This window comes from Actinotalea sp. Marseille-Q4924 (genome assembly GCF_916618755.1).
Classification (GTDB): domain Bacteria; phylum Actinomycetota; class Actinomycetes; order Actinomycetales; family Cellulomonadaceae; genus Actinotalea.
The window spans coordinates 112,239-223,905 of record NZ_CAKAKB010000003.1; the positions used below are offsets into that span (position 1 = coordinate 112,239).

The following is a 111,667-nucleotide window of genomic DNA, read 5'->3' on the forward strand; positions in this document are numbered from 1 at the left end:
TTGCGTGACGGCGGCGCCGAGGCCGCCCATCCCGCGGACGAAGTCCGCCGCCTGGGCCACCTCCAGGGCGTGCCACAGGGCGTCGTCGTCGGCCTCCTCGTCGCCGTCACGGAGGTTGGACGCGACGGTCCCGGAGAACAGGAACGCCTTCTGCGGGACGAGTCCCATCACGCCCCACACGGTCTCCAGGTCCAGGTCGCGCAGGTCCACGCCGTCGAGGAGCACCGCGCCCGCGGTCGGGTCCTGCAGGCGGGGCACCATCTGCAGGAGCGTCGTCTTCCCCGAGCCGGTCGAGCCGATCACGGCCGTCGTCTCACCCGGCCGGGCGCGCAGGCTGACGCCGCGCAGCACGGGCGCCGCGGCACCGGGGTAGCGGAACTCCACGTCCCGCAGCTCGACCTCGCCGCGCAGGGGCGGCGGCCGGACGGGGTCCACGGCCGGCACCACGGTGCTCTCGGCGCGCAGGACCTCGGTGACGCGCTCGGCGGACACCTCGGCACGGGGGATGATCATGACCATCATCACGGCCATCATCACGGCCATGAGGATCTGCATGAGGTAGCTGAGGAAGGCCACCATCGAGCCGATCTGCATGGCTCCGGTGTCGATGAGCTGGGCGCCGAACCAGATGACCGCGACGCTGGAGACGTTGAGCACGAGGAACACCGTCGGGAAGGTCAGGGCCATGATCCGGCCGGCCCCGACGGCCACGTCCATGAGCTCGGTGCTCGCCCGGTCGAAGCGCGCACGCTCGTGGTCCTCACGGACGAACGCCCGCACCACCCGCATGCCGGTGATCTGCTCGCGCAGCACCCTGTTGATCGCGTCGAGGCGCGTCTGCATCGCCCGGAACAGCGGGCGCATCCGCGACACGGCCACCGCGAGCACCGCGCCCAGCGCCGGCACCACGACGAGGAGCAGCGAGGACAGGCGCACGTCCTCCCGCAGCGCCATGACGACCCCGCCGACCATCATCACCGGGGCCGCGATCATGAGCGTGAGGCCCAGGTACAGCACGAGCTGCACCTGCGAGACGTCGTTCGTCGTCCGGGTGATGAGCGACGGCGCCCCGAACCGGCCGACCTCGCGCGCGGAGAACGTCTGGACGTGGTCGAACACCGCGCCCCGCAGGTCCCGGCCGACGGACATCGCCACCCGCGCACCGGCGTACACGGCGCCCACGGCGCAGACGACCTGCACGGCGGTGACGACGAGCATGACGCCGCCGATCCGGAGGATCCGGCCGATGTCCCCCTGGGCGATCCCCTGGTCGATGAGGTCCGCGTTGAGGCTCGGGAGGTAGAGGTTCGCGACGGCCTGCACCAGCTGCAGGACCGCCACGACCACCACGAGCGCGAGGTACGGGCGGGTGCGCTCACGGAGCACCTGGATCAGCACCGGACCAGTGTCACGCAGGGCACCGACACGGACGAGGGGTTTCTCCTGAGGCGTAGACGTGCGCGCGGTGCCCGCCGCGACGGGGCCGGGCACCGCAGGCTGGCAGGCGCCTGTGACGGGGTCCGCCGGGCCTCGCCGGCAGCCGGACGTGCTGCGACGCTGACCGGTATGACCGCACTCGACTCCGCGCACGTCCTCGTCGTCGGCGCGACGGGCGGCCTCGGCTCGGCGATCAGCCGCCGGCTCGCCGACCGCGGCGCCCGGCTGTCCCTCAGCGCACGGTCCGCCGACCGGCTCGACGCCCTCGCCGGCGAGCTGGGCGACGCCGTCGTGGGCACGCACGCGGCCGACATGACGTTCCCGGCCGCACCGGCCGACGTGGTCGGCGCCGCCTCGGCGGCCCGTGCGCTCGACGGTGTCGTGTTCGCGGCGGGTGTGGTCGCCTTCGGGCCCGTGACGGAGCTCGACGACGACGTCCTCGACGCCCTCCTGCTGCTCAACCTCGTGGCGCCCGTGCGGCTCGCGCGTGCGGCGGTGCCCGTGCTCGCCGACGGGGGCTTCCTGGCGAACGTGAGCGCCGTCGTCGCCGAGCGCCCCACGGCGGGGATGGCGGCCTACTCCGCCGCCAAGGCGGGCCTGACCGGGTTCGACGCCGCGCTCGCCCACGAGCTGCGCCGTCGGAGGGTCCGGGTGCTCGACATCCGTCCGCCCCACACCGAGACGGGGCTGGCGGGCCGGCCGATCGCCGGTCAGGCGCCTCCGCTGGGGCAGGGTCTGGCGCCCGACGACGTCGCGGCCCGCGTCGTCCGGGCGGTCGAGGCGGACGAGCGGGACCTGCCGGCGTCGGCCTTCGCCTGAGGGTTCAGCCGGCGAGGTCGGCGACGCCGAGCGCCAGTGCGAGGGCGCTGAGGACGAACGGCAGCGCCATCTGGCGCCGCGGCTGGGGGAGCGGCAGACGGACCTCCCGGGTGTCCGGCAGCTGCATGAGGGTGACCTGCTCGCCGACCTCGTACGCCCTCGGCTGGTGCGAGGCCGGCGGCAGGAGCCGGCGCTCACCGGTGGCCCTGTCGCGGTACGCGACCGTCGGGGCGTACAGCAGATGGCTGCTCCCCGAGATGGAGGACCGCTTGACGGCGACCTCGACCACCTCCCCGGGCAGGGGCTCCGCGCCGGGCGGGATGCGGTGCCGGCGCACCATGTGCACGCCGGCGGCCGCGAGCAGCACGGCCGCCACGACGAGCACCATGGTGGTCCTCAGCCCTCGGCGAGCCGGTCCAGCGCCAGCCCGGCGAGCACGGCCGCGGCGACGGGCAGCGCCGCGTCGTCGAACCGCGCCTGCGGCGAGTGGTTGTACGGGGCGGTCGCCGGGTCCTCGCCGGCCGGCGTCGCGCCGAGGAAGAGGAAGGCCCCCGGGACCTCCTGCAGCACGTAGGCGAAGTCCTCCGCACCGGAGACGGGCTGCTTCGCCGTCTCGTACGCGTCCGGCCCGACGACGGCGCGCGTGACCCGCTCCGCGCGGTCCACCTCGGCGGGGTCGTTGACGGTCACCGGGTAGCCGCGCTCGTACGTGACCTCCGCGGTGAGGCCGTGCGCCGCGGCGATGTTCTCGGCGACGCGCACGAGCCGGTCGGGGATGGCCTCGTGGTGCTCGCGGGAGAACGTCCGGACGGTCGCGTCGAGCTGCGCCGTCTCGGGGATGACGTTGTCGGTCGTGCCGGCCGCCACCCGCCCCACGGAGACCACCACGGGGTCGTGCGCGTCGAACTGCCTCGTGACGACGGTCTGGAGCGCCAGGACGATCTCGGCGGCGACCGTCACCGGGTCCGCCGCGAGGTGCGGCATCGACCCGTGGCCGCCGCGGCCGCGCACGGTCACGTAGAGCTGGTCCGACGCCGCCATCGCGGTCCCCGCACGGCCGGTGACGACGCGCAGCGGGGTGTTGGACGACGCCACGTGGATGGCGTAGGCGGCGACGACCCGCTCGCCCGCGGCGTCGAGGACACCCTCGTCGATCATGTACCGGGCGCCGTGGAAGCCCTCCTCGCCCGGTTGGAACATGAGGACGACCGAGCCCGCCAGCTCCTCGCGGCGCGCGGCGAGGAGCCGTGCCGCGCCCACCAGCCCCGCGACGTGCAGGTCGTGCCCGCACGCGTGCATGAAGCCGGTGTGCTCGCTCGTGAACGGCTCACCCGTCTCCTCCGTCACGGGCAGCGCGTCCATGTCCCCGCGCAGGAGCACGGCCGGCCCGGGGCGAGCGCCCCGCAGCACGGCCACCACGGAGCCGACGGCCGTCCCGGTCGTGACCTCCAGCCCCAGCCCCTCGAGCGCGGCCAGGACGCGCGCCTGCGTCATGGGCACCTCGAGTCCCTGCTCGGGGATCCGGTGCAGGTCGTGGCGCAGCGCCGCCAGCTCCGCGGCCATCGCCTCCGCGTCCGCGAGCAGGTCCTGGAGCAGGTCGTGGGGCACGTGCGCCTCCGGTCGTGGTCGCGCCTCGTGGGCGGCGTGGTCGGGTCGTCCGGTGCGACCGTACCCGTCCCGGCCCGCCGCCGTGCCCTCTGCCGTCCCCTCTGCCGTCCCCTCCCTGCGGCTCAGGGCGGCGGGACGTCCACGCGGGCGCGGAGCCCGCCCAGCGGTGCCTCCGCCAGCGTGACGTCGCCGCCGTGCTCCCGGGCGATCTCGCGCACGATCGCCAGGCCCAGCCCGCTCCCGCCCGCCTCGCGCTCGCGGGCCTCGTCGAGGCGCACGAACCGCTCGAACACCCGGTCACGGTCGTGGGCGGGGATGCCGGCGCCGTCGTCGTCGACGGTCACCGACCCCTGCCCGACGGTGACGCGCACCCGCGAGGTGGCGTGGCGCACCGCGTTGTCCACGAGGTTGCGGACCACGCGGCCGAGCGCGGGCGCGTCGCCGACGGCGGACCCGGTCCCGTCCACCTCCACGCGGACGTCCGGCCGGCGCAGGACCGCGCCGGACCCGCCGACGGCGTCGCGCGCGACGTCCACGAGGTCGACCTCCTCCCGCGTCCGGGGAGCGGAGCCGACCCGCGCCAGGAGCAGGAGGTCGTCGACGAGCCCCTGCATGCGCAGCACCTCGCCGACGAGGTCGTCGGCCAGCTCGTCGGTGCGGTAGACCTCCGGGTGCTGCCGGGCCACCTCCAGGCTCGCGCGGAGGGTCGCCAGCGGCGAGCGCAGCTCGTGGGCCGCGTCGGCGACGAACCGCCGCTGCCGGGCCGACGCCGTCTCCAGCCGGTCCAGCATCTCGTTGAGCGTGCGCGCGAGGGCGGAGACCTCGTCGTCGGCGGGGCTGACGGGAAGGGAGCCCGGGCCGCCGGCGCGGGCGACCTGGGCGGCGGCGGAGCGCATCCGCTCGACGGGGTGCAGCGCGCGCCCCAGCACCAGCCACACCGCCACCGCGAGGATGCCGGTGAGCGTCGGCACGACGCCGACCAGGGACAGGCTCAGCGCCCGCAGCAGTCCCTGGACCTCGGCGAGCGGCATCGTGGCGACCACGGTGACCTGCTCGCCGCGCCACGTCGTCGGGACGACGGCGACGCGTGCCTGGCCGTCGTAGGCGCTCTGCGACGTCGGGCTGACCACCCCGCTCGTGGCGGTCGCGGCGCGCAGGCGGGCGATCTCGTCCGGCGGCAGGACGGGCAGCGTGCGGCTGGCGCTGGGAGAGGTGGCGACGACGAGCCCGTCGCGGTCGAGCACCTGCACGATCTCCCCGGGCTCCTCGACCGGCAGCGCGTCCGGCAGGCTGTCGGAGGCGACGAGTTCCGCGGTCGTCGTCGCCCGTTCGCGGACGATCCCGTCGAGCTCGGCGACGCGCGAGCGGGACAGGACGGTCGTCAGCGTCAGCGCCCCCGCGATGAGCGTGACGCAGAGCAGGCCGGCGGTGAGCACGGTGAGCCGGGTCCGCAGGGACCGGCTCCGCCACGGGTCGGCGCCGTCCCTGCCGGTGTCCCCGCGACCCGCGTCAGGTCGCTCGACGGGCGGTGCGGTGCCCGCGTGCACGGCGGCTCAGGCCGCCATGCGGTACCCGGCGCCGCGCACGGTGACCACGGCGTCGCGGCCGAGCTTGCGCCGCAGGTAGCCGACGTACACCTCGACGACGTTGAGGTCCTCACCGGGGGAGTCCCAGACGTGGTCGCGCAGCTCGACCTTGCCGATGACCCGGTCGTGGTGGCGCATGAGGTACTCCAGCAGAGCCAGCTCCCGCACAGTCAGCTGGACGGCCTCGCCGCCGCGCGTCACGGTGCGGGCGGAGGGGTCGAGGACGATGTCTCCGGCGGTCAGCACCGGCGGGCGCGGCGCCAGCGGACGTCGGATGAGCGCGCGCAGCCGCGCCACGAGCACCACGAAGGCGAAGGGCTTGGTGAGGTAGTCGTCGGCGCCGACGTCCAGGCCGTCCGCGACGTCGTACTCGCCGTCCTTGGCGCTGAGCATGAGCACGGGGGTCCACACCTCGCGCTCCCGCAGCGCGGTGACGACGTCGTAGCCGTTCTTGCCGGGCAGCATGATGTCGACCACGACGGCGTCGTAGTCGCCGTGCGTGGCCATCTCCAGCCCCGTGATGCCGTCGTGGGCGAGGTCGACGGCGAAGCCCTCCGCCGCCAGCCCACGCTGCAGGGCACGCGCGAGGCCGCGCTCGTCGTCGATCACCAGGATGCGCACCTGACCAGCATCCCACCGCGGAGGCCCCGGACGGCTGAGGCGGGCCTGATGACCTCAGCGCCGTCTCAGTGCCCCGGGGGGACGCTCTTCGCATGACCCAGAGCTCCACCCGCACCGGCGCCACCACCGCCGGCGCCCCCCGCTCCCGGCGCACGGCGTGGGCCGTGCCCGCCGGTGTCGCCATCGCCGTCGCCGCGGCGTTCGCCACCCCGCCGCTGCTCGCGAGCGCAGGCGACGACTCCCTCCCCGACATCACCCCGGAGCAGCTCGCCGAGCGCGTCGCGGCCGCGGAGCCCGCCCCGCTGTCGGGGACCGTCGTGCACACGGCCCGCCTCGGGCTGCCCGAGCTGCCGCTCACCGAGGCGACGGGCGCCGACCCGGTCGCCCTGCTCGGCGGCTCCTCGACGCTACGGGTCTGGACGGACGGCGCGGAGCGTTCCCGCATCGCGCTCCTGGGTGCCGCGTCGGAGTACTCGCTCGTCACCGACGGGCCCGACGCCTGGACGTACTCGAGCACGACGGACGAGGTCGTCCACTACACGCTCGACGCCGCGGGCCGGGCGCAGTACGAGGCCGCCGCGGCCGACGTGCGCGCCGGCCTGGCCCCCGACGTCGTCGGCACGCTGCCCACGCCCGAGGAGGCGGCACGCACCGCGCTGGAGCAGGTCCAGGGCTACTCCGCCGTCACGCTGGACGCGCAGACCACGGTGGCCGGTCGGGCCGCGTACCAGCTCGTGGTGACGCCGCGGGACGCGGAGACCCTCGTGGGCCGGGTCGTCGTCGCCGTCGACGCGGAGACCTCGACGCCGCTGCGCGTGCAGGTCTGGAGCGTCCAGGACGCGGACGTGCCGGCGCTGGAGATCGGCTTCACCGACGTGACGTTCGGCCTGCCCGATGACGGCGTCCTGACCTTCTCGACACCGGCGGGGGCGACCGTCCGCGAGGTCGTGATGCCGATGATGGAGCCGCAGGAGCCGGGCGCGCTGGAGGAGCTGCTCGCGGCCGACCCGCCGGCCCCGGGTGAGCCGATCGACCCGGCGCTGCTGCCCGAGGGCGTCGCGACGACGGGGACCGGCTGGGAGACCGTGACCGAGGTCGCCGGCGTCGACGTCGCCGCGATCCTCGCCGGTGACCCCGCCGCGCTCACCTCGCTGCCCGAGTCCGAGCGGCTCATCGGCTCGGACCGCGCGCAGGACCTCATCTCGGAGTTCCTGCCGGACGAGGAGCAGGCGAGCGCCTTCGAGCTGGACGGCGCCGCGCTCTACGACAGCCTCACCACCGAGGTCCCCGAGGGTCGCCTGCTGACGTCGGCCCTGCTCAGCGTGCTCGTGACCACGGACGGGCGGGTCCTGTACGGCGCCGTGCCGGCCGAGGTCCTGCGCGGACTGGCCTGACAGGCCCGAGGACCGCTGCCATGGGGGTCGCCACGGGTAGCGTTCCGGTCGTGAACGTCCCGCAGCCGGAGGGCCGGTCCGAGCGGGCGGCCCCGGAGCGAGACCTGGCCGTGCGGACCGCGCACCTCACGAAGCGGTTCCGCTCGGGTCAGGTGGCCGTCGACGGGATCGACCTCGAGGTGCCGCGCGGCGCGGTCTTCGGCTTCCTCGGTCCGAACGGCTCGGGCAAGACGACGACCATCCGGATGCTGCTGGGTCTGGTCCGCCCGACCGAGGGCCGGGCGTGGCTGCTCGACGGCCCGATGCCGGACGCGGGGCCGACGGTCCTGCCGCGGGTCGGTGTCCTCGTCGAGGGCCCGGCGTTCCAGCCGTACCTCAGCGGTCGGCGCAACCTCGCCCGGCTCGACGCGAACGACGCGACCGCCGACCCGCGGACGTCCGGGCGGCGCATCGACGAGGCGCTCGAGCGCGTGGGCATGGCGGCCGCCGCCGCGAAGCCCTTCCGGCAGTACTCCCTGGGCATGAAGCAGCGGCTGGGCCTGGCCGCCGCGCTCCTGCGGCCCCGGGAGCTGCTCGTCCTGGACGAGCCGACCAACGGCCTGGACCCGCAGGGCACTCGTGAGGTGCGGGTCCTCATCCGCGAGCTGGCCGACGCGGGGACGACCGTCCTCGTGTCCTCGCACCTCCTCAGCGAGATCGAGCAGGTGTGCTCCCACCTCGGCATCATGAGCCGCGGGCGTCTCCTCGTGCAGGGCGAGCGGCACGTCGTGATGGGCGTGGCGACGCCGCACGTTCACGTCACCACGACGACGGACCACGCGCCCCGGGCGGCCGAGGTCCTGCGCCGGCTGGGTGTCGGTGGGGTGACCCGCGAGGGGGCCCTGGTCCACGGTGTGCTCGACGGCGTGGGACCGGCCGCCGTCTCCTCCGGGCTCGTCGGTGCCGGCGTGGACCTGCTCGGCCTGGAGGTCCGCCGCCAGAGCCTCGAGGAGCTGTTCGTGCGTCTCACGGGGGAGGGCTTCGATGTCGCCCGCTGACGTCGCCGGGGCGCGGCGTCCCGCGGCGCACCCCGGTGGGGTGCTCGGGGGGCCCGCGACCGACCCGGCCGCGGAGTGGCTGCCCCGGCCCGGCGCCTTCGGTCGGATGCTGCGCAGCGAGATGGCGCTCGTGTTCGGCCGACGCCGCAACGTCGCGCTGCTGTCCGGCCTCGCCGCCGTGCCCCTGCTGCTGGGCCTCGTCCTCTTCGTCGCGCAGGACACGGCGCTGGCCGGGCAGGGGCCGGGGTTCGTCGGCCGGGTCACGGGCAACGGCCTGTTCCTGGTCGTGGCGTCGCTGTTCCTGTGCCTGCCCTTCCTCCTGCCGCTGACCATCGGCATCGCGACGGGCGACGCCGTCGCGGGGGAGGCGGCCGGCGGCACCCTGCGGTACCTGCTCTCCCTGCCGGTTCGGCGGACGCGGCTGCTCGTCGTCAAGGCGCTCGCCACGCTGGCGTTCGTCGGGGCGGCCGTGCTCGGCATCGCCCTCGTGGCGCTCGCGGCCGGGTCCGCACTGTTCGGCCTGTCCGACCTCACCCTGCTGTCCGGGGCGACCATCCCGGTCGCCGACGGCGTCCTGCGCATGGCCGGCGTCGTCGCGTACGTGGCGCTCTCGCTGACCGGCCTGGTCGCCGTCGGGCTGTTCTACTCGACTCTCACCGAGGTGCCGGTCGGCGCCATGGCGGGGACCGTGGTCACCGCGGTGGTGTCGGCGGTGCTCGACACCCTGCCGCAGCTGTCCGCGATCCATCCAGCGCTGCTGACGCACCACTGGCTGGACTTCGCCGAGTTCCTGCGGCTGGAGGTCGACCCCGCCGTCCTCGGTCAGGGCCTGGCCGTGCAGGCGGCCTGGGTCGCCGTGTTCGGGGCGCTGGCGTGGAGCCGGTTCACCACCGCAGACGTCACGTCCTGAGCACGGGGGCCGCGCCGGCCGAGTTCCCCGGCGCGCGCAGGCCCAGGGCGTGATCCGCCCCCGCCCCGACGGTCGCCACCGTCGGGGCGGGACGGGGCGTGCGTGGGCCTCCGCGGCGCGCTCTCCCTCATGCCGACGTGCCGGCGACCTCCGGGTCCTCGCTGTCCGCCTCCGGCTTGCCGGCCAACCGACGCCGCGCGTCGTCCAGCCAGGCCATCGCGGGGGTCGCGGTGACGCCGTGGAGCACGACCGAGGACACGACCACGAGCCCGACCAGCGCCCACAGGCGGCTGTCCTCCAGCGCGAAGTCACCCTCCTGCAGCGCGTACGCGACGTAGTAGAGCGAGCCGACCCCGCGGACGCCGAAGAAGGCGACGACGGCGCGCTCGCGCGGGCCCGTGGTGCTGCCGGCTAGCCCGATCCAGCCGGCGACGGGACGCACCAGGAGCAGGAACACCGCGACGACCGCGACCTCGGCCCACCCGACGGGCGCGAGCAGGCCGCGTGCGACCGCGCCGCCGAGCAGCACGAGGACCGCGACGGTGAGGAGCCGTTCGACCTGCTCGACGAAGCTGTGCATGACCGCGTGCTGCTCGTGGTGCCGCTCGGTGCTCCGTATCGTCGCCGCGGTGACGAAGACCGCGATGAAGCCGTACCCCTCGGCCAGCTCCGTGAGCCCGTAGGCGAGGAAGACGGCGGCCAGGGCGACGAAGCCCTGGAGGTTCTCCGTCATGCGGTGCTCGGCCGCGAGGCTGGAGAAGAACAGCCGGCCGAGGAGCCAGCCGACCGCCAGCCCGCCGAGGACCCCCAGGCCCAGGCGCCACAGGACGTCCACGAGCACCCACTCGGCGAGCCAGCCGCCCGGGGCGACGCCGGCGATGCTGATCGCGACGGCGGCGTACGTGAACGGGAAGGCGAGGCCGTCGTTGAGCCCGGCCTCGGACGTCAGGGCGAACCGAGCCTGGTCGTCCTCGGCGCCGGGCTCGGCGAGAGGCCGGTTCACCTGGACGTCCGTCGCGAGGACCGGGTCGGTCGGTGCGAGGACGGCGGCGAGGAGCATGGCTCCCGCGGCGCCGAAGCCCAGGAACCACCACCCGAGCAGTCCCGTGGCGAGCATCGTCAGCGGCATGGTGACCGCGAGGAGGCGCCACGTCGTGCCCCAGGTGCGGATCGCGAACGGGCGGTTGAGGGCCAGGCCGGCGCCCATCAGGGAGACGATGACGCACACCTCGGTGAGGTGGACGGCGACCGACTGGTAGCGGATCGGGTCCGGGTCCGGCAGCTGCGGCAGCAGCGCGAACGCGGCCATGCCGGAGCCGAGGAAGACGATCGGCCACGACACCGGTGCCCGGCGCAGCACCCACGGCAGCAGGGCGGCGGCGAGGGTGGCGAGCCCGATCGCGGCGAAGAGGATCCCCGAGCCCTCGAACTCGATCACCGGCTCACGGTAGGTGCCGCGCGGGTCCTGCGCCCGTCGCCGCGGAGGGGCGCCGGTACCGGCGCCGACGTCGTGAGCCGCCGTCGGCAAGCCGGGGCGTGCGGTCCCGGCACCTACCGGCCTACCGTGCTCGACATGACCCCGCACGTGCGCCAGCTCCGCGTCGTCCTCAACACCGACGACCTGCCCGCAGCCCTCGCGTTCTACCGGGACGCGCTGGGGCTCGCGGGCCTGGAGGCGTTCTCCGGGCCCGACGACGCCGAGGTCGTCATCCTCGACGCCGGCCGGGCGACGCTCGAGCTCGCGAACCCGGCGCAGTCGCAGCTCATCGCCGACGTGGAGACGGGCGGGGTCGCCAGCACGCCCGTCCGCCTGGCGTTCGAGGTCGACGACGCCGCGATCGCGACGGTGGCGCTCACCGACGCATCGGCACCGCTCGTGGCGGCGCCGGTCCGGACCCCCTGGGAGTCGCTCAACGCGCGCGTCACCGACCCCGAGGGACTCCACGTCACCGTGTTCCAGGAGCTGGCGGGTCACCCGCCGGCGAGCCTGGTGGGCACCGAGGTGGCGGGCCTGGGGGAGGAGGGGCTGCTCGCCCGCGCCGTCCAGATGGCGCAGTCGAACGCCGAGGCCGGAGCCGAGCCGTTCGGGGCGATCGCGGTGTACGAGGGCGTCGTCGTCGGCGTCGGGGTGAACACGCGGGACGTGGCCGTGGACCCGACCGCGCACGCCGAGGTCGAGGCGGTCCGCGACGCGGCCCGTCGGCTGGGGCGCGCCGACCTGGCGGGGGTGACCGTGTACTCGAGCTGCGAGCCGTGCCCCGTCTGCCGGACGGTCGCCGCGGTCGCCCGGTCGACGAGGTCGTCTACGCCGCCGAGGCGGCGCTCGTGCCGGCCGCGGTCAGCGACATCCCCGCCGAGCTGTGCCGCGTCGTCGCCCAGTACCGTCCCGAGCGCGTCCGCCCGGGTGTCACCGGCCTCACGCGGGAGCAGCTCGCGGCGCCCTTCGCCACGTTCCTGGAGCGCCGCGCGACCCCGTGACGCGCCTGCTGCCCGGCTGGTGGTCTGCCATGCTGAGACGACGACGTCTCAGCATCCGACCCGGTACCCCGGCTCCGTGCGTGGTCACGATCCGGTCACGGTCCGATCCCGATTCCGCTCGCGGTACCGGCCTGCGAGGTCGAAGGTGGAGGGACGGGCCGACCAGCAGGGGTCGGTCCATGACGGTCAAGGAGGATCGTCCGTGTCAGGAAACCGCGCTATCGCGTACAAGGGTCCGGGCAAGGTCGAGGTCATCGACGTCGACTACCCGACCTTCGAGCTCCAGGACGGGCCCGGCGTCAACCCCGCCAACGTCGGCCGCAAGGTGAACCACGGCGTCATCCTCAAGACGGTGGCGACGAACATCTGCGGCTCGGACCAGCACATGGTCCGCGGTCGGACGACCGCGCCGACCGACCTGGTCCTCGGCCACGAGATCACCGGCGAGGTGGTCGAGGTCGGCTCGGACGTCGAGTTCATCAAGGTCGGCGACCTCGTCTCGGTGCCGTTCAACATCGCCTGCGGCCGCTGCCGCAACTGCAAGGAACGCAAGACCGGCATCTGCCTCAACGTGAACCCCGACCGCCCGGGCAGCGCCTACGGGTACGTGGACATGGGCGGCTGGGTCGGCGGGCAGGCCGAGTACGTGCTCGTGCCCTACGCCGACTGGAACCTGCTGAAGTTCCCGGACAAGGACCGGGCGATGGAGAAGATCCTCGACCTCGCCATGCTGTCGGACATCTTCCCGACGGGCTTCCACGGTGCGGTCACGGCCGGCGTCGGCGTCGGTGCGACGGTCTACGTCGCCGGTGCCGGCCCGGTGGGCCTCGCCGCTGCCACGGGCGCACAGCTGCTGGGCGCCGCCGTCGTGATCGTGGGCGACCTCAACGAGGACCGGCTCGCCCAGGCCCGCAGCTTCGGCTGCGAGACCATCGACGTGTCCAAGGGCGACCCGGGGGAGCAGATCGCGGAGATCCTCGGGGTGCCCGAGGTGGACTGCGGCGTCGACGCCGTCGGCTTCGAGGCGCGCGGCCACGGCCAGGACGCGAGCCACGAGGCGCCGGCGACGGTGCTCAACTCGCTCATGGACATCACCAAGGCCGGTGGGGCGCTCGGCATCCCCGGCCTGTACGTCACGGGTGACCCGGGCGGCATCGACGAGGCCGCCCAGAAGGGCTCCCTGTCGCTCAGCCTGGGCACCGGCTGGGCCAAGTCGCTGTCCTTCACCACGGGCCAGTGCCCGGTCATGAAGTACAACCGCGACCTCATGATGGCGATCCTGCACGACCGGGTGAGCATCGCGAAGAACGTCAAGGCGACCCCGATCACGCTCGACAAGGCCCCGGAGGGCTACGCCGAGTTCGACGCGGGCGCGGCGAAGAAGTACGTGCTCGACCCGAACGGGTACCTCGGCGCCGCCTGAGGACCACGCGGCGGGCCCGGGCCCTCGGGGTCCGGGCCCGCCGTGCGTCCCACGGCGCCCGGCCCGCTGCGCTCAGGCGGCCGCCGGCTCCAGACGGATGACGACGCTCTTGCTCGTGGGGGTGTTCGAGTCGTCGGCGGTGGAGTCGAGCGGCACGAGCACGTTCGTCTCGGGGAAGTAGGCGGCGGCGCAGCCCCGGGCCGTGTCGTAGGCGACGACGCGGAAGGCCTCGGCCCGCCGCTCGACGCCGTCGGTGAACTCCGACACGAGGTCCACCACGTCGCCGTCGGCGAACCCCAGCTCGTCCAGGTCGGCGGCGTTGACCAGGACCACGCGCCGCCCGCCGTGGATGCCGCGGTACCGGTCGTCCGGGCCGTAGACCGTGGTGTTGTACTGGTCGTGGGACCGCAGGGTCTGCAGCAGCAGGCGGCCGGGCGGCGTCCGGGGCCACCACAGCGGGGTCGTCGTGAAGTGTGCCTTCGTGCTCGTCGTCTCGAAGGTCCGGACGTCGTGCGGGCCGTGCGGCAGCCGGAAGCCGCCGGGGTCGTCGATGCGTCGCTCGTAGTCCACGAACCCCGGCACCACCGCCTCGATGTGCCGGCGGATCAGACGGTAGTCGTCCTCCATCGCCTGCCAGTCCGCCTCCGGAGCGCCCGGCCGCGGGCGGCCGTCGTCGTCGTGGAAGAGCGCGCTGGCCAGGCGGCACACGATCGCGATCTCCGAGAGCAGGCCCTTCGCCGGGGGCTGCAGGTGTCCCGAGGACGCGTGGACCATCGACATCGAGTCCTCGACCGTGACGCGCTGCCGGCCGGTGCGCTGGACGTCGAGGTCGGAGCGTCCGAGGGTCGGCAGGATGATCGCCGTCCGCCCGGGCGCGAGGTGGGAGTGGTTGAGCTTCGTGCTGACCTGCACGGTCATCGCGCAGGAGCGCAGCGCGGCCTCGGTGACCGCCGTGTCCGGCGCGGCCTTGAGGAAGTTGCCGCCCATCCCCATGAAGAAGCGCACCCGGCCGTCGCGCATGGCGCGGATCGTGTCCACGGTGTCGTGCCCCGCCTCGCGCGGGCTGGCGAAGCCGAACTCCGCCTCGAGCCGGTCCAGGAACGGCTGCGGCATCTTCTCGAAGATGCCCATCGTGCGGTCGCCCTGGACGTTGGAGTGCCCGCGCACCGGGAGCAGGCCCGCGCCGGGGCGCCCGAGGTTGCCCTGGAGCAGCACGAGGTTGACGATCTCCTTGATCGTCGCGACGGCGTGCTTGTGCTGGGTGAGCCCCATGGCCCAGGCGACGATCGTCCGGTCGGAGTCGAGGAGCATCTCGCCGACCTCGCGGATCTGCGCCTCGCTCAGGCCCGTCGCCTCCTCGATGTCGCTCCACGGTGTCGCCCGCAGGTTCGCGGCGTACTCCTCGATGCCCACGGTGTGCTGCTCGACGAAGGCGTGGTCCAGCACCGAGGTCAGGCCGATCGAGCGCCGACCGGCGTCCTCCGCCTCGAGCAGCACCTTGCCCAGACCCAGGAACACGCCCAGGTCCCCGCCGAGGCGCACCTGGAGGTGGACGTCCGCGATCCGCGTCCCCCGGCCGAGCATGCCGTGGACCCGCTGGGGGTTCCGGTAGTGGGTGAGCCCGGCCTCCGGCAGCGGGTTGATCGCGACGATCCGCGCGCCCTGCTCCTTCGCCTTCTCCAGCGAGGTCAGCATGCGCGGGTGGTTCGTCCCGGGGTTCTGCCCCGCGATGAGGATGAGCTTGGCGGTCTCGACGTCGTGCAGCGTGACCGAGCCCTTGCCGATGCCGATCGTCTTGCCGAGCGCCTCGCCGGAGGACTCGTGGCACATGTTCGAGCAGTCGGGGAGGTTGTTCGTGCCGTACCCCCGGACCATGAGCTGGTAGAGGAACGCCGCCTCGTTCGACGTCCGGCCGGAGGTGTAGAACGCCGCCTGGTCGGGGCTGTCGAGGCTCCGGAGCTGGTCCGCGATGCGCCGGAAGGCGTCCTCCCAGCTGATCGGGCGGTAGTGGGTGTCGCCGTCCTCGCGCAGCATCGGCGTCGTGAGGCGGCCCTGGCGGTTGAGCCAGTGGTCGTCGCGCTCGTACAGGGCGTCGATCGAGTGCTCCGCGAAGAGCTCCGGCCGGACCTTCTTGCGCGTCGCCTCCGACGCGAGCGCCTTGGCGCCGTTCTCGCAGAACTCGGCGTGGCTGCGGTCCGGTGCGCTCGGGTCGGGCCAGGCGCAGCTCATGCAGTCGAAGCCGGCGGGCTGGTTCATCCGGAGCAGACCGCTGAGCGTCCGGACCGGCCCCATCTCCCGCAGCGCGTGCTGCATCGCCGTCGTCACGCCCGGCACACCGGCCGCGGTGCGCTTGCGGCGACCCACCTCCACCGTGTCGGCGGGTCGGTCGAGGTCGTCTGCGGGCGTCGTCGCCATCCACCCATGCTAGGTCGGCGGCGCCCGTACGGCTCCTGGTACAGGCTGTCCTCATGCGGATCACGAAACGGTGGCGGGTGCGCCGGCTCTCTGCCGACGGCGGCACGCGCGATCGCGCCGACGTGCTCGCGGGCGAGGAGCCGCTCGAGATCCGCGTGGGGGGACGCTCGTACGCGGTCACGATGCGCACCCCCGGGCACGACGTCGAGCTGGTGGCCGGGTTCCTCGTCTCGGAGGGCGTCCTGGCGGCGGCCGACGACGTCCTGCTCATGGACGACCGCGCCGGGGTCACGGCCACGGGGGAGCGGGACCGGAACGTGGTGGACGTGCGGCTCGCCCCCGGGGTCGCGCCGCCCGACGCGTCGCGGCACCGGCACGTCTACACGACGAGCAGCTGCGGGGTGTGCGGGACGGCGTCGATCGACGCGGTGCGGACGGTCAGCCGGTTCGACGTGGCGTCCGACGACGTCGCGGTCCCGCTGCGCACGCTGCTGGGGCTGCCCGCGCGGCTGCGTGCGGAGCAGGAGGTGTTCGGCCGCACCGGCGGCGTGCACGCGGCGGCGCTGCTGTCGATCCCGGCACAGGGGGGCCCGCACGACGACGACGGCGCGCTGCTGTGCGTCCGGGAGGACGTCGGGCGGCACAACGCGGTGGACAAGGTCGTCGGGTGGGCGGTGCTGGGCGGCAGGCTCCCGCTGCGCCGGACCGTCCTGCAGGTGTCCGGGCGCGCGTCCTTCGAGCTCGTGCAGAAGGCGGCCATGGCGGGGATCCCGGTGCTCTCGGCGGTGTCCGCGCCGTCCGCGCTCGCGGTGGAGCTCGGGGAGGAGCTCGGCGTCACCGTCGTCGGCTTCAACCGCGGGGACGCGCTCAACGTGTACAGCCGCGTGGAGCGCGTCGTGCCGTGAGCCGCGAGGGTCGGTCAGAGGTCGACCAGCTCCACGCGCACGTGGGTCGTCGTGCCGGGCAGCAGACCCTCGGCGGTACGGACGGCCTTCTTCACCGGGAGGACGTACGTGCCGGCGGAGGAGTCCGGGAACAGGGAGGTGCGCCACACCGTCCGGCCGATCGTCACCTCCACGCGGACCGACCCGAAGCCGCGCGCCCTGCTGCCGACCACGTCGAGGATCTCGTCCGCCTGCGCCTCCGGCACGCTGACGAAGGTCCAGGTGTCGGTCTTGCGGGCGTCCCACACCCACACCTCCGCGTCGAACTCGTACGCCGTGCCCGCGGTGCTCACCGGGACAGCGTGGCGCACGGCACCGACAGGACGCGCTGTCGCGCTCCTGGCGTCCGGGGGTGACCGCGCGAGGGCGCGTCAGCGCACGACGTTCTCCAGCGGCTCGCCGGCCGAGAAGCGTCGGACCTGCGCCTCGGTCAGCCGGCGCGCGCGCGGCTCGAAGGCGCTCGTGTTGCCGCCGACGTGCGGCGTCATGAGCAGCCCCCGTGCGTGCCAGAGCGGGTGCCCGGGCGGGGGCGGCTCCGGGTCCGTGACGTCGACGGCGGCGCGCAGCCGCCCGGTCGCCAGCTCCGCGAGCAGCGCGTCCGTGTCGACGACGGCGCCGCGGGCGACGTTCACCACGACCGCGCCGTCGGGCAGCGCCCCGAGGAACGACGCGTCGACCAGGTGCCGCGTCGCGGTGGTGAGCGGGACCACGAGGATCACCACGTCCGCCGTCGGCAGCAGGGCAGCGAGCTCGTCGATACCGTGCACCACGGTGCCGTCCGGCTCCCTCCGGGTCCGGCTCGCGACGGGGACCACCTCGCACTCGAACGGCTCGAGCCGGCGGCCCACGGCCCGGCCGATCGAGCCCCAGCCGACGACGAGGACCCGCCGGTCGGCGAGCGCGGGGTGGCGCACGTGCGCCCAGCTCTGCGCGGCCTGGTCCCGCACCGCGTCGTCGATCCGGCGCAGCGACGCGATCGTCAGGCCGACGGCGAGCTCGGCGGTGCTCGCGTCGTGCACCCCCCTCGCGTTGCAGAGGGTCACCCCGGGCGGCACGAGGTCGGCGAGGTGCTCGACGCCCGCGGTCAGCGACTGGACCGCGCGCAGCGCGGGCAGCCCGCGGCGCAGCGGGTCGACCGCCCAGGCGTCGAACGTGTACGGCACGACGAAGAGGCCGACCCGGTCCAGGACGTCGGCGGCGGGGAGCGGCCCACCGTCCCAGACGGCGACCTCGACGCCGTCCGCCTCGACGGGGAAGGGGCTGAGGACGACGGGTCTGCTCATGGGCCCGATCATCCCGCTCCCACTCGCTGCCCGACGCCCTGTCCGAGCCCGTCGGAGCCCCTCGTCGGGACGGCCCGCCCCCGCGAGGGACGGGCCGTCCGCCGTGCAGGGCAGCGGGTCAGCGCTTCGCGAGCTTGGCGAGGATCCCCTGCTTGACCTCCTCGGGCTTCTGCAGCTCACCCTGCTGCGCGTTGAGCACCAGCACCGAGCCGACGAGCGCCGGGGTCACCCACTGGAGCACCTTCTGCTGCTTCTGAGCCTTCGCCACGTCCTCGGGAGTGGCCGCGGACGGCGTCACCGCGCTCTCGGCGGGGGCGTCGGCGGCCTGGGCGATCTTCGCGCCGAGGGCACCGCTCCAGGCGGTGGTCCCCAGGGCGGCGGCGGTCAGCGCGAGCTTCGCGACCGTGCTGGCGCCCACGCCCTGCTGGACGGCGAGACGGTCCTTGTTCGCCCAGAGCAGGCCGGCGCCCCCGACGAGGTGCGCACCGATCGCGGCCGCGTTGAGCGGCGCCCACTTGCCCCACCCTGCGGAGGCCGTCTTGAGGCGCTCGGTGGGGTTGGAGACGACCTTCGAGGCGCCGTTGAGGCCGACGGCACCCATGAGGTTGCCGCCGAACCACGCGGCGGCGCCGAGGTCGTGCAGCGAGCGGATGACGGTGTTCGTGCTCATGGGTGTCCCCCAAAGGGTGTCGTCGGAGCGCTGGAGGCGCGGGCGCGGCGGGCCGCCGCGCGACGTCCACCGTCCGTCGAGGTCTTCATGAGCGCATCTGGGGGAGCACGCCGGGTCGGGTCCGGCCAGGGCGCGCTCAGGTGATCACGGGGGCGCGGCGTAGCATCTCGCCTTTGTGAGCGCTCTCGTGGAGGCCGTGCTGCCGCGTCGCCTCGGCACCGACTTCCGGTGGCTCATGGGCTCGTCCTGGACGAGCAACCTGGGTGACGGCATCGCGCTCGCGGCGGGACCCCTGCTGGTGGCCTCTCTGACGGACGACGCGCGGGTCGTCGCGCTGGCGGCGGGTCTGCAGTGGCTCCCACCCCTGCTGCTCGGTCTGCCGGCCGGTGCGCTCACGGACCGGCTGGACCGCCGCCGCATCGTCATCACGGTCAACGTCGTCCGCGTCGTGGTGCTGCTCGTGCTGGCAGCGCTCCTGCTCACGGGCCAGGCGCCGGTCGTCGTCGTCCTCGTGACCCTCTTCGTGCTCGCCAGCGCCGAGGTGTTCGCGGACAACAGCGCCCAGACGTTCCTGCCGACGCTCGTCGCGCGCGACGACCTCGCCGTGGCGAACGCCCGGCTGCAGGCCGGCTTCGTCACCGTCAACCAGCTCGCCGGGCCGCCGATCGGCGCCGCGCTCTTCGCCCTCGGCGCGATGTGGCCGTGGTCCACGCAGGCGCTGGTCATGGCGCTGAGCGTCGCGCTCGTGTCCCGCGTGGCCCTGCCCCCGCACGGCCGGGAGCGGGCGCCGCGCTCGCACCTGCGGCGCGACATCGCCGAGGGCTTCCGGTGGGTGCGCCACCACGCCGCCGTGCGGACGCTCGTCATCACGATCCTCGTGTTCAACGTGACGTTCGGGGCGGCGTGGTCGGTGCTCGTGCTGTACGCGACCGAACGGATCGGACTCGGTCCCGTCGGCTACGGACTGCTCACGACCGTCGGCGCGGTCGGCGGCGTCGTCGGCATCGCGGCGTACGGGTGGCTGACGCGCCGGGTCAGCCTGGGCAACCTCATGCGCGCGGGCCTCGTCATCGAGGCGCTGACGCACCTGGGGCTCGCTCTGGCCCGGAGCCCGTGGGTCGCGCTGCCGATCTTCTTCGTCTTCGGCCTCCACGCCTTCGTCTGGGGGACGACCTCGACGACGATCCGCCAGCGCGCCGTGCCGCGCGAGCTCCAGGGCCGCGTGGGCAGCGTCAACCTCGTCGGGGTGTTCGGAGGGCTCGTCGTCGGCTCCGCCATCGGCGGCGTGCTCGCCGAGCGGTGGGGCGTGACCGCGCCGTTCTGGTTCGCGTTCGTCGGGTCGGTGCTGTTCGTCGTCCTGCTCTGGGGGCAGCTGCGGCACGTCGCGCACGCCGACGACGCCCTCACCATCCCTGACGCCCCCGACTCCCGTGACGCCCCGACGCCCCGGACGCCCCTGACGCCCCGGACGCCCCCGACTCCCGGGACGCCGAGCGGCCCTAGCCGCCGTCAGGCACGGCGCTCCAGGAGCACGGCGACCTCGTAGTGGGTGGTCTGCGGGAACATGTCGAGCAGCCGCGCCTGCACGGGCGCCAGCGACGGCATCGCGGCGAGGTCGCGCGCGAGGGACACGGCGTTGCAGCTGGAGTACACGACGTGGCGCGCCCGTGATGCCTCGAGCCACCCGGCCAGCTCGGCACCGATGCCGCGCCGGGGCGGGTTGACGACGACGAGGTCCGGCGCCGTCTCCGGCGGCGACCGCAGCGCGAACGCCGTCGCGTCGTCGGCGACGAAGCCCGCCCGGACCAGGCCGGCCTCGCCCGCGGACAGTCGCGCGCTGGCCACGGCCTCGGCGCTCACCTCCACGCCGACGACGTCGCGCCCGGGCGCGGCGAGGTGCAGCGCGAAGCCCCCGACCCCGCAGTACAGGTCCCACACGGACCGCGGCGTCGCGGTGTCCACCCAGGCGCGCGCCTGCCGGTACAGGGCGGCGGCGACGGGCGTGTTCGTCTGGAAGAAGCTCTGCGGGCGCAGGTGCAGGGTGACGTCGTCGAGCCGCATGGGCAAGGTCTCGTGCTCGGTGAGGAGGATCTCCACGTCGCCCTCGAGGACCGCCTTGTGCTCCGGTTGCACGTTGACCGACGCCACGCGCACCGCCGGGAGGGCGGCGCGCAGGGTGGGCAGGTGCTTGCGGATGCGGCTCACCGCCTCCGTGGACCGCAGCACGAACCGGACCATGAGGTCGCCGTCGGGCGACTCGGTGGCGAGGAGGTGCTTGAGCTCCCCGCGCCGCGCCGGCACGTCGTAGGGGACCAGCGCCGCGAGGGTCACGAAGCGGGCCAGGGCCGGGAGCGCGGCGTGGAGCCCGGGGGAGTGGAGCCCGCAGTCGCGCAGGTCGACGCCGTGGCCGTCGGCGTCGAGGATGCCGAGGGTCGGGTGCTCCACCGTGCCGCCGACGACCATCTTCGCCTTGTTCCGGAACCGCTGCTCCGGACTGAGGACGGGCGGCAGCCAGGCGAGGCCGGGTGGGTCGCCGAGCAGCTCGCGAGCGTGACGCTCCTTGCCCTCGACCTGGTCGGCGTAGGGCGTCGGGAGGAGCGTGCAGGACCGGCACAGCGCCGCGTCGTAGTAGTGGCACCGCACCCGCGGAGTCTACGGTCGCCGTCCTCAGCCCTGGCTGCGAGGTGGTCAGGGCGAGGCCGGGCTCGTCCGGGGAGGTCCTGCACCGTCGCGCGGTCGATGCCGAGAGGCCGTCCGAGACCTCTGGCGCGCGCCTCGGCCGGCGCTACGGCTCCCGGGGGTGCTGAGCGACCTCGCGGCGCATGATCCAGCGCTCGCGGTGGCCGCTGTGCGCCGTCGTCGGACTGACGCGGTGGAACCCGGCGGCCTCGAAGAGCTCGACCGTGCCGACGTAGCCTGCGACGACGTCGACTCGGGTGCCGCCGGTCTCGACGGGGTAGCCCTCGATCACCGCGGCCCCGTGGGCGACCGCGTGCTCGACGGCCCCCGCGAGCAGCACGTGCATCAGCCCCTGCCGCCGGAACGGTGCCCGCACGACGAAGCAGACGACGCTCCACGGGTCACGGTCGTCCAGCACCGGGATGGTCCGGCTGTTCATGAGGCGCCGGTAGGAGCTCCGGGGAGCGACCGAGCACCAGCCCGCGACGTCGCCGTCGACGTAGGCGAGCACCCCCGGCCCCGGCTCGGTCGCGCACTCGCCCGCCATGTACGCGGGCCGCTCCGTGTTCCTCACCCGCGAGTCCCGGTAGCTCATGCACCAGCAGGCGCCCGCGTCCGGGCGCTGCGTGCCCACGACGGTGGCGACGTCCTCGAAGCGCCCGACGGCGGGGCGCACCACGGTGGCCATCCGGCCACGCTAGAGGAGGGCGCCGCCGCAGGCCGCTCTCGGGGTGGCACCACGGCAGCACTTTTCATCTATCGGCGACCGGGGAGGAGGAGTAGACCAGGGAACCACCGGCGCAATGGCGCGCGGGCCGAACCAGGAGACCTCATGCCCACGTTCATGGACGTCCACCACGGGATGCACGGCATCACCCCTGAGGCGCTCAAGGCGGCGCACCAGGCGGACCTCGACATCCAGGGGGAGGAGGGCGTCGACTTCCAGCGCGCCTGGGCCGACCCGGAGGCCGGCATGGTGTGGTGCCTCTCCGAGGCGCCGGACGCCGACGCCGTCAAGCGCATCCACGAGCGTGCTGGTCACCCGGCGTCCGAGGTCCACGAGGTCCCCGTCGTGGTGTGACGGAGGTCCTTCCTGTCCCTCTCTCAGGCGGCGCACCCGGCCGTCCTGTCCTGCTGATGCGCGACCCGTCCCTGCCCCCGGAGGCTGTCATGTCCCGTCGTTCCCTCGCCCTCGCGATGTCCCTCCCGCTCGTGGCGGCCGTCGCCGCCCCGGCAGCTGCCGGCCACCACGGCGAGGCGCCGGAGGCCTCGCGCGGCGCCGTCGTCCACCAGGTCGAGCTGCACGCGCTGAACGACTCGGGAGTCCAAGGCAAGGCGGTGCTCGTCCAGCGCGACGGCGTCCTTCGCGTCCACCTCACCGCCCGCGGTCTTGAGCCCGACATGCTCCACCCGCAGCACATCCACGGCCTACCGGGCTCGGCGGAGGCGACCTGCCCGCCGGCGTCGGCCGCGGGCGACGACGGCGTGCTGACGCTGGTCGAAGGGCTCCCGTACTACGGCGGCGTCCTCGTCGACCTCGCCCCGTACACCACCGCACCGCAGGGGCACATCAACTACCACCGCACGTTCGAGGTGACAGGCGACGTCGCGGACCTCACGGACGAGGCGATCGTCGTGCACGGCGCGTTCGTCGACGGCCAGTACGTGGCGTCGCTCCCTGTCGCCTGCGGCACGATCGATTGACGAGGCGCGCCCGACGGACGCGCCGCACCGGCCTCACAGGTCGTGCTCCGCGAGCTCGCGGAACTCCTCGGGCACGGTCGCACCCCGGCTGAGCAGCGCGGGCAGGTAGCCGACCGCGTCGCGGCCGAACCTGGTCCGGACACGGTCCATGGACCCGTCCACCGCGCGCCGTGCCGCGCCCGGGACGGTCCCGGGCCGCCACGGGTCCTGCGGCGGCAGGTCGAGCTCGAGCTGCACGGTGCGTTGCGTGGTCAGGTGGGACACGGACACCGCGAGCAGCGTGATCTCCGCTCCCGGACCGCGCTCGTCGATGGCCCCCCATGCGAGCCGCTCGGCCACCTCGGTGAGCGTCAGCGTGGACGCGACGGGCTGCGGGAGCGTCCGGGCCCGCGTGGCCCGTCCCATCCCGGCGAACCGGACCGCGACCGTGACGGTCCGCCCGGCCAGGTCCTTCTCCCGCAGCCGGCGCGCGACGCGGTCCGCGAGGTGCGTCAGCGTCGCGCGGACGTCCTCCGGCTGGGGCCGACGCCGGCTCATGGCGGACTGGGCCCCCACCGAGCGTGCGCGCCGCGAGGTGACCACCCGGCGGGGGTCCTCGTCGTGGGCCAGCGCGCTGAGCCGGTGCCCGACGGCGCCGCCGAGGAGCCGCTCGACGAGACTGCCGGGCACCTCCGCGAGCTCGCCCACCGTCCGGATCCCCTGCTCGGCCAGCCGCTTCTCGGTCACGGGGCCGACCCCCCACAGCAGGCCGACCGGCAGCGGGTCGAGGAACGCGCGTTCCGTGCCCGGGTGCACCACGACGAGGCCGTCTGGCTTGGCGACCTGCGAGGCCACCTTCGCCAGGTGCTTGGTCCGCGCGGCCCCGACGGAGATCGGCAGGCCCACCTCGTCGCGCACGCGCCGGCGGATCGTCGCGCCGATGACCTCGGGCGCGCCGAAGAGGTGCGTCGAGCCGGACACGTCCAGGAACGCCTCGTCGATGGAGATCCGCTCCACCGCGGGGGTCACGTCGCGCAGGACGGCCATCGCGGCGTCGCCGAGGCGCTGGTACTCGCGGAAGTGCCCGCGGACGAAGACGAGCCGAGGGCACAGCGTGGCCGCACGCCACCCCGGCATCCCGCCCTGGACGCCGAACGCCTTGGCCTCGTAGGACGCCGCAAGGACCACGCCGCCGGTCGGCCCGCCGCCGACCGCGATCGGGCGGCCGCGCAGCGCGGGGTCCAGCAGCTGCTCCACGGACGCGTAGAAGGCGTCGAGGTCTGCATGGAGGATCGTCGCGCCCTCGCTCGGCATGTCCCGAGCCTAGTCGAACAGGTGTTCGAAGACCAGGCCTCGTGCCTGCAGAGGGACGGCGCCACCGCGCCGGCTCAGAGCAGCCGCTTCTCCTGCCCGCGGACGATGCGCAGCCAGCGGTGGTCGTACCCGTCGAGCTCGACCTGGAGGCACCCGGCCTCGTCGCACGCATTCGTCGTCTCACCGACCATGTCGACCACCCGCGTGGTCGTGTCCGCGTCACGCAGGTGGACGCGCGCCGTCCTGCGGTTCGCGGAGAGGTTGTGTAGCAGGACGAGCTGACCCGTCGTCCCCGTCATCGCGTGGGCCAGTACGGCGGGGTCGTCCTGCTCGAGCAGCTCGAGCCGGCCCCAGCCGATCTCGGGGGACCGCCGGTAGGCGTGCACGAGCGTGCGGATGAAGCTCAGGAGCGAGTCCGACACGTGGAGCTGGTCCGAGACGCTGACGTGCGCCGGCCCGTAGGAGCCCTCGACCACGGGGAGCGTGAAGGCGTCCGGGTCCGCGTTCGAGAAGCCGCCGGTGTCGCCGGAGGACCACTGCATCGGTGTCCGCACGGCGTCCCGCGTCCTGGGCAGGCCCGGGTGCTCGCCCATCCCGATCTCCTCGCCGTAGTACAGGACAGGTGCCCCGGGCAGCGAGAACAGGAGGCTGTAGACCATGCGGACCCGGCGCGGGTCGCCGTCGAGCATGGGAGGCAGTCGCCGGACGATGCCCCGCCCGTGGACCCGCTGGTCCTCCGACGGCGCGAACGCCGCGAACACCTCCTCGCGCTCCTCCACGCTGAGCTGGTCCAGGGTCAGCTCGTCGTGGTTGCGGACGAAGTTGGCCCACTGGTTCGTCAGGGCGATCGCGGGACGGGCACGCAGGGCCTCGACCAGCGGCCCGGCCTCCTGCCGCGCGAGCGCCAGGTAGAGCTGCTGGTTTGCCACGAAGTCGAACTGCATCGTCAGCTCGTCGCCGTCCGAGCCGCCGAAGAAGGCCATCTGCTCCGCGTAGGGGACGTTGACCTCGCCCAGCAGCATCGCGTGACCGCTGCGGCGGCCGACGTACCCGCGGATCGCCCGGAGGTAGTCGTGCTCGTCGCCGTGCTCGCCGTCGATGAGGAAGGGCACCGCGTCGACGCGGAACCCGTCGACGCCCATCTGCAGCCAGAAGCCGACGACCTTCGCGATCTCCTCGCGCACCGCCGGGTTCGCCGTGTTGAGGTCCGGCTGGTGCCGGTAGAACGAGTGCTCGTAGTACTGCCCCGCGGCGTCGTCGAACGACCACACGCCGTCCTCGGCGTCCGGGAACATGCTGGGCCGCTGCTGCGCGGGCGGCTCGTCACGCCACACGTAGAAGTCCCGGTAGGGGCTGTCGGGCGAGCTCCTGGCGGCTCGGAACCAGGGGTGCTGGTCGGACGTGTGGTTCACGACCAGGTCGACGATCACCCGCATGCCCCGGTCGTGTGCCGTGCGGACGACCTCCACGAGGTCGCCCAGGTGGCCGTAGCGCTCGTCCACGCCGAAGTAGTCCGCGATGTCGTAGCCGTTGTCCTGGCGCGGTGACGGGTAGAACGGCGCGAGCCACAGGCACGTCACCCCGAGCTCGGCCAGGTAGTCCAGCCGCTGCGCGAGTCCGGCCAGGTCACCGATGCCGTCGTCGTCCCAGTCCATGTAGGTCTCGAGGTTGAGGTTGTAGTAGACGGCGGTCTTCCACCAGAGGTCGCTGGTGTCGGTGAGGCGCACGGCGGGGCTCCCGGGGTCGAGGGGTGATCAAGCAGTCTCACCCACGACCGACGACGACGCCTCCCGTCGTCACCGCTTCCTCGGGCCGGCGAGGCCGACGACGACGTCCGCCGCCGTGAGGACCAGCTCGTGGTCGACGACCGTGAGCGCCGCCGTCCCGACCGGCAGGTCGGTGTGCCACAGCTCCGTGCCGTCGGTGAGGCGTCGTGCGACGAGGACCAGGTCGCCGTCGGTGTCACGCTCCGGGAGAAGGAGGACCCGACCGTCGGTGAGGCCGTGGCCGGCGACGGCGGGTTCGACCGTCGCCGTCCACAGCGCCTGGCCGGTGCGCACGTCGAGCGTCGTCAGAGCCGTGCCCTCGTCCAGGACCAGCACGCCGTCGACCTGCGCGACGGCCTCCACGGGGCCGGTCCGCACGCGCGGCGTCGACCAGAGCCGGTCGCCTGTGAGGAGGGCGATGCCGCGCAGGTGGGTGCCGTCCCCGGTCACGACCACGAGCGTCCGGGGCACCGAGCCGTCGGTGACGGCCGGCAGGAGGACCGGGCCGGGCAGGGCGTAGCTGCGGGAGCCTCCGCGGACGACGACGCGGCCGCGGTCCCGCTCCCCGTCGGTCGACCAGATCACCCGGGAGCCGTCGGGCAGGGTGCGGTCGATGGCCCCGGCGGGCTCGACGGGCGGTCGGGTGGCTGCGTCCGGTCCGCTGGTCCGCCATGCCTCCGTCGGTGGTCCGTCCAGCTCCTGGAGCACCCCGGGATCCGCCGCGAGCCGCGCCGCGGCGGCAGCGGCGTTGCGGGCGTCGACCACCGTCGTGGCGACCGCGACCACGGTCAGCAGCGCGACAGCGGCCAGGGCCCAACGCCGCCACGACGTCCGGAAGGAGAGCGCGCCGGCGCCCTCACCGCGGGGGTCGCCGCCGTCCGGCCGCTCCTCCCGGGGGTCACCGGGCGACACCGCGCGCAGGGCCACCGCAGCGAGCGCGATCTCGCGCAGCAGGTCCAGGAACTCGTCACGGGTCTCGTCCTCGACGAGCACGACCTCCATGACGTCGCTGTCGTGAGGAGCGTCCGACCCCGGCCGGCGCATGCTGCCAGGCTACCCAGCGGCGGGCGTGGCGTCCCGGGAGAGGGCGCGGCGGAGGTCACCCGTCGACCGGCGTCACCGGACGTCGCGCGTCGAACGGTGCGCCGAACCGGGTCCGCACCCCTCGGGAGAAGAGCACCGAGTCCGGCGGCCGCGTCGCGACGCCTGCCGGCCCGCACGCGGCGACGAGCGTCTCGTCGAGGTGGAGCAGCTCGGCGCGCTGCAGCGGCCACGCCTCGTGCGTGTTCGGGACGTAGAGGGTGCGGCCGAACGCGTGGGTGTGCAGACCCCACCGCGCCGTGAGGAAGTGCTCCAGCGGTCCTGGGTCCGTCACCGCGGCCCCCGGCCGGACGGCCAGCGCCGTCGCCGCCGACCGCGGGCCTGGCCAGCGCCGCCGCGAGTGGTAGCGCACGACGCCGTCGGACTCCCGGACGCTCATCCGTGCCCAGGTGTACGGCAGGCCGAACGCCGCGCGCGCCGCCAGGACGACGGCGAGCCGGGACGCCTCCAGGGTGAGGAACACGACCCCGCGGCGCCCCTGGTCGTCGACCGAGTACAGGCGGATGTTCGTCTCGGCGAACGTGCCGAGGTAGGGGATCGCAGGCCCCCGACCGACTCCCGCGCCGACCATCCGGAACGGGACGAGGCCGACCCACGTGGCGCCGTCGTGCACGTCGGGGTGGGTCCCGGCGGGAAGGAGCGGCGCGACGACGGCCGGGTCGGCACGCCAGTGCACGAACGTGAGGTCCCGCCATGCCTGGCCCATGATGCGTGCGCCCGGCAGCACCGGGGCGGTCACGGTCAGCGGCTGCGCGCCCATGGCTCCACTGTGCACCCGTGGTGCGGGGCGGTCGCCGCCTGGATGGGCCGGCTCTCAGGCGGGCCGATCCGCGGTAAACGTTGAACCGATCGGGCTTCCGGGGTGACACTGGCCCTCCGGACGACGACGACCGCAGGAGGCCACCATGGCGCAGGGCACCTCGCACGGCACCTCGCACGAGATCGACACCGCTCCGATCGTGGACGCGCTCTACACGGACGGCATCACCGCGCTGCGCGGCGCGTTCGACGTCGTGTGGGTCGACCGGCTGCGCGAGGACGTCGACGCCGCGTTCGAGGACGCGGTCAACCGCCCGGGCGGCGCCGTCGGCCGGGGCCCGAAGCGGTGGTACGTGGAGATCCACCCGCAGCAGATCCGCGGGTTCGTCGACCTCGTCACCCCCCCGTGGGTGGTCGCCACGTGCGAGGCCGTCCTCGGCCCGGACTACGAGATCGTCGAGGTCGGCTTCGACACCCCGTTCCCGGGGGCGATGAACCAGCCGTGGCACCGCGACTTCCCCATGCCGGAGGAGACCCGGCAGGAGCGCCGGCTCACGTCGCTCGCGTTCAACATGACGCTCGTCGACACCACGGAGGACATGGGGCCCTTCGAGATCGCGCCGGGGACGCAGTGGGACGACAGCCCGGAGTTCGACCACGGCATGTTCCCCCCGAAGGAGCACTACGGGCGGTACGAGGGCCTCGCCGTCCGCAAGATGCCGCAGCGCGGGGACATCTCGGCGCGGTCAGCGCTGACCATCCACCGCGGGACGACGAACCACTCGGAGAAGTACCGTCCCGTGCTGGTCCTCGGGGTGGACGCCCCCGGGGCCGGCAACGCCGAGCACCACGACCTCGCGGTCACCGAGGACTACTGGGCGGCCCTGCCGCAGCAGGTGCGGGACCACCTGCACTGCCCGGTGGTGGACGAGCTGACGCCGATCGTCCAGAAGCACACGATCGAGGGCCTGGTCATGGGAGAGGCGGAGTAGCCGGCAGCCCGGTCCGGTGGCGCCCCGGGGGCGGGGTCAGAGCGCGGCGGCCACGAGCGACGCGGCGAGCACGAGCATGACGACGGCGATCGCCGCGTCGAGCACCTGCCACGCGCGTGGACGGGCGAACAGGGGCCGCAGGAGCGCGGCCCCGTACCCCAGGGCGCTGAACCACACGACGCTGCCGACGGCGGCGCCCGCCGCGAACCACCACTGCCTGCCCGGGTGGCTCTGGGCGATGGACCCCAGCAGCACGACGGTGTCGAGGTACACGTGCGGGTTCAGCCACGTCAGCGCGAGCGCCGTCGTGGCGGTCGCCGCCAGGGACGCCGGCACGGCCCCGCCGCGGGGCGCCAGGACGTCGTGGCGCACGGCGCGGCGCGCGGCCAGCAACCCGTAGGTCGTGAGGAACACCGCACCGGCGACCCGCACGACGTCGAGCAGGACCGGTCGGCCCTGCACGACGGCGCCGGCCCCCGCGACACCCGCCGCGATGAGCACGGCGTCGGACAGCGCGCACACGAGCACGACGGCACCGACGTGCTGCCGAGCCAGGCCCTGTCGCAGGACGAACGCGTTCTGCGCCCCGATCGCCACGATGAGGGACAGGCCGAGGCCGAGGCCGGAGAGCGCGGCGAGCACGTCGGGGAGCACGCGACGACGCTAGGCGTCGGGGTCGATGAAGACCAGTTCAGGTTTCTGACGATCGGTTAGCGTGGCTTCATGGACCTGGACCTCGCCCAGCTCCGCGCGCTCAGCGCGACGGTCTCCGAGGGGACGCTCGAGGCCGCTGCGCGGTCGCTCCACATCACGCCGTCCGCGGTGAGCCAGCGGCTGCGCGCCCTCGAGGTCGCCACCGGCCGCGTGCTCCTCGTCCGCAGCAGGCCCGTGCGGCCGACCGAGTCGGGGGAGGTGCTGCTCCGCCTGGCCCGGCAGATCGACCTCCTCGCCGGGGACGCCGTCGCCGAGCTCGGCGTCGCGGCCGCGGACGACCGGATCGTCACGCTGCCGATCGCGGTCAACGCCGACTCCTTGGCCACGTGGGCCCTGCCCGCCCTGGCCGAGCTGGCGGGCGACGTCGCGCTCGAGCTGCACCGCGACGACGAGGAGCACACCGCGGCCCTCCTGCGCTCCGGCGCGGTCGTGGCCGCCGTCACGACGGACCCGGACCCCGTCCCGGGGTGCTCGGTCACGCGCCTCGGCGTCATGCGCTACCGACCGACGGCGTCGCCGACGTTCGCCCGCCGCTGGTTTCCCGGCGGCGTGACGGCCGAGGCGTTGGCGCGCGCGCCCGTCGTCGTCTTCGACCGCAAGGACGACCTGCAGCACCGCTACCTGCGCGAGCGGCTCTCGGAGCCGGTGTCCCCGCCGACGCACGGGGTGCCCGCGTCGGCGGAGTTCCTCACCGCCGTCCGGCTCGGCATGGGCTGGGGGATGCTCCCCGACCTCCAGGCCGCCGCCGCGCGCGACGCCGGCGACCTGGTCGACCTGGACCCGGCCGGGGCCGTCGACGTCGTCCTGCACTGGCAGCAGTGGAAGCTGCGATCGGCGCGGCTGGACCGCGTCGGCGCGGCCCTCGCGACGGCGGCGCGCGCCCAGCTCCTGCGGTGAGGCCACCCGAGCCGTGACCGCGGTGCGTCCGCCGGACTCGCCCGCTGCGTCGTGGGCACCCGACAAGACGACCGGTTGTTCCTGTCCGCCGGGCGACCGTCGCGGCCGGACCCGGCGGGCTAGCGTCGGGCCCGGCCGTCGCAGCGCCTGCGCGCCGGCGACGCCCGCACACGACTGGACGGAGTCCCTCGATGGGCCTGCTCGACGGCAAGAAGCTCCTCGTCACCGGCGTCCTGACCGAGGGATCCATCGCCTTCCACGCGGCACGGCTCGCGCAGGAGCAGGGCGCCGACGTCGTCCTGACGTCGTTCGGGCGCCAGCTGCGGCTCACCCAGGCGATCGCGCGCCGGCTGCCCGCGGCGGCACCGGTGGTCCGGCTCGACGTCACGTCGGCGGAGGACCTCGCGGCGCTCGCCGACGTGGTGGGCGAGCACACGGACCACCTCGACGGGGTCGTCCACTCGATCGGGTTCGCGCCGCAGTCGGTCCTGGGCGGGAACTTCCTGGCGGCGTCGTGGGAGGACGTCGCGACGGCGGTCCACGTGTCCGCCTTCTCCCTCAAGGCCCTCGCCGTGGCCTCCCGGCCGCTGCTGCGACGGGGCTCCGCCGTCGTCGGGCTGACCTTCGACGCGCGGTACGCCTGGCCGGTCTACGACTGGATGGGAGTCGCGAAGGCGGCGTTCGAGGCTACGTCGCGGTACCTCGCCCGCGACCTCGGGCCGGACGGCATCCGGGTCAACCTCGTCTCGGCAGGCCCCGTCCGGACGACCGCCGCGACCTCGATTCCGGGGTTCGAGGAGATCGAGCGGCGCTGGCCGGAGCGGTCGCCGCTGGGTTGGGACATGCGCGACGCCGAGCCGACCGCCCGGGCCGTCGTGGCCCTCCTGTCCGACTGGTTCCCGGCGACCACCGGCGAGGTCGTGCACGTCGACGGCGGCTTCCACGCGACGGGGCTGTGACCGCGGCCGGGAGGGACGAAGGTCCCGGGTGCGCCGGGACGGCCTGCCTACGGTGAGCGAACCTACGGAACCGTAGGTTGCCGCCCCCGGGGTCCCGCCGAGCATCGAGGAGCCGCGCCCATGAGCTCACCGTCCGCGTCGACGGGACCTCCCGGTGGCCACCCCCGCGCCATCCAGGGCGGGATGGGCGTCGCCGTGTCGTCGTGGCGACTCGCGTCGGCGGTGGCCCGCGCCGGACAGCTCGGCGTCGTCTCCGGGACGGCGCTGGACCTCGTCCTCGCGCGCCGGCTCCAGGACGGCGACGTCGACGGCAGCTGCCGGCGGGCGATGGCGGCGTTCCCCGTCCCGGAGGTCGCCGACCGGGTGCTCGAGCGGTACTTCACAGCCGGTGGACGCGCGGCCGGCCGGCCGTACCTGCCCCAACCGCGGCTGGCCCTGCGGCAGACCCGCGCGATGCAGGAGCTCATCGTCCTCGGCAGCTTCGTCGAGGTCTGGCTCGCCCGTGAGCGCCACACCGGCCGGGTGGGCATCAACCTCCTCGAGAAGGTCCAGATGGCCACCCCGGCCGCCGTGTACGGCGCCATGGTCGCGGGCGTCGACGTCGTCCTCATGGGGGCGGGCGTGCCGCGGGAGATCCCGCGGATGCTCGACCGGCTCGCCGCGCAGGAGCCCGTGCGGCTGCCCGTGCACGTCACCGGCGCCGCGGTGGGCGAGCACGGTGTGGACCTCGACCCGGTGGGGCTCCTCGGCCCTCTCACGGTCCGTCGGCCGGACCTGCTCGCCATCGTCTCGGCCGACGTGCTCGCCGCTTATCTGGCTCGCGACGAGGCGATCCGCCCCGACGGGCTCGTCGTCGAAGGCCCGAGCGCCGGCGGTCACAACGCGCCTCCTCGGGGCCGTCCCGTGCTGGACGACCTCGGCCAGCCGGTGTTCGGGCCGCGCGATGCCGCCGACGTGGCGAAGGTCGCGGCCCTGGGCCTGCCGTTCTGGCTCGCGGGCTCGTTCGGGACGCCCGAGGCGCTGCAGGCGGCGCAGGCCGCGGGCGCGTGCGGGGTGCAGGTCGGCTCGCTGTTCGCGCTGAGCTCCGACTCGGGGCTGGCGCCGTCGTTGCGCGAGAGCCTGCTGGCGGAGCTCCGCGCAGGGACGCTCGAGGTCCGGACCGACCCCCGCGCCTCGCCGACCGGCTTCCCGTTCAAGGTCGCGCAGCTCGCGGGGACCCTGTCGGACGAGCGCCTCAGCGCTGACCGGCCGCGCCTGTGCGACCTGGGGTACCTGCGCACGCCGTACGTGCGTCCGGGCGGTGGCGTCGGCTACCACTGCCCGTCCGAGCCGCTCCTGACGCACGCCCGCAAGGGCGGGAGCGTCGCCGAGGCGGCCGGCCGGGCGTGCCTGTGCAACGCGCTCGCCGCCAACGTGGGGCTGGGGCAGACGCGGCCCGACGGCTACGTCGAGCAGCCGTTGGTGACCCTGGGCACCGATCTCGAGGGGCCCCTGCGTCTGGTGCGGACGTACCCGGGTGGGTGGTCGGCCGCGGAGGCGGTGCGGTGGCTGCTCGCGGGCGACGCCGTACCAGCCCCCGAGGGTCAGCGCGCCTTGGGGATGAACACCCACAGGACGACGTAGGCGAGCTCGCCGGCGCCGACCAGACCGAAGACGACGAACAGCAGCCGGACGAGGGTGCGGGACAGCCCGAAGCGGTCCGCGACGGCGGCGGCGACTCCGGCGATGACGGCGCCCTCGCCCCGTCGCGGGCGGGTCAGCGTGGTAGCCATGCGGTCCTCCAGCTGTGGGTGGGTGACTCTCTGTCTACACGGCGCCGAGGTCGTGCGCCCGTCCGGACCTCCGCTCACCCGGCCGCGAGCAGCCGGGCGAGCAGCCGTCTCAGCGTGGCGTGGCCCTCCGGGCCGAGGACGTCGTCGAGGCGGCTCTCGATGCCCTGGATCGTGGCGATGCCCGCCGCGATGCACTGCTGTCCGCGCGGCGTCAGGACGATCAGCTTCGCCCGACGGTCCGTCGGGTCGGGCGTCCGCTCGACGTAGCCCAGCTCCTCCAGCTCGTCGACCAGCTCGCCCATGGCCTGAGGTGACATGTTCGCCCCCCTCGCGAGCGCCGTGAGGCGGCTGCCGTCGGGGTGGATCTGAGCGAACACCGCGGAGTGGGAGGGCTTCTGCGGGTAACCGGCACCGACGACACCGTCGACGATCTGGAAGCCCAGCATGCTGTACGCACGCCCGAGCATGGCGACCGTGTTGCCGGCCTGCTCCGGGGTGTGCTCTTGCCGCATGGTCACATCCTCAGGTATACCTGACTATCAGGTGAACCGTAGGACCTGTCCGGCACCAGCTCGCGGAGGCGCGCCGATGAGGACCACTGCCGCTCCCACACCGGCTCGTACCGAGGAGATGGCCGTCATCCACCGGGTGTTCCGGCGGGGCCTTCCCATGGTCGCCGGGCTGGTCCGTCGCACGCCGCCGGGCGCTACCGGCCGCTCGGAGGTGATCGCCGGGCATCTCGACTTCCTGCTCAGCGCCCTTCATCACCACCACTCCGGCGAGGACAGGAACATCTGGCCACTGCTGCTGGAGCGCGCCGCCCCCGCGGCCGAGCTGGTCAGGCGGATGGAGGCGCAGCACGCGACCGTCGCGGAGCGGTCCGGCCGGGTCCGCTCGTTGCTGGACGCCTGGCGGGGATCGGCGACGGACGGCGAACCGCTCGCCGTGGCGATCGACGAGCTCAGCGCCGCGCTGGGCGAGCACCTCGACGACGAGGAGGCTCACGTCGTACCGCTCATCCGTGCCCACATCACCGCGCCGGAGTGGGAGCGGTTCGGTCGCCAGACGTTCGAGGAGCTCACCGATCCGGAGAAGCTGACGGCGACGGGGGCCCTCGAGGACGTGGCGACGGCTGAGGAGGCGGCCTGGTTCACCGGTGGACGGCCCGTCGCGACCACGGTGATGTGGCGACTCGTCGGACGCCGCCGGTACGACCGCTACATCGCCGGGGTCCGCGGCACGTCGTCTCCCGGCCCGGCGCTGCAGCGGCTGTTCCGGGGGGCCAACCGCCTGGCCGTCGCGCTCTACCGCCGCTCGGGCGGCAGGATCGGTGGCTCGGCGAAGGGCGTACCCGTCCTGCTGCTCACCGCTCCGGGGCGGCGTACCGGCACCCCGCACACCGTGCCCGTGGCGTACCTGGAGCACGAGGGCGGCTACGTCGTGACCGGGTCGGCGGGCGGCGCCCCGGTCGACCCTCAGTGGTTCCGCAACGTCCGCGCCGCCCACTGGGTCCGGATCGAGATCGGCACGGAGTCCTACGACGCCGAGGTGACGGTGCCGGACGCCCCCACGCGCGATCTGCTGTGGCGCGACGTGGTGCTGGCGCGCGCCCCGTTCTTCGCGAAGTACGAGGAGAAGTCAGGCCGGATCATCCCGGTGGCCGTGCTGACCCCGCGACCTCCTGTCCCAGGGTCTCGCGGTCCGGGCTGACTCCCGAAGGGCGCGGCCACGCCGTCACGACGGCGTGGCCGCGCCCCCCGGCGTGGATCTATGCCCTGGTCAGCGGCACCAGGCGAAGAGCGAGGGGCTCTCGGTGTGCAGCTTCACGACCTGGCCCAGCGAGAGGTTGCTGCCGGCGGGAAGGGTTGTGAAGATCGGGCCGCTGACCGGGTCGGCCAGGGTCGAGTAGTCGATCTGCTTCTGGGCCGCGGCCTGCAGGAGGCCCGCCTCCTTGAGGAAGCCGATGCCCTGCTGGGCGCACGCAGCACCGGCGTTCGCGGGCGCGGCGGTCGCGGGCGCGGCGGCGAAGCCGGCGCTGAGCACGAGGGCGGTGGTGGCGAGGGCGATCTTCTTCTTCATGGGGAGCCTCCTGAAGTGATCTCGTGTCCGGTTCATCCCGGACCTCACCTCCACTACGGCGGCGGGTGCTCCGTCGGATGCACCACATCTCGTCCAGTCAGGCTGAGGTCCGCCTGCCCCCTGTCGCACGGAGCGCCCCGCTGCGAGACTGCGCTGGTGAGGCTTGTCTTCGCCGCCATCCCGGCGTTCGGGCACCTGTACCCGCTCATGCCGTTGGCCCTGGCCTGCGCGGACGCCGGCCACGACGTGACGGTGGCAGCCGGGCCGCCCTTCCTGGGTCGACTGCCCCTCCCGACGATCCTCCAACAGCCTCCAGGGCTGGACCTGGAGGCGACCATGGCGGAGACGCAGCGACGCAACCCGCACCTCCATGGCGGGGAGCTGATGGTCGGGCTGTTCGCCGATGTCACGGCCGAGGCAGTGGTCGAGACCCTCCTCCCTGCGCTGGAGGCGTCCCCGCCGGACCTGATCGTGTACGAGGCGATGGATGCCGGGGTCGGCGTCGTCGCCGACCTGCTGGGCGTGCCGGCGGTCGCGTACGCCATCTCGCTCGTGCAGGACGGTCCCGCGGCCGTCCATCCGGCGACGGTGCGGTACCGGCAGGAGGCGTGGCGCAGGCGTGGCCGGCGACCGCCGGAGGACGTCGTGCTGCTGGGGCGGGGGCTGCTCGACCACACCCCGCCGTCGCTGCGTGGGCTCGGCGCGGCGCTCGACGCGACGAGGTTCCCGGTTCGGCCCGTGCCGTATGCCGAGGGCTCCGCGACCGTCCCGGCATGGATGACGGCTCCCGCTTCCCGGCCCCGGGTGTACCTCACGCTCGGCACGGTCTCGTTCGGCGCCGTCGATGTGCTGAGGCGAGCGGTCCAGGAGATCTCGAGCCTGGACGTCGACCTGCTGGTCGTCGTCGGGCCCGAGGGAGACCCGGCGGCACTCGGTGCGGTGCCGGCGAACGTCCAGGTGGAGCGGTTCGTCGACCAGGCGGGTGTGCTCGCCCGGGTCGACCTGCTCGTCCACCACGGGGGGACGGGTTCCGTGCTTGGCGCGCTGGCGAACGGACTACCCCAGCTGGTGATGCCGCAGGGCGCCGACCAGTACGCCAACGCAGCCGCACTGAGCGAGGTCGGTGCTGCGCGGGCCCTGGTGGAGCCGTACCCCGAGTCCGGGGCGATCCGGCGGGAGGTCGAGCACCTGCTGTCCGGAACGGCGGAGCGGGGCAGGGCGCGGGAGCTCCAGGCCGAGATCGCGGCCCTCCCGGAGCCGGCCGACGTCGTCGATCAGCTGGTCGCTCTCGCGGCGGACGGCTAGACAGGGCGCCGCGCGGCAGTCTTCAGTGCGCTGCGCGCGGGCTCTCGCATCTGGGCAGAGCGTCAGCACAGGTATGAGCGTGAGGGGGCTGATCTCGTTGACGACGCTGCAGACGGGGGCGCACCATCGGGACATGCACGAGGCCGGCATCGCCCTGGTGCGACTCAGCGAGGTGCCGCTCGAGGCCGTTCACGCGCTGCTGAACGACGAGCGCAGCCATCGACACCTCCCGCTCGCGGCTCCCTTCACTCCGGAGCAGGTGGCCGCCTGGGTCCGCGACAAGGACGCTCAGTGGGAAGAGGCCGGCTACGGCCCCTGGGCCGTCACCGTCGACGGACGGCTGGCCGGCTGGGGCGGTTTCCAGCGCGAGGCGAGCGGGGCCGATCTCGCTCTGGTCATGGATCGTGCCGACTGGGGCATCGGCCGGACGCTGCTTCACGTGATGCTCGAGCGCGGGTTCGCGGAGCTCGGACTCGACGAGGTCACCGTGGCGCTCCCGTTCTCACGCAACGCCACACGTGCGCTCATGCGGTTCGGTTTTCGTCCAGACGGCGAGGTGATGTACGGCGGGATCATGTTCCGGCAGTACCGTCTCGACCGCGCCGCGTGGCAGGTCACGGCAGCGTCGCTCCTGGAGTAGCAGCCCTGGCAGCCCTCCGTGACGTCGCTCCCGGGGGCGAGCCCGGGCACAGAAGAGCGATCCGTGTCGACGGATGGCTGTCCCTGGTCGACCGACCAGAGTGCTCCAGCGTCCAGGCGTCGATACCTGCTCGACCTTGCCGCCGTCGTCGACACGCGTGCACCGTGGAACCCATGCATGACGCCTGAGTTCCGCCACTCGACAGCGCCTGCAACCGACTCCAGCACTGACCGGCACGCCCCGGCTGTCCGCGAGGGCCGCCGCGCGCGCGGCAGGTCGGAGCCGGCAGTCGTCATCGCCGCCGTCGGCGGCCCGGTGCCCGGGCAGTCGAGCGGCGCACGATCAGCTCGTTGGGCAGGGCGGCTTCGAGCGCAGGCTCCTCGCCGCTGATCCGGCCGAGAAGCTGCGTGACGGCCTGCCGGCCCTGGGCCGCGAAGTCGACGCGGAGCGTCGTCAGTGGCGGGCGGTAGTACGCCGCATCTGGGACGTCGTCGACACCCGTCACGCTGATGTCGTCCGGTATCCGCAGGCCGCACTCCTCGAGGGCAAGCATGGCTCCCAGGGCCATCTGGTCGTTCGAGGCGACGATCGCCGTCGCCTCGACCCCGCCCGCGAGGGATCGGACCGCTTCGTACCCGGACCGTGCCGACCAGTCGCCGTGCACAGTTCCGACGGCTCGGAGCCCGTGAGACGTGAGCTCCGTCTCGTATGCCCGGACGCGGTTGCGCGCCGACGACCATGTCCGCGGCCCCGCGATGTGGAGGAAGTCGCGATGACCGTGGTCCGCGAGGTGCTCGATGAGCGATCGGAAACCCGTCGTGGTGAGCTCAGAGCGTGTCTCGCCACCGGTGTCGTCAGGCTCCGCACCGATGAACGCGGGGACACCGAAGTCGGCCCTCTCGAACGCGGACGTCATCTCGTCCGTTGAGGACAGAGCGAGGACGCCGGCGAGGTCGTGGTGGCGGAGCAGTTCGAGCGCTTCCTCGATGGAGCCGGGACTGCTGACGTCGAGGGTGACGATGTCCATGACGTAGCCGGCGGCGCGCGCCGCGGCAGCGGCGCCATGGATGATCTTGCTCGGTCCGAACCGGTCGATCTCGTGCGTCAGTGCCCCGATCCGGTGCGACCGTCCCGTCGTGAGGGACCGCGCCGTGAGGTTGGGCCGGTAGCCGAGGAGCTTCAGCGCGTCGGTGACGCGGTCCCGGGTGGCCGGGCGGATTCCCTCGTAGCCCTGCAGATAGCGCGTCACCGTCTGGTGCGACACGCCCGCCGCGCGGGCGACGTCGTAGATGGTCGGCGGCTTGTCGGCGTTCTGGGGTGAGGCGCGTCTGAGGGTGGAGAGCGCCTCGCGCCGCCGCGGCGGAGCATCGCCCTCGGGCTCGACGGGCGCGGACGCGAGGGCGTCGGGCTCAGCGTCGGTCTTCGAAGGGACGGACGCCCCCGCGGCCTCGGTCGTCGGCACGGCCGAAGGAGAGGGTCGATCCATGGCGGCTCCTTCCGTGCGTCGCGAGAGACGTGCGGAGTGCCCAGTATCACCCCATAACGCCGCTTTCGTCGGCCTGCGGAGGTGACATGTTGCCGGTAACAGGTTTTGATTTGCGCGCGTGTTGTCGACAACATCGACGCATGCAGATGGTGATGAATTAAATGCTAGAGTTCGGCGGCGTCAAGAAAGCAGAGGCCGTGCTTTCCCCGCAAATCGGACAAAACCTTGAGCAATGACATGCGGGGAATTACGACATTGCGATTCTACCGAACCGACCGAAGGGTGAACGTGAGACGGAAACTACTCGCCATGCTTACAGCGGCAGGCATGGGCGTGGGATTGGCGGTGACGGCGGCGGCCTCCAGCCAAGCGGCCGGGACGGTGACACTCTTCCCTACGGCCGACACCTACGTCCGGTATGACCATCCGAATACGAACTACGGTTCTAGCGTTCGATGGTCCGTCGATGGCCGGGCGGACGTGAGGCGTAGTAGCCTGATCCGCTTCCAGGCACCCACCATCCCAGCGGACGAGAGAGTAGTTTCAGCTAAGCTTTCCGTCACGGCCAAGCTGGACCTCGCCCTGTCCGCTACGGACCGTGTGAACGTCTACCAGACCACCGGCTCGTGGACAGAGACCGGGGCCACGTGGAGCAACGTTCCCGCGCGCGGGACTTTGCTGGACGGCAAGGGTGGGTTCCTTGATGACCAGCGCGTGGAATTTGACGTCACACAGGCTATCGGGGACGGCGGCTCCGTAAACTTCAAGATCGAGTCCGACGTCCGGAAGTGGATCGGCTTCACCTCCAAGGAAGCTTCTGACGCTTCCAAGCGTCCGCAGCTCATCGTGAAGACCGAACCGCGCGTCGGATCTGAGCCGACACCGACGCCTACGCCTACCCCCACGGCGACGACCCCCACGGCGACTATCCCTGGGCCTCCTCCGCCCAGCACCGACGGCGTTACTGCTGCTTCCACCCAGAACTGGGGAGCCCCGGTAGCTGGTGACGAGTTCAACTACACCGGAGCGCCGGACCCTTCCAAGTGGAGCGTCTATGCCTCCGCCGGGCACGCGGGCAACGGTATCCGCTCGCCACAGCAGGTCACCGTCGACGGTTCCAAGATGGTCATGAACGGCACAGCTGACGGGACTACCGCTGGCATGTCGGCCAAGTTCGCCAATCAGAGGTACGGCCGTTGGGAAGTGCGCGCGGCCGGCTCCGGCGATGACGAGTACCACATGGTTTCGATCCTGTGGCCCGACTCCGGCAACTGGCCCTGTGACGGCGAGATCGATTACGCCGAGACAACCGGTGACTGGAACATCATCCAGTTCTTCCACCACTACTCCTGCGAGAACCGTCAGGTATCCGCCACCAAGGCGCTGGATGTTTCCCAGTTCCACAACTACGCGGTTGACTGGCACCCCGGCGGCATCATCGGTTACGTGGATGGTGTGAAGTGGTTCGAAACCACAGACCCGGCCCAGTTCCCCCCGGGCCCGATGCATCAAACCCTTCAGCTGGACTGGTTCCCGGACTCCACCGCGAACGGTACCGGTGAGATGAGGGTGGATTGGGTACGCGTTCACGCCCCGGCCGGCACTACCCCGCCGAGCCCGACGCCTACACCTACGCCGACTGCGCCGCCGGCTCCGGCTACCGATGGTTTCCAGTTCGCCGCAGTCGGGGATATGAACCCCAGCGGTCACACCTCCGCTACCGGCGACTCGGGCAAGAACGCGAACAGCATCAAGGCAGCACTGGCCGACGGCACACTGGACAACTTCATCGGACTGGGCGATTTCCAGTACAGCGTGGGCCATTGTGGAGGGCTCTCGGCCTACCCGAACGACACCTTCGCCAAGTGGCAGACCCAATGGGGCGCGTTCAAGGACAGGACGTACTGGACTGCAGCGCCGAACCACGACTACGAGCCCGGCCGGAACACCGATCTTGCCAGGTTCATGGATGGTCAGTGTGTGTCTACCACCAGGAGTGCCACCAGCACTGATCCGACCCGCAACGGCCCGAACCCTGCCGGTACATTCCAGAAGGATGAGGAATGGTACAGCTTCGACAAGGGCAACTGGCACTTCCTTGTTGCCCCGTCTGCTGTGTGGCGGTATGACGCCACCCGCGCCCGCGCCATGACCGCCGAGATGGACGCCAACCTCGCTGCAGCCCGGGCAGCGGGCAAGCATCTCGCCGTGGTCATGCATGACCCGTACTTCACGTCGAACACCTCTTCGCACACCCGTTTCACTGAGGGCAAGCCGTGGATCGACGTGTTCTGGAAGAACCGGGTCAAGGTTCTGCTCTCCGGCAGCCAGCACAACTATGAGCGGTCCTGTCCGGTGAACAACGCGGATCAGTGCGTTGCCGACGGGATGCAGCAGTTCCAGGTCTCCACGGGCGGCATCAGCCTCCGGTCCTTCACGAGCAACCCCGCCTACATCCAGAAGAAGTTCTCGGATACGTGGGGTCACCTTCGGATGGACCTGAAGGACGACGGCTCCTACACGTGGCAGTTCGTTCCCACCTCCGGCGGGATGCAGACTGACTCCGGCTCCCGGGCCGCGCAGTAGCACCACACAGGGACGCCCCCGGTCGATGGGTCGGGGGCTTTCCCTTGCCCGGCTGTACCCATGGTCTGCTGCCTCAGGCCGATGGGGCGGTGACAGTGTTGTCAGACCCGACTCGCCTCGGTTCGATGCGTCCCTCGGGGTGCCTCGGCATCCTCGGCGTACGTCTGGGCACCCCGGCCGTGGACGTCGCGGCGGTGGCCGACGGTCGAGCGATGTAGCGGTGATCAGGATCGAGTTACACAGGCCTTGCCCTGGCCAGCCCGCCGAGCTCGCACCGGTGCGACGGAACCGCCGTCGGAGCCGGCTACAGGGGAGGGTTGAGCGGCCCTCGGGGTGGGCACGACCCTGTCAGGGTGCGAGACCCGGCCCGTCAGCGGAGCCTGTGCGCTGAGCTGAGCGACTGGTCAGGGGCACAGTGCGAACCCGACGACGGACACCGGGTTGTGCACCCGTTCGAAGGCGAAAAGGCCTGGGGTGCCCTTGTGGACCTGCGAGTGGAACGAGGGAGGGTCGTGCGCCTCGCCGGTGCCGAATCCGACACCCGCCTTGTCCACGCACGCGCCGGGAGTGTCGATGATGTGGGAGTGGTCGGCAGACGCCGGCCCAGCCACAGCGAGAGTCAAGAGGGCTGCTGCACCTGCAGTCGCGAGAAGGCGCGAGACGTTCATGTCATCCTCCGGATGAGGCCGATCGAGTTGGTGGCACGCAGGGCCGACGGCGCTGAACGAGGCGACGACGCCTGAACCGCGCACTTTCGCAGTGCGCATCGCCGGCTGCACGCTGCGCAGAATCAGCACGATGGACCGGGTCACGGGGGACGCCGTTGTCCTCGATCGATCCTGCTCCTCGTACGCATGCAGCGCAACACTCGCGGCGTCCGACGTCGGGCACCGTCGAGGCGACGGTTCACATCTCCAGCACGACGTCGGCCTGCTGCTGGTAGGTGTTCAGCTCGTCGGCCGCCTCGGTCGTGTCCCAGCGGGTCCGTGACAGCGCAGGGACGAGCCGGTACCGCCCGGTCGGCAGGGGACCGGACGGGACGAGGAGGGCCCGTAGCCGTTCTGCATCATCGTCACCGGTACGTCGATCTCGACCTCGACCGTCGGTCGGCACCAGACGCCGAGGAGGATGGCCAGCTCTGCGGAGAGCAGCAGGACGCCACCCAACCACGACGGGCTGGCAAGCATCCTGCGAACTCGACCGGCTCGCGCGTGCCCGGCCTCGGCGTCCGGTCGGCTCTCAGCGCACACGAAGGGCCGCCACCCCCGGCGAGAGGGATGACGGCCTTCAGGGCGTGCCCACCTTGCGGCGGTCACAGCGTGCGTGGAGGTGGCGGGAATCGAACCCGCGTCCGGCGGCAGTGAAACAGGGCTTCTCCGGGTGCAGTCTGCTGACGATTTTCTCGGCCCCAGCGATCACGCAGACATGTCGCTGACGGGCCCAGTCATCTGAGTGTCGCGGCAGCCCCGATGACGAGGGCTACAGCCAGTGGCTTCCTAGATGACGCCAGGAACTGAGACGGAAGCTAGCTCAGGCTGACGGACTCCGGGACTCGCTCAGGCGGCGAGTGCGAAGTCGGTGCGCTTGGAATCGGCACCTATTGGTTTGCATGGATCGTTGACGAGATGACCATGCATCCTCGACCCGCTTCCCCTGGATCGACGACCGTCGTCGAAACCGATCACCCCCTGTGCAGTTGTCAACCACGCGCCCCAGCGGCAAGGCCGGGACGAGCAGGTCCATCGTAGGTCAGAACCGCGGCGCCGTCGTCGCTATTCCGCCCGCGCCGCTGGGGGTGCTCTCCGCTCCAGCAGACGCGAGGCGGGGCGGCGACCCTCCCACCTCACCCGCCCCGAACCGCCCGACAGCGGCCAGGATCGCGCCGTCGCGCCGTCGCGCCGTCGCGCCGTCGCGCCGTCGCGCCGTCGCGCCGGTGCGCCGTCGTGTCGTTGACGTGTCGACGGAGGAAGAGGACGGTTGAGATGCAGCCCGCTGCAGCGGCTCCGGCCGTGGCGGCGGTTGTGCACCGTGTCGCTGCGGAGCGGCTGCCGAGGGCGGACGCCGCCCTGGTCCGCGCTCCGGATCCGTCGGTGATGAAGGTGGTGGCGCGATGAAGCGCTTCCTGGGCGGGTCGGTGTCATCCACGTGTCCGCGGGCGCGCACGTGCGCCGTCGTCGTCCTGGTCGCCTCACTGACGGTCGTCGGGTGCAGCGCGGGGCCCCCGGCGGAGGTTCCTGCGCCCACGGCGGAGACGACCACGGCGCCCGCGCAGGTGTGCGCGCAGCGTGCCGCGCATCCCGCCAAGGACGCCTCCCTCGATCAGCTCCTGACGCGGTTGACCGCCGACACGTCCGGCGGCGTCGTCATCGCCCTGGGCAAGGGTGGCGAACCGATCCGCTTCTGCGCGGCCGGTCGAGCGGACCGCGCCGAGCGGCAGCTGGAGACCGGCGACGCCTTCCGCATCGGCAGCATCACGAAGACGTTCGTGGCGGTCCTGGTGATACAGCTGGTCGAGGAGGGTCGCCTGGACCTCACTGCCCCCGTCGAGTCGGTACTGCCCGGGGTGCCCTGGACAACCGGCGTCACGGTCGAGCAGCTGCTGAACCACACCAGCGGCATCCCGAACTTCTACGACGCCCTGTACGCCCAGGCCACGGCCGACAGGGACCGGCTCTGGACGCCGCAGGAGGTGCTCGCACTGGTCGGCACCTTCCCACGCCGCTTCGAGCCGGGCGCCGATCAGGAGTACTCCAACTCCAACTACCTCCTGCTGGGCATGGTGCTGGAGTCCGTGACCGGGCAGCCGTGGACGCAGCTGGTGCAGGAGCGGATCGTCGTCCCGCTGGGTCTGACCCGGACCGGGGCAGGCGGGGACGCGCCCGAACCGGTCACCGGCTTCTCCACGTCCTTCGGTGTCGACCGCGACTCAGAGGGGATCTCCTACCGGGCGATGGCCACCGGCGCGGGCGCGGCCGGGAGCATGGTGTCCACCGCCCCGGACCTGGTCACGTTCTTCACCGCGCTCGCCGGCGGCGACCTGGTCAGTCAGGACTCGCTGAACCGCATGAGGTCCTTCGTGCCGTCCGACGAGGAGGCGTGGTACGGCCTCGGCCTCGGACGGGTCGACTTCCCCTCCGGTGACGGCTTCGGGCACTCAGGCGAGATCCCCGGATACACGAGCCTGGCCGCGATCCGACCGGAGTCCGGGGACCTCGTCGTCATCCTCACCAACGACGACAACACACCCCACCTGGACCTCGACCGGCTCTTCGCAGCCTGGTGAGCGTCGGCGACGTCACACGGACCCGGTGCGCGTCGCTGGAGCGCGCGCGTTCACTGCCTCTCGGCGCGACCCTGCCGCCAGTAGCCCATGAAGGCGACGTTGCGCCGGTCGACGCCGACGTCACTCACCAGGAACCGGCGCAACGAGCGGACGACACCGGCCTCGCCCGCGATCCAGGCGTAGAAGTCGCCCGTCGTGGGATCGAGAGGGGCGTCCCACAGCAGCTCCGTGTCCACGTCCACGTCGTCGAGCTCGTCGGGCGTGGGCCGCACGGCGCCGGCCAGGTGGCTCATGTGCCGGGGGAGCCAGGCGGCGAGCGCCTGCTGCAGCAGCAGCCCGTGGGGCGCCACCGCCTGGAACCCCTGCGCCGTCACGCACCCGGCGTCCCGGGCGACCCAGGTCACCTGGGAGCGCCCCGGGACCATGACGTTGAGGATGTCGGCGCCGGTCGGCACCTCGACGAACGCCTGTGCCGTGACCCCGGGACGCAGCGACTCGACGATGCTGCAGATGGCCGGTGCCGCCGTCTCGTCGCCGACGAGCAGGAGGTGGCGTGCGCTCCCCGGGCGCCAGTCGATGCCGGCGGTGCGGTCGGCGCTCCGCGCGTCCGGCCCGACGACGACCACCCGGTCGCCGACGGCGGCGCGACGCAGCCAGGCCGCGGCCGGGCCGTCCGGACGTCCGGGGTGCGGGTCGTGCAGCACCATGTCGACGTCGAGCTCGCGCCGCTCCGGGCGGGCCGCCCGGACCGTGTAGGTGCGCACGGGGTTGCGTTCCGCCTCCGGCAGGGCGCGCCAGCGGGCGTACCAGGTCCCGGCGAGGATCGTCTCGTGGTCGTCCGCGCCGACGTCGCAGAGGCGGCCGTCGGGTGTGGGCAGGACCAGCTTGATGCGCTGGTCCAGGCCGGCGGTGCCGAGACAGCCGAGGTCCTCGCCGGTGAACGTCACCCGGACGAGGTGCGGCGACAGCCGCAGGACACGCTGGACGACGGCCTCGTAGGGGCGGTAGGCGGGGTAGGCCCGCGCCATCGTGGCCTGAACCCGAGTAAGCACAGCCTTACCTTACGCCCCCGCCGGCGCCCGGCACGGTGGTGTGGTCGGGACCACAGGAGGCCCGCGCCGTCGCCGCACCGGTCTACCAGGTCCCGCCGCCGCCCCCACCGACACCGGCACCTGCCGAGCCCGCCGTGAACCCGGTGCCGCCGCCTTCGCCCGGCGTAGGCGGCGGAGCGATGACGGCCGCATCCGTGGAGCGCGTGAACCGGTCGATCCGCTCGCCGAACGTCCCGGTCGCCCACAGCGCGCCGTGGCCCACGTACCAGGTCGGCTGCGCGGCGGGCCGGCCGTGCGTCGGCGGGACGGCGAGAACCCGCGCCCAGCGCCGCGTCAGGCCGAACGCGACCGCGAACGGGAGGTGCGTGCTGAAGACCTCCAGGTGGTCCTGCGACCCCGACCCGTCGGGGTCCGCCGCCTCCAGGTACCGGCGGAAGGCCTGCGTCTCGCGCAGGACGGCGACGCCCCGAGCGGTCCGGAGCGGCGCGACCCCGGTCGTGGCGAGCACGGCGGCGCCGACCACGACGACGGCGGCGCCCACCAGCGCGAAGGACGTCCACACGGCGAGCGCCACGGTGACGACCACTCCGCCGGCGAGGACGGCGACCCCGACGGTGACACGACGGTTCCGGGCCGCCCGCGGGTCGGCGCGGAACCAGCCCCGTGCGGTGACGTCGTCGTAGAGGGCGGTCCGGACCTCCGCCAGCGTGCCGTCGAACGTGCCGGCGACCTGGGAGAGCATCACCACGTCCCGACCCTCGAAGAACCGGTCCACCAGGATGCGCTCGTACGGGAGGAGGTCGTCGGTGGACCGTGCGGCGCGGGTGAGGGTCCAGTCGCCCTCGGTGACCTCGGCGATCGTGACGTGGCCGCGCACGGCCAGGTCGACGAGCGTCGCCGTGACGTCACGCGCGTCGGCCCGGCCGTCCACGAGCGTGCCGAGCTGCCCCGGCCGCAGGCCCTCCGGTGGGGTCGAGCGGACCCCGGTCGGGTCGGACCGGCGCCGGCGGGTGTCGGCGATGGCGCCCGACGCCGGTTCGGAGACGGCGACGAGGCCCGCGAACCGGCGGTCCCGACGCTGTCGGAGCGCGGCACCCACGCCGACGAGCACGACCACCCCGGCAAGTCCTCCGGTGACCGGCGTCAGGGCGAACGCGCGGCCCGGTGCCCACCGGTCCTGCAGGATGGGCTCGACACCGCCGAAGGTGCCTGCCGGGTAGGCGATCGCGACCGTCAGCGGCTCGCCGGGCACCAGCGTGGCCTCCGCGAACGTCGCGGTCGGGCCCTCGGTCTCCGTCCGCATGCACGCGGCGTCCTGACCCGCGTAGCAGCGGGCGGCCTGCACCTGTCCCGGACCGACGACGGTCACGCCGACGTCGATGACCGGGATCGTCCACGAGTCGCCGATGACGTTGAGGAACAGCTCGTCGTGCTCGAGGCCGAACGCGTCGGCGGAGCTGACCCAGCCCTCGACGCGGTAGGTCACGCGGTACGAGTGGACGCCCGTGAGGTCGTCCTGGTCCTCGTCACCGATCCGCACCTCCAGCAGCGCGCCCCTGGTCTCGAGGTGCACCTCGTCGGGCGCGGTGCGGCTGGACGCCCGCACGTCGGTGATCCGGTAGACGCGGTCGCTCGCCTCGTCGAAGCGCTGCTTGACGACGTACGAGAGGTACGGCCCCCGGTTCGGGTCCTGGCCGAAGTCCACCTCGAGGACGAGGTCGACCTGTGCCACGCCGTCGTCGTCGAGCGTGATGGTGACGTCGTAGCGGGTGACCCGGTCGTCGCCGTCCGTGGCCGCGGTGGCGGGGCCGGCGACGACGACGGCCGCCCCCAGCACGATGCCGACGGCGACCCGGCGAGGCCCCCCACCCATGGGCTCAGGCCCGTTGCTTGCGCACGCTCATCGCGGCCTGCGCCTCACGCAGCTCCTGCCTCTCGCGCAGGGCGTGCCGCTTGTCGTACTCCTTCTTGCCTCGCGCCAGCGCGATCTCGACCTTGGCGCGCCCGTCGACGAAGTACAGGGCCAGCGGGACGATCGTGTGCCCCTTCGCCGACGACTCCCGCTCGAGCTCCTCGATCTGGCGGCGGTGCAGCAGCAGCTTGCGCTTGCGCCGGGGCGCGTGGTTCGTCCACGTGCCCTCGGTGTACTCGGGGATGTAGACGTTCTCCAGCCACGCCTCGCCGCGGTCCACGTCGACGTAGCCGTCCACGAGCGACGCCCGACCCGCCCGGAGGGCTTTGACCTCGGTACCCGTCAGCACGAGGCCCGCCTCGAACGTCTCGTCGATGTGGAAGTCGTGCCGCGCCTTCTTGTTCGACGCGACGAGCTTGCGTCCCGTCTCCTTGGCCATGCGGCAAGACTAACGACCGCGGCAGGCTGGGTCGCCGCAACGGTCGCGTCAGCGGGAGAGCATCGGCCACGGGTCGACGGTGCCGCCGTTGATGTAGGCCTCGAAGTGCAGGTGGCAGGCCGACGACGTGCCGGTGTTGCCGGAGTACCCCAGCAGCTGGCCGCGCGAGACGGTCTGGCCCGCGTCCACGGTCGAGCCCGACAGGTGGTTGTAGCTGGACATCAGCGACCGGTCGTCCCAGTAGCCGTGGTTGACCATGACCTGGTTGCCGTAGCCCTCGCGGTAGCGCGACCACACGACCTCACCGGACATCGCCGCGTAGATCGGGGTGCCGCACCACGTGCGGAGGTCGACCCCGGCGTGCAGCCGCCAGTAGCCGAGCACCGGGTGCAGACGGTTGCCGTAGTCCGACGTCTTGTACATCGGCTCGATGCTCGTGGGGTTGGTGAACGGCCGGCTCGTGGTCGAGGCGGGCGGGGGAGGAGGCGGCGGGGGCGCTGCCGGGGCGCCGCCACCTCCGCCACCACCGCCGCTCCCGCGGCTGGCGGCCGCCTCCCGGGCCTTGCGCTCGGCGTCCTCCCGTGCCTGACGCTCGGCCGCCTCCCGGGCCTTTCGCTCGGCCTCCTCCCGGGCACGCTGCTCCGCGATGATCCGCTGCCGCTCAGCCTCCTGCGCAGCGATGATCTGCTGCAGCTCCGTCTCCAGCTGAGCCCGCTGCTGCTCCAGCTCCGCGCGGCGGGCCAGCTGCTCGGCACGCTTGGACTCGATCGTCGCGATGCGCTCGGTCTCCTGCTGCTGCAGGCGCTCGAGCTCGACCTTGCGCGCCTCGGCCTGGGCCCGTGCCGCCTCGGCCTCGATGACCTTCGCGTCCGCCTCCGCCTTGAGCTGGACGATCTGCTCGCGCACGGCCGTCAGGCGCGCCTGCCGGTTGCGGTTGACACCGTTGATCTGCTCCAGGTCACGCAGGGCCTGGGTCTGCGCGCGCAGCGCGGTCGACGCGAGCTCGGACTGCTGGACGAACTCGTCGGTCGTCTTCGCGTCCAGCACGGCCGACAGCGCGGACGCGGCCATGTCGCCCTTGTAGGCGTCGCGGGCCATCTGGCCGATGGCGACGCGGATGTCATCGGCGCGGCCGGCGTCCGCGTCGATCTGGCCGGTGATGGTGGTCTCCTGCTCCTGGGCGACCGTGAGCCGCTCGGCGATGAGCTCGGCCTCCAGCTGCAGCTGCGCCAGCAGCGCCTCGGCGGCGGCGAGCTCCGCCTGCGCACCGGGGATCCGCGCCTGGATGTCCTGCAGCTCCTGCTGCGCCTGGAGCAGCTCGGCGTCGGTGTCCTCCAGGTCCGCGTGCAGGCCCTCGAGCGCGCCGTCGGTGGCGCGCTGCTGGTCCTCGGTGGTCCGGCGACGGTCGTCGAGGTCGTCGGCGGTCGCGGGCAGCGTCGTCGCGGTGAGCAGGCCGAGGCCCAGCAGCGCGACGACGACGCGCCGCAGCGTGGAGCGCGTCGTCGGGGGCGTCGTCGGGCGGGGCATGAACCTCACACCTTCGTGTATCGGCTGAGAGTGACCACGGATGAGATGGCGGCGAGCAGGATCGCGACGGCGACGAGCAGCGGGGCGATCGTCCAGACGGCATCCGTGCTGATGTACGGGACGAACTGCACCGACTGCGCGAGCCAGTCCTGGACGAGGTAGGTGACCCCGAACCACAGGCCGGCGACCGCGAGCGCCGCGCCGATCGTCGCCGCGATCGCGCCCTCCAGCATGAACGGCAGCTGGATGAAGAGGTTCGACGCGCCGACGAGGCGCATGATCCCCGTCTCCCGGCGGCGGCTCAGGGCGGACAGGCGGATCGTCGTCGTGATGAGCAGCACCGCGGACAGGAGCATGACGGCAGCGAGGCCGGCGGCGACGAGGCTCGCGCGGTTGAGGACGAGGATGAGCGGCTCGATGACCTGCCGCTGGTCGCGGACGACCTCCACCCCCTGGCGCCCGGTGAAGACGTCCGAGACGACCTGGTACTGCTCGGGGTCGACGAGCGCGACGCGGTAGGAGGCCTGGAGCTGGTCGGCGGTGACGCCGGCGGCCCACCACTCCTCGGCGAAGCGCTCCTGGAACGCGACGTACGCGTCCTCCTTGGACTCGAAGAACACCTCCTCGACGTACGGGTCGAGCGCCTCGCCCTCCAGCTCCGCGCCGATCGCCTCGATCTGCTCGGGCGTCGCCTCGCCCGCGGCGCACGTCGGCTGCTCGGACTGGGCGGGGCAGAGGAAGATCGAGACCTCGACGCGGTCGTACCAGTCGTCCTTCATCTGGTCGACCTGCACCTGCAGGAGGCCGGCGGCGCCGACGAACGTGAGGGACACGAAGGTCACGAGGATGACCGAGATGGTCATCGACAGGTTCCGACGCAGGCCGATGCCGAGCTCGGACAGGATGAACTGCAGTCTCATGGCATCCCCCTCAGCGGTCCGAGCCGTACACGCCGCGGGACTGGTCCCGGACCATCCGCCCGTTGTCGAGCTCGATGACGCGCTTGCGCATCTGGTCGACGATCTCGTCGTCGTGGGTGGCCATGACCACCGTGGTCCCGGTCCGGTTGATGCGGTCCAGCAGGCGCATGATCCCGACCGACGTGGTGGGGTCCAGGTTCCCGGTGGGCTCGTCGGCGAGCAGGATCGGGGGCCGGTTGACGAACGCGCGCGCGATCGCCACGCGCTGCTGCTCGCCACCGGACAGCTCGTGCGGGCGGCGCTTCTCCTTGCCGCCGAGTCCGACGAGCTCGAGCGTGTCGGGGACCGTCGTGAGGATGTGGTGCTTCGGCTTGCCGATGACCTGCAGGGCGAACGCCACGTTCTCGAAGACCGTCTTGTTGGGCAGCAGGCGGAAGTCCTGGAACACCGCGCCGATCTGCCGGCGCAGGTGCGGGACCTTCCACGTCGAGAGCGTCGACAGGTCCTTGCCCGCGACGAACACGCGTCCGGCGCTGGGGCGCTCCTCGCGCAGGACGAGGCGAAGGAAGGTGGACTTGCCGGAGCCGGAGGCCCCGACGAGGAACACGAACTCCCCGCGCTCGACCTCCAGCTCGACGTCGCCGAGCGCCGGCCGGGCGCCGCGCGCGTAGACCTTGGAGACGTTCTCGAATCGGATCACGTGAGAGCCAGTCGTCGGGGGCAGGGCACCGCTGGCGGGACCGGGCACGGCTGCGCGCGCACGAATCCCATCAGACCGTTTCGAGAGTAGGCAGACGGGACCGGAGGAACGGGCCGTGACACGCCGACGGGGCTCAGGCGGGCGACTGGCTCTGGTTGCGGCGCCAGCGGATGCCGGCCTCGATGAAGCCGTCGATGTCCCCGTCGAACACCGCCGACGGGTTGCCGACCTCGTGCTCGGTCCGCAGGTCCTTGACCATCTGGTAGGGCTGCAGGACGTAGGAGCGCATCTGGTCGCCCCAGCTCGCCTTGATGTCCCCGGCGAGCTCCTTCTTCTGCGCCTGCTCGGCCTCCTTCTGAAGCAGGAGCAGGCGCGACTGCAGCACGCGCAGGGCCGCGGCGCGGTTCTGGATCTGGGACTTCTCGTTCTGCATCGACACCACGGTCCCGGTGGGGATGTGGGTCAGCCGCACGGCGGAGTCGGTCGTGTTGACGGACTGACCGCCCGGGCCGGACGACCGGAACACGTCGACCTTGATCTCGTTCTCCGGGATGTCGATGTGGTCGGTGCCCTCGATGAGCGGCACGACCTCCACGGCGGCGAACGACGTCTGACGGCGTCCCTGGTTGTCGAAGGGCGAGATGCGCACGAGACGGTGCGTACCGGCCTCGACGGACAGGGTGCCGAACGCGTACGGCGCCTTGACCTCGAACGTCGCGGACTTCAGGCCAGCCTCCTCCGCGTAGGAGGTGTCCATGACGGTGGTGGGGTAGCCGTGCCGCTCGGCCCAGCGCAGGTACATGCGCATGAGCATCTCGGCGAAGTCGGCCGCGTCCACGCCGCCGGCGCCGGAGCGGATGGTGACGACGGCGTCGCGCTCGTCCCACTCGCCGGACAGCAGGGTGCGGACCTCGAGCGCGCCGAGGTCCTTCTTGATGCCCTCGAGCTCGGCGTCGGCGTCGGCGAGGGTGTCCGCGTCGTCCTCCTCCTGCGCCATCTGGACGAGGGTCTCGAGATCCTCGATGCGCTGGTCGAACGTCTCGATCCGCTCGAGCTCGCTCTGGGCGTGGGAGAGGGCGGAGGTGACCTTCTGCGCGGCGTCGGTGTCGTCCCACAGGTCGGGCGCGGAGGCCTGGTCGGACAGCTCGGCGATGCGCTCCCGCAACCGGTCGGGGTCGCTGACCGCCCGGATGGTCCCGAGGGTGCTCCGGAGGGCGGCGATCTCTGCGGGGAAGTCGGTGGCTGCCACGAGGGTCGAGGGTATCGCGCGGTGCCGGGCCCCCTCACCCGGCCGGGCTGCCGGCCCGGCCCTCGGAAGCGCCGCCGCCTCAGTCGGCGCGAGCCCGGGACGTCGCTCGGAGAGCGATCCCGTCGGACCACGCGGCGGTGACCCAGGAGATGAGCGGCGGGCGGGCGACGGCGCCGAGCGTCACCTCCGCGGTGCGGCCGTCCGTGCTCGTCCCGACAACCACGAGGCCGGTGAGCCGCGCGGCGCCCGGCGATCGCTCGAGGTGCTCCTGGACGGCTGTCCGGACAGCCGTCTCGGTGAGGACGACGAGCCCGTCGTCCGCAGTGGCGCGGGCGGGGTCGCGGCCGTAGTAGGCGTCCTCACCCATGCTGTCGGCGGCAGCGAGCGCGGCCTGGTCCGCCACCGCCAGGAGGCGCTTGCGCTCGAGGTGGACGCCCGACGCGGAGACGACGACGGTCACCAGCAGCAGCGCGATCACGGCGTAGCAGAGGCTCAGCAGCATGATCTGTCCGTCGTCGCCGCCGTGGTGCAGCAGGCGGCGCACGGGGCCGCCCGGCGCCGGGGCGCTGTCCGGGGTCACGGCCGCTCCCGGCTGCGGTAGTCGTCCACCGGCGCGGTGATGGTCGCACTGACCGGCACCGCGAGCGGCACGGCGTCGCGGACGAACCCGGGCACGCCGGGGAGGGCGACGTCGAGCGCCACCTCGACGGTGAGGGTGGTGCCGGGGCTGAGGCAGTCCGGCTCGCACCGGACCGTGAGGGCACCCGCGGCCAGTGCGGGGTCGAGCCCCTGGTCCTCGAGGGCGATCGCGACGGCCGCAGCGGCACGGGGACCGGCGTCGTCCGGGTCGGCGGTGACGACGGCGCGCGCTGCCTCGCGCGCCGCGCCGTCGACCGCGAAGGTCGCCGCCTGCACCGCCGCCGTGACCACGACGAGGTACACGAGCGGGACCAGCAGCACGACCGTCACGCCGAGGAACTCCACGACGGCGCTGCCCCTGTCGCCCTCCGCCGCGACGAGCCATCGGCGGAACCACGCCCGGATCCTGCCCACCGTGCCGGTCACGGTCCCTCCGCCAGGGCGTGGCCGTCGACGCTCAGAACGCCGCCGGGTCCCAGCAGGCCCAGCACGGGCAGGGGCGCGGAGACCTCCACCCGTACCACGTCCAGGCCCTGCACCACGGCGCGTGAGCCCTCGACGTCCTCGGCGAACCGGGGGGAGAGCGACATGGCGACGAGCTCCCGGGTGCGGGCGGCACCGTCCGCGGCCGTGCGGTCGGCGAGGGCGCCGTACCGGGCCCCTTCGGCTGCGCAGTCGACGAGGGTGGCGCGCACGTGCAGGGCCAGGGCCACCTGCAGCACCCCGAGGAAGACGACGGTGGTCAGCAGGCTGACGAGGACGAACCCGACGACGGCCGAGCCGGCGTCGTCAGCCGCCGACCGAGGTGACACGGCTGATGGCCTGCTCGAACACGGCCGCCAGTGCGTCGCCCGCCAGGGCCCACAGCATCACCACCAGCCCGGCGGTCATGAGCGTGACGAGCACCCAGCCCGGCACGTCACCGCGTTCCGGGTCGTCCTCGTGCGACGACCTGATCACGGGTCGGATGTGGTGCGGGTGCGGCATGGTTCCTCCTCGGTCGGCGGGCGGTTCGGTCGCTACGGCGGTCACAGGTCGAGGCGCAGGGCGATCAGCCGGGGGAAGACGGCGAAGAGGACCGTGACCGGCAGGACGAGGAAGACGACCGGGACGAGCATCGCCACCTCTTTGCGCCCTCCGGCCTCCATGAGCTCCCGGCGCCCCGCCTCACGGACGTCCTGGGCCTGCGCCCGCAGCACGTCCGCCAGGGGCGTGCCACGGTCCACCGCGACGGCGATGGCCTCGCTGAACCGGGCGAGCGGGACGAGCCCCGTCCGGTCAGCCAGGGCGTCCAGCGCAGCCGTCAGAGAGCCTCCGGCGCGGACGTCGGCGACCACCACTGCGATCTCGGCGCTCAGCTCGCCCCGCGCCGTCCGGCTCACCCGGTCCAGCGCCCCGAGCGCGCCCTCGCCGGCTGCCACGGCGAGCGCGAGCAGCTCGGCGACGGTCGGCAGCTCCGCCATGAGGACGCGCTCGCGCCGTCGCGCCTGCTGCGCCAGGCGCTGGTCGCTGACCACCAGTCCGGCGGCCGCCGCCGCGACCACGAGCACCACACCGGCGACCGCGGAGGTCCCTCGGGCGGCAGCCAGCACGATGGCGGCGGCGAGCCCGGCGGCCGCGCCGACGACGGCCAGGACGACCTGCTCGGCGCGGAGCTCCTCGACGGTCTGGCGGCGGCCCGCGCGGACGAGGCGGCGTTGCAGGTCGCCCGTCGAGGAGCCGTGACGTTCGACGAGCCGCACGGCGTCCTGCATGAGCGGCGCGAGCAGTCTGGCGAGGACCGGGAACGGGGACCGCGCCGGTGCCTGCTCCAGCAGGCGCGAGCCGCTCGGCCGACGGCGCAGGTACGGGGCCAGGCGCTGGTCCAGCGTCGGTGTCCGAGCGCGGACGCGCGCCACGACGAGGCAGCCGCCGAGGGCGGCGAGTGCGCCGAGGAGACCCCCGACGAGTGCGGGTGACGTGTCGACGAGCTGCACGAGCGCTGTCATCGGAGCACCCTCACGTCCTCGGGGAGACGGGCTACCCGGAGCATCAGCTGGTACGCGACCACCGTGGACGCCCCGCCGGCGGCGAGGACGAGCGCCCCGGTCGCCGTCCCGTACGCGGCGGCTGCCCCCGGCCGCGTGGTCAGCAGCGCCAGCACGACCCAGGGCGCGGTGGCCGCCAGCCGTGCGGCGTTGACCGTCCAGCTCTGGCGTGCCTCCAGCTCGCCACGCGTGCGCAGGTCCTCGCGCAGGAAGTGCGACAGCGTCCGCAGCAGGCGTCCCAGGTCGCTGCCGCCGACGTCGCGCGTGAGGCGCAGCGCTTCCACGATGCGGTCCGCGACCGGGTCCGCGAGACGGGCCTTGAGGGCGTCGAGGCAGTCGCCGAATCGCCCCGTCACGCGGTGGTCCTCCGCGAAGGCCCGGAACGCCGGGCGCAGCTCCTCCGGCCCCCGCTGGCCGAGCTGCCCCAGGGCCTCCGGCAGCGACAGCCCTGCCCGGATGCCCGACGCGAGGTGGTCGACCACTTCCGGCCACACCTCACGCAACGCCGCCCGCCGTCGTCGGGCGCGGGCACGCACCAGGCTCAGCGGGGCGCCGGCGGCGAGCACCGCGAAGCACATCCCCACCGCCGGGACGCCGGAGACGGCGGTGACGGTCACGAACACCACGACGGCGACCAGTGCGCTGAGTCCGACCAGACCTCCTGCCGACACGCCGGTGACGCCCGCCTGGACGAGGAGGTCGGTGAGCCGGTCGGTCCACCGGCGGGCAGGCGCGGGTCCGGACGGCGGGTCGGACGTCACCGCCCACAGCAGCAGGCACAGACCTGCCCCCAGCACCAGACCGGCGACCACGCCCACCGCTCAGGCCCCCTGCCCGCGCAGGAGCGCGACGACGTCGCACCCCGTGCGCTCGAAGCGCTCGGGATGGGGCGGGAACCCGTCGGCGCGGACCAGCGCGCCGGCTCGTCGGTGGAAGACATCGCTCGTCTCCACCACACCGTTCTCGACCCGACCGGGCACCGCGACGATCTCGCGCGTGCGCCGACGGCCCGAGGAGTCCAGGTCGAGGTGGACGACCAGGTCGATGGCGGCCGCGACCGTCGGGACGACGAACTGCGCGGAGACGTTCTCACCGGCGAGCAGCGGCAGCGTGCACAGCTTGGTGAGCGCCTCCCGCGCGCTGTTGGCGTGGAGCGTGCACATGCCCGGCACGCCGAAGCCTACGAATGGCACATGAGCAGCCGGGAGTGCCCGGCCTACTCCTCCCTGGCCGAACCCGACCCGCCAGGAGGCTCACGATGACCACCGCACCGCACCGACGCGCCGCCCTCTACCTGCGCCTCTCGGAGAAGTCCGAGGAGTCGACGTCGATCGACCGGCAGGAGGCTGACCTCCGCCACCACGCCGAGCGCGAGGGCTGGGAGATCGCTGAGGTGCTCGTCGACGAAGGGATTTCCGGCCGCCGCTCACGCGAGCGCGCCGATCGCGCCGTCGCCATGCTCCGCTCGGGAGAGGTCGACGTCCTGGCCGTCTGGAAGTTCGATCGGTTCTCGCGCCAGGGTCTCGGCGCGCTCGGCCGCCTCATTGAGGCGCTCGACGAGCGGCCCGCGGCGCGCTTCGTCGCCCTGAAGGACGGCCTCTCGTCCGACGCCCCCGCGTGGCGGATCGTCGCGTCTGTCCTCGCCGAGGTCGCCCGCATGGAAGCCGAGAACACCTCGACGCGCGTCTCTTCGTCCGTTGCTGCACTCCGCCGGGCGGGCCGTTTCGCGGGCGGTACGCCGCCGATCGGCTACACGTCGACCCCGGCGCCCGACGGCCCCGGGCGCGTCCTCGTGCCGGACCCCGTCGCGGCGCCCGTGCTGCGTGAGGCAGCCGAGCGAATCGTGGCGGGGGAGTCGGCGTACTCGGTGACGCAGAGTCTCAACGCCTCCGGCGTCCGCCCGCCTCGCGCGAAGTCGTGGAGCGTCCAGGCGCTCACTCAGGCCCTCGCGGGCCACGCGATCGTCGGGCGCGTGAAGGTGAAGGGCGAGATCCTCACCGACGCGGACGGCGTCCCGCTCCAGGTCTGGGAGCCGGTCCTCCCGCTCGACGTCTGGCGCACGGTCGGCGCCACGCTTCGGGCGCGGAAGGCGAAGCGCGCGCCCGTCGGCCAGCGCGCCTCGTCGCGCTCGCGGCTCCTCTCTGGCGTCGCTTCCTGCGCGGCGTGCGGCGGTCCGCTCTACGTCCGCCCCGGCGGTGAGGCCCGAGCGACGGTCTACGCCTGCGGTGCCCGCTCGAACGGGCGCCCGTGCCCCGGGACCGCCGTCACGGCGGAGCGCCTCGAAGAGCACGTCGCGAGCGCGTTCCTCGGGCTCTTCGGCTCATGGGCCGTCACAGCGCCGCGTGAGGTCGAGGCGCCCACGCTCGCGCTAGCAGAGGTCGAGGAGGCGATCGCGGCGACGACGGACGCCATGCGCGTGCGAGGCGCCGACCGCGCGGTCCTCCTGGCGCGCCTTGACGCGCTCGACGCCCGCCGCGAGGTCCTTGTCGCCTCGGCGGCTCGTCCCGCCGAGGTTGAGTACGTCGACACGGGGGAGACGATGCGGGAGGTCTGGGACCGCGGCGACACGCTCGCGCGCCGCGACCTCCTCACGTCGGCGATCGAGTACGTCGCCGTGTCGAAGGGCAAGCGGGGCGCCCACGGCCTGGACCCGGCGCGCGTTGAGATCGGCTGGCGCTTCGACGAGGTGGCAGCAGAGGCGGCGTGAGCAGCCCGGCACACTCCTCCCATGGGACAAGAAGCGGCGTCGTCGCTTCTCCGAGGGGTCTGGAGGTGCTGCCGTGCGTTCGTGCGTCGTGTGCTCTGAGCCCTTCCCAGACGGCCGCCGTCCGCACGCTCTGACGTGCTCGGACCGCTGCCGCCACCGCCGCGCGTGGCTGCGCCGCCGGGACCTCCTCGACGCCGGGCGCGCTGCGCTCGGCCACTGGTCTCCAGGCCGCCCCGGAGGTGTGCGTGCCTCGTCCTAGCGGGCGGGGCGGCCTGATCTATACCCGGCCGCTTCAGCAACGGCCGATGAGTGCGCGTGTTGCTCCTGGCTTCGCACGCACGCCCCGCCGTGTCGCCTCAGGAGGGACACGGCGGCGCGGCCGGTCCGTCGTCGCTCTCTGGAAGGCGTCGACGGACCGGCCCGCGTAGGGCTCCTGGCAAGGCCCGGAGCCTCCTTCCCGCCAGCCCTCATCCCGTCCGCGCCAGGCGCGCGAGACGGCCCCTCTGCATGCCCTAGGGGCACTCCCGCGGCCAGGCGCCGCCCGAGCACGCCCGCCGCGAAGCCGCGGAACTCCACTCACTCATCCCCGCCGGACCCGAGAGCACCCTCTCGGCGCCCCGGCCCTCCTCACAGGAGTTCCCCTCATGGTTAACGCCCTTCTCACCTCCGACAAGATCGCCTCGGTCGCCGCCGCCCTCGTCGGCCAGGACCTCGGCCTCGCTGGGCTGGTCTATCGCGACGTCGACCGCGACCTCGGCGACGGCTCCGGCGACACCGTCAAGGTCCGCGTCCCCGGCGCCCTGGCCTCCCAGACCCGCGGCGTTCGCTCCCTCGACCCGCTGATCCGCGGCGAGATCCGCGAGCAGCACATCGCCGTGACCCTCACGGACGAGGTCTACGACCAGATCCCGCTCGCCCGCGGCACGCTCGACCTGGACCTCGTCGATTTCTCGAAGCAGATCCTCGTCCCGCAGGCCTCTGCGATCGTCCGACACATCGAGCGGACCGTCGCCGCAGCGATGAGCGCCACGCCGGAGACCACCACGATCACCTACGACCCGGCTGCCCCCGCGAAGACCTTCACGCAGATCCGTAAGGCCCTGCGCGACAACGGCGTGACCGCCGAGACTCCGCTCCTGGCGGCCGTCGGCTCCAGCGTCTACGGCGACCTCCTGGACGCCGAGGCCCTGGACGGCGACACGGTCCGCGGCTTCCGCGTCTACGAGTCGACCCGCCTCGCCGCCGAGGAGATCGTCGGCTTCGTCGAGCAGGCCTTCGCCCTGGCCGTGCGCGCGCCGATCGCCCCCGAGGGCGCCCCGTACAGCGCCAGCGTGAAGGAGGGCGGCTTCGCCCTGACCCACGTCCGCGCGTTCGATCCCACGATCGGCGCCGACACGTCCCTCGTGTCGACCCTCATCGGCTGCCGGGCGATGCCCCTCGCGGTCGACAACGAGGACGGCACCGTCACCCTCACGCCCCACGCGGGCGCCGTGCGCGTGGTGACCGCCGCCTGAGGTTCCCCGACCTCGGAGTGAGCAGCCGGGCTAGCCCCGGCCCACTCCACCCCTGCCCAGAGGACAGCCGAGCCCGAGCGCCCGGCCCGCCCCCGTCTGCCTCCCCGGCGGGCGGGGGCTCTCTCTCGCATCAGCTCCGTTCCGCACACACGAGAGGCCACGCCATGACCGCGTTCATCAGCCTGACCGAGAGCGAGCACGGCGACGTCCCCGTCGACTCCGGTCACCTCCTGATCGTCGACCCCTGCCACCTGCCGCCGGATCTCGTCGCCAGCCTCACCCGCCCGAACCGGCACGGCGTGACCGCCGCCGCCCTGGTCGCCACGCCGTCTGGTGACGGCCTCTATCCGGTGATCGGCGAGCGCGGCGCCCTGGTCGTGCTCGACCCGCACCACGACGACACTGATCCGGCGTCGTGGGGCGACGGTCGGGCCTACCGGGAGGTGGTGCTCGATGAGGTGCTCTGAGTGCCGCGCACCCCTGCCCGCCGACGCGGACCCCCGCCGGGTGACGTGCTCGGCGACCTGCCGCTCGGCGCGCAAGCGACGCCGCGACGCCGAGGAGGTCGCCCACCTGCGCGCGGCCGTCGCCGCCAGGGGCGGTCCGCACCCCCGACAGTGACGAAGTGACGCAAGTGATGGTCTTCTCAGTTCAGTTCTCAGCGCTCTCTCCCAGGGCCATGCACCCGATGCACCTTTGCACCCCGGTAGCCGCCTGACGTGGGAGAACGTGAGCCGGCCAATTCCGCCGGCTGCACCCACGAGGGCCAGAACTGCACCCCTGAGCGCTAGAACTGCACCACCTACTTAAAGACGCCGGGGAGGCTCCGCCTCCTGGCCCGGCCGGAGGCCGCTAGACCCTCCGAAGCCTCGCCCCGCATGCCCGCCCTCCCGGGCACCGCCCGCACCCCAGGAGACCCCACCATGCCCGGACTCACGCCCGCCGAAGAGGCGATTCGCCTCAACGAAGCCCGCGCCGCCCTGGCCGCCGACCGCGGCGAGCCCGCCCCGGCCCCGTGGCCCGTCCCGCACCCCGGCGGCCTCCTCGCCTGGGCCGACACCCCCACGTCCGGCCCCGGCCCGTTGCCGCCCCTGGAGACCCGCCGCACCCGCCGCGGAACCCACGGCCCGGACCACCTCGGCTGGCCCGTCGGCCTCCTGCCCGGCGCCCTCATCGCCGCCGACCTGACCGCCCGCGGCCTCGCGTTCGCTCGCGGCGCCGGGTACACCCTCCACGGCGATCGGATCTCCGTCGACCAGGCCGCCCGCATGGTCGCCGACGTCCTGGACGCCGCCGCCTTCCTCCTGCCCGACCCCCGCCTCGCCGCCCTGCGTCAGATCCGCGCCGTGCTCGGCGAGGAGAGCATGGCCGCTCGCCTGCGAGCCTGCGATGACGGCGACCGCGGCGAGATACCCGACGGCGTCGAGTTCCTCACTTGGGCGCGCGCCCTGGACACCTCCGGCCCGATGCGCGCGGCAACCGCCCTCGCCCTGGCCGACGCCACCGACGCCGACCGCGCCGAGGACACCCGCGAGACCGCCGCCGAGCGCGTCGCCCTGCGCCACGCCCTGCGGGCCACCGCCCAGGAGATCCGCGTCTCGGCCGCCGCGCGCCGTGGCGTGGTGGACCTCGTCCGCCCGCACCTCCGCCCGGCGACTCGGCCGGTCGACGCCACGGCCGCCGATGCCTTCCTCGCCCGCTTCGACGCCGAGACCACTCTCCGGCGCTCCGCCCTCGCCCCCGCCTACGCCGAAGCGGGCTCACCCGGCGCTCTGACGAAGACCGCCCTCCTGGCCGCCGCCGACGCCCGCTGGGGCACCCCCGCGCGCCTGCACGGCCACGTCACCTACCGCCCGGCCCGGACGGTCCGGCCATGACCACCGCGGCTCTCCTGGCGCGCCTGGCGGTCCTGGAGGCCCGCCTTGACCGCGCTCTCGCCCGCCCACCCCAGCCCACGACCGGAGGCCGCCCATGCCCGCCCACGGCCACCGCCTAACCCTCGACGGCGTCCAGCGCTACCACTCCGACCCGCTCTTCGACCGCCCGCGCCCGCCGCCCCGAATCCTCCCGGCGCCGCTGGCCCGCGGCGTCGCCGAGCGCCGCGCCGACGTCGCCGCCCGGCGTCGCCTCTCGACCATCTGGGACGACCCCGCCCATGCCACCGAGAAGGCCGATCTCCTGGCCCGCCTGAGCCGCCCCACCTGGCCCCGCTACCGCCCGCATGCAGAGAGGACCGACTGATGGAGCGCAACCGCTATGGCAACTGTCCGCCTCGGCGCCCGAACCTCGACGGCCCGCGAGCACGCCGCACCGCGGCCTATCGCTCGCCCTACGACGTCCCCCGCGGCACCCGCCCAGGCCGGATCCGCACACGCCCGCACACCCCCGCCCGCATCGAAGGAGACCCCCGATGATCCTCGACCCCGTCAACCACACCACCGCCCCCGCCTCGGCGGCCTTCCTGGAGACCGTGCGAGTGAAGTGCCCGGCCCTGAGCGGGTACGCCGACGCCGACCTCCTGGCGCTCGCCGGGGGGATCGCCACCCTCGGCTACGGCGGCGCGCACGCGGACGTCTGGAGCATTGGCCGCGAACTCGGGATGAGCGACCACGACTTCGGCGTCCTCGCCCGCGAGACGTTCGTGACGCTCTACCCGGTCGGAGCCGTCTCGCTCCCGGACGCGCCGTCAGGCTCCTAGCAGAACGCCTGCGCGAGCAGCGCCAGCACGGCGAAGATCGCACCGGCGATGACGTACCCCGTCGCCGCTTGCGCGTCTTCGTCGTGCTTGACGACCCGCGCCTCCAACGCCGCCCTTGCCGCCTCAAGGTCCGCGAGCCGCCGCGCGTGCTCCAGGTCCGTTTCGGCCAGGCGGTCAAGTTCCTTCCGCGTCGCCTGTATGTACCCGCGAAGGGCCTCGGCGAGGTGACTCGGCAGGGCGTAGCCGGAGGCCTCGCCAACTGCCGCGACGCTCCCGGCCGCGCTGCCGACGTGGACGGTCACCGAACGGTTGACGCCTAGTCTCGCGAGCGCTCGCCGGAGCGACGTCGAGAGCCACCGTCGAGCGCCGGTCCCGCCCTGCCGCACGCTCTCGCGGATCGCACCCAGCGCGAGCGCATTCGCGGCGACTGAGAGCACTGTGAAGACCACAGCGACCACCGTGTGCCATTCCACTCGCTGACGGTATCGACCCACGCGCCCTCCGCGACGTGCACCGCACACCGGTCAACCCTGGGGGCCTGCCCCCTCCCCGGGGGTGACCTCCGGCCCGAGACGGCATAGCGCCCGGCCATGCGTACCGGCATGCCGCTGGTCTTCCCCCATTTTCGCCCCACCCCGAGAGGAGGCCCTGCATGGCCTCGACCACCTGCGGCGAGTGCTGTCGGCGCTCCGTCTCGACGAGCGCCAGCACGTTCCCGTACTGCGGCACCCGCTGCGAGGAGGAGGCCGCCGAGCGCCGCGCCCGCCTGGCGCCGCTGACCGCCGACGGCGCCGCCGTCCCCGACCCTCGCCCGCGCCGCGCGGGCACGCTGAGAGGTTTCTGACGATGACCGACACCGCCACCCCGACCGGCGACGTTCTCGACGGCTGGAGCCTGCCGAAGGACTGGACCCAGGGCGCCTGCGACGTGTTCGCCGAGGTCCTGACCCAGCGCCCGGACCTCGCGGGCTCCGACCTCGCCTCGCTGGAGCACGCCTCCGCGCTCACCTCGGCGGCCGAGCGCCTCGACGCCGTCGCGCTCGCCGCTGGCATGGTCTCGACCGGCTCCACCGGGCAGACCGTCGTCCACCCGGCCGCCGTCGAGGCGCGCCTCGCCCGAACCGCCGCGGCACAGATTCTCGCCCGCCTGGCGCCGCCGTCGCCGTCCCACCGCCAGACCGCCAGCGAGCGGGGCCGCGCCGCCGCTCGCGCTCGCTGGGGCGGCTCCGGCTCCGTCCCGATCGGCCGCCGATGACGCGCCGCCCGGCCGTCGTCCGGCGCCCCACGGCCGACGCGGCGACGGTCCGCGCGCTCCCGGCGCTCGACGTCCCTCCGGGCGACCTCCGCGCCGCCTTCGACGTCGTCCGCGCTCACCCCGTCGTCGTCGAGGCCGCCCAGCACGCCCGCTCGCTCAACGAGCGCGAGACCCTCGCCGCTGCGCGCGCGTCGCTCGTCCGGCGCTCGTTGGCCGCCGCGAGCCGCTAGGCCTTTCCGGCGTCGCCGGGCGCCGCCGACGGCGCGTCGCGCCACCACTCGCCGTGCTCGGGGCAGATCCGGACAGACGTGTGCCCGGTATCCGTGATCGACCGCTCGTCCGCGGGGGAGACCCACACGCGCGTCCTACGCCCACACCAGCACTTCACGTCCTCGGACACTGTCGCTCCTCCGCTCCTGGCCCCTGGCCTCGCCCTTGTCGGCGGGGCCAGGGCCTTCCGTCTTTACCCCGCGGCTCAGGCCTCGGGCCGGTCCTCGACCACGACGCCGCCGAAGTCGACGACCCGGCCGCCTACCTCCGTCACCTGGAAGACGAGGAGCCGCCCGCGCGCGGGGTAGCGGATCACGGCCCCGCTCGCCGAGTGCGGCTTCCCGTTGTCGCCTCGGCGCCAGCGGAGACGACCGAGCACGCCCGCGCCGTCCGAGACGGTCCAACCGCGTTCGTCCTCCTCGACGACGAGGACGTCGTCGATGCGGACGGCCGCGACTCGCTCGCTCGGCTCCGGTCGCTTCGCGAGCCCCCACACGGGCGGCGTGCCCGCCGCGTAGAGCACCTCGGCGAGCGGAAGCCGCCGCCCGCGCACGACGAGGCCGTCGTCTCCAGTCGAGATCACCTGGACCGGCCGCACGGCGAGCCCGTCGGCGATCGGCGCTCCCTCGCCGAGCCAGGCAACGATCTCCGCGGGCCACGGGAGCGAGAGTCGCACGGCAGGCGCGCCCTGCACCGTCTCGACGACCCCTGACACGACAACGTAGAGCCCGCGTGCGGCGATCTCGCGGAGCGCCCTCCGCATCTCTTCGCCGCCGCCGTTCACCCATCCCACGCGCCGCCCGTCCGCATGAACCGCGACGGCACCGGACCAGTCGCGCGGCGGCTCGTCCGGGCTCAGCGCCATCGCTACGGCCGTCCCGACGGGGAGGCGTGGTGCCGATGCCTCACCTCCCTGGACGAGCCGCTCCATCCCTCCGGCGAACCTGACCGGCGCTGGCCGCGGTGCGGGCGTCGCTGCACGCCGCGAGAAGAGACCCATCCCTAAAGTCTGCCGCGTCAGCCGACGTCGCCAGCGTCCCGACTCACCGGGCGCCGCGCCGCGCGCGAGCACCGGCCAAGACAGAGCCCCGCCCCTCCCGACCGGAGGAGCGGGGCTCTTCGTCGTTTACACGCCCTCTCAGACGCCCCGCGCCGCGAGCGCCACCACGCAGACTCTTTGCGCGCGGACTCTCCTCACTTCTCGGGTGAACTGTCTCGACGCTCGATTGCGGACCGCGCCCCTTCCGGAAGGGACTCAAAGAGCGCATCCACCGTTGCCGCCCGCACGATCACCTGCTCTACGATGAGGTTGGTCAACGCGAAGAGGGCCGGAATGAGTCGCTCATCTTCGCTGGCCTCGATCTGCCCCGGATGAACGCTGTTGTTGCCGATGACCCGGACGACGTCCATCGCGCGGGACACGTCGGGATTCAGCCCTCGCCGTGAGAGGCGGCCGATCTTGTCGTGAAGCGACCCTGCGCCCGGTTCTAGACCGTCGACGAGGACCTGGAGTGCGAGCCTGAGCAGCGCCGCCGCGCTGCGAGGGGACACGGCGGACACGTTCCGCGCCTCCTCGTATAGACGACGCACGTCGTCGGGCATCCCCTCCAGCGGGGCGGCGCCTAGACGCACTCCCACGGGGACGACCATCTGTTCCTCTGACCACATGCTCCAGGCATCGCAGTGACTGCACTGCGCCGCGTCGAACTGGCTCGTATCCGACAAGCCGCCGCTGGAGTTTCTCAGGTATACGTCCGACCAGTGCTGCGCTGCGAAGGCGTCGCACGTCGGGCAATTGAACGCCGTGGCGTGGAACGCCGGAACCCGCTGAGACATGTCCGCGATGGTACGGCGCACGTCTCGGCAGATGTGCCATCATCATGATCCGGCACGCCGGCGTTCAGGGCGATGAGCATGTCGAGGCTCTCGGCCTCGCGGACCTCGCCGATGACGATCCGGCTGGGGCGCATCCGCAGCGCCTCCTTGACGAGCCGCCGCAGGGTGATCTCGCCCGCGCCCTCGAGGTTCGGCTGGCGGCACTGGAGCGCCACGACGTCGCGCGTCGGGACCTGCAGCTCGAAGACCTCCTCGCACGTGATGACGCGGTCGCGAGGCGGGATCGAGCCCGCCAACGCGTTCAGCGCGGTCGTCTTCCCCGCCTGCGTCGGTCCCGACACGAGGATGTTGAGCCCCGCGGCGACCGAGGCGTGGAGGAACCGGGCCGCGGCGGGGGTCAGCGAGCCGAGCGCGACGAGGTCCTCGAGCGTGGTGGCCCGCGCCACGAACTTGCGGATGTTGACGGCCCAGTGGCGGCGGGTCACGTCCGGGATGGCGACGTGGAGGCGTTCGCCGCCCGGCAGCGCCGCGTCGGCGAACGGGCTGGACAGGTCGAGACGGCGTCCGGACAGCCGAAGCATCCGCTCGACCAGGTCGCGGACCTGAGCCTCGGTCAGCAGTGTGGTCGTCAGCTCCGGCTGACCGCGACGGGCGACGAAGACCTGGCTCGGCTCATTGATCCAGATCTCCTCGACCTCGTCGTCGTCGAGGTACTGCTGCAGCGGACCGAGGCCGCCGACGGCGTCCTGAACCGCCTTGCGCGTGCCGACCGGGTCCGCCAGGGGCGGCACGTCACCGCGCAGAGCACGCCGGTCGTAGTCGGACAGCACCGCGGTGACGAGGTCGCCGAGCGAGCGTGGATCCGTGAGCGGGTCGATGCCGCGGCGGCGCACCAGCTCGCGCACCTCGTGCTCGACGAGCACGACCGCGTCCCCCTGCACGACAGTCATCCAGCCCCCTGTGCCCCCGGCGGCGCCCCCTGACGCCGCCCAGCGCCCATGGGGCGCGCGCCGAAACTAGCGCAGGTGCGCAGCGACGCGGGTGCCGGCGGACGAGGTGGACACAGCCCGCGGGGACGACACGGACGGGAGCGGCAGGGTGCCGCGTCGGTCAGTCGCGCGGCGCGTCGTCCTGCGCGGGGGCGCCGACGCCGACGGGGGCGGCCGGGGGAGGGGTAGCGACAGGTGACGCCGTTGTCGCCTGTCGCCGCATGCGGGACCGTAGCGCGATCACCAGGAGGGCGACCACACCGGCGGCCAGGGCCCACGGCAGGAGCACGCCGACCACGAGCAGGACGGTACCGACCGCCGTGACGAGGGACTCCCACCCGGTGCTCACGCCGCCCCAGAAGCCTGTCGCGGCGGGCTGGGGCACCGCGTCGGCGGTCCACATCTCGAGGCGGAACGTCGCCATCTCGACCCGGTCGGCGAGCAGGGCGCGCTGGGAGAGCAGCCGCTCGAGCTGCTCCTGCCGGTCGGTGAGCGTCTGCTCGGCCTCGATGACCGCCTGGGTCGTCGTCGCCTCGGCGAGCAGCACCTCGAGCCGCCCGACGGAGGTCTCGAGCGCGCGGACGCGGGCGTCGAGGTCCGTGACCTGGCCCGTGACGTCCGTGCTGGTCAGCTGGACGTCGCGGACCTCCCCGAACTGGCGCAGCTGCTCCAGGACCCGCGACACCTCGTCCGCCGGCACCCGCACGACCAGGCTCGCGGTCGAGTCGCCGTCCGGGTCGCTGCCCGCGCTCTCGACCCGCTCGGCGACCCGCCCGCCCGCGTGCTCGACGAGCAGCGCGGCGTCGTTCGCGGCGGCGCGCGGGTCCTCGACCTCCAGGACCACGGAGCCCTCCGTGACGACCTGCCGGGCCTCCGCGCCGAGATCCATGTCCGCCGCTTCGTCCCCGCCGCTCTCGCCGCCCGCGGCGTCGGACGAACCGCCGCCGTCGCTCGCCGCGACCTCCGCCGAGTCGGCGCCCGCGCCCGCCCCCGTGCAGCCGGCCAGCAGCGCCACGGCGAGGGCGGCGGCGGGCAGGGCAGCGGCCGATCGGCGAGGACGGCGCGGCAGGCGGGTGGTGCTCATACGGCCACGCTAGGGCGCGGAAGTCGTCCCATGCATCGTTCCGGGACATCGTGACGGGATCGATGCGCCAGGGGGCCGATGTGACCCTCCCGTGACCGGTCCGACGACGCGCTGTGACCCGGGCGGCGGCGTCCGCGAGCGCCCGACGACGACGCCGCGGCGGCAGGGCCGGGAGCCACGCGCTGAGACCCGGCTGTGACCGGACCCCCGAACGGCGGCCCCGGCAGGGGCCCGGCCCCGCCCGCGTGTGACGATGACCGACGTGTCCGCCGACCGCCCCGCCCGCCCCGCGCACCCGCTCACGCGCGTCCGCACGGGACTGGCCGGCGCCCTGCTGACCCGCGTGGCCGGGCCGGAGCCGGCGGACGCGCGCGCCGCGATCCACAGCGCCCCCGGTCCCCGCTGGTTCGACCCGGACAGCGCCATCGGGCGGGTCCACGGCGACGCGTCGATGTTCCCGGGGGGTGTCCGGGCCCTCCTGCTGCAGTCCCTCCACCCCCGCGCGATGGCGGCGGTCGCCGGGCACTCCGGGTACAAGCAGGACCCGTGGGGTCGGCTGCAGCGCACCGCGACCTTCCTCGCGGCCACGACGTTCGGCCCGGCCGACGACGCCCGCCGGTCCGTCGAGATCGTCAAGGCGGTCCACCGGCGCATCAAGGGCACGACGCCCGACGGCGAGCCGTACGACGCGGAGGACCCGCACCTGCTGCGCTGGGTCCACGTCGCGGAGGTCGACAGCTTCCTCGCCGCGCACCAGCGCTACGGCCGCCGACCTCTCGACGCGGCAGGGTGCGACGAGTACGTGCGCCAGGCCGCCGTCGTCGGCCGGGAGCTGGGCGCCACGGAGCTGCCCCTCACCCTCGCGGAGCTGCGCGAGCAGGTCGAGGCGTACCGCCCGGAGCTGCGACCCACCCCCGCTGCGCTTGAGGCCGCGCACTTCCTGCTCCGCGAGCCGCCCCTGCCCAAGGCGGTGCTGCCGGGCTACGCGCTCATCACCGCCGCCGGTGTCGCGCTGCTGCCCCGCTGGGCCCGGGAGCCGCTGCGGCTGTCGGACGCGCCGCGGTTCGAGCGGGCGGTCGTCCGACCGGTCGGCCGGTTCGTCACCGGCACGATCCGGTGGGCGCTGGACTCGGTGCCGGCCGCGGAGCCGCCCGGCCCCCTCGTCGTGGCGCCGCCGCGCGGGAGCATGCCCGCGCCGTCCGCCTGACCGGCCCGTGCGCGACCCCGCCGTAGGCTCACCGGCATGATCGCCGTACGGCTGCGGGGGCTCGTGAAGCGCTTCGGCGCCACGACCGCCGTCGCGGGCGTCGACCTCGACATCCCCGCCGGCTCGTTCTACGGCGTCGTGGGACCCAACGGCGCGGGCAAGACCACCACCCTGTCCATGGCGACCGGCCTCCTGCTGCCGGACGCCGGCACGGTCCACGTCCACGACGTCGACGTGTGGCGGCACCCGCGCCAGGCGGCCCCCCTGCTCGGCGTGCTGCCGGACGGGCTGCGGCTGTTCGACCGGCTCACCGGTCCCGAGCTCATCTCCTACGCCGGCCTGCTGCGGGGCATGGACCGCGACGTCCTGGCCGCCCGGCGCGACGACCTCGTCGCCGCGCTCGACCTCGGCGGCGCGGGCAGCACGCTCGTCAGCGACTACTCGGCCGGCATGACGAAGAAGGTCGCGCTCGCGTGCGCCCTCGTGCACGCGCCCCGGGTCCTCGTGCTCGACGAGCCCTTCGAGGCGGTCGACCCCGTCTCCGCCACGGCCATCCGCGGGATCCTCCGCGGCTTCGTCGCCGCCGGCGGCACCGTCGTGCTGTCCAGCCACGTCATGGCCCTCGTCGAGCAGCTGTGCGACCACGTCGCCGTCGTCGGCGGCGGGCGCGTCCTGGCCGCGGGCACGCTCGACGACGTGCGAGGTGGTCAGGACCTCGAGGGCAGGTTCGTCGCGCTCCTCGGCGGCCTGCCCGGCCAGACGGAGCTGTCGTGGCTGCGACCGTCCTCCGGCTGAGGGCGGTCCTGCTGCGGCGTGCCCTCGCCGCGGAGCCGTGGCGGCTGGTCCTGCTGGTCCTCGGGTGCGTGTGGGCGCTGCTGGCCGTGCCCTCGGTGCTCGGTGGCATGACGTGGGTCTCGCGGCAGTCGCCCGACGTCGCCCACGACGTGCTGGTCGTCGCGGGGACGCTCCTGGCCCTCGGCTGGGCCGTCGTCCCGGTGCTCGTGCCGGGACTCGACGACTCCCTGGACATCCGCCGGTTCGCCACCACCGGCGTGGCGCCCGCCCGGCTCGTCCCCGGCCTGCTGCTGGCGTCCCTGCTCGGTGTCCCGACCGCCTTCACCGGCATGCTGACGCTGGCGCCCGTCGTCGCGTGGTCGGAGCCGGGGCGGGGGGCCGCGCAGGTCGCGGCCGTGGTCCTCGCCCCCGTCCTGCTCGTCACGTGCGTCGTGACGTCGCGGATCACCACCGGTGCGGTGGCGCGGCTCCTGGGTGCCCGGTGGTCCCGCGAGCTGGCGCTGGCGGCCGGCGCGCTGGCCGTCGTCGGGCTGGTCGTCGCGGTCGCGCAGGTGCGACGGCTCGGCCTGGAGGGCGTCCTGGAGGGCGTACCGGAGGTCGCGGCCGCACTCGGGTGGACCCCGTGGGGAGCCGGGTGGTCCGCCCCCGCGATGCTCGCGGCGGGGGAGACCGCGACCGCCGTCGGCCAGGGCCTGGTCGCCGTGGCCGGCGCCGCGGTGGGCATCGGCGTGTGGGCGGTCCTTCTGCGTCGTTCCCTCGTGCAGCCGCCGTCGCGGTCCGGTCGCTCGCGGCGCCGCCTCGACGCGATGCTGCCGCGGCCGTCCCGGCCCGGTGCCACGACGCGTCCGACGACGACGGCGCCCGGCCCGGCCGCGGCCCGTGCGGTCGCGCTCCGTTCCCTGCGCTCCTGGACGACGGACCCGCGGTACACGAGCGCGCTCGTGGGTGCCGTCGCCCTGCCGGTGATCATCGTGCTGCTCGCCGCCACGGTGGTCGACGCCCCGGCCGCCGTCGCCCTGAGCATGGCGCCGCTCATGGCGGGCACCATCGCGTGGGGGCGGCACAACGACACGGCGTTCGACGGCACCGCCCTGTGGCTGCACGTCGTCTCGCAGGTGCCGGGGTGGGCGGACCGGGCCGGACGGGCGGCGGCCACGCTCGTGTGGGCGGCGCCCGTGCTCGTCGTCGTCGCGGTCGCCGGGGCCGTCGTGGCGGGGCGGGCCGATCTCGCGCCGGCGAGCGTGGGCGCGGCCGTCGGCGTCCTCGGTGCGGGCCTGGCCGTGTCGGCCGTGTCCAGTGCGGCGCTCGTGTACCCCGTGCCGGCGCCGGGTGCCAGCCCCTACGCCGCGCAGGCCGGCTCGCTCGGCGCGAGCCTGGTGGCGCAGCTGGTGACGTCGCTGGCGACCGCGGTCGTCTGCCTGCCCGTGACCGCGCTGTACCTCGCGGCGCTGTGGTGGCGCCCGGGCCTGTCGTGGTTCGTGCTCGCCGTCGGCATCCTCGGTGGCGCGGCGGCGCTGGTCGGCGGCGTCGTGGTCGGCGGTCGGGTCTACGAGGTCCGCGCCGTGCGGCTGCTGGCGAGCGTCGACTGACGGTGCCCACCGGCCCCAGAGCTGCGGGGGGCGCCCGGCGCTCACGGCGAGCCGCGCTCGGACCGCCGCGGCCCTGTCCGGACCCCGACGTAGACTTCCGCGCATGAGCCAGACCACCGGACCCGAGGACCCGTACGGCGCCCCTGGTGACGGCACGTCGACGAGCGTGCTGGAGCGCACGGAGGCGCGCGAGGAGCTCGAGCCCGGTGACCGGGAGCGGTTCTCCCACTACGTCCGCAAGGAGAAGATCCTCGCCTCCGCGGTCTCGGGCACCCCCGTCGTCGCGCTGTGCGGCAAGGTCTGGGTCCCGGGACGCGACCCCCAGAAGTTCCCGGTGTGCCCGGTGTGCAAGGAGATCTACGACGGTCTGCGCGACCCGCAGGACGGCGGGCCCGGCGACTCCGGAGGGCCCGGCTCGGGCGGCTCCGGCGCGGGCTTCGGCTCCGGCGGACGGTGACCCGCCCGCACCACGGCGCCCGGCACCACGGCGTCCCTGCTCAGCAGGGCCCTGCCGTCGCGTCCACCGCCGCCGCGTCCCACCTGTCCCCGGCCTTCCCGGCCCGCGCCCCCTGGGGCACGGCCCAGAAGCTCCGCGCCTGGCAGGCCGCGGCGCTCGAGGCCTACGAGGCACGCCACCCCCGGGACTTCCTCGCCGTGGCCACGCCCGGTGCCGGCAAGACGACGTTCGCCCTGCGCATCGCGACCGACCTGCTCGAGCGCGGCGTGGTCCGCCGCGTGACGGTGGTGGCGCCCACCGACCACCTCAAGCGCCAGTGGGCGGACGCCGCGGCGCGGGTCGGCATCCACCTGGACCCCAACTTCCGCAACGCCCAGGGTCGGCACGGGTCCCACTACGACGGCGTGGCGCTGACGTACGCGCAGGTCGCCACGAAGCCCGCGCTGCACGCCGCCAAGACGACCGCCGCGCCCACCCTCGTCATCCTCGACGAGATCCACCACGGCGGTGACGCGTTGTCGTGGGGCGACGCGGTGCGTGAGGCGTTCGAGGGTGCCACCCGCCGCCTCGCGCTGACCGGCACGCCGTTCCGGTCCGACACCGCTGCCATCCCCTTCGTCGGCTACGCGCCGGACGCCGACGGCATCCGTCGCTCCGTCGCCGACTACACCTACGGGTACGGCCACGCGCTGCGGGACGGCGTCGTCCGGCCGGTGCTCTTCCTGTCCTACAGCGGCGCGATGCGCTGGCGGACGCGGGCGGGGGACGAGGTGAGCGCCCGGCTCGGCGAGGAGACCCTGACCAAGGACATGACGGCGCAGGCCTGGCGCACCGCCCTGGACCCGGAGGGCGAGTGGATCCCGTCCGTCCTGGCCGCTGCCGACCGCCGGCTCTCGGAGGTCCGACGGTCCGTGCCGGACGCCGGTGGGCTCGTCATCGCGACCGACCAGGCCGACGCGCGCGCCTACGCCGCGCACCTGCGCCGCCTGACGGGGGAGCCCGCGACCGTCGTCCTCTCCGACGACGACGGCGCCTCGGACCGGATCGACGCGTTCTCCACCGGGGACTCGCGGTGGATGGTCGCCGTCCGCATGGTGTCCGAGGGCGTCGACGTGCCGCGCCTGGCCGTCGGCGTCTACGCCACGTCGACGGCCACGCCGCTGTTCTTCGCCCAGGCCGTCGGCCGATTCGTGCGGGTGCGTCGACGCGGCGAGACCGCATCGGTGTTCCTGCCGAGCGTCCCGCAGCTCCTCGCGCTCGCCGCCACGCTCGAGCTCGAGCGGGACCACGCGCTCGACCGGCCGGCCGGGCCGGACGCCCCGCAGGAGGAGGACCTGCTCCTGCTCGAGGCCAACCGCGCCGAGAAGGGCTCCGACACGGTGGGGGAGGACGGCGTCGTGGGCGGCTTCCAGGCGCTGGAGGCCCAGGCGAGCTTCGACCGCGTGCTGTTCGACGGAGGCGAGTTCGGCACCGGGGCGGACGTCGGCTCGGAGGAGGAGCTCGACTTCCTCGGCCTGCCCGGCCTGCTCGACGCGGACCAGGTCCGGACGCTCCTGAGCCAGCGTCAGGCCGACCAGGTGGGCCGCGGCAAGGGCAGCGGCCGAGCTGCCGACGCGCCCACGGTGGACCACCGGCGGCTCGCGGAGCTGCGCAAGGAGCTCAACACGCTCGTGGGTGCGTGGGCCCGGCGCAGCGGCCAGCCGCACGGCTCGGTGCACACGGAGCTGCGGCGCCGGTGCGGTGGGCCGGAGGTCGCGACGGCCACCGCCGAGCAGCTCGAGGCGCGGACGGCCATGGTCCGGGACTGGTTCGTGGGACGCCGCTGACCTGCGGTGACGCGCGAGCCGACCGCTTGTACCAGGCGTGGACGAGTTTCGCGCGACTTGCTGTCAACCCCCCTTTCAAGATGCGGACCTCGATCGCCGCTGTCACGCTCAGTCGAACGGATTCGTCCGCAAGACCTCCACAGTCCGCACACAGGGACTCGAGCGAAAGGCAGAGATCATGCCCACCTGGCTTCTCATCCTCATCGTCGGCATCGTGCTGCTCGTCTTCGGGATCGCCGTCGAGGCCGCGCAGTTCCTCATCTGGCTCGGCATCATCGTGCTGGTGATCAGCCTGATCCTCGGCCTCGTCGGGGGCCGTCGGAAGGTCTGACCGCGCACCTGAGCGCCGTCGCGCGTCCTGAGCGACGCCGACCACCGCGGTGCTGAGCACCGCCCACGACGCCCGGTCCACCTCGGTGGGCCGGGCGTCGTCGTGCGTCCACCCGTGCGTCCACCCGTACGGGCGACCAGGCCGCTCGGGGGTCACTCCAGGCGGAGGGTCACCGTCGGGATGGCGGGGTCGCCCTGGGACAGGCGCCGCGCCCCGCGCGGCAGCTCGGCGCGGGACCGCCGGTGCCGCTCGACGGCGAGCTGCACGCCGGCCGCCCCGGTCCACCTCGTGTCCACGGCGCCGTGCGCCACGAGCGGCACCATGAGCCCGCGCAGCTCGGCGCCCGGCGGCGTCCACGTCGCGACCGCGTCGTCGGGGCCGGTCACGACCACCTCCTCCACCGCACGCCCGTCGTCGTCGAGTCGCCGCGCGGCGCACTTGCGGCCCCCGACCGAGCCCTTCCGGGCGGACGCCTTCGCGACCGGTGCGAGGTGGCCGTCCGCCCCCTCGCGGGCCACGAGCTTGTAGACCATGCCGCAGGTCGGTGCGCCGGAGCCGGTGACGACGGACGTCCCGACGCCGTACGCGTCCACCGGAGCGACCGCCAGGGCGGCGATCGCGTGCTCGTCCAGGTCTGAGCTGACGACGATCCGCGTCCTCGTCGCCCCCAGGGAGTCGAGCTGGTCCCGCACCTCCTGCGCCAGCTGGGTCAGGTCGCCGGAGTCCAGGCGGACCGCGCCCAGCTCGGGGCCGGCCGCCTCGACGGCGTTGCGCACGCCCTGGGGGACGTCGTAGGTGTCGACGAGCAGCGTCGTCCCGACTCCCTGCGCCGCCACCTGGGCACGGAAGGCCGCGCGCTCGTCGTCGTGCAGCAACGTGTAGGAGTGGGCTGCGGTGCCGATCGTCCGCAACCCGTAGCGGCGCCCCGCCTCGAGGTTCGAGGTCCCGTCGAACCCGGCGACGACGGCGGCGCGCGCGGCGGCCACCGCCGCGTACTCGTGGGCCCGGCGCGACCCCATCTCCAGGCACGGCCGGTCGATGGCGGCCGACGTCATACGGGACGCCGCCGAGGCCACCGCGGAGTCGTAGTTGAGGACCGACAGCGTCAGCGTCTCCAGGAGCAGCGCCTCCGCGAAGGTGCCCTCCACGACCATGACGGGCGAGCCGGGGAGGAACACCTCGCCCTCGGCGTACCCGGTGATCGAGCCGCCGAAGCGGTAGGACTCCAGCCACCGCAGCGTCTCGCGGTCCACGACGCCCTGGCGGGACAGGAACGACAGCTCCTCCTCGCCGAACCGGAAGTCGGCGAGCGCCTCCAGGACACGGCCCGTGCCCGCGACGACGCCGTAGCGGCGGCCCGGCGGGAGCCGGCGGCTGAAGACCTCGAAGACGCAGTGCCGCCGGGCAGTGCCGTCGGCGAGGGCGGCCTGGAGCATGGTGAGCTCGTAGCGGTCGGTGAGCAGCGATGTCGAGGGGCGTGGCCCCGTCCACCCCGTGGCCGGGGCGAGGGACAGGTGGGGCGCCGTCGGCGAGGGCAGCTCTGCGCTCATGGCCTCACCGTAGGGCGGCCCGGCCAGGGCGTGCGCCTCACGTCCTCGCGGGGTCGTCCGTGCCGACCCTTCCGGCCGTCACCCGAACGGTCCTCGGCCCTGCGCGGACCCCGGTCCTGGGCGAGCCGCGGGCACGCACGCTGCCTACAGTGTCCGCATGAGCACCGTGCCCGCCGAGGACGTCCGCACCGAGGGTGCGCGCCTCGCGGACGGCTGGACGACCGTCGTCTGGAACGACCCGGTGAACCTCATGAGCTACGTCACCTGGGTCTTCCGGACGTACTTCGGGTACTCCGAGGCCAAGGCCCACCGCCTCATGCTCCAGGTGCACCAGGAGGGTCGGGCGACGGTGTCACGCGGCAACCGCGAGCAGATGGAGGTCGACGTCCAGGCGATGCACGGGTACGGCCTGTGGGCCACCGTGCAGCCGGCGGAGGCCTGATGCGCACCTTCGTCCCCGAGGGCGCTGCGTACGTGGCTCGCCTCGAGGCGCCGGAGCGCGCCGTCCTCCTGGACGTCGTCGACGACGTGCTGGGGCTCGTCGGGGCCCGGGCGGCGCAACGGACGCGTCCCGGGGCGGGCGCCGACGACCCGCTCGCCGCGGTGCAGATGACCACCGCGCCGCTGCCGCCGCCCACCGACCCCGCGCTGCTGCGGCTGCTGCCCCCCGCGTCGGCGGACGCGGAGGTCGCCGCGGAGTTCCGCCGGCTCACGGAGCTGGACCTGCGTCGGTCCAAGTCGGACCAGCTGCTGCGCCTGCGGGCGTGCATCGACGCGGCCGGTCCCGACCTGGTCGTCGTGCCGAGCGAGGCGCCCCGCGTCGCGGCGGCGCTCACCGACGTCCGGCTCGTCACCTCCGAGCGCCTCGGGCTGCGCAGCGACGAGGAGGCGGACGCGCTCTACCGCCTCGTCCTCGGTGAGCAGGACGGCGGGGACCACGAGGGCTCCGCGCACGGCGAGGCCGTCGACGACGAGCGTGAGCAGGCGCACCGCCTGCTCGCGACGGTGTACGTCATGCTCAGCATGCTCCAGGAGTCGCTCGTGGGGCTCATGCTGGGCGGCCTCCCCGACGCCGACGACGGTGACGCAGGCGACACCCCCGGTGCGACGGGCGCCACGGAACCGCCGACCACGCCCCGTTAGGCTCGCCCCGTGACAGACGCGGCCGCGCCGATCGGCATCTTCGACTCGGGGGTCGGCGGGCTGACGGTCGCCCGGGCGATCATCGACCAGCTCCCCGACGAGTCGCTCCTCTACATCGGGGACACGGCCAACGGCCCGTACGGTCCCAAGCCGCTCGCCGCCGTCCGCGCGCACGCGCTGGAGGTCATGGACGACCTCGTGGACGCGGGCGTGAAGATGCTCGTCATCGCGTGCAACAGCGCCTCGGCGGCCGTGCTGCGGGACGCGCGGGAGCGGTACACGCAGCGGCGCGGCCTGCCCGTCGTCGAGGTGATCCTGCCGGCGGCGCGGCGCGCGGCCGCGGCTACACGGACGGGCCGCGTCGGGGTGATCGGCACCCGCGCGACGATCGAGTCCCGCGCGTACGACGACGCCTTCGCGGTCGCGTCGGACCTCCGGCTCACCTCCCAGACGTGCCCGGAGTTCGTGCGGCTCGTCGAGGCCGGGCACACGTCCGGCCCCGAGGTGCTGGCCGCTGCGCGGGAGGCGCTCGCGCCGGTCGTCGCGGCCGACGTCGACACCCTCGTGCTCGGCTGCACCCACTACCCGCTGCTCACGGGCGTGATCTCGTACGTCATGGGCGACCGCGTGACGCTGGTCTCCAGCGCCGAGGAGACCGCCAAGGACGTGTACCGCACCCTGGTCGAGCACGGGCTCCAGCGCGACCCCGCCCTCGGCCCGCCCGTGCACCGGTTCCTCGCCACGGGCGACGCCGCGTCGTTCGACCGCCTGGCCCGGCGCTTCCTCGGCCCGGAGGTCCTCGCCGTCGAGCCCGCGAGCACGCTGCGGTGAGCCGGGTGGTCGTGTGCGACTGACCGTCGTCGGGTGCGCGGGCTCGTTCCCCGGGCCGACGTCCGCGGCCTCGTGCTACCTGGTCCAGGCCGACGACGCGGACGGGCGCACCTGGAACGTCGCGCTGGACCTGGGCAGCGGAGCGCTGGGGCCGCTGCAGCGGCTCTGCGACCCGGTCGACCTCGACGCCGTCGGCCTGTCGCACCTGCACCCGGACCACGTCGCCGACGTCTCGGGCCTGTACGTCTACCTCAAGTACCGCCCGGGCGGCCCCGGGCGCGGCGCGCCCCTCCCGGTGCACGGGCCCTTCGGCACCGCGTCGCGACTGGCGGAGGCGTACGGCCTGGAGCCGGGGGAGTCGATGGCCGACCACCTCGCGGTGCACGTGTGGCAGCCGGGCAGCCCGGTGCGGGTCGGGCCGATGACCCTCACCCCCTTCGCGGTGGAGCACCCCGTGCCCGCGTACGGCGTGCGGGTCGAGGGACCGTCGGACGCGGACCCGGAGCAACGGGTCGTCCTCGCCTACAGCGGGGACACCGACGCGTGCGACGGGCTGGACCGGCTCGCCGCCGGCGTCGACGTCCTCCTGGCCGAGGCCGCCTTCGTCGAGGGTCGCGACGACGCGATCCGCGGCATCCACCTCACCGGCCGGCGCGCGGGCGAGGCGGCCGCGTCCGGTGGCGCCGGCTCGCTCGTGGTCACCCACGTCCCCGCGTGGAACGACCCGGGCCTCGCGGCGGCCGAGGCGGCCGAGGTCTACGACGGACCCATCCGGACGGCGGAGCCCGGACTCGTCGTCGTGCTGTGACGGGCGGGCCGCGACGCACCGCCTAGGGTGGGCGCTCATGACCACCACCCCTCCCGCAGCAGGTGCCGCGCCCTCGACGGCCCGCGCCGACGGTCGCCGCCCCGACGAGCTGCGTCCGGTCCGCTTCACGCGCAGCTGGCTCGACACGGCCGAGGGCAGCGTCCTCGTCGAGTTCGGTCGCACGCGCGTGCTGTGCGCGGCGTCCTTCACGGAGGGCGTGCCGCGGTGGCGCAAGGGGTCCGGCGAGGGCTGGGTCACGGCCGAGTACGCGATGCTGCCCCGCTCGACCGACACCCGCAGCGACCGCGAGTCGGTGCGCGGTCGGATCGGCGGGCGGACCCACGAGATCTCCCGGCTCATCGGACGCTCCCTGCGGGCCGTCGTCGACGTCAAGGCGCTCGGCGAGAACACGATCGTGCTGGACTGCGACGTCCTCCAGGCCGACGGCGGCACCCGGACCGCGGCCATCACCGGCGCCTACGTCGCCCTCGCCGACGCCGTCGCGTGGGCCCAGGCCACCAAGGTCGTCCCGGCCGTCCGGACGGTCCTGCGCGACTCGGTCGCAGCGGTCAGCGTGGGCATCGTCGACGGCACGCCGGTTCTCGACCTGCCCTACGTCGAGGACGTCCGCGCCGAGACGGACATGAACGTCGTCGTCACCGGCGACGGGCGGTTCGTGGAGGTGCAGGGCACGGCCGAGCAGACGCCGTTCGACCGGGCCGAGCTCGACCGCCTGCTCGACCTGGCCCTCAGCGGCACCGCCGAGCTGACGCGGCTGCAGCGCGAGGCGCTCGCCGCCCCGGTCCGGGCCGGCGCGTGACCGCCGCCGGTCCCCGGCTCGTCCTGGCGACGCACAACCGGCACAAGCTCGTCGAGCTGCGCGAGATCCTCGCGCCCGTCGTGCCCGGCCTGGCCCCCGAGGACGTCGTGGGGGCGGCCGACGTCGGCGCCGAACCGCCCGTCGAGGACGGGGTGACGTTCGCCGAGAACGCCCTCATCAAGGCTCGGGCGCTCGCGCGGGCGACCGGCGTCGTCGCGCTCGCGGACGACTCGGGCCTGTGCGTCGACGTCCTCGGCGGGGCGCCGGGCGTCTTCTCGGCGCGGTGGTCCGGCTCCCACGGCGACGACCACGCCAACCTCGCGCTGCTGCTGGCGCAGCTCGAGGACGTGCCCGACGAGCATCGCGGCGCGCAGTTCACCTGCGCCGCCGCGCTGGTCGCGCCCGACGGGTACGAGCACGTGGAGGTGGGGGTGCTGCGGGGCCGCCTGGCCCGCGTCGCACGCGGGCGGAACGGCTTCGGCTACGACCCCGTCCTCGTGCCCGACGAGCAGCCCGCCTGGGCGACCGGCCCGGTCACCTGCGCCGAGCTGTCACCGCAGGAGAAGAACGCGATCTCCCACCGTGGTCACGCCTTCCGGTCGCTCGCCCCGGTGGTGGCGCGGGTGCTCGCGAGCGCGTCCGGCTGACGCGTCCCGCCGACCGCCCGCGTCAGGGCAGGCGGCCCACGTGGGCCATCGCCTGGCGCAGCAGGTAGCCCTGCCCTCCGGTCATCTCGACCTGCACCTGCTCGCTGCAGGCCTCCTCCGGCGTCAGCCAGGCCAGGTCCAGCGCGTCCTGCTGCGGCTCGCAGTCGCCCGCCACCGGCACCACGTAGGCGAGGGCCACCGCGTGCTGACGGGCGTCGTGGTACGGGGTGACGCCCGGCGTGGGGAAGTACTCCGCGACCGTGAACGGCTGGGGAGCGGCGGGGATCTGCGGCAGCGCCATCGGACCCAGGTCCTTCTCCAGGTGCCGGACGAGGGCGTCCCGGACCCGCTCGTGGTAGAGCACCCGGCCGGACACCAGCGCCCGCGTCATCTCACCCGCGCCGTTGACGCGCAGGAGCAGGCCCACGGCGACGACGTCGCCGCTGTCGTCCACGCGCACCGGTACCGCGTCCACGTAGACGAGGGGGAGCCGACCACGGACGGCGGCGAGCTCGCGCTCGGTGAGCCAGCCGTCCGGCGTCGGCTGCTCGGGGAAGTCGGCCGTCTCGGTCATGGGGGCGAGGCTACCGGCCGGGGACCCGCGACCGTGGTCGGCGCGGACCGACGGGTCGCGAGCGGCCGCCGCGGAATAGCACCCGCCGCACGGTGTTGGCACAGGAGCGGGTGGGGACCCCGCCATGACGAACGAGGACGCCGGAAGGGGACCTGTGGCGACCATCGACCTGACCGACCAGACCTTCGAGCAGACGGTCACGAGCAACGACATCGTGCTCGTGGACTTCTGGGCGGCGTGGTGCGGCCCCTGCCGCATGTTCGCGCCCGTGTTCGAGCAGTCGTCGGAGCGGCACCCCGACGTCGTGCACGCCAAGGTCGACACGGAGACGGAGCAGGCCATCTCCCGGGCCGCCCAGATCCGGTCCATCCCGACCCTCATGGCGTTCCGCGAGGGCGTCCTCGTCTTCGCGCAGCCCGGTGCTCTCCCGCGGGAGGGCCTCGAGCAGGTGCTCACGGCGGTGCGTGGCCTCGACATGGACGAGGTGCGGGCGAAGCTCGCCGCGCAGCGCGAGGCCGCTCGCCGCTGAGCCCGGTCCGTGCTGGGACCGGTCCGCTCGAGCGCGCCGGACGGCGGCGTCGCACGCCGGTCCCCAGGCTCCCCCGAGAGGTTCAGGCCTCGACCGTGACCCCGCGCCAGAACGCGACCCGGTCACGGACGTGCGCCGCCTCCGGCTTCGGCTCCGGGTAGTACCAGGCGGCGTCGGGGTTGGTCCGCCCGTCGACCTCGAGCGTCCAGTAGGACGCCGTGCCCTTCCACGAGCACACCGTGCGGGTGCCTGACGGTCGGAGGACCGACCGGTCGACGCTCTCCGCCGGGAAGTAGTGGTTGCCCTCGACGACGATCGTGTCGTCGCTGTGCGCGACGACGGTCCCGTTCCACACTGCGCGCACGGTCACCTCACCTCTCGGGCGGCCGTCCGCTGAGGGCAGCGGCGGTCGCGGTCCTGACCTGGTCAGGGCCACGCGGCCCCGACCGTCCGAACGTCCCCGTGCCCGCCGGTGTTCCGCGCCGGACACACGGGACCTCAGCCCCACGACCGGGTTCCCGGCCGCCCCGAGACTGTCGCCATGGACTACGACATCGAGGTCGTCGAGCTGCCGCCCCGTCCCGCCGCCGTCGTGCGACGCGCCGTGACCCGCCCCGAGGACGTGGGCGGGTTCGTCGCCACGGCGCTGGGGGAGGTCATGGCCGCGGTGCGCCGGCAGGGCGTCCTTCCCGCAGGCCCGCCGTTCACCCGCTACGGCGCGACGACGAACGGCCACCTCGACGTCGAGGTCGGGCTGCCCACCAGCACACCCGTGCGCGACACGGGGCGCGTGGCCGCCGCCGAGCTGCCGGGCGGCCGGGCGGTCCGTACCCGCCACGTCGGTCCGCACACCGGCGTCGGTGCCGCGCACGAGGCCGTGTCGCGCTGGATGGCCGAGCACGGGCTCGCGGCGCGCGACCTGCCCTGGGAGTCCTACCTGGACGGCCCGGATGCAGCCCGTCCGCGGACGGACGTCGTCGTGCCGTGCCGGGCCGGGGCCTGAGCCGGCGCACGGACGGGCGGTCAGGGGGTCGCGCCCCTGCCGGCGTGCGCGAGGCGGGAGTCGAACCCGCACGCCCGAGGGCACCAGGACCTAAACCTGGCGCGTCTGCCGATTTCGCCACTCGCGCTCGCCAGGAGCCTACGGCCTGGCCGCGGCCCTCAGTCCAGGCCGAGGTCCCGTCGCAGCTTCGCCACGTGACCCGTCGCCTTGATGTTGTACTGGGCGAGCTCGACGGTCCCGTCCGGCCCGACGACGACGGTCGACCGGATGACGCCCTCGACCGTCTTGCCGTACAGCTTCTTCTCGCCGTAGGCGCCCCAGCTGCTCAGCACCGTGCGGTCGGTGTCCGACGCCAGCGGGTAGGTCAGCGCAGCGGACTCGGCGAACTCGGCCAGGCGGGGCACCGGGTCGGGGGAGATGCCCACGACGGTGTACCCGGCGGCCTGGAGGGAGGCGTAGGAGTCCTCGAAGTCGCACGCCTCCTTGGTGCAGCCGGGGGTCATCGCCGCCGGGAAGAAGAAGACGACGACACGGTTCCCGCGCAGCGACGACAGCGTCAGCGAGCCGCCGTCGGCGGTCGGCAGGGTGAAGTCGGGGGCGAGGTCACCAGGGGCGAGGCGGGCCATGGGGCTCCTTCGACGGCGCGGGGTCGAGCGAGGGCGGGCGGGCGGTCGCCGGCCTGCAGCGGCGGCAGCAACGGCAGCAGCCGTCCGGCTCCACCGACGACGGCGCCCAGCCTAGTTGTGGCGTCCAGTACGGTTCCGCCGTGAGCACCCCGCCCCGCGCCCCCGGGCCCGCTGCCGCCGCCCGAGGTGGCCGGCTGCCGATCCGGATGCTGCACGACCGCGTCCTGGTGCACATGGATGCCGAGTCCTCCGAGCGGCTGTCGACGTCGGGGATCGTCATCCCCGCGACCGCCGTCGTCGGGAAACGCCTGGCGTGGGCCGAGGTGGTCGCGACCGGGCCGCACGTGCGTCAGGTCGAGGTGGGAGACCGGGTCCTGTTCGACCCCGAGGACCGGGCGGAGGTCGAGCTCCACGGCGCGGACTACGTCCTGCTGCGGGAGAGGGATCTGCACGGCGTCGCGGAGCCGCAGGCGGAGGGGACGGGAACCGGGCTGTACCTGTGACCGTTGTGCCTGGTGGACGGCATCGGCACGGCGGAACGGACGTGCGCGCCCTGCGCTCCCGGGGGCGTCGCGGGGGGACTCGAGGTCCGCTCGGGAACCCGGCCGGGTGACCCGGAACGGACAAGTCGGGCCAGTCCGGCCGCAGGCGTTGCGGTGCGGGCGGCGCGGTGGTGCAGTGGTGCCGTGCTGCGGGCGGGGGGTCCGCGCAAGATCGTCCGGGGCTGCCTCGGACGCCGACGAGAGGGAACCGACCATGGTGGACGACACCGCGCCCGAGAGCGGTCAGGGAACCGCCCCGGCGACGGCGCCGGAGGTCGCCCTGCCGGCGGACGTCGAGGCCGCTCTCGTGGACCGCGACGCCAGCCAGGAGGTCATGAGCCTGCTCAGCGAGCACGTGCCGCTCGCCCTGCTCGCTGACCTGGCCATCCCCGAGGGGCCGGCCTCGCCGGAGATCCTGTCCGAGGAGGGCCTGCCCGACGTCGCCTGGTGGGAGGGCGGCGAGGCCTCCGACGCCGAGGACGGCGCGCCCGCGCGCTGAGCCGACCGGAGCCGGGTCCGCGGTGCGCGACCTCACACGACGGCGGTTTCGCATCGCCCCTGCCCGGCTGCTAACCTCGTGCACCGCGCGCCATTAGCTCAATTGGCAGAGCAGCTGACTCTTAATCAGCGGGTTCGGGGTTCGAGTCCCTGATGGCGCACAGGAGAAGGGCCCCGCCGAGGCGGGGCCCTTCGTCGTGCCGGCCGGTCAGCCGTGGCGCCGCGTCACTCCGTGGCGAGGGCGGCGTCCGAGGAGAAGACGAGGCCGAGGGCGACCTCGCCCTGCTGCAGCGCCGCCTTGGTCAGCGGGCCGCCCGGGTCGAGCGAGACGAACTCGGCGACGTCGAGGCCGTAGACGTCCTCGAGCCCCGGCTGGCAGAAGGGCCGCTCCGGGCACTCCGGCGGCCCGCCCAGCACGATCCCGCCGCAGGTCTCCGCGAGCTCGCTGAGCGTCGAGACGCCGTACTCCTCCGCGAACGCCGTCGTCACCGCGAAGGCGTTCTGGTCCTGCGCGTCCGACGGGGTGCCGAACACGAGCCCGACCTCCTCGCCCAGGCCGGTGAGGGCCTCGACGGTCGCGTCCAGGTCGCTGCTCGCGACCGCGTCGGCGTCCGTCCCGTTCACCTGGTCGTTGAGGAACTCCGTGAGCGTGCCGACGTACTCGGGGATCACCGTGAGCTCGCCGGCGAGGAGCGCCGGCAGGTACGTCTCGCGGTTGCCGATGGTCTGCGTGGAGGCGTCGTAGCCGGCGGCGCGCAGCGCCCCGGCGTAGAGCTCCGCGAGCGTGGCGCTCTCGGAGAAGTTGCCGGCGCCGACGACGACGCCCTGGCCCTGCCCGACCTGGTCCTGCTGGTCCAGCCCCTGCTCGGCGAGGAACTCTGCCGCGACCTCGCTGGAGGTGCGACGCTCGACGTCGACGGCCCGGTTGAGGCCGATGAGGATCTCGGTGTCCAGGGCGGCCGAGACCTCGTCGAGGACGCCCAGCAGCGCGTCGTCGCCCTCGACCGCGGCGGCGTTGACGGCCGGGATGATGTTGTCGACGGTCTGCAGGCCCTGGTCGTCGTCGAGGACGACCAGCGAGTCGCCGGCCACCGGGGCGCACTCCTCGAGCTCACCGCCGGCGTCGGCGTCGTCGGTCGCGGTGGTCGCGTCGGGCTCGGGCGCGGTCCCGCCGGAGGAGCCGGGCTCCCCGCAGGCGGCCGTCACCAGCAGCACGGTGGCCAGCAGGCCTGCCCGTGCCAGGGCGGATCGGCGTCGGCGCATGGATCGTCTCCTCGTTCTCGCCCGCCCCGTGGCGGGTCGTCGGGTGTTCCATCGAAGGTGCTCGGACCACAACCGGCAAGACTCCTCCGGCGTTCCCGAGGTCACCGTCCGGTCACGATCTCGCCACGGCACCTCGGCCGGTGCGGAGCGGGACCGGGGTCAGGAGCCGCTGCCCGGCGGCGAGGAGGCCCTCGACCACGAGGCACAGCAGCGCGATGAGGACGGCCGCGGCGAGGACCTCCCCGTAGCGGCGGGTCGCGAAGCCGTCGACGAGGAAACGCCCGAGCCCGCCGCCGCCGACGAACGCCGCGAGCGACACCGAGGCCACGACCTGGACCGCCGCGGTCCGCAGCCCTGCGGCGACGAGCGGCAGCGCCAGCGGCAGCTCGACGCGGGCCAGGGACCGGGTCCGGGACATCCCCATGCCCCGGGCGGCCTCGCGGACCGAGCCGTCGACCTCGCGCAGCGCCGTCCACGCGTTCGCCAGGATCGGCGGTGCCGCGAACACCGCGAGCGCGATCACCGTCGGCCGGTTGCCGAACCCCACGCCGCTCGACGCGAAGATCATGAGCAGTGCCAGCGTCGGGAGGGCCAGCGACGTGTTGGTCGCGGGGATGAGCCACGCTCCGCCCCACCCGCGGTGGCCGAGCCACACGCCCAACGGCAGCGCGACGACCGCGGCGAGCAGCACCGCTGCTCCCGCGATCCCGAGGTGCTCGACGGTCCGTGCGAGGATCCCGCCCGTGCCGTTCCAGACCAGCGGGTCGTTGAGCCAGCGGAACGCGGCGCCGAGGACGTCGTCGTCGCGCATCAGCGGCGTCCCCGCGCCCAGGGCGTGAGTGCTCGGCCGACCAGCATGAGGGCCACGTCGGCGAGCAGCGCCACGGCCAGCGTGAGCACGGTGGCGGTGGCGATCTCGGCCCGGTACTGGGAGTTGAAGCCCCGGTAGAGCAGCTGGCCCAGACCGCCGTAGCCGACGATGATGCCGATCGTCACGAGGGCGACGGTGCTCACGGTGGCGAGCCGCAGGCCCGCGAAGATCGAAGGCACCGCGAGGGGCAGTTCGACCGAGAGCAGCATCCGTCCGGGGCTCAGGCCGGTGCCGCGGGCGGCGTCCACGACCCCGCGGTCCACGCCCTGCAGCCCGACCAGGATGTTGCGCACGAGCACCAGCAGGGCGTACATGACCAGCCCGATGAGCACCGTCGTCCGCGGGTCCCACAGGAGCGGGTAGATCATCGCGAAGAGGGCCAGCGCCGGCACCGTGTACAGGACGCCGGACGCGCCCAGGATCGGTCCGGCCAGCCGGGGGCGCCGGTGCGCCAGGACGGCCAGCGGCAGGGCGAGCGCCAGGGCGATGAGGACGGCCTGGGCGGTCAGGGTGACGTGCTGGGAGAGCGCCGTTGTGAGGTCGCCCCAGTTGTTCTCGACGTAGCGCCAGGTGAACCACGGGTTGGCGGGAGGTGCTGCGGCGGCGGGGGCGGCGAGGCCCGCTGTGCTCCCGATCACCGGACCGACGCTACAGGGCACCCCCGGCGCAGGCGCCCGGTGCTCAGGGACGGGCCAGCGGCGCCGGGGTAGCGTCGTCGCTCATGACCAGCGAGCAGACCCCCGGTCGGGCGACCGCCCTGGCCCTCGGCGCGGCCCGTGCGCCCGGCGAGGCCGTCATCCGGTTCGAGCAGGCGCGCAAGGAGTACCCGGACGGGACGGTCGCGGTCCACGAGCTGGACCTCGAGGTCCAGGAGCACGAGCTCCTCGTCCTCGTGGGCGCCTCGGGCTGCGGCAAGTCGACGACGCTGCGCATGGTCAACCGGCTCGTGGAGGCGACGTCCGGACGGGTCCTGGTCGAGGGGCGCGACGTGGCGACGGTCGACCCCGTCGCCCTGCGCCGGCGCATCGGCTACGTCATCCAGGACGTGGGCCTGTTCCCGCATCGCACCGTCGGTCAGAACGTCGCGACGGTGCCGGAGCTCCTCGGCTGGGACCGCGGACGCACCCGGTCCCGGGTCGGTGACCTGCTCGAGCTCGTCGGGCTGGACCCGGCGACCTACACGGGCCGCTACCCGCACCAGCTCTCCGGTGGCGAGCGGCAGCGCGTCGGTGTGGCGAGGGCGCTCGCCGCCGACCCGCCCGTCCTGCTCATGGACGAGCCGTTCGGCGCGGTGGACCCGTCGGGGCGCCGCCGCCTGCAGCAGGAGTTCTGGCGCATCCAGCGTGAGCTCGGCACCACGGTGATGTTCGTGACCCACGACGTGGACGAGGCGGTGCGCCTGGGTGACCGCATCGCGGTCTTCCGTCGCGGCGGCCACCTGGAGCAGGTGTCCGACGCCGTGACGCTGCTCGCCCGACCCAGGACCTCGACCGTCGCCGAGCTCGTCGGGACGGGCAGCACCGTGCGGCTGCTCTCGATCGGCGAGCTCACGGCCGACGACGTCGCGGCCGTCCCTCCGCGTCCGGCCGCGCCCTCGGGTCGCCCCGCCGGGTCGGAGCCGGCCGCGGGGACCGTCGCCGTCGGCGACCGGCTCGACGTCGTGCTCCAGGCGCTCGCGGCCGCGCCCGACGGCGTCCCGGTGACCGAGGGCGGCGCCGTCGTGGGTCACCTCACCGCGGACGGGCTCCTGCGTGCCGTGCGCCGGACGGTGGCGTCGGCCCAGGGCTGACGCTGACGTCACGGATGCCGGGGCCCGCGTGCCGAGAGCGGCGGGGCGGCGCCGTCGTCGGGTGTCGGGCCTACGCGCCGGACGACGGACCGTCGTCGTCGGACGGCTCGTCGGCGAACGGCAGGAGACGGTCCACGCCTGTGATGGTCATGAGCTCGCGGAGCATCCACGGCGCGTGGTGCAGCTCGACGGGGTAGCCGCCCGCCTCGGCGTCCCGGGCGAGGCGGACGAGGATGGACATCCCGGCGGAGTCGACGAAGCTGACGCGCCCTGCCTCGATGACCACGGGCAGCCTCCGGTCGGCGACCGCCTGGCAGAGGGGACCGGCGTTCTGCCGCACGGCGAGGTCGACCTCGCCGAAGACCTCCACCACCGAGCGCTCAGGCTCCTCGTGCAGCGTCATGCCCGACGACTCGCCGTCGTGCTCGTGACCCAGCGCCTCGATCATCCTCGACCCGTTCCTCCGTGTAGTCCGTGCCGGCCCGTCCGCCGGTCCGGATGTCCGGCCCGACCACACGCGCCCGGTCGGACCGTCCGCCCGACCGTGTCGTCGTCCCACCAGGTCAGGCGCACTCCTGATGAAAGCGTAGATCGGCGCCGACGGCACCACGGGGACGCTCCGGGGCGCGGCGGATGACCCGTTCGGCCCTGTGCGGATCAGGCTGGGTGTGCACCGATGTGCAGAACCGTTCGCACCCGTTCCCACCGGTGATGTCTAGGGTGTTCCCGTGACCCGCATCGCACTCGTGACCTGCTCCCGCCTGCCGGACCTCGACCCCGAGGACACCCCCCTCCTCGCGGCGATCGCCGCCCGCGGCGCGACCGCGGACGCCGTCGTCTGGGACGACCCGACGGTGCGCTGGGAGGACTACGACCTCGTCGTCGTGCGCTCCGCGTGGGACTACGCGCAGCGTCACGACGAGTTCCTCGCGTGGGCGGAGCGGGTCTCCGTGGTGACGCACCTGGCCAACCCGCTGCCGGTCATCGTGTGGAACACCGACAAGCACTACCTGCGGGAGCTCGAGTCCGCCGGCGTGCGGATCGTGCCGACGCAGTGGCTGGAGCCGGAGCGCCACCTGTCGTCCCGGGCGTTGCACACGCGGTTCCCGGCCCACGGGGAGATGGTCATCAAGCCGGCCGTCTCGGCCGGGAGCCTCGACGCCGGTCGGTACACCGCCATCGACGCGCAGTCCCGGGGCCTGGCGATCGCCCACGCACGGCGCCTCCTCGGGGAGAACCGCACCGTCATGGCGCAGCGGTACCTCGCCAGTGTCGACACGGTGGGCGAGCGGGCCCACGTCTTCGTCAGCGGCGAGTACTCCCACAGCGTGCGCAAGGGCGCGATGCTCGACGGCCCCGACGTGGCCGTGGAGGGCATGTACAAGGAGGAGAGCATCAGCGCGATCGAGGCCCCCGCCGAGGAGGTCGAGATGGCGCACGACGTCATCGCGACCGCGCGCCGCCTGCTCGACGCCCGCCCCGACGCGGCCGGCGCGGACGACCACCAGCCCTTCCTCTACGCGCGGGTGGACGTCGTGTCCGACGACGACGGTCGTCCGGTGCTCATGGAGCTCGAGCTGGTGGAGCCCTCGCTGTTCCCCTCCTTCGCGGAGGGCGCGGTCGACCGGCTCGCGGACGCGATCGTCGCGCGGGCAGGGATCCCCGCGTCCTGAGCGGTCCGGAGCACCGGCGTGGACCCGGTAGACTTTCCGCCGGTCCACGCCCCCGGGGCACCGGAGGAGCCGTTCGCGGCATCGGCGGACCGTGGTGGCTATAGCTCAGTTGGTAGAGCACCTGGTTGTGGTCCAGGGGGTCGCGGGTTCAAGTCCCGTTAGCCACCCCATGACGAGGCCCGGTCGGTCGAGCACTGCTCGAGCGGCCGGGCCTCGTCCGTGAGGCGGCGTCAGCGGCCGGCGCGCACCGAGGTCGCGACGACCTGGGCTGCGATGTCCTTCGCCGCCGTGGAGTCCGGCCCCGGCTGCGGCACGAGCATCGCGGCGCGGTAGTAGCGCAGCTCGTCGATGCTCTCGAGGATGTCGGCGAGCGCACGGTGGCCGCCGTTCTTCTCGGGCGAGGCGAAGTAGACGCGCGGGTACCAGCGGCGGGCGAGCTCCTTGATGGAGGAGACGTCGATGACCCGGTAGTGCAGGTGCCCGACGAGATCGGGCATGTCCCGCTCGAGGAACGCCCTGTCGGTGCCCACCGAGTTGCCGGCGAGCGGCGCCTTGCCCGCCTCGGGGACCCACGCGCGCAGGTATGTCATGACCTGCTCCTGGGCGTCGGCGAGGGTGGTCCCGCCGGGCAGGGCCTCGAGCAGGCCAGAGGTCGTGTGCATCGCACGGACGAAGGGGTCCATCTGCTCCAGCGCCTCGGGGGGCGGGGTGACCACGACGTCGACGCCCTCGCCGAGGACGGTCAGCTCGGAGTCGGTGACGACGGCAGCGACCTCGATGAGCGCGTCGCGGGCCAGGTCGAGTCCGGTCATCTCGCAGTCGATCCAGACGATCTTGTCGTTGGGCTGGCTCGCGGGGCTCACGCGGTCACTGTACGTGCTCTGGCCAGGGCGTGGACGTCGGGCAGCTGTGGCGCTCAGGCTGCGAGCGCATGGCCGTCAGCGGCCGGCCGCGCGGTGGCGGCCGGCCGCTGGACGGGTGCCCCGGCGGGGGCGGAGGGGGTCCGGACCGCGCGACGGGCGCGGACCAGGACGGTGCGGGCGGCGGACGGGACGCGTCGGCCGGCCGGTGCGGTGACACCGGTGCGCCGCGCGACCTCGTGGCGGCGCGCCTCGAGAGCGAGGCGGTGCTGCTGGTCGCGGACGGTGGCGTCGTAGAGCAGTGCGGGATGCATGGTGGCGGCTCCTGGTGAGGGACTGGGTAGTGAGGACTGGCCAGGTCCGTTCACCGCGGTGGCACCACTGAAGCAGCCGGGCACGACCTCGATCACGTCTTTTTCTGCAGCCGGGCGCCCGCGTGGCACCGACCCGCCGTCGGGACCCGGACGGCGTCCTCGTGCGCGCACGCTGCCGCTGCGCGAGCCTGGGCCGATGGCAGACGCGACCCCCGACCCGTCCACGCCCCCGGGCCGACGGCGCCGCGCCGCCGCCAGGGCGATCACCGGCGGGCGGTCCGCGTGGTCGTGGGTCGGGGACCGCCGTGCCCAGCTCGCCGTGGTCGCCGGGGTGGTCCTCGTCGTGCTCGGCCTCGCCGGGTTCGTCGCCGTCTTCGACGCCGTGCAGGAGCGGGACGACCTGGCGGCCCTCGACCGGCCCGTCCTCGAGGGGCTCCGAGCGGCCCGCAGCGAACCGGTCAGCGCCTTCCTCGCCGCCGTGTCGGCGGTGACGGGTCCGGTCGTGCTGCCCGTGGTGGTGGTGGTCTCAGCCGTGGTGTGGGGCGTCCTCGGCAGGAGCTGGTGGCAGGCCGCCCTCCTCGCCGGGGCGATGGTCCTGTCGACGCTGGTCTCGGTGACCCTCAAGGCGGTCATCGCCCGACCCCGGCCGCCCGTCGACGCGATGCTCGTGCCGGGGGCGGAGACCACGTACTCCTTCCCGTCCGGGCACACGATCGGCACGGCCACGTTCCTCCTCGTCGTGGCCTACCTGCTGTGGGTGCCCCGACCCACGGCGGCGTGGCTGCTGGGTGGCCTGGCGCTCGTCGCGGGCGGCGTCGTGCTGGTCGCCCTGAGCAGGCTGTACCTGGGGTACCACTTCGTCACGGACGTGGTGGCGTCGATGGCGCTCGCGGTGGCCGTGCTCGGCGTCGTGGTGGCGGTCGACCGCCGGCGCGCCGCGCGGGCGGTCACGGTGGCGACGCAGGGCTGACGCGGGTCAGAGCCGACGCGGGCGCCCCCGGCAGGATTCGAACCTGCGACCTGCGGATTAGAAGTCCGATGCTCTATCCACTGAGCTACGGGGGCCGGCGCCCGAGGGGCCCGCCCAGAGTACTGGCCTTCCTGGTCGACGTGCCGGTGGACGTGCTGGTCGACGCGCTGGTCCACCTGCTGCTCCCTGCGCCGGACGAGGTGCCGTCCCGCTCCTCCCGCTCCGGCGCGCGCGTTTGGTCCACACCCCCGCGCACGGGAGGATTGCGCCGTGCCCGCTGACGTCGACCGCTCCGCCTCGGCGCCGCGCGTGGGGCGTGGGCGTGCCGGTGCGCCGGGTGAGGGCGGCGACGACGCCGAGCCGCGGCCCCGCGCCAGCGACTACCTCCTGGACGCCGTCGGCGACCTGCGTCGGGACCTCGACCGCACGCGCTTCGTGCTGCGCCTCGCCGGGGCCGACCGCGCCGAGCAGCGGCGGCGCGAGCTGCTCGAGCAGCTCGACGACCAGCTCCTCCCGCGCCTGCGTGAGCTGTCCGCCCCGGCCGTCGTCGTCGTCGCCGGCAGCACCGGCGCGGGGAAGTCGACCCTCGTCAACTCCGTCGTCGGCGAGGAGGTCTCGCCGGCCGGGGTGCTCCGTCCCACGACGCGACGTCCCGTCCTGGCGCACCACCCCGCCGACGCCGAGCTGCTCGAGCGCCACCCGCTGCTGGAGGACGTGGACGTCGTCGTCCGCGAGGAGGTGCCGCGCGGCATCGCCCTCGTCGACGCCCCGGACCTGGACTCCCTCCTGGCGTCCAACCGGACCGTCGCGCAGCGGCTGCTCGACGCCGCGGACCTCTGGGTCTTCGTCACGACCGCGGCTCGCTACGGCGACGCGGTGCCCTGGCAGGCGCTCGCGCAGGCGGCCGAGCGTGGCACGTCGATGGCCATGGTCCTCAACCGCGTCCCGGCGGACGCGATGACCACCGTCCGATCGGACCTCATGCAGCGGCTGCGCGACCGCGGCATGACCACGGTGCCGCTCTTCGTCGTGCCCGACGAAGGTCCGCGTCACGGTCTGCTGGCGGCGGGTGTCGTCGCGCCCGTGCGGCGCTGGCTCGCCATGGTCGCCGGCGCGGACCGCGCCCGCTCCGTCATCCTGCGCACGCAGCGCGGCACGCTCAAGGCGCTGCGGCCCTGGGTCGACGAGCTCGCCGAGGCCGTCCAGGCGCAGGTGGACGCCCGTGCCGGCCTCGAGCGCGTCGTGGAGGAGGCGCTCGAGGCGCCTGCTCAGCGCGCCGAGCTGGCGGTCCGCGGCGGGGCGGCGGCGGACGGCCCGGTGCGTGCCCGGTGGGCCGCCGTCGGCGGCGCCCGGGGTCCGCTCGCCGGGCGCTGGACCCGCCGCGGGCTGGAGGCGCGCGCGGAGGCGCTCGCGTCCCTGCGTGCGGAGCTGCTGACGTCCGCGACCGTGCTGCTGACCGCGGCGCGCCGGCACGCGCAGGACGGCGTCCTCGGCGCCCTGGAGCGCAGCGCGCTGCCCGGTGCGCCGGGGCTGCTCGACGCGGTCGGGCCGACCGACGTCCCCGCCGGCCACGGCGCCGGCGACGCCGCCGCGTGGGTCGGCCTCGCCGCGTCCGTCCTGCAGGAGCTGGGTGCGGGTGACCGGAGGAGCGCCGGCGCCGTGGACCGCCTCGTCAAGGGCGTCGGGTCCGACGGCGCGGCCACCCTCCTCGCGGCCGCCGCGGCCGGGCTCGGTGCCGCGGGCGTCCTGCTCACCGGCGTGCTCGGGGCGGAGGCGACGGCGACGGCCGTCCGACGGCTGCAGGACGACCTCGCGGCCCGCGTCCGTGCGCAGGCCGCCGCCGGGGCGGACCCGGCGCGCGCCGTGCTGTCCGCACCCGACCTCGCCGACGACGCCGCGTCGCGCCTGCGCCTGCGGCTCGCCGTCCTGAAGGGGCTGACATGACCGACCTCCCGCCGGACGCTGCAGGCCCGCGGACCCGTGGACTGCTGCACCGCGTCGCGGACCTCGAGGAGGCCCTGGTCCGGGGCGGTGGCCGGCTGCCCGAGGACGCCGTCGGCGTGGCGCGGCGGTCCCTGGCCGCGGTCCGCGAGCGGCTGGCCCTCGGTGTCGACCACACGGTCGTGGCGCTGGTGGGCGGGACGGGCTCCGGCAAGTCCAGCCTCTTCAACGCCCTCTCGGGGCTGAGGTTCGCCGACGTGGGTGCGCGGCGGCCGACCACCTCCGCCGTCACGGCGTGCACCTGGGGCGGCGCGGATCCGCTGCTGGACTGGCTCGGGGTGGCCCCGGACCGCCGCATCGAGCGGGAGAGCGCCCTGGACGGCGACACGCAGGCGGGTCTGCGGGGCCTCGTGCTGCTCGACCTGCCCGACCACGACTCGGTGGCGGAGGAGCACCGCGCCGTCGTGGACCGGCTGCTGCCGATGGTGGACCTGCTCGTGTGGGTCGTCGACCCCCAGAAGTACGCCGACGACGCCCTGCACACCGGCTACCTGCGCCACCTCGTCGGGCACGAGGGCTCGATGCTCGTCGTCCTCAACCAGGTCGACACGGTGCCGGTGGGCTCCCAGGGCGCCCTCCTGAACGACATCGCCCGGCTGCTGCGCGAGGACGGTCTGGCCGACGTCCCCGTCCACGCCGCGTCGGCGACGACGGGCGACGGGGTGCCCGTGCTGCGCGCCGCGATCGCGCGGGCGGTCGCCGGTCGGGGGCAGGCCGAGCGACGGGCGGACGCCGAGCTCGCGGACGCGTCACGGGCCCTGGCGGCCTCGGTCGCGGACGGCGAGCCGCGGAACCTGCCGCGGGACGCGACCGTCGAGGAGCTCGTCCGACTCGTGGGCGCGGACGCCGGTGCGGAGGCGGTCGTCGCGGGGGCCGTGCCGGAGCTGGTGCCGGCCGACGCGGAGCGCGTCGCCGTCGTCCGCCGCTCGTGGCTCGACGAGGTCGCGGGGCCCCTGCCGCTGCCGTGGCGCGAGGCGGTGGACGCGTCGGTGCCCAGCGCGGACGGGCTGCGCGAGGAGGCGGACCGGGCGGTGACCGCGGTCGACCTCACGCCCACCGACCTCTCGGCGGCACACCGACGCCGGAGCGTGGCGGTGGCGCTCGCCGTCGTCGGTGGGGTGCTCGCGGTGGCCGCGGTCATCGTCGGCGTCGTCGTGGCCGACGGGACGGTCGTGGCGCTCGTGCTCGGAGCCGCGGCTCTCGTGGCGCTGCTCGCCGCGGGTGCGGCCGCCGTGGGGGCTCGGGGTGCCGCGGACCGGGACCGGCGGGCTCGGGCAGCACGGCTCCTCGCCGAGGTGCGGACGGTGCTGGGCGGGGTCGTCGACGAGGCGCTCGTCGTCCCGACCCGCGCCGTCCATGCCGATCACCGCGCCGTCCGGCGCGCCGCGACGGGTCACTCCGCCGGGCACGTCGCTGCTGCGAGCGACGACGCACCGGTGCGGGGCGCCGCGACGGCGGAACCCGGCCGCCGCGCCCGCTGACGACGCCGTCCACAGTCACGACCGGGGGCGCGGCCTCCCCAGGCGGCGCGGACCCCCGGGTGGTTCCGCCCTGTGCTGCGACAGCCTCGCTGCGGGGCCGGACGGACCGGCTCCGCAGAGCTGGAGGTGGCGCATGACAGGCAGCGGACTGACCGTGACCGTGGTCGGGTGGGCGGCGACGACGCCGCGCGAGATCTCTGGGGACGGCGTGCCGTACACGAGCTTCCGCGTCGCGACGACCCCGCGCCGGTTCGACCCACGCGCAGGCGCGTGGACCGACGGCCAGACGGAGTGGATCACCGTCAAGGCGTTCCGGGACGTGGCGCTCAACGTCGGCTCGTCGATCCGCAAGGGCGACCCGGTCGTCGCCACCGGGCGGCTGCGCACCGAGGAGTGGCAGGGCGAGTCGGGTCCGCGGATGTCGCTCGTGCTGGATGTCGTCGCGCTCGGCCACGACCTGACGCGTGGACGGGCCGCCTTCACCAGGACGGTGAACGTCGGTGCGGACGCCGCCCGGTCGGGGACGGGGCGCCCGCCTGCCGGTGGCCCCGTCGTCGACGACCCCTGGGCAACCACCGGGCCCGCGGACGCGGTCGGCGAGGACGAGTTCGCCGAGGAGCCGGTCGCCCCCGACGGCGACGACGAGTCGGCGGGTCGGGGGTCCGAGGCCGACGGTTCAGCACTCGAGGCGGCCGGGTCGGGGCGCGCGGCCCGGACGCCGTAGGCTGGGCGGTCGGCAGCAGGCCCGTCGGGCGGCGTGCGCGTCCCCGCTGCGGCGACCGGTGACCACCGGCGGGCCGGCCCTGACCACCCACCACCACCGACTGGAGCGAACCGGACCCGTGGCTGAGTTCATCTACACCATGTACAAGGCGCGCAAGGCGCACGGCGACAAGGTGATCCTCGACGACGTCACCATGAGCTTCTACCCCGGGGCGAAGATCGGTGTCGTCGGGCCCAACGGCGCCGGCAAGTCGACGATCCTCAAGATCATGGCCGGCCTCGACCAGCCGTCCAACGGCGAGGCGCGGCTCTCCCCGGGCTACACCGTCGGCATCCTGCTGCAGGAGCCGCCGCTGAACGAGGAGAAGACGGTCCTCGGCAACGTCGAGGAGGGCGTCGCCGAGATCAAGGGCAAGCTCGACCGCTTCAACGAGATCTCCGACCTCATGGCGCTGCCCGACGCGGACTTCGACGCGCTGCTGGCCGAGATGGGCGAGCTCCAGGAGGCGCTGGACCACGCGGGTGCCTGGGACCTGGACGCGCAGCTCGAGCAGGCGATGGACGCCCTGCGCTGCCCGCCGCCGGACGCCGACGTGTCGGTCCTGTCCGGGGGGGAGCGCCGGCGGGTCGCCCTGTGCAAGCTCCTCCTGGAGAAGCCCGACCTCCTCCTGCTCGACGAGCCCACCAACCACCTCGACGCCGAGAGCGTGCTGTGGCTGGAGCAGCACCTGTCGCAGTACCCCGGCGCCGTCATCGCGGTGACCCACGACCGGTACTTCCTGGACCACGTCGCGCAGTGGATCGCCGAGGTGGACCGCGGGCGGCTCTACCCGTACGAGGGCAACTACTCCACGTACCTGGAGAAGAAGCAGGCCCGCCTGGAGGTGCAGGGGAAGAAGGACGCCAAGCTCGCCAAGCGCCTCAAGGACGAGCTCGAGTGGGTCCGGTCCTCGGCCAAGGCCCGCCAGACCAAGTCGCGCGCGCGCCTCGCGCGCTACGAGGAGATGGCGGCCGAGGCGGACCGCACGAGGAAGCTGGACTTCGAGGAGATCCAGATCCCCGCCGGCCCGCGCCTGGGCAGCGTGGTCATCGAGGCGGAGGACCTGCGCAAGGGCTTCGGCGACCGCACCCTCATCGACGGCCTGTCCTTCACGCTGCCGCGCAACGGCATCGTGGGTGTCATCGGTCCGAACGGCGTGGGCAAGACGACGCTCTTCAAGACGATCGTCGGCCTCGAGCCGCTCGACGCCGGCAAGCTCAAGATCGGTGAGACGGTCCAGCTGTCGTACGTCGACCAGAGCCGCGGGGGCATCGACCCCAAGAAGACCCTGTGGGAGGTCGTCTCCGACGGCCTCGACTTCATCAAGGTCGGCAACGTGGAGATCCCGTCCCGGGCGTACGTCGCGTCCTTCGGGTTCAAGGGGCCGGACCAGCAGAAGCCGGCGGGCGTCCTGTCCGGCGGTGAGCGCAACCGCCTCAACCTCGCGCTCACGCTCAAGCAGGGCGGCAACGTCCTCCTGCTCGACGAGCCGACGAACGACCTGGACGTCGAGACCCTCGGCTCGCTGGAGAACGCGCTCGAGGAGTTCCCCGGCTGCGCCGTGGTCGTCTCCCACGACCGGTGGTTCCTGGACCGCGTGGCGACGCACATCCTCGCCTACGAGGGCACCGAGGAGGACCCGGCGGCCTGGTACTGGTTCGAGGGCAACTTCGAGTCCTACGAGCAGAACAAGGTGGAGCGGCTCGGCGTCGAGGCGGCGCGTCCGCACCGGGTCACGTATCGCAAGCTGACGCGCGACTGACGCGACCGCCACCGCGAGGGCCGTCCCTGCACGGGGGCGGCCCTCGCTGCCGCTGCCGCTGCCGCTGTCGCGTCGGCAGCGCGTGAGCCACGCACGCGCGGACCCGGGCCGCCTGCGACAGACTGGCGGGCGGGCGTTGCCCGCGCCGGCCCGGCACGGGCCGGTGACCAGGACGAGGAGGCGCCGTGACGGCTGAGGGCGACGCGGTGACGGGTGAACCGGTGACGGGCGACGCAGTGACGCGTGAACCGGTGACGGGCCACGCGCTGACGGGCGAACCGGTGACGGGCGAGGCGGCGACGGGCGAGGCGGTGACGGGCGAGGCGGCGACGGGCGAGGCGGTGACCGGTGGCGCGGGGACGGGCGACGCGGACTCGACCGACCGGCTGCTCTCGGCCCTGACCGCCCTGCGGACCACCGTGCAGGACGCCCGGCTGCCGCTGGACCTGCCGGGAGCCGACCACCACCGCCGCACCGCACGCCGTCTCGTGGAGCACCTGGACGACTACCTCCTTCCCCGGGTACGGCAGATGGGTGCGCCGCTGCTGGCCGTCGTGGGCGGCTCCACCGGCGCGGGGAAGTCGACGCTCGTCAACAGCCTCGTGGGCAGCGAGGTCACCGCCGCGGGTGTCCTGCGGCCCACCACGCGCTCGCCCGTGCTGGTGCACCACCCGGACGACACGGCGTGGTTCGCGACCGACCGGATCCTCCCGACGCTGCCGCGCGTGACCGGTCGGGACGCGCAGGGCCGTGCCCTGCGGCTCGTCGCGGACGTCGACGTGCCGCGCGGTCTGGCGATCCTCGACGCCCCCGACATCGACTCGGTCGTCGAGGAGAACCGCGAGCTCGGCGAGGAGCTCCTCGGCGCCGCTGACCTGTGGGTGTTCGTCACGACGGCGGCCCGCTACGCCGACGCCGTCCCGTGGGACCTCCTCGCCGCGGCAGCGCGTCGTCGGGCCGTCGTGACCGTCGTCCTCAACCGCGTCGACCCGCCCGCGCGGACCGCCGTCGCCGCCGACCTGGGCCGCATGCTGACGGAGAACGGCCTGCCCGAGGCGCGCCTCGTGACCGTCGACGAGGCGGCGCTCGTCGACGGTCGCCTGCCCCGCTCGGCCGTCGCGGACCTGGACGCCTGGCTGCGCGCCGTCGTCGGCGACAGCGGGGCGCGCGAGCAGGTCGTCCACCGGACGGTCGCCGGGGCCGTGGAGGACGTGCTCGCGACGGTGCCGACGCTGGCCTCGGCCGTCGACGAGCACGTCGCGCACGCCGGCCGGCTCCGCTCGCAGCTGGACCAGGCGTACGACGACGCCCGGCAGCGGGTGGCCGCTGCCACGTCGGACGGGACGATGCTGCGGGGCGAGGTCCTCGCCCGGTGGCAGGAGTTCGTGGGCACGGGCGAGGTGTTCCGGGCGATCGAGGCCCGGGTGAGCAACCTCCGGGACCGCGCTGCGGCCTTCCTGCGCGGACGTCCCGCGCCGGAGCCGGTCGCCGAGGCGATCTCCAGCGGCCTCGTCGACCTGGTCGTGGACGCCGCGGACCGGGCCGCCGAGCGGACGGCCGCGGCGTGGCGTGCCGACCCGGCGGGCGCTCGCCTGGTCGAGGGCCTGTGGCTCACGCGGGCGTCGGGCGACCTGCGCGGCCGCGTGGCGGAGCAGGTGCGCGCGTGGCAGCGCGGCGTCCTCGACCTCGTCTCGACGGAGGGCGCGGACAAGCGCTCGACGGCGCGGGCGCTGTCCTTCGGCGTCAACGCGCTCGGCGCGACGCTCATGGTGGTCATCTTCGCCTCCACCGGTGGCCTCACGACGGCCGAGGTGGGGGTCGCCGGGGGCACGGCCGTCCTCGCCCAGCGGCTCCTCGAGGCCGTGTTCGGCGACGAGGCGGTCCGCCGCCTGACCCGCACGGCGCACGAGGACCTCGTGGCCCGGTTCGACCGGCTCCTCGACGACGAGGCGCGACGCTTCGCGACCGTCGTCGACGCCCTGGACCTCACGCCTGCCGCAGGCCAGCGGCTGCGTGCCGCCGCGCACCGGGCCGCCGCCGACGCCGCCTGGCTCGGTGCCGCCGTCGAGCTGCCGCCCGTGCTCAGCGGACCCGGCGAGCGCGCCGACGACGTGCGCGTCGAGGGGCCACCACCGGAGTCCGGTCTGCGGCGCTGGTGGAGGTCGTTGTGGGAGGGCTGACCGTCGCGGAGCGGCTCGACGCCCTCGCGCGTGCCGTCGTCGCCGGCCGGGACGTCCTGCCGCGGGACGTCGTCGTCGCCGCGGCCGCCGTCGAGGACCGCGCCGGGCACCGCATGCGCCTGTCGGCCGACCACACCGTGGTCGCCTTCGCGGGCGCCACCGGTTCGGGCAAGTCCTCGCTCGTCAACGCCGTCACGGGGGTCGACGTCGCCGCCGTCGACGTGCTCCGGCCGACGACGTCGGAGGCCCTCGCGCTCGTGCGCGGCGAGGAGGGCTCCGCCGCGCTCCTGGACTGGCTCGGTGTGCGGCGCCGGCACGTGCTCGAGGTGGAGCCCACCCCTGACGGCCCGGCGGACGCCGCGTGGTTCGCGCGGAACCGCCGGCCCGTCGACGAGGGCGGGCTCGTGCTGCTCGACCTGCCCGACCACGACTCGGTCGTCGTCGAGCACCGGCTGGAGGCCGAGCGGCTCGTCGCGCTCGTCGACCTCATGGTGTGGGTCGTCGACCCGCAGAAGTACGCGGACGCCGCGCTGCACGACCGCTACCTGCGGAACCTCACCGGCCACCGCGACGTGCTGCTCGTCGCGCTCAACCAGATCGACCGGCTGCCGCCCGCCCAGCGGGACGCCTGCGCCGCGGACCTGGCTCGGCTCCTCGCCGACGACGGGCTGGCCGGCGTCCCCGTCCTGCTCACCTCCGCGCGCACGGGCGAGGGTGTCGAGGCGCTGCGGGACCGTCTCGACGACGCGGCCCGCCGCCGGGAGGCGGCGACAGCACGGACCGTCGCGGACGTGCGGGAGGTCGCCGAGCGCATCCGCGCGGTGACGGCACCGACCACGTCCGCGCCGCCGCAGGCACGGCGGGACCTCGTGGTGGCCCTGGAACGGGCCGGTGGCGTCCCGCTCGTGACCGCGGCCGTGCGTGCCGGCTGGGCGGCTCGCGGACGCCGTGCGACCGGCTGGCCCCCGACGCGCTGGCTGGCGCGCTTCCGACCGGACCCCCTCCGCAGGCTCCACCTCGGGCGTACGGGGGGCCGCGCCGACGAGGCGGATCCCGACGCCGAGGTCGTGCGCTCGTCGCTGCCGGCGCCCGGTCCCGCGGAGGAGGCGAAGGCGCGGGGCGCCGTGCGCGCCTACGTCGACCAGGTGACGCAGGGCGCGCCCGACCCTTGGGTGCTGCACGCCCGCACCGCCCCCGACCACGACGGCCTGCCGGACGCGCTGGACCACGCGGTGGCGTCGACGCCGGTGCTGCCCGCCCGGCGGCCGGGGTGGTGGGCGGCCGTCGGGGCGCTCCAGTGGCTGCTGCTCGCCGTGCTGGTCGGCGGCGCCCTGTGGCTCGGGGCGCTCGCGGTGCTCGCCTCGCTCCAGCTGCCGGCCCCGGAGCCCCCGCGGTGGGGAGACGTGCCGTGGCCGACGGTCGCCCTGCTCGGCGGAGCCCTCGCCGGTCTGCTCGTCGCACTGGTCGCACGGGTCGCCGTCGGGGTCGGTGCCCGCCGGCAGGCCGCACGCGCGACGGCACGGCTGCACGAGGCGGTCGCACTCGTGGCCGACCGGCGGGTCGTCGAGCCCGTCCGCGAGGTGCTCGACAGGATGGCGGCCTGCCACGCGGAGGCGACCACGGCGGCTGCCGAGCCCGGCCGCCGCGGGCGCTCGCGCTGACGACGCCCGACCGACGACGCCCCGCCGCGGCGGGGGAGGAGGAACCGTGAGGTTGCACGTGCCGGTCCCGCTGCGGTGGGGTGACCTCGACGCCTACGGCCACGTCAACAACGTCGCCATGCTGCGGCTGCTCGAGGAGGCGCGCATCGCTGCCTTCTGGCGCCACCCGGCCGCCGGGACGCCGGCGGTCGACGCCGCCGACGTCGACCTCGGAGCCCCGACGGCCGTGCTCGACGCCGGGCCGACCGCCTCGACCCACACGCTCGTGGCGCGCTCCGAGATCGAGTACCTCCTGCCGTTGCCGTACCGCCGGGAGCCCGCGGTGGTCGAGATGTGGCTGGGGCACCTCGGCGGCGCCAGCATCGACGTCTGCTACGAGATCACCGGCGGGGACGAGGCGGCGCGGGAGGTGTTCGCCCGGGCGATCACCACGCTCGTGCTCATCGACGCCGCCACGCAGCGCCCGCGCCGGCTCACGGACGACGAGCGCTCGGTGTGGGGCCGCTATCTCGGCGAGCCGCCGGCGATGCGCCGCCGCGCGACCGGTTGAGCAGGTCGGGGTCCGGTCTCAGGCGGCGACCCCCGCCGCCCGCCGCTCCGCCTCCTCGCGGATGCCCCGCTGCATCCCGCCGAACACCACGCCGTGGAAGGGCGTCACCGCCCACCAGTAGAGGTGCCCGAGCAGCCCCTGCGGGTGGAAGGTCGCGAGCTGGGTCATGACGGACCGGCCCGCGGACGTGTCGGACGGCTCGACCGCGAGCTCCAGCCACGCCAGCCCGGGGACGCGCATCTCCGCCCGGAGGCGCAGCAGCCGCCCCGGCCGGACCTCCTCGACCCGCCAGAAGTCCACGGCGTCGTCCACGAGCAGGCGCAGCGGGTCGCGTCGGCCACGGCGCAGGCCGGGACCGCCCCAGATGCGGTCGAGGACCCCCCGCACGCGCCACGCCAGCGGCCACGAGTACCAGCCCACCTCGCCGCCGATGCTCTCCAGGACCTGCCACAGCACCTCGGGCGGAGCGGCCACCTCGGTGCGTCGCCGGTCGCGGTAGAGGGAGCCGCCTGCCCAGTCCGGGTCGCTGGGCAGCGGGTCGCTCGGCGCGCCGGGCACCGACGCGGAGGACCAGCGCGTCACGACGTCGGCGTCCTGGATGCGCTGGAGCGCCAGCCGCACGGCCTCGTCGAACGGCACGAGGCCGCCGGGCGGATCGGGCACCCAGCGGGCGATGTCGTGCTCGCGGCAGACCACCTCGTGGACGAGGGACTCCACCAGCGGCCGTGCGATCGACGCGGGCACCGGCGTCACCAAGGACACCCACAGGCTCGACAGACGGGGCGACAGCACCCCCACCCCGACGATGATGCGGCGCCGCAGCCCCGCCACCGCGGCGTACCGCTGCATCATGTCGCGGTACGTGAGCACCTCCGGCCCGCCGATGTCGAAGGCGCGGCTCACCTCCGGCGGCATCGTGACGCTGCCGACCAGGTACCGCAGCACGTCGCGGATGGCGATGGGCTGGATCCGGTTGTCCACCCAGCGGGGCGTCGTCATCGCGGGCAGGCGCTCGGTGAGGTACCGCATCATCTCGAACGACGCGGACCCCGACCCCAGGATCACGGCGGCGCGCAGCACGGTCGTCGGGACGCCGGAGGCGAGGAGGATGTCCTCGACCTCGCGACGCGACTCCAGGTGGGGGGAGAGGCCTTCCTCCTCCGGGTGCAGGCCGCCGAGGTACACGATGCGCCGCACCCCGGCGTCCCGCGCCGCACGTGCGAACGTCAGGGCGGCGAGGCGGTCACGTCGGGCGAAGCGCTGACCGGTGCCGAGGGAGTGGATGAGGTAGTACGCGACGTCGACGCCCTCGAGTGCCGCGCGGATCTCCTCCAGGTGGGTGGCGTCCGCCGCGGCCGTCTCGACCTGCTCGAACCACGGCCGTCCGCGCAGCCGCTGCGGGTTGCGGGCCACCGCCCGCACCCGGTGGCCGGCCGCGAGCAGCTCGGGGACGAGGCGCCCCCCGACGTAGCCGGTGACACCCGTGACCGCGACGTGGGCTCCCATCGCGCCAGCCTAGGTCCGACGGCGGCCCCGGCCCCCGCGTCACGGGTGGACGGGGCGCCGGGCGGTCAGGCGCCTCTCAGCAGCACCGCGGCCGGGCGGGCGCGCGGCTCAGCCGAGCAGCTCCAGCGTCGCGCGCTCCGCGGCCGCCCGGGTCCGCCGTCGGCCGATGGTCGCACCTCGCTCCCACAGGTCCACCAGTCGCGGGTCGATGTACGACGCGCGGCACACCGCCGGGGTGTTGCCCAGCTCCTCGGACACCTCCTTGACGACCGTCGCGACGGCGCGCCGCCGCCCGCGCTCCGACGACGGCGTCCCCACGTCCGCCAGCCCGGCCGCCGCGAGCACCGTCGCGTGCCAGGTGCGGAAGTCCTTGGGCCGCGCCTCGGCGCCGAGCCGCTCCTTGACGTACTGGACGATGTCCGCGGTCGTGACGTCGTGCCACGCGCCGTCGGCGTCCTGCCACGCGAGCAGCTCCTCGCTGTCGTCGTCGCGTTCGCGCAGGGCGCGGACGGGCGCCAGGACCGCACGGTCCTCGACCCGTGACTCGCGGACCTGACCCGACTTCGCCGGGTAGCAGAAGCTGACGCCGTCCCGGTGCAGCCGGACGTGGTCGCGACGCACGGTGGCCAGGCCGTAGCTGCCGTTGTCCCGCGCGTACGCCTCCCCGCCGGCCCGGAAGTAGGCGTCGTCCAGGAGCCGGAAGGCCAGGGCGAGCACCTTCTCCCGAGGCATCCCCGGGAGCGCCAGGTGCTCGCGCACCTTCTTCCGCGCGGCCGGCAGGCGGCGTGCGACCTGCAGGACGTGCTCGTGCTTGCGGCGGTCCTGCCGCAGCCGCCACTGCGGGTGGTAGAGGTACTGGCGCCGGCCGGCGTCGTCCGTGCCGAGCGCCTGGATGTGGCCGTTCTCCCAGGGGCAGATCCACACGTCGGTCCACGCCGGCGGGATGACGAGGTCCGTGCACCGCGCGACGGCGTCCGGGTCGGTGATCCGCTGCCCGCGCTCGTCGAGGTAGACGACCCCGCGACCCTGCTTGCGACGGGTCCAGCCGGGGCCGCCGGGACGGGACCTGCGCAGGCGGGGCATGCCACGAGTGTGCGGTGCCGTCCCCGCCGCGTCGCGGCGAACGCCGACGGCGGCCCGCCGACGACGGCACCCGGCCGACGACGAGGTGCCGCCCGCGCTCAGTCGTCCAGCGGCGTGCGGACCATGCCCTCCTGGGCCATCGTCGCCACGAGGGTGCCGTCCTGGCGGTACACCCGCGCGGCGCCCAGCCCTCGACCGCCGTGCCCGCTCGGGGTGGACTGCACGTAGAGCAGCCACTCGTCGGCGCGCACGGGGCGGTGCCACCACATGGCGTGGTCGAGGCTGGCGATCGCCAGGCCGGGGCTGGCCCAGCTGAGGCCGTGCCGCCGCAGGACCGGCTCGAGGAGCACCTGGTCGCACGCGTACGCCAGCAGGGCGCGGTGCAGGACCTCGTCGTCGGGCAGCGGCGCCCGCGCCCGCATCCAGACCAGCTGGTGGCCGCTGGCCATCGGTCCGGGCTCCAGGTAGATGGCGTCCTCGACGTGCCGCAGGTCGAACGCCGCCGCCTGGGTCCAGAAGTCGGCCATCGGGTGGTCGATGCCGGCGAGCACCTCCAGCGCGCTCGGCACCTTGTCGGGTCCCGGCACGGACGGCGGTGGGGTGTCGGTGTGGTCCAGGCCGGGCTGCTCCACCTGGAAGGACGTCGTCATCGACAGGATGGGCACGCCGTCCTGCAGCGCGTGCGTGCGCCGGGCGCTGAAGGACCGGCCGTCGCGGAGGTTCTCGACCGAGAAGGTGATCGGCTTGGTGACGTCCCCGGGCCGCAGGAAGTACCCGTGCACCGAGTGGGGGAGGCGGTCGGGGGAGACGGTGCGCGCCGCAGCGAGGACGCACTGCGCGAGGACCTGTCCCCCGAAGACGCGGCCGCCGGGCTTGGGCAGGCTCGACCCGACGAAGGTCCCCTCGCCCGTCTCCTGCAGGTCCAGGACGTCCAGGACGCGCTGCAGCGCCCCCTCCGCCGTCTCCGGCGTGCGGGCGGTTCGCTGGTCGGTCGTCATCGGGCTCCCTCGTCGAAGGTGTTGACCATGGCGTGGGCGGCGCGCTCCAGGTAGTCCCAGAAGGTGGCGTGCGGCAGCGGCGGGAGCTGCAGCTCGGTCAGCGACGTCCGCATGTGCTGCAACCAGCGGTCGCGCGCCGCCGGGCTCACCGGGAACGGCGCGTGCCGCATGCGCAGCCGCGGGTGCCCGCGCTGGTCGGAGTACGTCGTCGGGCCGCCCCAGTACTGCTCGAGGAAGGTCCGCAGCCGGTCCTCGGCCGGACCCAGGTCCTCCTCCGGGTACATCGGTCGCAGGAGGTCGTCCGTCGCGACCAGCTCGTAGAACCGGGCGACGAGCCGGCGGAACGTGGGCTCCCCGCCGACCAGGTCGTAGAAGCTGTCGGGCACGGCCCCATCCTCTCCCACGGCGGACTAGTGTGTGTCGCGGGTGGGTGGGACCCGGTCCGGCACGGCGTGCACGACGGGAGGAGACCTCGATGACGAAGGCCGAGCAGATCCTCGCGGCGCTCGGCGGCGACGGGAACGTCGTCGACCTCGAGCCGTGCATCACCCGCCTGCGCGTCGAGCTCAAGGACCCGGCGCTGGTGGACGAGCCCGCGCTGCGGGACTCCGGCGCGTTCGGTGTCGTGCGGTCCGGGCGGATCGTGCAGGTCGTCGTCGGTCCGGAGGCCGACACGCTCGCCGCGGACATCGACAGCCTCCGCTAGGTCGCTCGCCGGACCGACGGCCAGCACCTCGCCGACCGCCGTCACCGCTCCTTCGGGTCGCCCTGGTGGGACGACCCCGAGGTGCTGCGCTCGACCATCACCTGCCGCGGGATCGCCAGGCCGACGCCCTCCGCGACGAAGAGCTCGCGCAGGCGCGCGCGCACGTCCCGCTGGATCGCCCACTGCTTGGCCGGGGCGACCTTGAGGAGCATCCGGAGCATGACGGACTCCGCGCTGAGCGACTCGTAGGACGTGACCTCCGGCGCGCCCAGGACGTCGTCGACGTGGACGGCGGCGACGTCCGTGGCCGCGCGCAGCACCAGGTCGGTCGCGTGGGCGACGTCCGTGTCGGGCGGGACCATCACCTCCACGCGGGCCACGGACCAGCCCTGCGTCATGTTCCCGACCCGGAGGATCTCGCCGTTGCGGACGTACCAGAGCGTCCCGCTGAGGTCGCGGACCTGCGTCACGCGCAGGCCCACGGCCTCGACCGTGCCCGTGGCCTCGCCGACGTCCACGACGTCCCCGACGCCGTACTGGTCCTCGACCAGCATGAAGATGCCGGCGAGGAAGTCCTTGACGAGGGTCTGGGCGCCGAACCCGAGGGCCACGCCGACGACGCCGGCCGAGGCCAGGACGGGGCCGAGGTCCCAGTCGTTGATGTTGGCCAGCGCGGTGACGACGAGGACGGTCACCACGATGCCGGCCACCGACCGCAGCACCGAGCCCATCGTCTCGGCGCGCTGCACGCGCCGGGCCACGGCCAGCGGGTCGGAGTCCTCCCCGGGCACCGGGACGCGCGACTTCATGAGCAGGCGGCGCGTGTGGGACCGGACCTTCGCGCCGCCGTCGATGACCGAGCGCACCGCCCGGCCGATCGCCCAGCGGACCGCGGCGAGCAGGAGGATCCCGACGACGACGGCGACGAGGCTCTGCAGCGGCCAGCCCAGGAGCCAGTCCATGGCCTCGGTGGTCTTCTCGGCGGTCCGGTCGACGACCTCGGAGACGGCCTCGGAGGGATCGGGGGACGGAACAGCGACGATCATGCGCGCCAGGCTAACGAGCGCCGGCGCCGCCGTCGGCCGTCGGCCGCCGATCGCGACGACCTGTCACGGGATCCTCACACGGGCGGCGGCGCGCGGGGCGGCCGACCGGCTCGGGACGCCGCGCTCTGGCAGGATCGACGCGTGCCCGAGACCCACGACGCCTCGCCCCTGCCGCAGCCCCTCCTGGACCTCGCGGCCCGTCACGGGGTCGTCCCCGACTTCTGGGGTTTCGACGGCCAGCACCGGTTCGTGTCCGAGTCGACCATGGTGGCCGTCCTGGCGGCCCTGGGTGTCGACGCCTCGACGCCGGAGCGCGTCGACCTCGCCCTCGAGCACGCCGAGGACGACCCGTGGCGCCGTCCGCTGCCGCCCGTCGTCGTCGTCCGCGCCGGCAGCACCGCCGATGTCCCGGCCCACGTCACCGACGGCCGGCCGATCGCCGTGCACGTCGAGCTCGAGGGGGGCGGCGGGCGCCGTGACCTCGTGCAGTCCGACGCCTACGTCGCCCCGCGGACCGTCGACGGCCGGCAGGTCGGCAGGGCGACCTTCGTGGTCCCGGCCGACCTGCCGCTCGGCTGGCACGAGCTCGTGGCGCAGTCCCCCGACGGGACCGGCCGGTCCACGCTCGTCGTCGTCCCGGACCGCCTGGAGCTGGGGCACGGGCTGGAGGAGCGCCGCGCATGGGGCTTCATGGCGCAGCTGTACTCCGTGCGCTCCGAGCGCTCCTGGGGCGTGGGGGACCTCGCGGACCTGCGCGAGATGTCGTGGATGGCGGGTCGTCGCTGTGCGTCGGACTTCCTGCTCATCAACCCGTTGCACGCCGCGGAGCCCGGCTCGCGGATGACCCCGTCGCCGTACCTGCCGGTGACCCGTCGCTTCGTCAACCCGATCTACCTGCGGGTCGAGGACATCCCCGAGACCGCCTACCTCCCCGTCGCGGAGCGCTCCCTGGTGGAGTGGCAGGCCGAGGTCGCCCGCCCGCTCAGCGAGGACGAGGGTCCGATCGACCGGGACACCGTCTGGGTCGCGAAGAAGGTCGCGCTCGAGGTGGTCCACGCCGCGCCCCGCTCGGCCGCCCGCCAGGCGGCCTTCGAGGAGTACAAGGAGCTGGAGGGTCCAGGTCTGGACGACTTCGCCACCTGGTGCGCGATCTCCGAGCACTACGAGGGCCGCGCCTGGCCGGCCGGGGCCGACGACCGCGGCTCGGAGCTGGTGAAGGGGCTGCGGGAGCGGCTCGCGGACCGGATCGAGTTCCACCGCTGGCTGCAGTGGGTCGCGGACGAGCAGCTCGCCGACGCGCAGCGCGCCGCCCGGGAGGGCGGCATGCGGATCGGGATCATGCACGACCTCGCGGTCGGCGTGCACCCGGAGGGCGCCGACGCGTGGGCGATGCGGGACGTGCTCGCCCAGGGCGTGTCCGTCGGGGCACCGCCGGACATGTACAACCAGCAGGGCCAGGACTGGTCGCAGCCGCCGTGGCGCCCGGACGGGCTAGCCCGGGCCGCGTACCGCCCGTACCGCGACATGCTGCGCACGATCCTGCGGCACGCAGGTGCCATCCGGATCGACCACGTGCTCGGGCTGTTCCGCCTCTGGTGGATCCCCACGGGTGCCGGTGCCCAGGACGGCGCGTACGTCCGCTACGACCACGAGGCCCTCATCGGCATCCTCTGCCTCGAGGCCCAGCGGGCGGGCGCCGTCGTCATCGGTGAGGACCTGGGCGTCTTCGAGCCCTGGGTGCGCACGTACCTCACCGAGCGCGGCGTGCTCGGCACGTCGGTCCTGTGGTTCGAGTACGACGGCGACCAGCTCATGGCCCCGGAGAAGTACCGGCGTCTCGCGCTCGCGACCGTCACCACCCACGACCTGCCGCCGACCGCCGGCTACCTGGCCGGGGAGCACGTCGACCTGCGGGACCGGCTGGGGCTGCTGACGGAGCCGGTCGACGTCGTGCGGCGCGCCGCCGCCCAGGAGCGGCAGCAGATGGTGGACGTCCTCACCGCGCGCGGCCTGGTCGGCGCCGACCCCTCGGAGCGCGAGCTGGTCGAGGCGATGCACCGGCTCGTCCTCGCCTCGCCGTCCGTGCTCGTCGGCCTCTCGCTCGCGGACGCGGTGGGGGAGCGGCGCGCGCAGAACCAGCCCGGCACCGACACGGAGTACCCGAACTGGAAGGTCCCGCTGGCCGACTCGGCGCAGCGACTGGTGACGGTGGACGCCCTCTTCGACAACCCGCGGCTGCGGTCGCTGGTCGTGGCCGTCAACGACGCCATCGACACCCCCGCGGGGGCGTCCCGGCAGCGCGGCTGACCGCCGTCCGCGCACGCCGTCAGGTCGTGCGACACCGCGAGACCCCCGGCGCCACTGCTCCGGGGGACTTGCGCTCGATCTCCTCCGTGCTGTCCCGCGGCGCTCAGCGCTCGCGGTCACGCTCCTGCGCCGCCAGCGCGCGGCGCACGCCGTCCCGCGACTCGACGACGAGCCGGCGCAGGGCGGGGTGCCGGTCACCGTGCTCCGTGAGCCAGGCGTCGGTCCGGCCCAGGACGTCCACGTGCGTCCCGGCCAGGAGCGAGGGGTAGAGGCCGACGACGACGTTCTGCGCGATCTCGTTCGTCCGGGTCGTCCAGACGTCCTCGATGACGTCGAAGTACCGCTCCACGAACGGCTCGAGGAGCGAGCGGTCGTGGACGCGGGAGAACCCGGCGATCGTCGAGGTCTGCAGCGCGTTGGCGAGGTCCCCGCGCTCCACGACGGCGGCCCACGCGGCGGCCTTGGCCTCGGGGGTGGGCAGGGCGGCCCGGGCCGCGGCCGCGGCACGCTCCCCGGTGGCCGTCGCGTCGGTCGCCAGCTGCTGCACGATCCGCTCCTCGCCCGCACGCCCACCGGCGACGAGCGAGGTCAGGAGCTCCCACCGCAGGTCGGTGTCGATGCTCAGGCCACCGAGCGCCGTCGTGCCGTCCACGAGCGCCCCGAGCCGGTCCAGCTGCTCGGGGGTGGTCGCCCGGGCTGCGAAGGCCTTGGTGAGCTGGAGCTGGAGGTCGCTGCCGTCCGGGGCCGCCGAGGCGAGCTCCCACAGCCGGTCCGCGGCCGCCGCGGCGGTGGCCTCCCGGTGCTCCGGTGCGACGTACAGGTCGAGCGTCAGGGTGAGCTGGCGCAGCAGCACGAGGACGACCGAGGAGTCCGTCTCGTGCGCGATGTTGGTCAGCACCAGCTCGACGAAGTCGCGCGCCGCCAGCTCGCCGTCGCGCGTCATGTCCCAGGCCGCACCCCACACCAGCGTGCGCGGCAGCGAGCTGGTGAACGCGTGCAGGTGCTCCGTGGCGACGGCCAGCGACTGCTCGTCCAGGCGGACCTTCGCGTAGGCCAGGTCGTCGTCGTTCACCAGGACGAAGGCCGGGCGCTCCTGACCGACGAGCTCCGGCACCTCCGTGCGCTCGCCGTCCACGTCGAGCTCGACGCGCACCGTGCGCTCCAGCTGCACGCTGCCGTCCGGCTGCTCGACGAGGTCGTAGCCGCCGACGGCGAGCCGGTGCGGGCGGAGGTGGGGGTGGTCCGCCGGCGCCTCCTGCGTGATGGCGAAGGCCGTGATGACGCCGTCGTCGTCGGTCTCGACCTCGGGGCGGAGCAGCGTGACGCCGGCCTGCTGGAGCCACTGCTGCGACCACGTGCCGAGGTCACGACCGCTCGTCTTCTCGAGCTCGGTGAGCAGGTCCAGCAGCTCCGTGTTCCCCCAGGCGTGGCGCTCGAAGTACGCGCGGACGCCGGCGAAGAACTGCTCCTCGCCGACCCACGCCACGAGCTGCTTGAGCACCGAGGCGCCCTTGGCGTACGTGATCCCGTCGAAGTTGACCTCGACGTCCTCCAGGTCGCGGATGTCCGCGACGATCGGGTGCGTGGACGGCAGCTGGTCCTGGCGGTACGCCCAGGACTTCTCCAGCGAGGCGAAGGTGGTCCACGCCTGGCGCCACGGCGTGGCCTCCGCCGTCGCGAGCGTCGAGGCGTACTCGGCGAACGACTCGTTGAGCCACAGGTCGTCCCACCAGCGCATGGTCACGAGGTCGCCGAACCACATGTGGGCGAGCTCGTGCAGGATCGTCACCGCACGGCGCTCGACCGTCGCCTCGGGCACCTTGGACCGGAAGACGTAGTTCTCCAGGAAGGTGACGGCGCCGGCGTTCTCCATGGCGCCGGCGTTGAACTCCGGCACGAAGATCTGGTCGTACTTGGCGAACGGGTACGGCAGCGCGAACCGCTCCTCGAAGAAGGCGAACCCGGCGCGGGTGATCTCGAGGATGTTCTCGGCGTCGAGGTACTGCGCGAGCGAGGCGCGGCACAGGACGCCCAGCGGCACCTGACGGCCGTCGGAGCTCGTGAGCTCGCCGTCGACGCGGTGGTACGGGCCGGCGATGATCGCGGTGACGTAGCTCGCGAGCCGTGGCGTGGGAGCGAAGTCCCAGCGCGCCGTCGGCCCGCCGTCGCCGCCCGACAGCAGGACGGCCTCCGGGGTGGGCGAGCCGGAGACGACCGTCCAGTGCGCCGGCGCCGTCACCGAGAACGCGAAGGTGGCCTTGAGGTCCGGCTGCTCGAAGACGGCGAACACGCGGCGGGAGTCGGCGACCTCGAACTGGGAGTAGAGGTACACCTCCTGGTCCACCGGGTCCACGAAGCGGTGCAGGCCCTCGCCGGTGTTCATGTACGCGCAGTCCGCCACGACGCGGACCTCGTTCTCGGCCTCCAGGCCTTCCAGGGTGATCCGCGAGTCGGCGACGACGGCGGCCACCTCGAGCGGACGACCGTTGAGCACGACCTCGTGCACGGTCGGGGCGATGAGGTCCAGGAACGTCGCTGCGCCAGGGGTGGCGGCGAAGCGGACGACCGTCGTCGAGGCGAACGTCTCCGGACCGGTGGTGAGGTCCAGGGCGATGTCGTACGAGTGCACGTCCACGAGCGCGGCGCGCTC

General features: G+C 74.0%; 112 protein-coding genes, 4 tRNA genes, 1 other RNA gene and 2 pseudogenes (2 of these 119 only partly in view). 58 read left to right on the top strand and 61 right to left on the bottom strand.

The window, feature by feature from the left end; genetic code table 11:
• Positions 1-1,398, bottom strand: the 5' portion of a protein-coding gene (locus tag LG379_RS07195) for an ABC transporter ATP-binding protein (RefSeq protein WP_225753916.1). It extends 333 nt beyond the left edge of the window; 1,398 of the gene's 1,731 nt are visible here — the first part of the coding sequence; its start codon is at positions 1,396-1,398; its stop codon lies off the left edge, out of view.
• 168 nt (positions 1,399-1,566) lie between these two features.
• Here LG379_RS07195 and LG379_RS07200 point away from each other — a divergent pair, with 168 nt between their 5' ends.
• Positions 1,567-2,256, top strand: a complete 690-nt coding sequence (locus LG379_RS07200; protein ID WP_225753917.1) for an SDR family oxidoreductase — start codon at positions 1,567-1,569, stop codon at positions 2,254-2,256.
• 4 nt (positions 2,257-2,260) lie between these two features.
• Here LG379_RS07200 and LG379_RS07205 read toward each other — a convergent pair whose 3' ends face one another.
• The 4 genes from LG379_RS07205 to LG379_RS07220 all read right to left on the bottom strand — a co-directional run bounded on the left by LG379_RS07205 (position 2,261) and on the right by LG379_RS07220 (position 6,071).
• Positions 2,261-2,644, bottom strand: coding sequence for a DUF3592 domain-containing protein (locus LG379_RS07205; RefSeq protein ID WP_225753918.1), 384 nt, complete (start codon positions 2,642-2,644; stop codon positions 2,261-2,263).
• 8 nt (positions 2,645-2,652) lie between these two features.
• Positions 2,653-3,819, bottom strand: a complete 1,167-nt coding sequence (locus tag LG379_RS07210; protein WP_225754886.1) for a M20 family metallopeptidase — start codon at positions 3,817-3,819, stop codon at positions 2,653-2,655.
• A 167-nt stretch (positions 3,820-3,986) separates the two neighbouring features.
• Positions 3,987-5,411 (bottom strand): cell wall metabolism sensor histidine kinase WalK, encoded by a 1,425-nt coding sequence (locus tag LG379_RS07215; protein ID WP_225753919.1) that lies wholly within the window; start codon positions 5,409-5,411, stop codon positions 3,987-3,989.
• A gap of 6 nt (positions 5,412-5,417) precedes the next feature.
• Positions 5,418-6,071, bottom strand: a complete 654-nt coding sequence (locus LG379_RS07220; protein ID WP_225753920.1) for a response regulator transcription factor — start codon at positions 6,069-6,071, stop codon at positions 5,418-5,420.
• A gap of 92 nt (positions 6,072-6,163) precedes the next feature.
• Here LG379_RS07220 and LG379_RS07225 point away from each other — a divergent pair, with 92 nt between their 5' ends.
• From LG379_RS07225 to LG379_RS07235, 3 genes are read left to right on the top strand one after another with little or no spacing between them, the layout of a single operon-like run.
• The gene (locus LG379_RS07225) at positions 6,164-7,465 is read left to right on the top strand and encodes a hypothetical protein (protein ID WP_225753921.1); all 1,302 of its coding nucleotides are present in this window, start codon (positions 6,164-6,166) and stop codon (positions 7,463-7,465) included.
• Positions 7,462-8,502, top strand: coding sequence for an ABC transporter ATP-binding protein (locus LG379_RS07230; RefSeq protein WP_370634514.1), 1,041 nt, complete (start codon positions 7,462-7,464; stop codon positions 8,500-8,502). Before LG379_RS07225 ends, LG379_RS07230 begins: the two co-directional genes overlap by 4 nt.
• Positions 8,489-9,412: an ABC transporter permease gene (locus LG379_RS07235; RefSeq protein ID WP_225753923.1), complete on the top strand. Its 924-nt coding sequence runs from the start codon at positions 8,489-8,491 to the stop codon at positions 9,410-9,412. Before LG379_RS07230 ends, LG379_RS07235 begins: the two co-directional genes overlap by 14 nt.
• A gap of 127 nt (positions 9,413-9,539) precedes the next feature.
• Here LG379_RS07235 and LG379_RS07240 read toward each other — a convergent pair whose 3' ends face one another.
• On the bottom strand, positions 9,540-10,850 hold the full coding sequence (locus LG379_RS07240) for a sodium:proton antiporter (RefSeq protein WP_225753924.1): 1,311 nt from the start codon (positions 10,848-10,850) through the stop codon (positions 9,540-9,542).
• Between the two features lie 135 nt (positions 10,851-10,985).
• Here LG379_RS07240 and LG379_RS07245 point away from each other — a divergent pair.
• A pseudogene (locus LG379_RS07245) lies at positions 10,986-11,687 on the top strand (deaminase); the annotation flags it as partial.
• A 405-nt stretch (positions 11,688-12,092) separates the two neighbouring features.
• Complete coding sequence (gene fdhA, locus LG379_RS07250) at positions 12,093-13,313, top strand: formaldehyde dehydrogenase, glutathione-independent (protein ID WP_034222895.1); 1,221 nt, start codon at positions 12,093-12,095, stop codon at positions 13,311-13,313.
• Between the two features lie 72 nt (positions 13,314-13,385).
• Here fdhA and LG379_RS07255 read toward each other — a convergent pair whose 3' ends face one another.
• Positions 13,386-15,728, bottom strand: coding sequence for an FdhF/YdeP family oxidoreductase (locus LG379_RS07255; protein ID WP_225753925.1), 2,343 nt, complete (start codon positions 15,726-15,728; stop codon positions 13,386-13,388).
• Positions 15,729-15,781: 53 nt separating this feature from the next.
• On the opposite strand from LG379_RS07255, the gene fdhD reads away from it, so the two are divergent.
• Positions 15,782-16,633: a formate dehydrogenase accessory sulfurtransferase FdhD gene (gene fdhD / locus LG379_RS07260; protein ID WP_225753926.1), complete on the top strand. Its 852-nt coding sequence runs from the start codon at positions 15,782-15,784 to the stop codon at positions 16,631-16,633.
• Positions 16,634-16,647: 14 nt separating this feature from the next.
• Here fdhD and LG379_RS07265 read toward each other — a convergent pair whose 3' ends face one another.
• The 3 genes from LG379_RS07265 to LG379_RS07275 all read right to left on the bottom strand — a co-directional run bounded on the left by LG379_RS07265 (position 16,648) and on the right by LG379_RS07275 (position 18,625).
• The gene (locus LG379_RS07265; protein WP_225753927.1) at positions 16,648-16,965 is read right to left on the bottom strand and encodes a DUF1905 domain-containing protein; all 318 of its coding nucleotides are present in this window, start codon (positions 16,963-16,965) and stop codon (positions 16,648-16,650) included.
• A gap of 78 nt (positions 16,966-17,043) precedes the next feature.
• Entirely contained in the window at positions 17,044-17,955 is a 912-nt protein-coding gene (locus LG379_RS07270; RefSeq protein ID WP_225753928.1) for a 2-hydroxyacid dehydrogenase, read from the bottom strand.
• A 118-nt stretch (positions 17,956-18,073) separates the two neighbouring features.
• Positions 18,074-18,625 (bottom strand): hypothetical protein, encoded by a 552-nt coding sequence (locus LG379_RS07275; RefSeq protein WP_225753929.1) that lies wholly within the window; start codon positions 18,623-18,625, stop codon positions 18,074-18,076.
• A gap of 175 nt (positions 18,626-18,800) precedes the next feature.
• On the opposite strand from LG379_RS07275, the gene LG379_RS07280 reads away from it, so the two are divergent.
• Positions 18,801-20,171, top strand: coding sequence for an MFS transporter (locus LG379_RS07280; RefSeq protein WP_225753930.1), 1,371 nt, complete (start codon positions 18,801-18,803; stop codon positions 20,169-20,171).
• Here the strand turns inward: LG379_RS07280 and rlmC are convergent.
• Complete coding sequence (gene rlmC, locus LG379_RS07285; RefSeq protein WP_225753931.1) at positions 20,135-21,268, bottom strand: 23S rRNA (uracil(747)-C(5))-methyltransferase RlmC; 1,134 nt, start codon at positions 21,266-21,268, stop codon at positions 20,135-20,137. The two genes, LG379_RS07280 and rlmC, sit on opposite strands and share 37 nt — an antisense overlap.
• A gap of 142 nt (positions 21,269-21,410) precedes the next feature.
• A complete protein-coding gene (locus tag LG379_RS07290; protein ID WP_225753932.1) occupies positions 21,411-21,992 on the bottom strand; it encodes a GNAT family N-acetyltransferase in 582 nt (193 codons plus the stop codon).
• 144 nt (positions 21,993-22,136) lie between these two features.
• On the opposite strand from LG379_RS07290, the gene LG379_RS07295 reads away from it, so the two are divergent.
• Together LG379_RS07295 and LG379_RS07300 are read left to right on the top strand one after the other, a co-directional pair.
• Positions 22,137-22,385: an SCO4226 family nickel-binding protein gene (locus LG379_RS07295; RefSeq protein ID WP_225753933.1), complete on the top strand. Its 249-nt coding sequence runs from the start codon at positions 22,137-22,139 to the stop codon at positions 22,383-22,385.
• A gap of 89 nt (positions 22,386-22,474) precedes the next feature.
• The gene (locus tag LG379_RS07300; RefSeq protein ID WP_225753934.1) at positions 22,475-23,008 is read left to right on the top strand and encodes a hypothetical protein; all 534 of its coding nucleotides are present in this window, start codon (positions 22,475-22,477) and stop codon (positions 23,006-23,008) included.
• Between the two features lie 33 nt (positions 23,009-23,041).
• Here LG379_RS07300 and dinB read toward each other — a convergent pair whose 3' ends face one another.
• The 4 genes from dinB to LG379_RS07320 form a co-directional block, all read right to left on the bottom strand.
• The gene (gene dinB, locus LG379_RS07305; protein ID WP_225753935.1) at positions 23,042-24,301 is read right to left on the bottom strand and encodes a DNA polymerase IV; all 1,260 of its coding nucleotides are present in this window, start codon (positions 24,299-24,301) and stop codon (positions 23,042-23,044) included.
• Positions 24,302-24,375: 74 nt separating this feature from the next.
• On the bottom strand, positions 24,376-26,028 hold the full coding sequence (locus LG379_RS07310; protein ID WP_225753936.1) for an alpha-amylase family protein: 1,653 nt from the start codon (positions 26,026-26,028) through the stop codon (positions 24,376-24,378).
• Between the two features lie 69 nt (positions 26,029-26,097).
• Positions 26,098-27,111 (bottom strand): PQQ-binding-like beta-propeller repeat protein, encoded by a 1,014-nt coding sequence (locus LG379_RS07315; protein ID WP_225753937.1) that lies wholly within the window; start codon positions 27,109-27,111, stop codon positions 26,098-26,100.
• Between the two features lie 55 nt (positions 27,112-27,166).
• Complete coding sequence (locus LG379_RS07320) at positions 27,167-27,928, bottom strand: YqjF family protein (RefSeq protein WP_225753938.1); 762 nt, start codon at positions 27,926-27,928, stop codon at positions 27,167-27,169.
• A 145-nt stretch (positions 27,929-28,073) separates the two neighbouring features.
• Here LG379_RS07320 and LG379_RS07325 point away from each other — a divergent pair, with 145 nt between their 5' ends.
• Positions 28,074-28,919, top strand: coding sequence for a phytanoyl-CoA dioxygenase family protein (locus LG379_RS07325; RefSeq protein ID WP_225753939.1), 846 nt, complete (start codon positions 28,074-28,076; stop codon positions 28,917-28,919).
• 36 nt (positions 28,920-28,955) lie between these two features.
• Here the strand turns inward: LG379_RS07325 and LG379_RS07330 are convergent, their stop codons facing one another.
• Positions 28,956-29,573, bottom strand: coding sequence for a LysE/ArgO family amino acid transporter (locus LG379_RS07330; protein ID WP_225753940.1), 618 nt, complete (start codon positions 29,571-29,573; stop codon positions 28,956-28,958).
• Between the two features lie 69 nt (positions 29,574-29,642).
• On the opposite strand from LG379_RS07330, the gene LG379_RS07335 reads away from it, so the two are divergent.
• The 3 genes from LG379_RS07335 (at position 29,643) to LG379_RS07345 (ending at position 33,112) form a co-directional block, all read left to right on the top strand.
• Positions 29,643-30,530, top strand: a complete 888-nt coding sequence (locus tag LG379_RS07335) for a LysR family transcriptional regulator ArgP (RefSeq protein WP_225753941.1) — start codon at positions 29,643-29,645, stop codon at positions 30,528-30,530.
• Positions 30,531-30,721: 191 nt separating this feature from the next.
• Complete coding sequence (gene fabI, locus LG379_RS07340) at positions 30,722-31,489, top strand: enoyl-ACP reductase FabI (RefSeq protein WP_225753942.1); 768 nt, start codon at positions 30,722-30,724, stop codon at positions 31,487-31,489.
• A 120-nt stretch (positions 31,490-31,609) separates the two neighbouring features.
• On the top strand, positions 31,610-33,112 hold the full coding sequence (locus LG379_RS07345; protein WP_225753943.1) for a nitronate monooxygenase: 1,503 nt from the start codon (positions 31,610-31,612) through the stop codon (positions 33,110-33,112).
• Here the strand turns inward: LG379_RS07345 and LG379_RS07350 are convergent.
• Positions 33,073-33,261 (bottom strand): PspC domain-containing protein, encoded by a 189-nt coding sequence (locus LG379_RS07350; protein WP_225753944.1) that lies wholly within the window; start codon positions 33,259-33,261, stop codon positions 33,073-33,075. The two genes, LG379_RS07345 and LG379_RS07350, sit on opposite strands and share 40 nt — an antisense overlap.
• Positions 33,262-33,335: 74 nt before the next feature.
• A complete protein-coding gene (locus LG379_RS07355; protein ID WP_225753945.1) occupies positions 33,336-33,773 on the bottom strand; it encodes a MarR family winged helix-turn-helix transcriptional regulator in 438 nt (145 codons plus the stop codon).
• Positions 33,774-33,849: 76 nt separating this feature from the next.
• Between LG379_RS07355 and LG379_RS07360 the strand changes: the two genes are divergently transcribed.
• A complete protein-coding gene (locus LG379_RS07360; RefSeq protein WP_225753946.1) occupies positions 33,850-34,971 on the top strand; it encodes a nitroreductase/quinone reductase family protein in 1,122 nt (373 codons plus the stop codon).
• A 69-nt stretch (positions 34,972-35,040) separates the two neighbouring features.
• On the opposite strand, the gene LG379_RS07365 is transcribed toward LG379_RS07360, so the two are convergent.
• Positions 35,041-35,340 (bottom strand): hypothetical protein, encoded by a 300-nt coding sequence (locus LG379_RS07365; protein ID WP_225753947.1) that lies wholly within the window; start codon positions 35,338-35,340, stop codon positions 35,041-35,043.
• 156 nt (positions 35,341-35,496) lie between these two features.
• On the opposite strand from LG379_RS07365, the gene LG379_RS07370 reads away from it, so the two are divergent.
• Together LG379_RS07370 and LG379_RS07375 are read left to right on the top strand one after the other, a co-directional pair.
• Positions 35,497-36,645, top strand: a complete 1,149-nt coding sequence (locus tag LG379_RS07370) for a glycosyltransferase (protein ID WP_225753948.1) — start codon at positions 35,497-35,499, stop codon at positions 36,643-36,645.
• A 79-nt stretch (positions 36,646-36,724) separates the two neighbouring features.
• Complete coding sequence (locus tag LG379_RS07375; RefSeq protein ID WP_225753949.1) at positions 36,725-37,285, top strand: GNAT family N-acetyltransferase; 561 nt, start codon at positions 36,725-36,727, stop codon at positions 37,283-37,285.
• Between the two features lie 292 nt (positions 37,286-37,577).
• Here the strand turns inward: LG379_RS07375 and LG379_RS07380 are convergent, their stop codons facing one another.
• Positions 37,578-38,747: a LacI family DNA-binding transcriptional regulator gene (locus LG379_RS07380; protein WP_225753950.1), complete on the bottom strand. Its 1,170-nt coding sequence runs from the start codon at positions 38,745-38,747 to the stop codon at positions 37,578-37,580.
• Between the two features lie 333 nt (positions 38,748-39,080).
• On the opposite strand from LG379_RS07380, the gene LG379_RS07385 reads away from it, so the two are divergent.
• Positions 39,081-41,357, top strand: coding sequence for a DNRLRE domain-containing protein (locus LG379_RS07385; RefSeq protein WP_225753951.1), 2,277 nt, complete (start codon positions 39,081-39,083; stop codon positions 41,355-41,357).
• Between the two features lie 404 nt (positions 41,358-41,761).
• Here the strand turns inward: LG379_RS07385 and LG379_RS07390 are convergent, their stop codons facing one another.
• The 3 genes from LG379_RS07390 to ssrA all read right to left on the bottom strand — a co-directional run bounded on the left by LG379_RS07390 (position 41,762) and on the right by ssrA (position 43,046).
• Positions 41,762-42,169, bottom strand: a complete 408-nt coding sequence (locus tag LG379_RS07390; RefSeq protein WP_225753952.1) for a hypothetical protein — start codon at positions 42,167-42,169, stop codon at positions 41,762-41,764.
• A gap of 94 nt (positions 42,170-42,263) precedes the next feature.
• Complete coding sequence (locus tag LG379_RS07395; protein WP_225753953.1) at positions 42,264-42,470, bottom strand: hypothetical protein; 207 nt, start codon at positions 42,468-42,470, stop codon at positions 42,264-42,266.
• Between the two features lie 208 nt (positions 42,471-42,678).
• Positions 42,679-43,046: a transfer-messenger RNA gene (ssrA, locus tag LG379_RS07400) on the bottom strand.
• 421 nt (positions 43,047-43,467) lie between these two features.
• On the opposite strand from ssrA, the gene LG379_RS07405 reads away from it, so the two are divergent.
• Positions 43,468-44,640 (top strand): serine hydrolase, encoded by a 1,173-nt coding sequence (locus LG379_RS07405; RefSeq protein WP_225753954.1) that lies wholly within the window; start codon positions 43,468-43,470, stop codon positions 44,638-44,640.
• Between the two features lie 50 nt (positions 44,641-44,690).
• Here the strand turns inward: LG379_RS07405 and LG379_RS07410 are convergent, their stop codons facing one another.
• The 14 genes and pseudogenes from LG379_RS07410 to LG379_RS07475 all read right to left on the bottom strand — a co-directional run.
• Positions 44,691-45,692, bottom strand: coding sequence for a siderophore-interacting protein (locus LG379_RS07410; protein WP_370634465.1), 1,002 nt, complete (start codon positions 45,690-45,692; stop codon positions 44,691-44,693).
• A gap of 82 nt (positions 45,693-45,774) precedes the next feature.
• Positions 45,775-47,565, bottom strand: coding sequence for a DUF2207 domain-containing protein (locus LG379_RS07415; protein WP_225753955.1), 1,791 nt, complete (start codon positions 47,563-47,565; stop codon positions 45,775-45,777).
• 4 nt (positions 47,566-47,569) lie between these two features.
• Positions 47,570-48,043, bottom strand: a complete 474-nt coding sequence (smpB, locus tag LG379_RS07420) for an SsrA-binding protein SmpB (protein WP_225753956.1) — start codon at positions 48,041-48,043, stop codon at positions 47,570-47,572.
• 48 nt (positions 48,044-48,091) lie between these two features.
• Positions 48,092-49,570, bottom strand: a complete 1,479-nt coding sequence (locus tag LG379_RS07425; RefSeq protein WP_225753957.1) for a M23 family metallopeptidase — start codon at positions 49,568-49,570, stop codon at positions 48,092-48,094.
• Between the two features lie 5 nt (positions 49,571-49,575).
• Complete coding sequence (ftsX, locus tag LG379_RS07430) at positions 49,576-50,490, bottom strand: permease-like cell division protein FtsX (protein WP_225753958.1); 915 nt, start codon at positions 50,488-50,490, stop codon at positions 49,576-49,578.
• A 10-nt stretch (positions 50,491-50,500) separates the two neighbouring features.
• Complete coding sequence (gene ftsE / locus LG379_RS07435; RefSeq protein WP_225753959.1) at positions 50,501-51,190, bottom strand: cell division ATP-binding protein FtsE; 690 nt, start codon at positions 51,188-51,190, stop codon at positions 50,501-50,503.
• Between the two features lie 133 nt (positions 51,191-51,323).
• The gene (prfB, locus tag LG379_RS07440) at positions 51,324-52,439 is read right to left on the bottom strand and encodes a peptide chain release factor 2 (RefSeq protein ID WP_225753960.1); all 1,116 of its coding nucleotides are present in this window, start codon (positions 52,437-52,439) and stop codon (positions 51,324-51,326) included.
• A gap of 79 nt (positions 52,440-52,518) precedes the next feature.
• Positions 52,519-53,019: a pilus assembly protein TadG-related protein gene (locus tag LG379_RS07445; RefSeq protein ID WP_225753961.1), complete on the bottom strand. Its 501-nt coding sequence runs from the start codon at positions 53,017-53,019 to the stop codon at positions 52,519-52,521.
• Positions 53,016-53,504: a pilus assembly protein gene (locus LG379_RS07450; RefSeq protein ID WP_225753962.1), complete on the bottom strand. Its 489-nt coding sequence runs from the start codon at positions 53,502-53,504 to the stop codon at positions 53,016-53,018. The genes LG379_RS07445 and LG379_RS07450 overlap by 4 nt, the downstream gene beginning before the upstream one ends.
• Positions 53,501-53,890: a TadE/TadG family type IV pilus assembly protein gene (locus LG379_RS07455; protein WP_225753963.1), complete on the bottom strand. Its 390-nt coding sequence runs from the start codon at positions 53,888-53,890 to the stop codon at positions 53,501-53,503. The genes LG379_RS07450 and LG379_RS07455 overlap by 4 nt, the downstream gene beginning before the upstream one ends.
• Positions 53,868-54,065: a hypothetical protein gene (locus LG379_RS07460; protein WP_225753964.1), complete on the bottom strand. Its 198-nt coding sequence runs from the start codon at positions 54,063-54,065 to the stop codon at positions 53,868-53,870. Before LG379_RS07460 ends, LG379_RS07455 begins: the two co-directional genes overlap by 23 nt.
• Positions 54,066-54,106: 41 nt before the next feature.
• A complete protein-coding gene (locus LG379_RS07465; RefSeq protein WP_225753965.1) occupies positions 54,107-55,066 on the bottom strand; it encodes a type II secretion system F family protein in 960 nt (319 codons plus the stop codon).
• Positions 55,063-55,923, bottom strand: a complete 861-nt coding sequence (locus LG379_RS07470) for a type II secretion system F family protein (protein ID WP_225753966.1) — start codon at positions 55,921-55,923, stop codon at positions 55,063-55,065. Before LG379_RS07470 ends, LG379_RS07465 begins: the two co-directional genes overlap by 4 nt.
• A gap of 3 nt (positions 55,924-55,926) precedes the next feature.
• Positions 55,927-56,280, bottom strand: a pseudogene (locus tag LG379_RS07475) (CpaF family protein); the annotation flags it as partial.
• An 83-nt stretch (positions 56,281-56,363) separates the two neighbouring features.
• On the opposite strand from LG379_RS07475, the gene LG379_RS07480 reads away from it, so the two are divergent.
• From LG379_RS07480 to LG379_RS07505, 6 genes are all read left to right on the top strand, one after another.
• The gene (locus LG379_RS07480) at positions 56,364-57,812 is read left to right on the top strand and encodes a recombinase family protein (protein ID WP_225753967.1); all 1,449 of its coding nucleotides are present in this window, start codon (positions 56,364-56,366) and stop codon (positions 57,810-57,812) included.
• A gap of 644 nt (positions 57,813-58,456) precedes the next feature.
• Positions 58,457-59,326 (top strand): hypothetical protein, encoded by an 870-nt coding sequence (locus tag LG379_RS07485; RefSeq protein WP_225753968.1) that lies wholly within the window; start codon positions 58,457-58,459, stop codon positions 59,324-59,326.
• A gap of 164 nt (positions 59,327-59,490) precedes the next feature.
• Complete coding sequence (locus tag LG379_RS07490) at positions 59,491-59,793, top strand: hypothetical protein (protein ID WP_225753969.1); 303 nt, start codon at positions 59,491-59,493, stop codon at positions 59,791-59,793.
• Between the two features lie 456 nt (positions 59,794-60,249).
• Positions 60,250-61,203, top strand: a complete 954-nt coding sequence (locus LG379_RS07495) for a hypothetical protein (RefSeq protein WP_225753970.1) — start codon at positions 60,250-60,252, stop codon at positions 61,201-61,203.
• Positions 61,204-61,297: 94 nt separating this feature from the next.
• The gene (locus LG379_RS07500; RefSeq protein ID WP_225753971.1) at positions 61,298-61,567 is read left to right on the top strand and encodes a hypothetical protein; all 270 of its coding nucleotides are present in this window, start codon (positions 61,298-61,300) and stop codon (positions 61,565-61,567) included.
• 169 nt (positions 61,568-61,736) lie between these two features.
• Entirely contained in the window at positions 61,737-62,024 is a 288-nt protein-coding gene (locus tag LG379_RS07505; protein ID WP_225753972.1) for a hypothetical protein, read from the top strand.
• Here the strand turns inward: LG379_RS07505 and LG379_RS07510 are convergent.
• Positions 62,021-62,497: a hypothetical protein gene (locus LG379_RS07510; RefSeq protein ID WP_225753973.1), complete on the bottom strand. Its 477-nt coding sequence runs from the start codon at positions 62,495-62,497 to the stop codon at positions 62,021-62,023. The two genes, LG379_RS07505 and LG379_RS07510, sit on opposite strands and share 4 nt — an antisense overlap.
• Before the next feature lie 179 nt (positions 62,498-62,676).
• On the opposite strand from LG379_RS07510, the gene LG379_RS07515 reads away from it, so the two are divergent.
• Genes LG379_RS07515 through LG379_RS07525 form a run of 3 tightly spaced genes read left to right on the top strand, consistent with a single transcriptional unit; the run spans position 62,677 to position 63,508 of the window.
• On the top strand, positions 62,677-62,868 hold the full coding sequence (locus LG379_RS07515; protein WP_225753974.1) for a hypothetical protein: 192 nt from the start codon (positions 62,677-62,679) through the stop codon (positions 62,866-62,868).
• Between the two features lie 2 nt (positions 62,869-62,870).
• The gene (locus LG379_RS07520) at positions 62,871-63,278 is read left to right on the top strand and encodes a hypothetical protein (protein WP_225753975.1); all 408 of its coding nucleotides are present in this window, start codon (positions 62,871-62,873) and stop codon (positions 63,276-63,278) included.
• On the top strand, positions 63,275-63,508 hold the full coding sequence (locus LG379_RS07525) for a hypothetical protein (protein ID WP_225753976.1): 234 nt from the start codon (positions 63,275-63,277) through the stop codon (positions 63,506-63,508). The genes LG379_RS07520 and LG379_RS07525 overlap by 4 nt, the downstream gene beginning before the upstream one ends.
• Before the next feature lie 245 nt (positions 63,509-63,753).
• Here LG379_RS07525 and LG379_RS07530 read toward each other — a convergent pair whose 3' ends face one another.
• The 4 genes from LG379_RS07530 to LG379_RS07545 all read right to left on the bottom strand — a co-directional run bounded on the left by LG379_RS07530 (position 63,754) and on the right by LG379_RS07545 (position 67,457).
• A complete protein-coding gene (locus tag LG379_RS07530) occupies positions 63,754-64,413 on the bottom strand; it encodes a hypothetical protein (protein ID WP_225753977.1) in 660 nt (219 codons plus the stop codon).
• A 329-nt stretch (positions 64,414-64,742) separates the two neighbouring features.
• A complete protein-coding gene (locus tag LG379_RS07535) occupies positions 64,743-65,384 on the bottom strand; it encodes a DUF4145 domain-containing protein (protein ID WP_225753978.1) in 642 nt (213 codons plus the stop codon).
• A complete protein-coding gene (locus tag LG379_RS07540) occupies positions 65,291-66,334 on the bottom strand; it encodes a CpaF family protein (protein WP_225753979.1) in 1,044 nt (347 codons plus the stop codon). Before LG379_RS07540 ends, LG379_RS07535 begins: the two co-directional genes overlap by 94 nt.
• Before the next feature lie 160 nt (positions 66,335-66,494).
• Positions 66,495-67,457: a DUF4349 domain-containing protein gene (locus LG379_RS07545; RefSeq protein WP_225753980.1), complete on the bottom strand. Its 963-nt coding sequence runs from the start codon at positions 67,455-67,457 to the stop codon at positions 66,495-66,497.
• Positions 67,458-67,710: 253 nt separating this feature from the next.
• Here LG379_RS07545 and LG379_RS07550 point away from each other — a divergent pair, with 253 nt between their 5' ends.
• The 6 genes from LG379_RS07550 (at position 67,711) to LG379_RS07575 (ending at position 73,662) form a co-directional block, all read left to right on the top strand.
• The gene (locus LG379_RS07550) at positions 67,711-68,664 is read left to right on the top strand and encodes an oxygenase MpaB family protein (RefSeq protein WP_225753981.1); all 954 of its coding nucleotides are present in this window, start codon (positions 67,711-67,713) and stop codon (positions 68,662-68,664) included.
• Positions 68,665-68,700: 36 nt separating this feature from the next.
• The gene (locus LG379_RS07555) at positions 68,701-69,459 is read left to right on the top strand and encodes an ABC transporter ATP-binding protein (protein WP_225753982.1); all 759 of its coding nucleotides are present in this window, start codon (positions 68,701-68,703) and stop codon (positions 69,457-69,459) included.
• The gene (locus LG379_RS07560; RefSeq protein ID WP_225753983.1) at positions 69,435-71,048 is read left to right on the top strand and encodes a hypothetical protein; all 1,614 of its coding nucleotides are present in this window, start codon (positions 69,435-69,437) and stop codon (positions 71,046-71,048) included. The genes LG379_RS07555 and LG379_RS07560 overlap by 25 nt, the downstream gene beginning before the upstream one ends.
• 103 nt (positions 71,049-71,151) lie before the next feature.
• Positions 71,152-71,505: a DUF3039 domain-containing protein gene (locus tag LG379_RS07565; protein ID WP_225753984.1), complete on the top strand. Its 354-nt coding sequence runs from the start codon at positions 71,152-71,154 to the stop codon at positions 71,503-71,505.
• Positions 71,502-73,331: a DEAD/DEAH box helicase gene (locus LG379_RS07570; protein WP_370634466.1), complete on the top strand. Its 1,830-nt coding sequence runs from the start codon at positions 71,502-71,504 to the stop codon at positions 73,329-73,331. Before LG379_RS07565 ends, LG379_RS07570 begins: the two co-directional genes overlap by 4 nt.
• A gap of 178 nt (positions 73,332-73,509) precedes the next feature.
• The gene (locus LG379_RS07575; protein WP_225753985.1) at positions 73,510-73,662 is read left to right on the top strand and encodes a hypothetical protein; all 153 of its coding nucleotides are present in this window, start codon (positions 73,510-73,512) and stop codon (positions 73,660-73,662) included.
• 152 nt (positions 73,663-73,814) lie between these two features.
• Here LG379_RS07575 and LG379_RS07580 read toward each other — a convergent pair whose 3' ends face one another.
• A complete protein-coding gene (locus tag LG379_RS07580; RefSeq protein ID WP_225753986.1) occupies positions 73,815-75,212 on the bottom strand; it encodes a nicotinate phosphoribosyltransferase in 1,398 nt (465 codons plus the stop codon).
• 157 nt (positions 75,213-75,369) lie between these two features.
• Between LG379_RS07580 and clpS the strand changes: the two genes are divergently transcribed.
• Genes clpS through rdgB form a run of 6 tightly spaced genes read left to right on the top strand, consistent with a single transcriptional unit; the run spans position 75,370 to position 79,461 of the window.
• Entirely contained in the window at positions 75,370-75,654 is a 285-nt protein-coding gene (gene clpS / locus LG379_RS07585) for an ATP-dependent Clp protease adapter ClpS (protein WP_225753987.1), read from the top strand.
• Positions 75,654-76,355, top strand: coding sequence for a DUF2017 family protein (locus LG379_RS07590; RefSeq protein WP_225753988.1), 702 nt, complete (start codon positions 75,654-75,656; stop codon positions 76,353-76,355). Before clpS ends, LG379_RS07590 begins: the two co-directional genes overlap by 1 nt.
• Before the next feature lie 9 nt (positions 76,356-76,364).
• Positions 76,365-77,186: a glutamate racemase gene (gene murI, locus LG379_RS07595; RefSeq protein WP_225753989.1), complete on the top strand. Its 822-nt coding sequence runs from the start codon at positions 76,365-76,367 to the stop codon at positions 77,184-77,186.
• Between the two features lie 13 nt (positions 77,187-77,199).
• Positions 77,200-77,994, top strand: a complete 795-nt coding sequence (locus tag LG379_RS07600) for an MBL fold metallo-hydrolase (RefSeq protein ID WP_225753990.1) — start codon at positions 77,200-77,202, stop codon at positions 77,992-77,994.
• A 37-nt stretch (positions 77,995-78,031) separates the two neighbouring features.
• A complete protein-coding gene (gene rph / locus LG379_RS07605; protein ID WP_225753991.1) occupies positions 78,032-78,814 on the top strand; it encodes a ribonuclease PH in 783 nt (260 codons plus the stop codon).
• Positions 78,811-79,461 carry an RdgB/HAM1 family non-canonical purine NTP pyrophosphatase gene (rdgB, locus tag LG379_RS07610; protein ID WP_225753992.1) on the top strand — a complete coding sequence of 217 codons (651 nt, stop codon included), beginning with the start codon at positions 78,811-78,813 and terminating at the stop codon, positions 79,459-79,461. Before rph ends, rdgB begins: the two co-directional genes overlap by 4 nt.
• 22 nt (positions 79,462-79,483) lie before the next feature.
• Here rdgB and LG379_RS07615 read toward each other — a convergent pair whose 3' ends face one another.
• A complete protein-coding gene (locus tag LG379_RS07615; protein WP_225753993.1) occupies positions 79,484-80,035 on the bottom strand; it encodes an NUDIX hydrolase family protein in 552 nt (183 codons plus the stop codon).
• Between the two features lie 154 nt (positions 80,036-80,189).
• Between LG379_RS07615 and trxA the strand changes: the two genes are divergently transcribed.
• Positions 80,190-80,564: a thioredoxin gene (gene trxA / locus LG379_RS07620; RefSeq protein ID WP_225754889.1), complete on the top strand. Its 375-nt coding sequence runs from the start codon at positions 80,190-80,192 to the stop codon at positions 80,562-80,564.
• Between the two features lie 82 nt (positions 80,565-80,646).
• Here trxA and LG379_RS07625 read toward each other — a convergent pair whose 3' ends face one another.
• Positions 80,647-80,928 (bottom strand): DUF427 domain-containing protein, encoded by a 282-nt coding sequence (locus LG379_RS07625; protein WP_225753994.1) that lies wholly within the window; start codon positions 80,926-80,928, stop codon positions 80,647-80,649.
• A gap of 177 nt (positions 80,929-81,105) precedes the next feature.
• Between LG379_RS07625 and LG379_RS07630 the strand changes: the two genes are divergently transcribed.
• Positions 81,106-81,567, top strand: coding sequence for a GyrI-like domain-containing protein (locus LG379_RS07630; protein WP_225753995.1), 462 nt, complete (start codon positions 81,106-81,108; stop codon positions 81,565-81,567).
• 45 nt (positions 81,568-81,612) lie between these two features.
• Here the strand turns inward: LG379_RS07630 and LG379_RS07635 are convergent.
• Both LG379_RS07635 and LG379_RS07640 read right to left on the bottom strand, forming a co-directional pair.
• Positions 81,613-81,694, bottom strand: a tRNA-Leu gene (locus tag LG379_RS07635).
• Between the two features lie 31 nt (positions 81,695-81,725).
• Positions 81,726-82,193: a peroxiredoxin gene (locus LG379_RS07640; protein ID WP_225753996.1), complete on the bottom strand. Its 468-nt coding sequence runs from the start codon at positions 82,191-82,193 to the stop codon at positions 81,726-81,728.
• 206 nt (positions 82,194-82,399) lie between these two features.
• Between LG379_RS07640 and LG379_RS07645 the strand changes: the two genes are divergently transcribed.
• The 3 genes from LG379_RS07645 (at position 82,400) to LG379_RS07655 (ending at position 83,394) form a co-directional block, all read left to right on the top strand.
• Positions 82,400-82,696: a co-chaperone GroES gene (locus LG379_RS07645; protein WP_225754890.1), complete on the top strand. Its 297-nt coding sequence runs from the start codon at positions 82,400-82,402 to the stop codon at positions 82,694-82,696.
• Positions 82,697-82,949: 253 nt separating this feature from the next.
• Complete coding sequence (locus LG379_RS07650) at positions 82,950-83,234, top strand: hypothetical protein (protein ID WP_225753997.1); 285 nt, start codon at positions 82,950-82,952, stop codon at positions 83,232-83,234.
• Positions 83,235-83,321: 87 nt separating this feature from the next.
• A tRNA-Lys gene (locus LG379_RS07655) sits at positions 83,322-83,394 on the top strand.
• Between the two features lie 64 nt (positions 83,395-83,458).
• Here LG379_RS07655 and LG379_RS07660 read toward each other — a convergent pair.
• The 3 genes from LG379_RS07660 to LG379_RS07670 form a co-directional block, all read right to left on the bottom strand.
• Positions 83,459-84,496, bottom strand: a complete 1,038-nt coding sequence (locus LG379_RS07660) for a glycine betaine ABC transporter substrate-binding protein (RefSeq protein WP_225753998.1) — start codon at positions 84,494-84,496, stop codon at positions 83,459-83,461.
• Positions 84,497-84,608: 112 nt separating this feature from the next.
• Positions 84,609-85,307 carry an ABC transporter permease gene (locus tag LG379_RS07665; RefSeq protein ID WP_225753999.1) on the bottom strand — a complete coding sequence of 233 codons (699 nt, stop codon included), beginning with the start codon at positions 85,305-85,307 and terminating at the stop codon, positions 84,609-84,611.
• Positions 85,307-86,005, bottom strand: a complete 699-nt coding sequence (locus tag LG379_RS07670; RefSeq protein WP_225754000.1) for an ABC transporter permease — start codon at positions 86,003-86,005, stop codon at positions 85,307-85,309. The genes LG379_RS07665 and LG379_RS07670 overlap by 1 nt, the downstream gene beginning before the upstream one ends.
• Positions 86,006-86,088: 83 nt before the next feature.
• On the opposite strand from LG379_RS07670, the gene LG379_RS07675 reads away from it, so the two are divergent.
• Complete coding sequence (locus LG379_RS07675) at positions 86,089-87,156, top strand: ABC transporter ATP-binding protein (RefSeq protein WP_225754001.1); 1,068 nt, start codon at positions 86,089-86,091, stop codon at positions 87,154-87,156.
• A 70-nt stretch (positions 87,157-87,226) separates the two neighbouring features.
• On the opposite strand, the gene LG379_RS07680 is transcribed toward LG379_RS07675, so the two are convergent.
• Positions 87,227-87,604 (bottom strand): STAS domain-containing protein, encoded by a 378-nt coding sequence (locus LG379_RS07680; protein ID WP_225754002.1) that lies wholly within the window; start codon positions 87,602-87,604, stop codon positions 87,227-87,229.
• Between the two features lie 280 nt (positions 87,605-87,884).
• On the opposite strand from LG379_RS07680, the gene LG379_RS07685 reads away from it, so the two are divergent.
• Together LG379_RS07685 and LG379_RS07690 are read left to right on the top strand one after the other, a co-directional pair.
• A complete protein-coding gene (locus LG379_RS07685; RefSeq protein ID WP_225754003.1) occupies positions 87,885-88,829 on the top strand; it encodes a RimK family alpha-L-glutamate ligase in 945 nt (314 codons plus the stop codon).
• Positions 88,830-88,923: 94 nt separating this feature from the next.
• A tRNA-His gene (locus LG379_RS07690) sits at positions 88,924-88,999 on the top strand.
• Positions 89,000-89,059: 60 nt separating this feature from the next.
• On the opposite strand, the gene orn is transcribed toward LG379_RS07690, so the two are convergent.
• Together orn and LG379_RS07700 are read right to left on the bottom strand one after the other, a co-directional pair.
• Positions 89,060-89,692, bottom strand: coding sequence for an oligoribonuclease (gene orn, locus LG379_RS07695; RefSeq protein WP_225754004.1), 633 nt, complete (start codon positions 89,690-89,692; stop codon positions 89,060-89,062).
• A gap of 53 nt (positions 89,693-89,745) precedes the next feature.
• Positions 89,746-90,003, bottom strand: coding sequence for a hypothetical protein (locus tag LG379_RS07700; RefSeq protein ID WP_225754005.1), 258 nt, complete (start codon positions 90,001-90,003; stop codon positions 89,746-89,748).
• A 196-nt stretch (positions 90,004-90,199) separates the two neighbouring features.
• On the opposite strand from LG379_RS07700, the gene LG379_RS07705 reads away from it, so the two are divergent.
• Entirely contained in the window at positions 90,200-90,973 is a 774-nt protein-coding gene (locus LG379_RS07705; RefSeq protein WP_225754006.1) for a phosphatase PAP2 family protein, read from the top strand.
• Positions 90,974-90,995: 22 nt separating this feature from the next.
• Here LG379_RS07705 and LG379_RS07710 read toward each other — a convergent pair.
• Positions 90,996-91,068 (bottom strand) — tRNA-Arg (locus LG379_RS07710).
• Positions 91,069-91,243: 175 nt separating this feature from the next.
• Here LG379_RS07710 and LG379_RS07715 point away from each other — a divergent pair.
• The 7 genes from LG379_RS07715 to LG379_RS07745 all read left to right on the top strand — a co-directional run bounded on the left by LG379_RS07715 (position 91,244) and on the right by LG379_RS07745 (position 101,371).
• Positions 91,244-92,917: a dynamin family protein gene (locus LG379_RS07715; protein WP_225754007.1), complete on the top strand. Its 1,674-nt coding sequence runs from the start codon at positions 91,244-91,246 to the stop codon at positions 92,915-92,917.
• A complete protein-coding gene (locus LG379_RS07720; protein ID WP_225754008.1) occupies positions 92,914-94,455 on the top strand; it encodes a GTPase in 1,542 nt (513 codons plus the stop codon). The genes LG379_RS07715 and LG379_RS07720 overlap by 4 nt, the downstream gene beginning before the upstream one ends.
• 133 nt (positions 94,456-94,588) lie before the next feature.
• Complete coding sequence (locus tag LG379_RS07725) at positions 94,589-95,179, top strand: single-stranded DNA-binding protein (protein WP_225754009.1); 591 nt, start codon at positions 94,589-94,591, stop codon at positions 95,177-95,179.
• Between the two features lie 118 nt (positions 95,180-95,297).
• Positions 95,298-96,980 (top strand): energy-dependent translational throttle protein EttA, encoded by a 1,683-nt coding sequence (ettA, locus tag LG379_RS07730; RefSeq protein WP_225754010.1) that lies wholly within the window; start codon positions 95,298-95,300, stop codon positions 96,978-96,980.
• A 185-nt stretch (positions 96,981-97,165) separates the two neighbouring features.
• A complete protein-coding gene (locus LG379_RS07735; protein ID WP_225754011.1) occupies positions 97,166-99,160 on the top strand; it encodes an ABC transporter in 1,995 nt (664 codons plus the stop codon).
• Positions 99,148-100,821 carry a GTPase gene (locus tag LG379_RS07740; RefSeq protein ID WP_225754012.1) on the top strand — a complete coding sequence of 558 codons (1,674 nt, stop codon included), beginning with the start codon at positions 99,148-99,150 and terminating at the stop codon, positions 100,819-100,821. The genes LG379_RS07735 and LG379_RS07740 overlap by 13 nt, the downstream gene beginning before the upstream one ends.
• Positions 100,822-100,867: 46 nt before the next feature.
• Complete coding sequence (locus tag LG379_RS07745) at positions 100,868-101,371, top strand: thioesterase family protein (RefSeq protein WP_225754013.1); 504 nt, start codon at positions 100,868-100,870, stop codon at positions 101,369-101,371.
• Between the two features lie 18 nt (positions 101,372-101,389).
• Here the strand turns inward: LG379_RS07745 and LG379_RS07750 are convergent, their stop codons facing one another.
• From LG379_RS07750 to LG379_RS07765, 4 genes are all read right to left on the bottom strand, one after another.
• Positions 101,390-102,877, bottom strand: coding sequence for an SDR family oxidoreductase (locus LG379_RS07750; RefSeq protein ID WP_225754014.1), 1,488 nt, complete (start codon positions 102,875-102,877; stop codon positions 101,390-101,392).
• 108 nt (positions 102,878-102,985) lie between these two features.
• On the bottom strand, positions 102,986-103,960 hold the full coding sequence (locus LG379_RS07755) for a DNA topoisomerase IB (RefSeq protein WP_225754015.1): 975 nt from the start codon (positions 103,958-103,960) through the stop codon (positions 102,986-102,988).
• A gap of 98 nt (positions 103,961-104,058) precedes the next feature.
• A complete protein-coding gene (locus tag LG379_RS07760) occupies positions 104,059-104,958 on the bottom strand; it encodes an acyl-CoA thioesterase II (protein WP_225754016.1) in 900 nt (299 codons plus the stop codon).
• Complete coding sequence (locus LG379_RS07765; protein WP_225754017.1) at positions 104,955-105,344, bottom strand: globin; 390 nt, start codon at positions 105,342-105,344, stop codon at positions 104,955-104,957. Before LG379_RS07765 ends, LG379_RS07760 begins: the two co-directional genes overlap by 4 nt.
• An 89-nt stretch (positions 105,345-105,433) precedes the next feature.
• Between LG379_RS07765 and LG379_RS07770 the strand changes: the two genes are divergently transcribed.
• Positions 105,434-105,664, top strand: coding sequence for a glucose PTS transporter subunit EIIB (locus LG379_RS07770; protein WP_225754018.1), 231 nt, complete (start codon positions 105,434-105,436; stop codon positions 105,662-105,664).
• A gap of 41 nt (positions 105,665-105,705) precedes the next feature.
• Here LG379_RS07770 and LG379_RS07775 read toward each other — a convergent pair whose 3' ends face one another.
• Complete coding sequence (locus LG379_RS07775) at positions 105,706-106,710, bottom strand: mechanosensitive ion channel family protein (protein ID WP_225754019.1); 1,005 nt, start codon at positions 106,708-106,710, stop codon at positions 105,706-105,708.
• Positions 106,711-106,851: 141 nt separating this feature from the next.
• Between LG379_RS07775 and malQ the strand changes: the two genes are divergently transcribed.
• Positions 106,852-109,017, top strand: a complete 2,166-nt coding sequence (gene malQ, locus LG379_RS07780) for a 4-alpha-glucanotransferase (RefSeq protein WP_225754020.1) — start codon at positions 106,852-106,854, stop codon at positions 109,015-109,017.
• A 103-nt stretch (positions 109,018-109,120) separates the two neighbouring features.
• Here malQ and pepN read toward each other — a convergent pair whose 3' ends face one another.
• Positions 109,121-111,667, bottom strand: the 3' portion of a protein-coding gene (gene pepN, locus LG379_RS07785) for an aminopeptidase N (RefSeq protein WP_225754021.1). 36 nt of this gene lie beyond the right edge of the window; 2,547 of the gene's 2,583 nt are visible here — the last part of the coding sequence; the start codon falls outside the window, past its right edge; its stop codon occupies positions 109,121-109,123.

Bases quoted from the DNA above. Each gene is read 5' to 3' on its own strand.
- LG379_RS07720 (WP_225754008.1), top strand. From the start codon at position 92,914: ATGACCGACCTCCCGCCGGACGCTGCAGGCCCGCGGACCCGTGGACTG.
- LG379_RS07210 (WP_225754886.1), bottom strand. From the start codon at position 3,819: ATGGCCGCGGAGCTGGCGGCGCTGCGCCACGACCTGCACCGGATCCCC.
- LG379_RS07645 (WP_225754890.1), top strand. From the start codon at position 82,400: ATGCTGCACGACCGCGTCCTGGTGCACATGGATGCCGAGTCCTCCGAG.
- smpB (WP_225753956.1), bottom strand. From the start codon at position 48,043: ATGGCCAAGGAGACGGGACGCAAGCTCGTCGCGTCGAACAAGAAGGCG.
- fabI (WP_225753942.1), top strand. From the start codon at position 30,722: ATGGGCCTGCTCGACGGCAAGAAGCTCCTCGTCACCGGCGTCCTGACC.
- LG379_RS07575 (WP_225753985.1), top strand. From the start codon at position 73,510: ATGCCCACCTGGCTTCTCATCCTCATCGTCGGCATCGTGCTGCTCGTC.
- dinB (WP_225753935.1), bottom strand. From the start codon at position 24,301: ATGCCGAGCGAGGGCGCGACGATCCTCCATGCAGACCTCGACGCCTTC.
- LG379_RS07425 (WP_225753957.1), bottom strand. From the start codon at position 49,570: ATGCCCCGCCCGACGACGCCCCCGACGACGCGCTCCACGCTGCGGCGC.
- LG379_RS07530 (WP_225753977.1), bottom strand. From the start codon at position 64,413: ATGGCGCTGAGCCCGGACGAGCCGCCGCGCGACTGGTCCGGTGCCGTC.
- clpS (WP_225753987.1), top strand. From the start codon at position 75,370: ATGAGCACCGTGCCCGCCGAGGACGTCCGCACCGAGGGTGCGCGCCTC.
- LG379_RS07700 (WP_225754005.1), bottom strand. From the start codon at position 90,003: ATGCATCCCGCACTGCTCTACGACGCCACCGTCCGCGACCAGCAGCAC.
- LG379_RS07290 (WP_225753932.1), bottom strand. From the start codon at position 21,992: ATGGCCACCGTGGTGCGCCCCGCCGTCGGGCGCTTCGAGGACGTCGCC.
- LG379_RS07315 (WP_225753937.1), bottom strand. From the start codon at position 27,111: ATGCGCCGGCCGGGGTCGGACGCTCCTCACGACAGCGACGTCATGGAG.
- LG379_RS07415 (WP_225753955.1), bottom strand. From the start codon at position 47,565: ATGGGTGGGGGGCCTCGCCGGGTCGCCGTCGGCATCGTGCTGGGGGCG.
- LG379_RS07500 (WP_225753971.1), top strand. From the start codon at position 61,298: ATGCCCGCCCACGGCCACCGCCTAACCCTCGACGGCGTCCAGCGCTAC.
- LG379_RS07270 (WP_225753928.1), bottom strand. From the start codon at position 17,955: ATGAGCAGACCCGTCGTCCTCAGCCCCTTCCCCGTCGAGGCGGACGGC.
- LG379_RS07225 (WP_225753921.1), top strand. From the start codon at position 6,164: ATGACCCAGAGCTCCACCCGCACCGGCGCCACCACCGCCGGCGCCCCC.
- LG379_RS07550 (WP_225753981.1), top strand. From the start codon at position 67,711: ATGACCGACGTGTCCGCCGACCGCCCCGCCCGCCCCGCGCACCCGCTC.
- LG379_RS07615 (WP_225753993.1), bottom strand. From the start codon at position 80,035: ATGACCGAGACGGCCGACTTCCCCGAGCAGCCGACGCCGGACGGCTGG.
- LG379_RS07660 (WP_225753998.1), bottom strand. From the start codon at position 84,496: ATGCGCCGACGCCGATCCGCCCTGGCACGGGCAGGCCTGCTGGCCACC.
- LG379_RS07325 (WP_225753939.1), top strand. From the start codon at position 28,074: ATGGCGCAGGGCACCTCGCACGGCACCTCGCACGAGATCGACACCGCT.
- LG379_RS07360 (WP_225753946.1), top strand. From the start codon at position 33,850: ATGAGGACCACTGCCGCTCCCACACCGGCTCGTACCGAGGAGATGGCC.
- LG379_RS07580 (WP_225753986.1), bottom strand. From the start codon at position 75,212: ATGAGCGCAGAGCTGCCCTCGCCGACGGCGCCCCACCTGTCCCTCGCC.
- LG379_RS07355 (WP_225753945.1), bottom strand. From the start codon at position 33,773: ATGCGGCAAGAGCACACCCCGGAGCAGGCCGGCAACACGGTCGCCATG.
- LG379_RS07490 (WP_225753969.1), top strand. From the start codon at position 59,491: ATGACCGCGTTCATCAGCCTGACCGAGAGCGAGCACGGCGACGTCCCC.
- LG379_RS07300 (WP_225753934.1), top strand. From the start codon at position 22,475: ATGTCCCGTCGTTCCCTCGCCCTCGCGATGTCCCTCCCGCTCGTGGCG.
- LG379_RS07775 (WP_225754019.1), bottom strand. From the start codon at position 106,710: ATGATCGTCGCTGTTCCGTCCCCCGATCCCTCCGAGGCCGTCTCCGAG.
- LG379_RS07485 (WP_225753968.1), top strand. From the start codon at position 58,457: ATGGTTAACGCCCTTCTCACCTCCGACAAGATCGCCTCGGTCGCCGCC.
- LG379_RS07590 (WP_225753988.1), top strand. From the start codon at position 75,654: ATGCGCACCTTCGTCCCCGAGGGCGCTGCGTACGTGGCTCGCCTCGAG.
- LG379_RS07235 (WP_225753923.1), top strand. From the start codon at position 8,489: ATGTCGCCCGCTGACGTCGCCGGGGCGCGGCGTCCCGCGGCGCACCCC.
- LG379_RS07630 (WP_225753995.1), top strand. From the start codon at position 81,106: ATGGACTACGACATCGAGGTCGTCGAGCTGCCGCCCCGTCCCGCCGCC.
- LG379_RS07665 (WP_225753999.1), bottom strand. From the start codon at position 85,307: ATGCGCGACGACGACGTCCTCGGCGCCGCGTTCCGCTGGCTCAACGAC.
- ftsX (WP_225753958.1), bottom strand. From the start codon at position 50,490: ATGAGACTGCAGTTCATCCTGTCCGAGCTCGGCATCGGCCTGCGTCGG.
- LG379_RS07320 (WP_225753938.1), bottom strand. From the start codon at position 27,928: ATGGGCGCGCAGCCGCTGACCGTGACCGCCCCGGTGCTGCCGGGCGCA.
- LG379_RS07725 (WP_225754009.1), top strand. From the start codon at position 94,589: ATGACAGGCAGCGGACTGACCGTGACCGTGGTCGGGTGGGCGGCGACG.
- LG379_RS07515 (WP_225753974.1), top strand. From the start codon at position 62,677: ATGGCCTCGACCACCTGCGGCGAGTGCTGTCGGCGCTCCGTCTCGACG.
- LG379_RS07200 (WP_225753917.1), top strand. From the start codon at position 1,567: ATGACCGCACTCGACTCCGCGCACGTCCTCGTCGTCGGCGCGACGGGC.
- LG379_RS07680 (WP_225754002.1), bottom strand. From the start codon at position 87,604: ATGATCGAGGCGCTGGGTCACGAGCACGACGGCGAGTCGTCGGGCATG.
- LG379_RS07275 (WP_225753929.1), bottom strand. From the start codon at position 18,625: ATGAGCACGAACACCGTCATCCGCTCGCTGCACGACCTCGGCGCCGCC.
- LG379_RS07770 (WP_225754018.1), top strand. From the start codon at position 105,434: ATGACGAAGGCCGAGCAGATCCTCGCGGCGCTCGGCGGCGACGGGAAC.
- LG379_RS07345 (WP_225753943.1), top strand. From the start codon at position 31,610: ATGAGCTCACCGTCCGCGTCGACGGGACCTCCCGGTGGCCACCCCCGC.
- LG379_RS07535 (WP_225753978.1), bottom strand. From the start codon at position 65,384: ATGTCTCAGCGGGTTCCGGCGTTCCACGCCACGGCGTTCAATTGCCCG.
- LG379_RS07555 (WP_225753982.1), top strand. From the start codon at position 68,701: ATGATCGCCGTACGGCTGCGGGGGCTCGTGAAGCGCTTCGGCGCCACG.
- LG379_RS07520 (WP_225753975.1), top strand. From the start codon at position 62,871: ATGACCGACACCGCCACCCCGACCGGCGACGTTCTCGACGGCTGGAGC.
- LG379_RS07505 (WP_225753972.1), top strand. From the start codon at position 61,737: ATGATCCTCGACCCCGTCAACCACACCACCGCCCCCGCCTCGGCGGCC.
- LG379_RS07675 (WP_225754001.1), top strand. From the start codon at position 86,089: ATGACCAGCGAGCAGACCCCCGGTCGGGCGACCGCCCTGGCCCTCGGC.
- LG379_RS07405 (WP_225753954.1), top strand. From the start codon at position 43,468: ATGAAGCGCTTCCTGGGCGGGTCGGTGTCATCCACGTGTCCGCGGGCG.
- fdhD (WP_225753926.1), top strand. From the start codon at position 15,782: ATGCGGATCACGAAACGGTGGCGGGTGCGCCGGCTCTCTGCCGACGGC.
- LG379_RS07350 (WP_225753944.1), bottom strand. From the start codon at position 33,261: ATGGCTACCACGCTGACCCGCCCGCGACGGGGCGAGGGCGCCGTCATC.
- LG379_RS07495 (WP_225753970.1), top strand. From the start codon at position 60,250: ATGCCCGGACTCACGCCCGCCGAAGAGGCGATTCGCCTCAACGAAGCC.
- LG379_RS07365 (WP_225753947.1), bottom strand. From the start codon at position 35,340: ATGAAGAAGAAGATCGCCCTCGCCACCACCGCCCTCGTGCTCAGCGCC.
- LG379_RS07640 (WP_225753996.1), bottom strand. From the start codon at position 82,193: ATGGCCCGCCTCGCCCCTGGTGACCTCGCCCCCGACTTCACCCTGCCG.
- rph (WP_225753991.1), top strand. From the start codon at position 78,032: ATGACCACCACCCCTCCCGCAGCAGGTGCCGCGCCCTCGACGGCCCGC.
- LG379_RS07755 (WP_225754015.1), bottom strand. From the start codon at position 103,960: ATGCCCCGCCTGCGCAGGTCCCGTCCCGGCGGCCCCGGCTGGACCCGT.
- LG379_RS07545 (WP_225753980.1), bottom strand. From the start codon at position 67,457: ATGAGCACCACCCGCCTGCCGCGCCGTCCTCGCCGATCGGCCGCTGCC.
- LG379_RS07295 (WP_225753933.1), top strand. From the start codon at position 22,137: ATGCCCACGTTCATGGACGTCCACCACGGGATGCACGGCATCACCCCT.
- LG379_RS07335 (WP_225753941.1), top strand. From the start codon at position 29,643: ATGGACCTGGACCTCGCCCAGCTCCGCGCGCTCAGCGCGACGGTCTCC.
- LG379_RS07255 (WP_225753925.1), bottom strand. From the start codon at position 15,728: ATGGCGACGACGCCCGCAGACGACCTCGACCGACCCGCCGACACGGTG.
- LG379_RS07540 (WP_225753979.1), bottom strand. From the start codon at position 66,334: ATGACTGTCGTGCAGGGGGACGCGGTCGTGCTCGTCGAGCACGAGGTG.
- LG379_RS07650 (WP_225753997.1), top strand. From the start codon at position 82,950: ATGGTGGACGACACCGCGCCCGAGAGCGGTCAGGGAACCGCCCCGGCG.
- LG379_RS07480 (WP_225753967.1), top strand. From the start codon at position 56,364: ATGACCACCGCACCGCACCGACGCGCCGCCCTCTACCTGCGCCTCTCG.
- LG379_RS07760 (WP_225754016.1), bottom strand. From the start codon at position 104,958: ATGACGACCGACCAGCGAACCGCCCGCACGCCGGAGACGGCGGAGGGG.
- LG379_RS07750 (WP_225754014.1), bottom strand. From the start codon at position 102,877: ATGGGAGCCCACGTCGCGGTCACGGGTGTCACCGGCTACGTCGGGGGG.
- LG379_RS07705 (WP_225754006.1), top strand. From the start codon at position 90,200: ATGGCAGACGCGACCCCCGACCCGTCCACGCCCCCGGGCCGACGGCGC.
- LG379_RS07465 (WP_225753965.1), bottom strand. From the start codon at position 55,066: ATGACAGCGCTCGTGCAGCTCGTCGACACGTCACCCGCACTCGTCGGG.
- LG379_RS07385 (WP_225753951.1), top strand. From the start codon at position 39,081: ATGCTTACAGCGGCAGGCATGGGCGTGGGATTGGCGGTGACGGCGGCG.
- LG379_RS07565 (WP_225753984.1), top strand. From the start codon at position 71,152: ATGAGCCAGACCACCGGACCCGAGGACCCGTACGGCGCCCCTGGTGAC.
- LG379_RS07525 (WP_225753976.1), top strand. From the start codon at position 63,275: ATGACGCGCCGCCCGGCCGTCGTCCGGCGCCCCACGGCCGACGCGGCG.
- LG379_RS07460 (WP_225753964.1), bottom strand. From the start codon at position 54,065: ATGCCGCACCCGCACCACATCCGACCCGTGATCAGGTCGTCGCACGAG.
- LG379_RS07205 (WP_225753918.1), bottom strand. From the start codon at position 2,644: ATGGTGCTCGTCGTGGCGGCCGTGCTGCTCGCGGCCGCCGGCGTGCAC.